General features: G+C 67.9%; 71 protein-coding genes, 1 other RNA gene and 2 pseudogenes (1 of these 74 only partly in view). 40 read left to right on the forward strand and 34 right to left on the reverse strand.

Annotation, left to right across the window (positions count from 1 at the left end; genetic code table 11):
* The 9 genes from G1H11_RS14870 to G1H11_RS14910 all read left to right on the forward strand — a co-directional run.
* On the forward strand, positions 1-1,014 hold the 3' portion of the coding sequence (locus G1H11_RS14870; RefSeq protein ID WP_163819367.1) for a cation diffusion facilitator family transporter. It extends 159 nt beyond the left edge of the window; only the last 1,014 of its 1,173 coding nucleotides appear in the window; the start codon falls outside the window, past its left edge; the stop codon is at positions 1,012-1,014.
* A gap of 106 nt (positions 1,015-1,120) precedes the next feature.
* Positions 1,121-2,146 carry a type IV toxin-antitoxin system AbiEi family antitoxin domain-containing protein gene (locus G1H11_RS14875; RefSeq protein WP_163819368.1) on the forward strand — a complete coding sequence of 342 codons (1,026 nt, stop codon included), beginning with the start codon at positions 1,121-1,123 and terminating at the stop codon, positions 2,144-2,146.
* 144 nt (positions 2,147-2,290) lie between these two features.
* Complete coding sequence (locus tag G1H11_RS14880; RefSeq protein WP_163819369.1) at positions 2,291-3,598, forward strand: ROK family protein; 1,308 nt, start codon at positions 2,291-2,293, stop codon at positions 3,596-3,598.
* Positions 3,595-4,857, forward strand: coding sequence for an ABC transporter substrate-binding protein (locus G1H11_RS14885; RefSeq protein ID WP_163819370.1), 1,263 nt, complete (start codon positions 3,595-3,597; stop codon positions 4,855-4,857). The genes G1H11_RS14880 and G1H11_RS14885 overlap by 4 nt, the downstream gene beginning before the upstream one ends.
* A gap of 2 nt (positions 4,858-4,859) precedes the next feature.
* The gene (locus G1H11_RS14890) at positions 4,860-5,810 is read left to right on the forward strand and encodes a carbohydrate ABC transporter permease (protein ID WP_163819371.1); all 951 of its coding nucleotides are present in this window, start codon (positions 4,860-4,862) and stop codon (positions 5,808-5,810) included.
* Positions 5,803-6,690, forward strand: a complete 888-nt coding sequence (locus G1H11_RS14895) for a carbohydrate ABC transporter permease (RefSeq protein WP_163819372.1) — start codon at positions 5,803-5,805, stop codon at positions 6,688-6,690. The genes G1H11_RS14890 and G1H11_RS14895 overlap by 8 nt, the downstream gene beginning before the upstream one ends.
* Positions 6,687-7,880 carry a Gfo/Idh/MocA family protein gene (locus G1H11_RS14900; protein ID WP_163819373.1) on the forward strand — a complete coding sequence of 398 codons (1,194 nt, stop codon included), beginning with the start codon at positions 6,687-6,689 and terminating at the stop codon, positions 7,878-7,880. The genes G1H11_RS14895 and G1H11_RS14900 overlap by 4 nt, the downstream gene beginning before the upstream one ends.
* Positions 7,877-8,893, forward strand: a complete 1,017-nt coding sequence (locus G1H11_RS14905) for a Gfo/Idh/MocA family protein (RefSeq protein ID WP_163819374.1) — start codon at positions 7,877-7,879, stop codon at positions 8,891-8,893. Before G1H11_RS14900 ends, G1H11_RS14905 begins: the two co-directional genes overlap by 4 nt.
* Complete coding sequence (locus tag G1H11_RS14910; protein ID WP_163819375.1) at positions 8,890-9,894, forward strand: Gfo/Idh/MocA family protein; 1,005 nt, start codon at positions 8,890-8,892, stop codon at positions 9,892-9,894. The genes G1H11_RS14905 and G1H11_RS14910 overlap by 4 nt, the downstream gene beginning before the upstream one ends.
* A gap of 94 nt (positions 9,895-9,988) precedes the next feature.
* Here the strand turns inward: G1H11_RS14910 and G1H11_RS14915 are convergent, their stop codons facing one another.
* Both G1H11_RS14915 and G1H11_RS14920 read right to left on the reverse strand, forming a co-directional pair.
* Entirely contained in the window at positions 9,989-11,476 is a 1,488-nt protein-coding gene (locus G1H11_RS14915) for an aromatic amino acid ammonia-lyase (protein WP_163819376.1), read from the reverse strand.
* 122 nt (positions 11,477-11,598) lie between these two features.
* The gene (locus tag G1H11_RS14920) at positions 11,599-12,663 is read right to left on the reverse strand and encodes a DUF4037 domain-containing protein (protein WP_163819377.1); all 1,065 of its coding nucleotides are present in this window, start codon (positions 12,661-12,663) and stop codon (positions 11,599-11,601) included.
* 225 nt (positions 12,664-12,888) lie between these two features.
* Here G1H11_RS14920 and G1H11_RS14925 point away from each other — a divergent pair, with 225 nt between their 5' ends.
* Positions 12,889-13,266, forward strand: coding sequence for a hypothetical protein (locus tag G1H11_RS14925; protein ID WP_163819378.1), 378 nt, complete (start codon positions 12,889-12,891; stop codon positions 13,264-13,266).
* 74 nt (positions 13,267-13,340) lie between these two features.
* On the opposite strand, the gene G1H11_RS14930 is transcribed toward G1H11_RS14925, so the two are convergent.
* Positions 13,341-14,297 carry a TIGR03621 family F420-dependent LLM class oxidoreductase gene (locus G1H11_RS14930; RefSeq protein WP_163819379.1) on the reverse strand — a complete coding sequence of 319 codons (957 nt, stop codon included), beginning with the start codon at positions 14,295-14,297 and terminating at the stop codon, positions 13,341-13,343.
* A gap of 148 nt (positions 14,298-14,445) precedes the next feature.
* Between G1H11_RS14930 and G1H11_RS25270 the strand changes: the two genes are divergently transcribed.
* Complete coding sequence (locus G1H11_RS25270) at positions 14,446-14,643, forward strand: hypothetical protein (protein ID WP_216843769.1); 198 nt, start codon at positions 14,446-14,448, stop codon at positions 14,641-14,643.
* 32 nt (positions 14,644-14,675) lie between these two features.
* Here the strand turns inward: G1H11_RS25270 and G1H11_RS14940 are convergent, their stop codons facing one another.
* The gene (locus G1H11_RS14940; protein WP_163819380.1) at positions 14,676-15,257 is read right to left on the reverse strand and encodes a dihydrofolate reductase family protein; all 582 of its coding nucleotides are present in this window, start codon (positions 15,255-15,257) and stop codon (positions 14,676-14,678) included.
* Positions 15,258-15,373: 116 nt separating this feature from the next.
* Between G1H11_RS14940 and G1H11_RS14945 the strand changes: the two genes are divergently transcribed.
* On the forward strand, positions 15,374-18,139 hold the full coding sequence (locus G1H11_RS14945; protein WP_163819381.1) for a BTAD domain-containing putative transcriptional regulator: 2,766 nt from the start codon (positions 15,374-15,376) through the stop codon (positions 18,137-18,139).
* A 77-nt stretch (positions 18,140-18,216) separates the two neighbouring features.
* Here the strand turns inward: G1H11_RS14945 and G1H11_RS14950 are convergent, their stop codons facing one another.
* From G1H11_RS14950 to ngcE, 6 genes are all read right to left on the reverse strand, one after another.
* Entirely contained in the window at positions 18,217-21,102 is a 2,886-nt protein-coding gene (locus G1H11_RS14950) for a DUF4838 domain-containing protein (protein ID WP_163819382.1), read from the reverse strand.
* Positions 21,103-21,140: 38 nt separating this feature from the next.
* Positions 21,141-23,114 (reverse strand): serine aminopeptidase domain-containing protein, encoded by a 1,974-nt coding sequence (locus G1H11_RS14955; RefSeq protein WP_163819383.1) that lies wholly within the window; start codon positions 23,112-23,114, stop codon positions 21,141-21,143.
* A 40-nt stretch (positions 23,115-23,154) separates the two neighbouring features.
* Positions 23,155-24,744, reverse strand: a complete 1,590-nt coding sequence (locus G1H11_RS14960; protein WP_163819384.1) for a right-handed parallel beta-helix repeat-containing protein — start codon at positions 24,742-24,744, stop codon at positions 23,155-23,157.
* A gap of 79 nt (positions 24,745-24,823) precedes the next feature.
* Positions 24,824-25,741 carry a carbohydrate ABC transporter permease gene (locus G1H11_RS14965; protein ID WP_163819385.1) on the reverse strand — a complete coding sequence of 306 codons (918 nt, stop codon included), beginning with the start codon at positions 25,739-25,741 and terminating at the stop codon, positions 24,824-24,826.
* 9 nt (positions 25,742-25,750) lie between these two features.
* On the reverse strand, positions 25,751-26,668 hold the full coding sequence (locus tag G1H11_RS14970) for a carbohydrate ABC transporter permease (RefSeq protein WP_163819386.1): 918 nt from the start codon (positions 26,666-26,668) through the stop codon (positions 25,751-25,753).
* Between the two features lie 7 nt (positions 26,669-26,675).
* Positions 26,676-28,112, reverse strand: coding sequence for an N-acetylglucosamine/diacetylchitobiose ABC transporter substrate-binding protein (ngcE, locus tag G1H11_RS14975; RefSeq protein WP_163819387.1), 1,437 nt, complete (start codon positions 28,110-28,112; stop codon positions 26,676-26,678).
* Between the two features lie 258 nt (positions 28,113-28,370).
* Between ngcE and G1H11_RS14980 the strand changes: the two genes are divergently transcribed.
* Positions 28,371-29,423 (forward strand): substrate-binding domain-containing protein, encoded by a 1,053-nt coding sequence (locus G1H11_RS14980; RefSeq protein WP_163819388.1) that lies wholly within the window; start codon positions 28,371-28,373, stop codon positions 29,421-29,423.
* Positions 29,424-29,448: 25 nt separating this feature from the next.
* Positions 29,449-29,874: an alternative ribosome rescue aminoacyl-tRNA hydrolase ArfB gene (arfB, locus tag G1H11_RS14985; protein ID WP_163819389.1), complete on the forward strand. Its 426-nt coding sequence runs from the start codon at positions 29,449-29,451 to the stop codon at positions 29,872-29,874.
* Between the two features lie 108 nt (positions 29,875-29,982).
* Here arfB and G1H11_RS14990 read toward each other — a convergent pair whose 3' ends face one another.
* Positions 29,983-32,106 (reverse strand): SNF2-related protein, encoded by a 2,124-nt coding sequence (locus G1H11_RS14990; protein ID WP_163819390.1) that lies wholly within the window; start codon positions 32,104-32,106, stop codon positions 29,983-29,985.
* 300 nt (positions 32,107-32,406) lie between these two features.
* Between G1H11_RS14990 and G1H11_RS14995 the strand changes: the two genes are divergently transcribed.
* From G1H11_RS14995 to G1H11_RS15005, 3 genes are all read left to right on the forward strand, one after another.
* A complete protein-coding gene (locus G1H11_RS14995) occupies positions 32,407-32,661 on the forward strand; it encodes a hypothetical protein (protein WP_163819391.1) in 255 nt (84 codons plus the stop codon).
* Positions 32,662-32,760: 99 nt separating this feature from the next.
* Positions 32,761-33,402 (forward strand): alpha/beta fold hydrolase, encoded by a 642-nt coding sequence (locus G1H11_RS15000; protein ID WP_163819392.1) that lies wholly within the window; start codon positions 32,761-32,763, stop codon positions 33,400-33,402.
* Positions 33,403-33,635: 233 nt separating this feature from the next.
* Entirely contained in the window at positions 33,636-34,076 is a 441-nt protein-coding gene (locus G1H11_RS15005) for a VOC family protein (RefSeq protein ID WP_163819393.1), read from the forward strand.
* A gap of 353 nt (positions 34,077-34,429) precedes the next feature.
* Here G1H11_RS15005 and rnpB read toward each other — a convergent pair.
* From rnpB to G1H11_RS15025, 4 genes are all read right to left on the reverse strand, one after another.
* Positions 34,430-34,805, reverse strand: an RNA gene (gene rnpB, locus G1H11_RS15010) — RNase P RNA component class A.
* 42 nt (positions 34,806-34,847) lie between these two features.
* Positions 34,848-35,597 carry a polyphosphate--glucose phosphotransferase gene (gene ppgK, locus G1H11_RS15015; protein ID WP_163819394.1) on the reverse strand — a complete coding sequence of 250 codons (750 nt, stop codon included), beginning with the start codon at positions 35,595-35,597 and terminating at the stop codon, positions 34,848-34,850.
* 114 nt (positions 35,598-35,711) lie between these two features.
* Positions 35,712-36,737, reverse strand: coding sequence for an NADP-dependent oxidoreductase (locus G1H11_RS15020; RefSeq protein ID WP_163819395.1), 1,026 nt, complete (start codon positions 36,735-36,737; stop codon positions 35,712-35,714).
* Positions 36,738-36,787: 50 nt separating this feature from the next.
* Positions 36,788-37,621, reverse strand: coding sequence for an NmrA family NAD(P)-binding protein (locus G1H11_RS15025; protein ID WP_163819396.1), 834 nt, complete (start codon positions 37,619-37,621; stop codon positions 36,788-36,790).
* A 94-nt stretch (positions 37,622-37,715) separates the two neighbouring features.
* Here G1H11_RS15025 and G1H11_RS15030 point away from each other — a divergent pair, with 94 nt between their 5' ends.
* Positions 37,716-38,663 carry a cupin domain-containing protein gene (locus G1H11_RS15030; RefSeq protein ID WP_163819397.1) on the forward strand — a complete coding sequence of 316 codons (948 nt, stop codon included), beginning with the start codon at positions 37,716-37,718 and terminating at the stop codon, positions 38,661-38,663.
* Here the strand turns inward: G1H11_RS15030 and G1H11_RS15035 are convergent.
* A complete protein-coding gene (locus G1H11_RS15035; protein ID WP_163819398.1) occupies positions 38,650-40,269 on the reverse strand; it encodes an MFS transporter in 1,620 nt (539 codons plus the stop codon). The genes G1H11_RS15030 and G1H11_RS15035 overlap by 14 nt on opposite strands.
* Positions 40,270-40,399: 130 nt before the next feature.
* Here G1H11_RS15035 and G1H11_RS15040 point away from each other — a divergent pair, with 130 nt between their 5' ends.
* Positions 40,400-41,050, forward strand: a complete 651-nt coding sequence (locus G1H11_RS15040; RefSeq protein ID WP_216843771.1) for a TetR/AcrR family transcriptional regulator — start codon at positions 40,400-40,402, stop codon at positions 41,048-41,050.
* Positions 41,051-41,084: 34 nt separating this feature from the next.
* On the opposite strand, the gene map is transcribed toward G1H11_RS15040, so the two are convergent.
* The gene (gene map / locus G1H11_RS15045) at positions 41,085-41,933 is read right to left on the reverse strand and encodes a type I methionyl aminopeptidase (RefSeq protein WP_343074865.1); all 849 of its coding nucleotides are present in this window, start codon (positions 41,931-41,933) and stop codon (positions 41,085-41,087) included.
* A gap of 85 nt (positions 41,934-42,018) precedes the next feature.
* On the opposite strand from map, the gene G1H11_RS15050 reads away from it, so the two are divergent.
* Positions 42,019-42,225 carry a hypothetical protein gene (locus G1H11_RS15050; protein WP_163819400.1) on the forward strand — a complete coding sequence of 69 codons (207 nt, stop codon included), beginning with the start codon at positions 42,019-42,021 and terminating at the stop codon, positions 42,223-42,225.
* A 169-nt stretch (positions 42,226-42,394) separates the two neighbouring features.
* Here G1H11_RS15050 and panB read toward each other — a convergent pair whose 3' ends face one another.
* The gene (panB, locus tag G1H11_RS15055; RefSeq protein WP_163819401.1) at positions 42,395-43,231 is read right to left on the reverse strand and encodes a 3-methyl-2-oxobutanoate hydroxymethyltransferase; all 837 of its coding nucleotides are present in this window, start codon (positions 43,229-43,231) and stop codon (positions 42,395-42,397) included.
* A 250-nt stretch (positions 43,232-43,481) separates the two neighbouring features.
* Here panB and G1H11_RS15060 point away from each other — a divergent pair, with 250 nt between their 5' ends.
* Positions 43,482-44,735, forward strand: coding sequence for an aquaporin (locus G1H11_RS15060; RefSeq protein ID WP_163819402.1), 1,254 nt, complete (start codon positions 43,482-43,484; stop codon positions 44,733-44,735).
* Between the two features lie 345 nt (positions 44,736-45,080).
* On the opposite strand, the gene G1H11_RS15065 is transcribed toward G1H11_RS15060, so the two are convergent.
* Entirely contained in the window at positions 45,081-47,117 is a 2,037-nt protein-coding gene (locus G1H11_RS15065; RefSeq protein WP_163819403.1) for an NAD+ synthase, read from the reverse strand.
* Positions 47,118-47,371: 254 nt separating this feature from the next.
* Here G1H11_RS15065 and G1H11_RS15070 point away from each other — a divergent pair, with 254 nt between their 5' ends.
* From G1H11_RS15070 to crcB, 7 genes are all read left to right on the forward strand, one after another.
* Positions 47,372-48,700: a glutamine synthetase beta-grasp domain-containing protein gene (locus G1H11_RS15070; protein WP_163819404.1), complete on the forward strand. Its 1,329-nt coding sequence runs from the start codon at positions 47,372-47,374 to the stop codon at positions 48,698-48,700.
* Between the two features lie 389 nt (positions 48,701-49,089).
* Positions 49,090-50,085 (forward strand): carbohydrate ABC transporter permease, encoded by a 996-nt coding sequence (locus G1H11_RS15075; RefSeq protein ID WP_216843772.1) that lies wholly within the window; start codon positions 49,090-49,092, stop codon positions 50,083-50,085.
* 92 nt (positions 50,086-50,177) lie between these two features.
* Complete coding sequence (locus tag G1H11_RS15080; RefSeq protein WP_216843773.1) at positions 50,178-51,041, forward strand: carbohydrate ABC transporter permease; 864 nt, start codon at positions 50,178-50,180, stop codon at positions 51,039-51,041.
* Between the two features lie 77 nt (positions 51,042-51,118).
* The gene (locus tag G1H11_RS15085; RefSeq protein ID WP_163819405.1) at positions 51,119-52,510 is read left to right on the forward strand and encodes an ABC transporter substrate-binding protein; all 1,392 of its coding nucleotides are present in this window, start codon (positions 51,119-51,121) and stop codon (positions 52,508-52,510) included.
* Between the two features lie 73 nt (positions 52,511-52,583).
* Positions 52,584-53,018, forward strand: a complete 435-nt coding sequence (locus tag G1H11_RS15090; protein ID WP_216843774.1) for a fluoride efflux transporter FluC — start codon at positions 52,584-52,586, stop codon at positions 53,016-53,018.
* A complete protein-coding gene (locus G1H11_RS15095; protein ID WP_163819406.1) occupies positions 53,015-53,254 on the forward strand; it encodes a DUF190 domain-containing protein in 240 nt (79 codons plus the stop codon). Before G1H11_RS15090 ends, G1H11_RS15095 begins: the two co-directional genes overlap by 4 nt.
* Positions 53,251-53,613, forward strand: a complete 363-nt coding sequence (crcB, locus tag G1H11_RS15100) for a fluoride efflux transporter CrcB (RefSeq protein WP_163819407.1) — start codon at positions 53,251-53,253, stop codon at positions 53,611-53,613. The genes G1H11_RS15095 and crcB overlap by 4 nt, the downstream gene beginning before the upstream one ends.
* Positions 53,614-53,737: 124 nt before the next feature.
* On the opposite strand, the gene G1H11_RS15105 is transcribed toward crcB, so the two are convergent.
* Positions 53,738-55,366: an aldehyde dehydrogenase (NADP(+)) gene (locus G1H11_RS15105; RefSeq protein WP_216843775.1), complete on the reverse strand. Its 1,629-nt coding sequence runs from the start codon at positions 55,364-55,366 to the stop codon at positions 53,738-53,740.
* Between the two features lie 115 nt (positions 55,367-55,481).
* Here G1H11_RS15105 and G1H11_RS15110 point away from each other — a divergent pair, with 115 nt between their 5' ends.
* The gene (locus G1H11_RS15110) at positions 55,482-58,541 is read left to right on the forward strand and encodes a bifunctional [glutamine synthetase] adenylyltransferase/[glutamine synthetase]-adenylyl-L-tyrosine phosphorylase (protein ID WP_163819408.1); all 3,060 of its coding nucleotides are present in this window, start codon (positions 55,482-55,484) and stop codon (positions 58,539-58,541) included.
* A 168-nt stretch (positions 58,542-58,709) separates the two neighbouring features.
* On the opposite strand, the gene G1H11_RS15115 is transcribed toward G1H11_RS15110, so the two are convergent.
* From G1H11_RS15115 to G1H11_RS15135, 5 genes are read right to left on the reverse strand one after another with little or no spacing between them, the layout of a single operon-like run.
* On the reverse strand, positions 58,710-59,666 hold the full coding sequence (locus G1H11_RS15115) for a LamG-like jellyroll fold domain-containing protein (RefSeq protein ID WP_163819409.1): 957 nt from the start codon (positions 59,664-59,666) through the stop codon (positions 58,710-58,712).
* Between the two features lie 12 nt (positions 59,667-59,678).
* Positions 59,679-60,695, reverse strand: a complete 1,017-nt coding sequence (locus G1H11_RS15120; RefSeq protein ID WP_163819410.1) for a LacI family DNA-binding transcriptional regulator — start codon at positions 60,693-60,695, stop codon at positions 59,679-59,681.
* Positions 60,696-60,741: 46 nt separating this feature from the next.
* Positions 60,742-61,638 carry a carbohydrate ABC transporter permease gene (locus tag G1H11_RS15125; protein WP_163819411.1) on the reverse strand — a complete coding sequence of 299 codons (897 nt, stop codon included), beginning with the start codon at positions 61,636-61,638 and terminating at the stop codon, positions 60,742-60,744.
* The gene (locus G1H11_RS15130) at positions 61,635-62,570 is read right to left on the reverse strand and encodes a carbohydrate ABC transporter permease (RefSeq protein ID WP_163819412.1); all 936 of its coding nucleotides are present in this window, start codon (positions 62,568-62,570) and stop codon (positions 61,635-61,637) included. The genes G1H11_RS15125 and G1H11_RS15130 overlap by 4 nt, the downstream gene beginning before the upstream one ends.
* Complete coding sequence (locus G1H11_RS15135) at positions 62,567-63,883, reverse strand: ABC transporter substrate-binding protein (RefSeq protein WP_163819413.1); 1,317 nt, start codon at positions 63,881-63,883, stop codon at positions 62,567-62,569. Before G1H11_RS15135 ends, G1H11_RS15130 begins: the two co-directional genes overlap by 4 nt.
* A 121-nt stretch (positions 63,884-64,004) precedes the next feature.
* Between G1H11_RS15135 and G1H11_RS15140 the strand changes: the two genes are divergently transcribed.
* The 4 genes from G1H11_RS15140 to betC all read left to right on the forward strand — a co-directional run bounded on the left by G1H11_RS15140 (position 64,005) and on the right by betC (position 68,322).
* The gene (locus G1H11_RS15140) at positions 64,005-65,588 is read left to right on the forward strand and encodes a glycoside hydrolase family 3 N-terminal domain-containing protein (protein WP_163819414.1); all 1,584 of its coding nucleotides are present in this window, start codon (positions 64,005-64,007) and stop codon (positions 65,586-65,588) included.
* A gap of 157 nt (positions 65,589-65,745) precedes the next feature.
* Positions 65,746-66,498 (forward strand): 6-phosphogluconolactonase, encoded by a 753-nt coding sequence (locus G1H11_RS15145; protein ID WP_163819415.1) that lies wholly within the window; start codon positions 65,746-65,748, stop codon positions 66,496-66,498.
* Between the two features lie 97 nt (positions 66,499-66,595).
* Positions 66,596-66,772: a hypothetical protein gene (locus G1H11_RS25015; protein ID WP_174257664.1), complete on the forward strand. Its 177-nt coding sequence runs from the start codon at positions 66,596-66,598 to the stop codon at positions 66,770-66,772.
* An 80-nt stretch (positions 66,773-66,852) separates the two neighbouring features.
* Positions 66,853-68,322: a choline-sulfatase gene (betC, locus tag G1H11_RS15150; RefSeq protein WP_163819416.1), complete on the forward strand. Its 1,470-nt coding sequence runs from the start codon at positions 66,853-66,855 to the stop codon at positions 68,320-68,322.
* Positions 68,323-68,417: 95 nt separating this feature from the next.
* On the opposite strand, the gene glnA is transcribed toward betC, so the two are convergent.
* Positions 68,418-69,842 (reverse strand): type I glutamate--ammonia ligase, encoded by a 1,425-nt coding sequence (gene glnA / locus G1H11_RS15155; RefSeq protein ID WP_163819417.1) that lies wholly within the window; start codon positions 69,840-69,842, stop codon positions 68,418-68,420.
* Between the two features lie 308 nt (positions 69,843-70,150).
* Between glnA and G1H11_RS15160 the strand changes: the two genes are divergently transcribed.
* Complete coding sequence (locus tag G1H11_RS15160) at positions 70,151-70,582, forward strand: RDD family protein (RefSeq protein ID WP_163819418.1); 432 nt, start codon at positions 70,151-70,153, stop codon at positions 70,580-70,582.
* 637 nt (positions 70,583-71,219) lie between these two features.
* Here G1H11_RS15160 and G1H11_RS15165 read toward each other — a convergent pair.
* From G1H11_RS15165 to lipB, 3 genes are all read right to left on the reverse strand, one after another.
* Positions 71,220-71,930, reverse strand: coding sequence for a DUF4191 domain-containing protein (locus G1H11_RS15165; RefSeq protein WP_163819419.1), 711 nt, complete (start codon positions 71,928-71,930; stop codon positions 71,220-71,222).
* Between the two features lie 107 nt (positions 71,931-72,037).
* Positions 72,038-72,973 (reverse strand): lipoyl synthase, encoded by a 936-nt coding sequence (gene lipA / locus G1H11_RS15170; RefSeq protein ID WP_163819420.1) that lies wholly within the window; start codon positions 72,971-72,973, stop codon positions 72,038-72,040.
* Positions 72,974-72,983: 10 nt separating this feature from the next.
* A complete protein-coding gene (lipB, locus tag G1H11_RS15175) occupies positions 72,984-73,637 on the reverse strand; it encodes a lipoyl(octanoyl) transferase LipB (RefSeq protein ID WP_163819421.1) in 654 nt (217 codons plus the stop codon).
* Between the two features lie 361 nt (positions 73,638-73,998).
* Here lipB and G1H11_RS15180 point away from each other — a divergent pair, with 361 nt between their 5' ends.
* A complete protein-coding gene (locus G1H11_RS15180) occupies positions 73,999-75,783 on the forward strand; it encodes a protein kinase domain-containing protein (RefSeq protein WP_246211452.1) in 1,785 nt (594 codons plus the stop codon).
* A 79-nt stretch (positions 75,784-75,862) separates the two neighbouring features.
* Here G1H11_RS15180 and G1H11_RS15185 read toward each other — a convergent pair whose 3' ends face one another.
* The 3 genes from G1H11_RS15185 to lpdA form a co-directional block, all read right to left on the reverse strand.
* Positions 75,863-76,759: a TIGR01777 family oxidoreductase gene (locus G1H11_RS15185; RefSeq protein WP_163819423.1), complete on the reverse strand. Its 897-nt coding sequence runs from the start codon at positions 76,757-76,759 to the stop codon at positions 75,863-75,865.
* 17 nt (positions 76,760-76,776) lie between these two features.
* Entirely contained in the window at positions 76,777-78,675 is a 1,899-nt protein-coding gene (sucB, locus tag G1H11_RS15190) for a 2-oxoglutarate dehydrogenase, E2 component, dihydrolipoamide succinyltransferase (RefSeq protein WP_163819424.1), read from the reverse strand.
* 170 nt (positions 78,676-78,845) lie between these two features.
* Positions 78,846-80,228 (reverse strand): dihydrolipoyl dehydrogenase, encoded by a 1,383-nt coding sequence (gene lpdA / locus G1H11_RS15195; protein ID WP_163819425.1) that lies wholly within the window; start codon positions 80,226-80,228, stop codon positions 78,846-78,848.
* A gap of 180 nt (positions 80,229-80,408) precedes the next feature.
* Here lpdA and G1H11_RS15200 point away from each other — a divergent pair, with 180 nt between their 5' ends.
* Positions 80,409-80,732, forward strand: a complete 324-nt coding sequence (locus G1H11_RS15200) for a hypothetical protein (protein ID WP_163819426.1) — start codon at positions 80,409-80,411, stop codon at positions 80,730-80,732.
* Between the two features lie 41 nt (positions 80,733-80,773).
* Here G1H11_RS15200 and G1H11_RS15205 read toward each other — a convergent pair whose 3' ends face one another.
* Entirely contained in the window at positions 80,774-82,276 is a 1,503-nt protein-coding gene (locus tag G1H11_RS15205) for a leucyl aminopeptidase (RefSeq protein WP_163819427.1), read from the reverse strand.
* 197 nt (positions 82,277-82,473) lie between these two features.
* Here G1H11_RS15205 and G1H11_RS27095 point away from each other — a divergent pair.
* The 4 genes and pseudogenes from G1H11_RS27095 to gcvT form a co-directional block, all read left to right on the forward strand.
* Positions 82,474-82,680: pseudogene (locus G1H11_RS27095) on the forward strand (fumarylacetoacetate hydrolase family protein); the annotation flags it as partial.
* Positions 82,681-82,792: 112 nt separating this feature from the next.
* Complete coding sequence (locus tag G1H11_RS15210; protein ID WP_163819428.1) at positions 82,793-83,263, forward strand: VOC family protein; 471 nt, start codon at positions 82,793-82,795, stop codon at positions 83,261-83,263.
* 85 nt (positions 83,264-83,348) lie between these two features.
* Complete coding sequence (locus G1H11_RS15215; RefSeq protein ID WP_163819429.1) at positions 83,349-84,992, forward strand: S41 family peptidase; 1,644 nt, start codon at positions 83,349-83,351, stop codon at positions 84,990-84,992.
* Between the two features lie 103 nt (positions 84,993-85,095).
* The gene (gene gcvT / locus G1H11_RS15220) at positions 85,096-86,187 is read left to right on the forward strand and encodes a glycine cleavage system aminomethyltransferase GcvT (protein WP_216843777.1); all 1,092 of its coding nucleotides are present in this window, start codon (positions 85,096-85,098) and stop codon (positions 86,185-86,187) included.
* 68 nt (positions 86,188-86,255) lie between these two features.
* Here gcvT and G1H11_RS15225 read toward each other — a convergent pair.
* A pseudogene (locus tag G1H11_RS15225) lies at positions 86,256-86,378 on the reverse strand (IS30 family transposase); the annotation flags it as partial.

The following is an 86,378-nucleotide window of genomic DNA, read 5'->3' on the forward strand; positions in this document are numbered from 1 at the left end:
CACGGAGGCGGGCACGGAGGCGGGCACGGAGGTGGGTCGTCATGGTGGAGGCGGCTCGCCCACGCGATACAGCCGCACTCGCACGACGCGAACGCGGCGATCCAGACCGCTGAGGAAGCCAGCGCGGCCGGCATCCGCGCGGCATGGGTCGGTCTCGCCGGGATGATGGCGACGGCCGGGCTGCAGCTCGTGATCGTCGCGGTCAGCGGTTCCATCAGTCTTCTTGCCGATACGGTGCACAATCTGGGGCACGCCGTGACCACGATCCCCCTGCTGATCGCTTTCCGGCTGGGCCGGCGGCCGCCCACGTCGCGGTACCCGTACGGCTTCCGGCGGGCAGAGGACCTCTCCGGCGTGCTGATCGCGCTGGTCATCGCAGCTTCAGCGGTCCTGATCATCGTCGAGTCAATCGATGCGCTGATCAGTCCGCGGGAACTCGCCAATCTGGGCTGGGTGCTGGCGGCCGGGCTGGTAGGCGCCGCGGGCAACGAGATCGTTGCCGTGTACCGGATCCGTGTCGGTCGGCGCATCGGCTCCGCCGCGCTGATCGCCGAGGGCAATCACGCGCGGGCGGACGGCCTGACGTCGCTGGTCGTGGTGGCCGCCGTCGCGGGGGTGTGGCTGGGCTACCCGCAGGCGGATGCGGTGGCAGGGTTGCTGGTGGCCGGCGCGATCGTGTGGATCCTGGTGAGCTCCAGCAGATCGGTCTTCCGGCGGTTGATGGACGGGGTCGACGACGGGACGCTGCGGCGCATCGCGTCGGTGGCGGCCGGGGTGGAGGGGGTGCGCGGAGTGGGCCGGGTTCGTGCCCGCTGGACAGGGCACCGGCTCGAGGCCGACCTCGACGTCGTCGTCGACGGCACGGTCAGCATGGCCGAGGCCGACGCTGTCGCGGCTGAGATTCACGATGCCCTGCGCCACGGTGTACGCCACCTGGAACACGCCGTCATCTGCCTCCGCCCGCCCATGATCATTGACGATGGCCTACCGGATCGTGTGCACGATCGCCAATGATCATGGGGAAGGGGGCGTGTCCACAAGGTGACCTTCATCGGTCCAGTCATCCACAGATCGCGGATGACCCGTGGGTTTGCGGTGCGGTCCCCGTCAGCATCTGGGCATGGACACGAGTTTCGACCTGCGCGGCGTCACGCCCTCCGGCCTTGCCGCGAGCGGCCTGTACCTACCGCCGTCCGTGCCGTTCCGTGCCAAGCTCGAGGAGCTCGTGCAAGCGCAGCACGGCACGGTCAGCCGTCGCCAGCTCGCCGACTGCGGTGTTACCGATCGGCAGATCTTCCGCTGTCTCCGATCGGGCCGCTGGCGCCGAGTGCACGTCGGCGTCTACGCGACGTTCACTGGGCCGCTGACGTTCAGCGCGCGCGTGTGGGCGGCATTGCTGCGGGCCGGCCGGGGTGCGGTGGCGAGTCATCAGACCGCCGCCTATCTCGACGGCGTGTGCGACGAGCCGGGGACGATCATCCACGTCACCGTGCCCGCAGGACGGCACGTCCGGGGGCGGATCGAGGACGTCCGGGTCCACTACGCCCACCGGCTGGGCCGGACGCGTCATCCGGCGAGAAGCCCACCTCGCACCAGGGTGGAGGAGACCGTACTGGACCTGGTAGACGTCGCGGCGCGGCCTCGCGACGTCGAGTCGTGGGTGACGCGTGCCTGCCAACGACGCCTGTCCAATCCCGAGCGGCTGGCCGAGGCGCTCGGGCTGCGCAAGAAGATCCGCTGGCGGCCGCTCCTCGAGAGCATGCTGTCTGACGTTGCCGAAGGTGCTGAATCGCCCCTTGAGCTGCGCCATCTCCGGCACGTCGAACGAGCGCACGGTCTGCCCAGAGGTCACCGCCAGCGACGCGTCGCCGGCAATCGAGTCATCTGGATCGACGTCGACTACGACGAGTACGCGCTCCGGGTGGAGCTCGACGGGCGGGTCGGCCACGTCGAGGAGGGCCGGTTCCGTGACCGGCGGCGCGACAACGCCGCCACCGTCGGTGGCCATGCCACCTTGCGCTATGGACACGCCGAGCTGTTCGCCGATCCCTGCGGGGTCGCGGCCGAGCAGGCACGCGTGCTCGCTGCGCGCGGATGGGCCGGGACCCTTGGCCGATGCGGACCTGACTGCGCCGCCTTCCCATGATCATTGGCTTTCCCTGACCCCGTCGGGTGCAGAAAGGCCAATGATCATGGGAAGGGTCGCGATGGGTCTGGACCGTCGGCGCGGCGTGGCCTATGCTCTTCGATTAAGCCAATGCCCTTTACCTAATGAGGGCAGAGGAAGGCGGTGAAGAAGAGCGTGGAGCTGACAGGTCCGTCCGCGGAGCGGCTCGCCAACACTCAGCGGGTCATCGCCGCGCTAGGCCCGCACGGCCGGCTGACCTTGGCTGACCTGCGTTCTGCCACGGGATTGTCGCGGCCGACCCTCAGTGCCATCCTCAGCGAGCTCATCGACGACGGCTGGATCGTCCAGGGGGACGCACGTAGCGGCATGGGCGCCGCGCCTGGCCGTCCGGCCCGTCCCTATTCAGTCAACCCGGATGCCGGATTTGTCGCGGGCGTAGACATCGGCCTCCATAAGGTGCTGGTCGTCATCGCAGACTGGACGGGCGCCGTCCGGCATCAGCTCCGGCATGATCTCGACCCGGGGGCTCCCGGCGACGAGCGGGTGGTCAAGGTGCAAGCGGCCGTCAGCCAGGCCACCGCTGCGCTGAGCCTGCGCGTGGACCAGCTCATCGGCCTCTGCCTGGGCGTGCCGGGCATCGTCGACGAGTCGGGCCGGATCACCCGTTCCTCGGTAATCCCCGACTGGACCGGCTTCCACGTGGGCCGGTCCTTCTCCCACTGGTCCGGTTGCGCCGTCGACGTGGTGAACGACGCCAATCTCGCCGCGGCCGGGGAGCGCTGGGCCGGCGCTGCCAGGCTGCGCGACGACGTGATCTACGTCCTGGCCGGGCGCCGGGTCAGTGCCGGACTGATCCTGGGCGGCCAGGTGCACCGGGGTCGCAACGGAGCCAGCGGCGAGATCGGATCGGCGCCGGCCCTGTTCGTCGACCCGCCGGCGATACTCCTCGGTGAGGCGGCCGGGCAGGAGGATCCGCGTATTCCGGAGGTCTTCAGGCAGGCCGGCGCAGGTGACCGCGAGGCGAGGCGGCGGATCGCCGAGCTCTGCGACCGGCTCGGATTCGTCGTGGAGATGCTGGCCAAGACCCTCGATCCGGACATCGTCGTTCTCGGTGGCGGACTGAGCCTGGCGGGAGCGCCGCTGCTCGATGGAGTGCGGTCCGCGGTCACGCTCAATGCTGACGTCTCCCCGCCGATCGTCCTCGGTGAGCTGGCCGAGACGGCGGTCGCTCTGGGAGGAGTCCACGTGGCCATCGTCTCGGCCGCCCGGGCCGACGCGCGGCTCCAACCGCTGGTCAGTGCCCGCGCCACGTGGCCCGATTCACCGGCGGGTTTCCACCCCGCGGGCGCTGACCTGGGCAGAACCGGCTCGGCCGCCGCGGCAAGCGAGCTACCACCCGGAGAGACGGTGCCTATCGCGGATTCAGCGGCCGACCCAGCCCCACGATCCGACGAAGGGAGAACGGGATGAGACGCCGAGCTTTCCTGCGCGCCGCCGCGGCCGCGCCTGCCGCCGCCGTGCTCGGGTGCTCGTCGTCCAGCGACGACGACCGCCAGCACGGGCATGCGTCGATCTCCTACGGCATGTGGGACCAGCTCCAGGTTCCGGCGATGCACGAGGTGATCGCGGCCTTTCGGAAAGAGCATCCGGACATCGACGTCACCATCCAGCTGACACCGTTCAGCACGTACTGGACGCGGCTGCAGACCTCGATCACCGGAGGCGGCGCCGCGGATGTGTTCTGGATGAACGGCCCGAACATCCGCCGCTTCTCGCACTACGGCACGCTCCTGCCGATCTCGGACCGGCTGGCGGCGGACGGCGTCGATCTCGCCGACCACCCAGACAATCTCGTCGACCTTTACGCCTACCAAGGCGAGCAGTTCGGCATCCCGAAGGACTACGACTGCATCTCCCTGTACTACAACACCGAGCTGTTCGACGAGGCCGGCGTGCCGTATCCGGACGACACCTGGACCTGGGAGACGGTGCGCGAGGCGTGCCGGGAGTTCCGCGTGCCTAGCCGGGGGCAGTTCGGCATCAGCTCGGCGCTGGACCGGCAGCGCAACCTCTATCCGGCGATCTTCCAGAACGACGGCTGGGTGGTGGATGGGCGCGAGTCCGGATTCGCGGACGAGCGCACTATCGGCGGCCTGGAGTTCTGGACCGATCTGATCAACGCGGACCTGGCGCCCAACGCGATGGCCACCGCGGACACCACCGGACGTTCTCTTTTCCTCGGCGGGAAGCTGGCGATGTACTACGGACTGCCGAACGACGCCGTGGAGGCGTACGACGACGAGGCGGTCCGGGAGAGAACGGACATCGCGGTGCTCCCGCAGGGGAGCAGCCGGGGCAACGTCATCCACGGCCTGGCCAACGTGATCAATGCGCGTACTCCGTTTCCAGATGCCGCCTACGAGTTCGTGAAGTTCATGGCCACCCGTGAGGTGGGCGAGATCCAGGGCGCCAGCGGCACCATCCTGCCGAGCTTCGCGGGAACCGAGTCCGGCTATGTCGACTCCAAACCCGAGTTCAACCTGCGGGCGTTCATCGACCAGATCCCGGACTGCATCGCGTATCCGATCTCCATGGACACCAACACGTGGGAGAACCAGCAGTACACCCTTCTCGGCGACGCCTGGATCGGCGATCCGGGCCGCTCGGTGGCTGACGCCTCCCATGCCCTGGCCTCGGCGATGAACCTCGTCCTCGAACAGGAGCCGTGAGCATGGCAGTACCAACCACCGCGTCCACCCCGGCCACACCCGCGCCCGCCCGCCGCCGTCGCTCCATCCGCTCGGGCGGGCGGGCAGGACTGATCGGCTACCTGTTCATCGCTCCGGTCGGCATCGGACTGCTGGTGCTGTACATCTATCCGGCGGTGGCGACCTTCGCGCTCAGCTTCACCGACTGGGGTCCGTTCGGCGGCAACACGTTCAACGGGTTCGCCAACTATGTGGCCGTGTTCCGCAACGACCTCTTCTGGCGCTCGCTCGGCAACACGCTGCTCTACATGTCGATCGGGCTGTTCGTGATCCCCATCGCCATCGTCATCGCCACGCTGCTGAACAAGCCGGGATTGCGCGGAGTGGGTGTTTACCGGACGCTGTACTTCATCCCGTTCGTCACCCTTCCGGTGGCCAGCGGCATGGTGTGGAAATGGCTGTACAACGGCGACTACGGGCTGATCAACGCATTCCTTGGCAATTTCGGCATCTCGGGCACCTACTGGGTGGCCAACCCGGCCACCGCGTTGATGGCGATCGGCATCGTGCAGGTCTGGTCCCAGATCGGGTACTACCTGGTGATCTTCATCGCCGGAATCAAGGCGATCCCGCAGACGTACCTTGAGGCGGCCGAGCTCGACGGCGCCGGGCCGTTGCGCCGCTTCTTCACCGTGGTGCTGCCGCTGCTCAGCCCAAGCATCTTCTTCTGCTCGGTGATCAACGTGATCGCCACGTTGCAGATCTTCGACCTGATCTACGTCATGTCGCAAAGCTCCAGCGCCAATCCGGCGTTCAACTCGGCTCAGTCGATCGTGACGCTCTTCTACCAAATGGCGTTCGTGGAGAACAACAAGGGCAACGCCACCGCGCTCGCGTTCTTGCTCATGCTGCTGATCGCGGCTTTGACCGCTGTGCAGTTCCGGCTGCAGAAGAAGTGGGTGTTCTATGACTAGCACGACGACGCCGGCCTCCACCGCAGCCGCGCACCCGGCCCGGTGGCGCGGATCGGCACGCGGCACCTGGGCCGGCAGCGTGATCACGCACGCCGTGCTGATCGCCGGCGCCGTGGTCATGGTGTTCCCGTTCGTCTGGCAAGTGCTCACCGCGTTCAAGACGCAGGCGGAGGCGGTGGCGGTACCCGTGCAGGTCTTCCCATCCCGGTGGGAGTGGGCGGTCTTCACCGAGATTTTCGACGTGCTGCCTTTCGCCGAGCAGCTGCGCACGTCGGCAATCGTGGCGCTGGTGCGCACCGTCGGACAGGTACTGCTCTGCTCCCTTGCGGCGTACGCTTTCGCCCGGCTGCACTTTCGAGGCCGGGAGCTGCTGTTCGCGCTGTTCCTGTCCGTGCTGATGGTCCCCGGCCAGTTGCTGATCCTGCCCCAGTACGAGCTGATGGTCAGCTTCGGCCTGCTCAACACGATCCCGGCGTTGATCCTTCCCGGCCTGTTCTCCGCGTTCGGGACGTTTCTGCTCCGGCAGTTCTTCCTGACCATCCCGGCCGAACTGGAGGAGGCGGCACTGATCGACGGGGCGAGCCGGTTGCGGATCTACTGGAGTGTCATGCTGCCATTGGTGCGCCCGGCCTTGGCGGCTCTCGCGGTCATCACCATGATGAACTCGTGGAACGACCTCCTCTGGCCCCTGGTGGTGAACACCGATCCGAACGTGATGCCCATCAGCGCCGGGCTGACCACGTTGCAGGGCCAGTTCCAGACCAACTATCCGGCGCTGATGGCCGGCGCGCTGCTGGCGAGCCTGCCGATGCTGCTGGTCTTCCTGGTGTTGCAGCGCCAGTTCGTCCAGGGCATAGCGCTCACCGGGAGCAAGGGATGAATGAGAGACGGCAATTGAGACTCGGCGTGGTCGGCGTCGGCGTGCGCGCGGAGCTGGCGAGGCACGCCGGCCAGGCAGGTGGCCGCGTCGTCGCCTGTGCCGACCCGGCTGCCCGGGCCCGGGATACGGCGCGGGAACTGTTCGGCCCGGAGACACGTGTCGTCGCCGACCACCGCGACCTCGTGGGTCACGGGCTGGACGGGGTGTTCGTCACAAGCCCGGACCACACGCACGCGCGGGTGGCCATCGACTTCCTGCGCGCCGGTGTCGCCGTCTACCTGGAGAAGCCGATGGCGACCACGGTGGAGGACTGCGACGCCATCCTGCGGGCCGCCCAGGCCTCTGGCACGCTGCTCTTCTGCGGGCACAACATGCGCTACATGCCGGTCATCGAGACGATGAAGTCCCTGCTGGACGCCGGGGAAATCGGTGAGGTGAAGACCGTGTGGTGCCGGCATTTCGTCGGCCACGGCGGCGACTTCTACTTCAAGGACTGGCACGCGGAGGCGGCGAAGTCGACCGGGCTGTTGCTGCAGAAGGGTGCGCACGACATCGACGTGATCCACTGGCTCGCGGGGGCGCACTCGGACCTGGTGACCGGCATGGGCGCGCTCCAGGTCTACGGGGACGTGACCGACCGCAGGGACAATTCCGGCCGCCGGATGCGAGAGTGGTTCGACGTGGGAAACTGGCCGCCGGCCGACGCCCGCGAGCTCAACCCGGTGATTGACGTGGAGGACACCTCGATGATCCACATGCGGCTGGCCAACGGGGTACTGGCCAGCTACCAGCAGTGCCACTTCACGCCGGACTACTGGCGGAACTACACGATCATCGGTACCCGAGGCCGGATGGAGAACTTCGGTGACACCGTGGACGCGGAGATCCGTCTCTACCAGCGGCGCTCGGACTACGACCCGGTCGGCACCCGGGTCGTCCCCGTGCCGCGTGGCAGCGGCGGGCACGGCGGCGCCGACGCGGCCGCCGTCGCCGAGTTCCTGGCCGCGATCACGGGCGAGGCGGTACCGCGCACGCATCCGCTCGACGCACGTGCCGCCGTCGCGACGGGCGTCGCGGGCACCGCGTCGATCCGGACCGGTTCGGTGCCGATCCGCATCGATCCGCCAAACCTGACCCACGAGGCCGAAGTCCCGGCAGCACGAACCCACAACAGCGAGGAGCACACGTGAGAAACACCGACGGTCCGGTCGACGTCGCACTGATCGGGGCGGGAGGCATCGCCGGCGTTCATCTGGCCGGATGGCTGGCCCTGGGCGCCCGCGTCCGGGTCTACTCGACGGCCGACGCGGAGCGACTGGTGGCCGGGCACCATCTCGCCGAGGTGGCGCCGAGCCTGCAACACGCGCTCGACGGTGCTGACGTCGTGGATGTCTGCACGCCGACTTTCGCCCACCCGGACGTCGTACTCGCCGCCGCGGCGGCCGGCTGCGACGTGGTCTGCGAGAAGCCACTCGCCTCCACCAGCGCCGTCGCGGCGGAGATGGTCGACGCCTGTGAGCGTGCCGGCGTGCGGATTTTTCCGGCGCACGTGGTGCGGTTCTTCCCCGAGTACACCGCCATGCAGCGGCACGTGGCCGCAGGCGGCGTCGGCGATATCGCCGTTCAGCGCTTCACCCGGTCCGGCTCCCGGCCGGTGCGGGACTGGTTCGCCGACGACGACCTCAGCGGCGGCATCGTCATGGACCAGATGATCCACGATCTCGACTTCGCCCGGTGGACCGCCGGCGAGGTGGAGCGCGTCTTCGCCCGCCGGGCCGTCGGCCCCGACGAGGGCGGTGTCCGCGGCGTGGTGTCCGCGCAGGCGATCCTGACTCACGCCAGCGGCGCCGTCAGCTACGTGACCGGCACCTGGGCGGCGCCGGGATCCACGTTCCGCACGACGTTCGAGGTAGCCGGCACGGGCGGCATCGTTCACCACGATTCCGTGGCCCGGGCGCCGCTGGCGATCGACGGTGGAGCCGCGGGGGAGTCCCGGGGCCTGTTGCCGGGCACGGCGTTCACCGAGAGCCCGTTCCTCACGGAGCTGCGGGCATTCCTCACGGCGTTCCGCGGGGGACCACCGCCGCCGGTGAGCGCACACGACGGCGTGCAGGCGGTACGGCTCGCCGAGGCGGCCAACGCCTCGATCGCGAGCGGCCAGGCAGTTGAGCTGAGCAACGACGACGTGGAGGTTCTCGCATGAAGATCGGTGTGTTGTCCTTCGCCCACCTGCACGCGGCGTCGTACGTGCAGAATCTGCTCGCCATGCCGGACGTCGACGTGCTGGCGACCGACCCCGGGCATGCCGAGCGTCCCGGTGAGAGCGGCGGTCCCGAACTGGCGGCCGAGTTCGGCGTCGACTACGTCGACAGCATCGACGGGTTGCTGGCCTGGCGTCCCGATGGCGTCGTCGTCTGCTCGGAGAACGCCCACCACCGAGCACACGTCGAGCGCGCCGCCGCCGCGGGAGCGCACGTGCTCTGCGAGAAGCCGCTGGCCACGTCGGTGGCCGACGCGGAGGCGATGGTGCGTGCGTGTGCCGAGGCCGGAGTCCACCTGATGGTGGCGTACCCAGTGCGGTTCTCTCCGGCGTTCACGGCGTTGCGTGAGGCGGTGGAGAAGGGTGCGGTGGGCGCGGTACGGGCGATTACCGGGACCAACAACGGCCGGCTGCCTGCCGGGCGGGCGTGGTTCACCGATCCGGCGCTTGCCGGAGGCGGAGCCATGACCGATCACACTGTGCATGTCGCTGACCTCGTCGACTCGCTGCTGTCCGGAACTCCGGCGGTCAGCGTCTACGCCCAGAGCAACCGGGTGCTGCATCACGACGACGTCTCGGTGGAGACGGCGGGCCTGGTCTCGGTCGAATATGAGAACGGCGTGGTGATGACCGTCGACTGCAGCTGGTCCAAGCCGGATACCTACCCGACGTGGGGCGGGCTGACCCTGCAGGTGGTCGGCTCGGCCGGCGTGGCGGACATGGACGCGTTCGGGCAGCGTGTGGACGGGTTCGCTGCCGAGCAGGGGACCCAGGTCTGGCTGCCGTACGGCGCCGGCGCCGACGACGCGCTGCTGGACGCGTTCCTCGAAGGCATCCGCACGGGCGTACCGCCACAGCCTGACGGCATGGTGGGTGTGCGCACCGCACAGATCGTGGAGGCGGGTTACGCCTCTGCCGCATCGGGCCAGCCTGTCCGCCTCTGACCGCCGTCGGGAAATCGGTCGTTGTGTCCTGCAGGCCGTGGCCCCCACGCCACGGTGTGCAGGACGCTGCGCCGCGACCGGCGGGCAGAGTTCGTCACGACGAGCCCGCGAACCGCTTCCGCAGGAGTTCGGTGACGCGGCGGTGAACGTCACCCGGCAGCGTGCCTGTGGGTATTCGGCCGAGTTCCTCATGCAAGGCGGCGACGAGCTGCCGGGTACCCGTACCCAGCCGATCGGGGACCACCGGGCCCAGGAGGGTGACCGCGATCAGCAACTCGACGACGAGTAGATCCTCGACGATGCCGGCTGCCTGCTCCGTCATCGTGAGTGCTTCGGCTGCGTTGGATGCGTGGTCCTCGATGGCGAGATCGAGCGGGGGGACGTCGAGCGTCACCGGCTGGGCAAGGTGACGCAGCCGGGTGTAGCGCGCCGCGGCCGGGTAGCGCAGCCCGAGGCCGGCGAACGCCGGGGGCGCGCCGTCGGCCAGTGGGGGACCAGTGGCGTCCGCGCCGGGCGTCCCGAGCGACGTGACCGCGGTGTCCCACAGGTGACCCATCCGCCGCTCGGAGAGCAAACCGACGTGGCCCAGGGCGACACGCAATGACTCCGCTGCCAGCGCGACGTTCATTGGGTGGAAGTTGCCGTTCGAGAGAACTCGCCTCGATGCGACGTCGACGAGCGGATTGTCGGAGGCAGCGTTCAACTCGGCCACCACCGCGTCGGCGGCGGCCATCAGAACGTCCCTGCATGCCCCGTGGACCTGCGGAACCACGCGGAAGCTGAGTGGGTCCTGGACCGACAGGCCGGTGGCGGCGTCTGCCTGAGAGCCGCCCGACAGCGCACGCCGAATCCGCTCCGAGGTGATCTCCTGCCCCTTGCTCCCGCGCGCCGATGCGACCGCGGACTCGACGACGGAAGGGTTGGCATGCACGGCCTGCATCGAGGTGGCGACGATGAGGTCTGCCAGTGTCAGCAACCGATCCAAACGGCGGACGAGCAGCGCCCCGTACCCAACCGACAGCGCATTCGATGACATGAGCGCCAGAGCGTCCTTGGGCTCCAGCGTCACGGGCGCGAGATCTGCCGCCTGAAGGGCCTCAGCGGCACTCAACTGGCGCCCGTCCATCTCCACGTCGCCTCGTCCCAGCAGGACCCGTGCGACCAACGCGAGTTGCCCGAGATCACCCGCGCCCACCGAGCCGTCGCGGGGGATCAGCGGGTGGATCCGATGGTTGAGCAGGGCGGCAAGGCTCTCGGCCACCGCGACGGAGACACCCGCACCACCTCGTGCGAAGCCATTCAGGCGTGCCGCCATGCCAGCCCGGATCCGTTGCGCCGGTAACGGAGGACCCATCGCTCCGACGTGCATTTCGACGAGCACCGGCTGCCACGCGCGGAGGTCGGCCAGCGGCAGTCGTTCGTCCCGTGCATGACCGACACTCGTCGTCACCCCATAGATCGCCTCGCCACGGGCGATCGCCTCATCGAGCACACGGCGGCTTTCGGCGATGCGTTCAATCGCATCAACTGTCAACTCGACCGACGCGCCGTCGGCGACAGAAATGAGCTCGTCAAGTGTCATTGGATCGGCTGAGATCCGGACGGAGCCTGCTGAGACCATCGGCCCTCCACCGCACGTGGTGCGACAACCAGCTACGCCTTGACTTCTACCACGACGTGGGCCCTCGTTGTCAGCTAACGGCACTAGTTCTCAGGGCGCTCGCGGCTGGGGCCCGTGGACCGCTCGTCGGCATAGAGCGCTACGAGCCGCCGTGCGCGCCCTTGTGCGAGAACGTCGGTGGCATCCACGAACTGGTCCACCGACCCCACGAGCGGCAACTGCCGGAGGAAGCCGTCGGCTATTCCGGCCCGACAGGCGTGCGCGAACCGTTCGCTGGCCAGAACCCGGAACGGCCGGTTGTGAAACGGGCGCACGCGGGCGTCGAGGGGCTCGTGCAGACCGAGCTCGTTGTGCCGGCGCGCAAGCAGCTCGAAGGCTTCCACAAGTGCCTCCTGGCGTACCGGGAAGCCGGTCGCGGCGATCGCGGCTTCGAGCGGAGCATGAAGATCGGCCGCTACCGGCAGCGCCGCGAAGGCGGTACCGAACCACTTGGAGTACGGCCAGTAGGTCCGCTCGATCAGGAACGCGAGGCGCATCAGCTCGCGAACCAGGCGGCCGGCGACGAGCTGGGACCCGAGCTGGTCACCGACCTCCGCCGTGCGCCCGACGAAGTGCTCCTCCTGGCTGAGCCGCTGCCACTGGCAGGCGAGAATCCACCGCCATACATGATCCGGGTAGTAGGCGAGCGCTTCGCGCACAGACCCGAGCTCGCCGTCCGGGTCCGCGTACACGGCGCCGCGCACCACGCCGAGCAGCTGCTGCTGAGGAACGACGAGCCAGTCGACGACGCGCATGACCGGCCGCGGATCCAGCCCGAGCTGGCCGGCGAGCCACGAGCCGATGTCGACGACCTCGACGTGGTGCTGGACCCGCTCGTCGTCCCACCCGTAGGCGACGTCCCAGCCGCGGAAGGTCGCCGGGAGCCCGTCGTCGAGCACCTGGGTGACGGCGCTGACGTCGTGGTTGTCCACGAAGATCTGCAGCCGCGGGCCCCAGCCATGATCCGTGGACCGAGAGGTGTCGTAGCCCAGGACGTCTGAGCCCCAGCCCAGCAAGGCGGCGCTGTGCCGGAATGGCCGGATCAGAGGTTCGACGACATCCGCATAGAAGGCGGCGTTGAGTTCGAGTCCGGGCGTGAAGTCGGCCATGCGGTCACGCGCCGTGACAGGCCGTGGTGAGTTGCGGATCGGTGCGATCGGACTGGCACATGTGCATACGCCGGACCGTAGCGAGGCGCCGCGGCAGCCTCAACAAGTTTTCCGCACGTTGTGGTCATGCTGGCTCGCGTGGTAGCTGCGCTGACCTACTACGACGTCGCGTAGTATCGATGGGGAATTCCATCATGACGGCCAACGGAGAGGACGCGAGGAACGATGACGGCAGTGACGCTCGTAGTTGGAGGTCTGCTGACGCTGGCGGGGATCATCGCGTATGTCGCGACCGATGCGGCGAGCATGACGGCGTTGATCCCCAGCGCGGTGGGCATCCTGATCGCGATCTGTGGGTTTCTCGCGCTCAAAGAGCCACTGCGCAAGCACGCGCTGCATGCGGCCATGGTGGTCGCATTGCTGGGCGCGCTCGGCTCATTGATGAACGTCGCCAAGATCGGTGACCTGATCGACGGCACCGCGGAACGACCCGGAGCGATCATCGTCAGCATCATCATGCTCGTGGTGCTCGTCGGATACCTTGTGCTCGGGATGCGGTCCTTCCGCAACGCGCGCCGGCAACGGGTGGGGGAGAGCAGCTAGCCGACCGCATGGTCGCGCCGCGTGTCGGCCGTGGATGTCGGCCCCCAGGAGATTCCTGGCGCGGATGCGCCGCGCTACGTCCCGGCGAGCCGTTCCACCACCGGCGCCAGCGGATCGATCTCGCCCACCATGATGGAGCTGATGCCGAACCGCTCGCGCATTTCGATGAACTTCTGCGTCAGGCCGTCGATAGAGCCGATGAACGCGTGTGGTGACTCCAGCACGTCGTCGGCGGTGACTTCCACACCCGTCCGCTTGGACAGCTGCTCGGCGCGTTCCTTGGCGGCTGGCCGGGCCTGGTTGGTGACGATCACTGGACCGGCGGTGGGGTAGGCGTTCAGTTCGATCTGATCGAAGCGGTCACCGGCGGCTGCTTTGATCCATGCGATCTTCTCCTCGGTGCCCGCCGCGGTGATGCTGTGCGGATCCGGCACGGTGCCGTCCTTCGCGGTACGCATGAGTCGTGGGGCCAGGCCGATGATGTCAGCCTGCTGCCCCGCCATGGTGAGGATCTTGCGGCCGCCTCCTCCCACGAAGATGGGCGGGTGCGGCCGCTGCGTGGGCTTGGGGAAGCCGTCGTGTCCGGCGATCGTGTAATGCGTGCCGTCGAACGAGAACGGGCCCTCGCCGAAGCATCCCTTCAGCACGGCTATGGCCTCGCCGAGTCGTTCGACCCTGGTGCCCGCGGGATCGAAGCGGACCCCGACGGCGTCGTACTCGGCGCGGTTCCAGCCGGCGCCGATCCCGATCTCCAGGCGCCCGCCGGACAAGACGTCAAGACTGGCGAGGTCCTGGGCGAGGACCGCCGGATGGCGAAGATCCACATTGAACACGAAGGTGCCGACTCGCACTCTCTCGGTGACGGCCGCCACCATGGTGAGCAGTGGAATCGGAGCGTGCTGCTCGATGAGGTGGTCCGGCAGGACGAGGACGTCGTAACCGATGGCCTCCGCGCGGCGAGAGGTCTCGGTGAGCTCACGAGTACCGGCCACGCCGGGAGCGACGTGACCGAGGAAACGGAAGGGGCGCATACGAGACACGATCTCATCCGTCCGGCAGGCCGGGACCGGCGCCAGCGGAACGGCGACCTGCTCGGCGCCTTGGTAGTCTCGGGTCGCCCGTGTGAGTGGACGGTACGTGGGTTCCACGGTGAGCGGACGTCCGGGGAGGCATGGCGACGTGGCGGAGAGCACTGTTGTGCTCGGCTTCCCCTTTCGAGGGCGCTGGCTGGCGCGCAACAGCCCGGCTCGCCGGGTACCCAGCCACGGCACGCATGCGTTCGGCGTGACATATGCCATCGACTTCATCGCCGTCGACGATCGCGGGCAACCACGTGGTCATCGCGCTCGGTGGCGGTGGGCCATCGTGGACGCCTAGGTCGCGGGGTCGGAACGGTCAGCGACGACGACTCACTTCACTATGCGGTACCTAAGATGGGTCGCCGACGGGGTGCTGACCACGTTCGCCACCTCGAGCTGAATGTGGCCATCACCCATGTGATCAAGAAGCCGGAGGCCTTCTCCGAAGACCACTGGCACCAGATGGATGCCGATCTCATCGACCAGTCCGGCCGAAACGAACTGACCCCCGATGTCCGGGCCACCCATCACGTAGATGTCCTTGTCGCCGGCGGCCTCGCGTGCCTGCCGTAGGGCGCTTTCGATCCCGTCGGTCACGAAGGTGTAGACGCCACCTTCGGGGACGTCGTCGGGCGGCTGATGTGTCACGACGAACAACGGCACCCGGGCGGCACCGGTCGGTCCGTTCGGCCCCCACCAGGAGATCGAGTCGTCGTAGGTCCGCCGCCCGCCGATGAAAGCGCCGCCTTCCGCCGCGGCGGCGGTCAGAAGTTCGCTGCTGGCCGGGTCGCTGCCCATCGCCCACTCGTGCAGGCGCTCACCGCCCTTGCCGAGCGGCTCCTCCGGCGTGCTGTCCGTCGCCTTGACGAACCCGTCGACTGACATGCTCATGTCAAAGATCACCTTGCCCATGGGACTCCTCTCGTGAACCGCTTGTGCGGTATGAACGCCAGAGTGGCAAACCTCGAGTGGCAAAGTTGTGTCAGAAGAGTGAAACTCGCTGCGCTCACGGAAGGGATACTGTCCGCGTGCTGACCGTCGCGTTGCTGGGGCCACTGCAGGTGTCGCAGGCAGGGGAGCCCGTCGAGTTGCCGGCCGGGCGGCTGCGCGCGCTGCTGGCCGCGCTGGCGATGTCGGCCGGCAGCACCGTACCGACGAGCACGCTGGTAACCGCGGTCTGGGGCAGCGATCCGCGCGGCGACCCACACGCCAATGTCCGCACGAACATCAAGCGGCTGCGCCGTGTCCTAGGGCAGGCCGAGGGCCAGGTGATCGAGGCACGGCCGGGCGGCTATGCGCTGTTAGCCGATCCGCACGACGTGGACGCGCTGTGCTTCACGCACCTTCTCGATGAGGCCCGGATGGCGCCGGAACCAGAGGCCGAACGGACGCGGCTGGCGGCCGCGCTCGCTCTGTGGCGGGGCATTCCGTTCGACGGCATCCGATCGGACTGGCTGGAACAGTCGGTGGCCCCGGCCCTGCAGGAGCGCTACCTGGCCGCGCTCGAACGGCGAGTCGACCTGGACCTCGCGGGAGGGTCGCGTCCCGACCCTGCCGAGCTCGCCGAACTTGCTGAACGGCATCCACTGCGGGAATCGCTCTGGGTGCGGCTACTCCGGGTCCTGGCTTCGGCCGGCCGTCCCGCCGAGGCGCTGGAGCGATACGAGACGGTTCGTCGGCGGCTCGCCGACGAGCTCGGCACCGATCCCAGCCCTGAACTCCGCGGAGTCCACGCCGACCTCCTCGTAGGCGACGCTCCTCCAAGCGGACGCGTCGTGCCCCGGCAGCTGCCGGCGGCCGTGGACGGATTCTCCGGGCGGGAATCCGCGCTGACCGCGTTGGACTGCCTGCTCGGTCCCTCGGACGAGCCCGGGTCCCTCCCGCCATCGGTCGCGGTGATCACCGGCACCGCGGGCGTGGGGAAGACTACGCTTGCCGTGCATTGGGCGCACCGAGTCGCCGAGCACTTCCCGGATGGTCAGCTCTACGCTGATCTGCGCGGATACGATCCGTCGGCCGAGCCCGCGCAACCGGCGACGGTTATCCGCGAGTTCCTCGACGCGCTGCAGGTGGCGTCGCAACGAATCCCGGACGGGGCGGTCGCGCAGGCCGGGCTCTTCCGTAGTCAGATGGCCGGGCGGCGGATGCTCGTGCTGCTGGACAACGCCCGCGACGCCGACCAGGTCGTTCCGCTCCTGCCGGGGGCCCCTGGTTGCTTGGTGCTGGTCACCAGCCGGGATCACCTTGCCGGCCTGACCGTCACGTATGGTGCGCGTCCTGTTGCCCTGGACCTGCTGCAGCCGGACGAGGTGCGGCGGCTGCTGGCTCGCCGCCTGGGTCACGACCGGGTCGCCGCCGAGCCCGCCGCCGTCGAAGAGATCACGCGCCGGTGCGCCGGCCTGCCGCTCGCCCTCGCGATCGTCGCCGCCCGCGCGCGTATGCACCCTGGCCATTCACTCGCTGCCCTCGCCGGAGAACTCCGGGACGTTCTCGGTGCGCTGGGCCACACTGCCGATGTCAGGGCGGTCTTCTCGTGGTCGTACGGGGCGCTCGGCGAGCTGGAGGCGCGGGTGTTCCGGCTGGCCGGAGGGTTGCATCCCGGTCCCGGTTGCACGATCGACGCCGCTTCCAGCCTGGCGGGCATCCCGGTCTCGCGGGCCCGAGCGGCACTGGCTGTCCTGACCCGTGTCAGCCTCCTCACTGAGGACATTCCGGGCCGTTTCTCCTGCCACGACTTGCTGCGCGCATACGCTACCGAACTCTGCGCGACTCACGACGCTGATCGTGACCTGGCGCGGCGGCGCATGGTCGACCATTACGTTCATTCGGCGTACGGAGCCGCACGCCAGCTTCATGGGCAGCTCGGGGGCATCGCCCCCGGCGAGGCCGGGCCGGGAGTCTCGGTCAGCGGCTTTGCCGGAGCCGACGCGGCGATGTCCTGGTTCACGGCCGAGCGTTCCGCCCTTCTGGCCGTGCTCGACCTCGCCGGCCGGCTCGGCCTCGACGAGCACGTCTGCCGGTTGGCGCAGACGATGTTCTTCGCTCTTCACCGTCAGGGCCGCTGGCACGACCGGGCCGAGACTCAGAGGACGGCCGTGGCAGCCGCCCAGCGGCTGGGCGATCCGGTGGAAGAAGTCCGTGCGCACCGCGATCTCGCCTGGGCACTCGCCGACCTGGGCCGCTTCGACGATGCCCACGGCAGCCTCGACACCGCTTTGGAACGTGGACACGATGATCGCGGCGGTGAGGCGTGGACGCACCACTACCGCGACCTCGTGTACACCATCCAGGGCCGGGACGCCGACGCGCTGGTCGCCGCGCGCCGCGCCTACGACATGTTCGATCAGCTCGGGGACGAGTCCGGGCAGGCCCTCGCGCTGACCAGCATCGGCTGGCACCATGGCCGCCTGGGGAACTACGGGCAGGCACGCGAACTGTGCGAGCATGCGGTGGTCCTGCACGAGAAGCTCGGCAACATTGCGTTCGAAGCCCACACGTGGTCCTGCCTCGCCGACACCCATCTGCGGCAGGGCGACGACACCGCGGCCGCCACGTGCTACCGCCGGGCACTCGAGCTGTTCCGGCGGACGGGTGACCTGTACGCGGAGGCCAGCATCCTCGCGCACGTCGGTGCTTGTCACCACCGCGCCGGGGATCACACGGCGGCCGACGAGCAATGGCGCCGCGCTCACGCCCTCCTCTCCGAGCGCGACCCGTCCACCACCGACCAGATCCACCGCCAGCTGGAAAGCATCGACAGGGCCGCAGCCAATGCTTTCCAGCTGTGTCGCTGACTCGGCAAGCGGGGTGTTTGCCCGGTGTCGGCGCCGGGGGACGGTGCGCGACCGGATCGACGCCGGCATCGCCGGATTCAGCGGCGAAGGAGGTACGACGGGCCGGCGATCCCGCCAGGTCGGTCAGCGGAGGGCTGCGGATCTGCGACGGAGATGACAATCGAGTTGGTGCCGGCCTTGAGGAACGGGCCTGCATGGAACTCCCAGACACTCGTGGTTGTGCCGTCCGCCGCTACCTGAAGCTCGTGATCGTTGACCCACGCGCGTGCCGTACCGTTCAGCCGGGTGAACAGCAGCCGTGAACCTCGGCTGATCTGGCTGCCATTGAGCCTGATGTCCGCTCGATAGGCCAAGCCACCCTGGTAGTAGCCGAGGCCTTGTTGCGGCCAGGTGCGGCTGCGGGTCTGCACCGTCATCCACAAGCTCTCGGTGGGAATCACGCTCTCCCACAGGCCGACGTTCGCGCAGTCTCCTCTCGGGTCCACCATGGCGAACCAGGTGTCCGGCAGTTCGGTCTCGACGTGTCGGCCCGCGAGATCCACCGCGACGGGGGGAATCGGGACATCCAGCTGGCGGTAACCGTCGCCCCGCCGGTACGGAGCGGGCGCCGTGGCCGGCTCGACGACGTCCGGACTCGCCCAGATGAAGGCAGGGCCGGTCAGCCCGCCTGTACCCAGCTCTTGCAGCCTGACGTTAGTGATCTTGAGCGTGATCTCATCATGACCGTCGAAGTGGAGGAAGCCGGTGACGTCGAACTCCCACGGCTGGAAGACCCTGCTTCCGGCCACCAGCGGCACCTCGTGCCCGTTGACCCACACCCGCGCTGATTCATCCAGCGAACCGAGCCAGAGCGTGAGCTTCCGGCTGGACCAGGTCGGATCGACGGTGACCGTTGTCCGGTACCACATCACGCCTCGGTAGTAGCGAAGCCCTTGGGCGGACCACGACCCGCCTCGCGTACGCAGCTCACGCCAGGTGTCCGTCGGCACGTCGACGGCGTAGACCTGATCGGCCTCGGCGTCGTCGTTCTGATCGAGCAGAGCCGACCAGGTGTCCGGCAGCATCGCGGCGATCTGATTCGCGCCGGAGGACCTGTCCGCGGCTTGGCTGACCGGATCGCTGAACAGGTTCAGGAAGTTTCTCCGCAGCGGATACAGGGCCACCGGCTTGTGGCTCACAGCTTCGGTGAAGGCGTCAGCAGCGTTCTCATGCTCGGCCTTCGCCTCCGCGAACTCCAGGTCGCGCCAGTGCCGCAGGGACTTCAGGAAGGCATCACCGACATCAAAAGCGAGGCGGGCGACGTGCACCCGGTCGACGATGCCGTCGTCGCCGGTGCGTGCGGCCATCGACTCAGCCGCGGACAGCTCGTCGTCGAGCGAGGTCATCAGCTGTGCCGGGAAGATCTCGGTGTGATCGAACCAGCGCCCCGCCGAGTACGGAGCCTCGGCCATGGCATCACTGATCGCCGCGTAGTACCGCGCCATCGGTGCGGCCGCCGGACCATACGCCGCCGTCATGAACTCCCGCAGAATCGGCACCGGGTTGGCGTCGGTCTGCCACATGAGTTTGGTGGCGAGGTAGAAGGCTGGAGCGTCGTACCCCCAGCTGGCCGAGACCTCCACCCGCAGCCCTTCTGACGAGCCGTGCTCCACCATCAAGGGGAACTCGTCCCGGGCGGGACCGATGCCGCTGAACGGCAACCCTGGATCGGCCAGGTTGAATAGGTATCCGCGGTAGCTCCACGCGTCCACCAGCTCGCTCCAGCGGTCCGCCAACCGGAGGAAGTACCGCCGTTCCCACCCTGCGGGGTCTGCCGCCGAGTGCATCCGGTCGACGTTGATCGGAGCCAGCGCCGGGACGATCTTGCGATTCGGAATCTCCCGGACGGGCGGCAGCATGTACGTGTCGTAGCAGAAGAAGGCCAGTCCGACGTCCGGGTAGTCCTGCTGCACGTCGTCGAGCACCAGATTGAAGAACTTGATGTACCGGTCCGTCACGCTCGGCAGTCCGGCCAGCGTGTCGTAGTCGCCGGCGTCCCAGTCGCTGGTGCCGAAGCCGTGGCCGTCGGCCGGGCCCATCCGCAGGAACCGCAGGTCCGGATTGTCGGCGAGGAGCGCCCTGGCGGCCGCGATGGCACGGCGGAGAACCTCTGGATGGCTCACGTCCAGCTGAGCCGTCGGCTGGCCGTTCTCAGTCATGAACAGTTCGGGCTCGGTTGTCCTGTTCGCGGGGGGCAGCAGCGGAATGCCGTGCGCGTTCCACGACGTGCCACGCAGCCGGTGACGGCGTGCCCATTCGACGCCCTCATAACGGTCGACGCCAGGAGGTAGGGTGCTCAGATAGTTGTCGACGAAGTGCATCTGGCGGCTGGCGAATGTCGGAATCTGCACCGTGTCCTGAATCGTCGCCTTGAGCGTGGTGGACTCCGGCGCTACCGTCCCGTGCGGGCCGGGCATCAGCCAACGGATTCCCAACTGCTCCAGGAGCTCGTAGGCAGCGAACAGTGTCCCGTCGTCGTCCACGCCGGCCATCTGAATGGCCGACCGCCCGACGATCAACCGGAACGAGTCGCCGCTGTCCTCGACCGGCTCGAGGTCATCGGCGATCGGATCCGGACATGCCCGCCCGATGAATATCGGGACGCCGGAGACGCCGGAGACGCCGGAGACGCCGGAGACGCCGGCGTCGTCGTTGGCGACGGGCAAGGTGGCGCCGGTGATCAGTTCGATATGTGCTTGCAGCTCGTCGGCGGCCAGCAGCTCCTTCTCGGTGGCATCCGCGGCGACGACGATGACCGATCGCGGTCTGCCCTTGTCCACCAGGGCCGGCCCCGATGGCCGGTCAGCCGGACGCAGTGCGGAGGCTGCGGCCGGCGCCGAGAGGCTCGCGGCCACGGCGGCGAAGGCCGTCGCCACGCTACCCCGAAGGACGGTTCTCCGGTCGATGGTCGGTTTCTCGTTCATCTCAACTCCTTGTGGAGGGCTGCGATCGGAAACGGTGACTACGTGTCAGGTGTGGCGATGTGCAGGTCACGCCCGCTGAACTCGGGCACGAGGTCGTCCAGCGGGCAATGCACGGCCATGCCCGGGATGACGTGTTGCCACATGCTCTGCGGGCCGTGCAGGCGGTTCTGGACGACGGATTCGGGGTCCAGAGGCGGCGTCTCGAGCTCTATCCGACGTATCCGCGGTTCGATCGCGGCGGCCAGGTAGCCGAAGAAGGCGCCCGCGCCCGTACCGAAGAAATGAATCGGGGGAGTGCCGAGAACGGTGAGCTGTTCCTGCCCGAGGAACTCGACGGCCCGCAAGACGTCGAACACGCGCGCGGCGGCAAGGCTGTCGCCCAGCCAGATGAGGTCGGTCATCAGCTTGTAGACCGTGCCGTAGTTCTCCTCGAGCGGAAAGGGGTTGATCGGATGCGGTGCCAGCGCGCCGACGCCACGCACGTCGAGGGCGAGTACGCCGATCCCGCGCCCCGCCCGCTCGGCCAGCCAGGTGGTCCGGTCCGCAAGCTCCTCCGTTCCACCGTCGAAGCAGGCGATCTCCACCGCCGTCGTCGGCTCCTGAGCGGGCCGGACAAGAACACCGGCGCTCAGCACGTCGACCTCTGACCACCACACCGCTTTCCGGCTCACCAGCTCGACGGCGCCGACACGATGGCGTTGCGACGGCTGCCATCGGGCGAAGAACTCCGCAGGGGTACGCCGTTGCTCGCTCACCCGGTCGGTCAGCCATTGTGTGGGGGACGACGAGCGGGTTGACCGGAGCAGATCGAAGCGGCCCCGGTTGAGTTCGAAGACCTGGTTCACGTCCGGATGATCGAGCCGAATCTGCCCCGAGGCAGTGCATTGAAGCTCTGCTTCGGGGATGGGCTCGGGCGCGGCATGATCGACCGGAGCCGCCGCATCGTCACCCACGTGCCGGACGAAGAACTCCGTCGCTGCCCGGCCTAGCTCGGCACGTAAACCGTGTGGATGATCAACGCGAACATGACCGAGCCCGTCCGGGTTGCCGAGGATCCGGTACACCCGGCCGGCCCGTTCAACCGTGTCGACCGCACCTTCCACCGGGAAGAAGTCGTAGTTCGCGGACATCACCAGGACCGGGCGTGGTGCCATGGCGATCAGGAAGTCCTCGTGGTCGATGCCGATGTGGGCGCCGCCTGGAAGGATCTGTTCGGCGTCCTGGGCACCGCCCGACCACTGGTACGAGCTTCTGGACATGATGAAGCAGCCCAGGGCGGCGGCGGTGATGCGCGGCTCGGCGAGCATCAGCCAGGTCGCCTGAGTGGCGCCCCCACTGTTCCCGGCCACGCCGATGCGCGCCGGGTCCACCTCCGGCCGCGCGCACAGATAGTCGATCGACCGGCGAGCGTCGTCGACGAAGTACCTGGCGATGGTGTCGCCGATCCACCAGCACTGCACGCCCGCGTGGTTGTGTTCCACCACGTTGGGACGGACCTCTTCGCGGCCGGCAGAGTCCAGGTAGCTCTGACGCTCGCCGTGGCCGATCGAATCGATCGCCAGAACCACCAGCCCGTTGCGAGCCAGCCGAGCGCAGAACGATTGGTACCGCCGTGCCGCCTTGCCCGCTTCGGAGTGCCCGGACAGGAAAAGGACCGCGCCGGTGGGTTCACCGGTGTTCCGCGGCAGATAGAGGTTGGCCGTGACGAGTCGCCCGGAACCCATCTCCAGCACGAGCTTCTCGATCAGGAAGGAAGGTCGTGTCACGGTGCCGGTCAGTCGGGCAACCGGCACCGGACGGTCGGTGGGAAGGCCGCCGAGGGCTGAGTCGGCATACTCGCGAAGGATCTTCTGCCGGGCACGGACGTCCTCGGCTGTGCGCAGCGAATCGTTCGCCGCCCGCCCGGCGTCGATCTGTTCCGCCGTGCGCGCGTAGACATTCATCTGCACCTGCAGCGACGGGTCATAGAAGCCGTCGAGGCACGGGCCGAAGCCACCGATCCGAACACCCACTACGCTGTCCTTTCTGCGATTCGCTCGTTCGATGTTCAGGTCAGGTGTTCGGAATGTCGCCGACGGGTCCGGTGACCGATCCCCAGCGCACCGTGGGACCTGTCACATGCGTCCGACGCCCGTCGGACCCGTTGGTCACGGTCACTCCGGAGGTGAGGATGGACCAGCGGGTCGTCGTTCCAGCCGGCATGTCTTCGGTGAACCGGCAGCCGGCGACCACCGCGCCGTAGATCCGGGATTGGTACGAATCCGCGGTGACCCCGGCGTGACCGTGCAAGAAATCGCAATCCGTGAGTCTCTTGATCGCCGAGTTCGAGGTGAAGTAGATGCCCCGGCCACCGCGAGCGATGAACGTGCAGGCGGTGTAGGCGACATTCTGTCCGGTATTCCCGGAATCGGACAGAATGACTCCGGCCGCCCCTTCGCGATACACCTGGCCATTGGTCCATGCCCGGTCTTCGAACAGACATTCCGTATAGCGCGCCGCGAGGCTGAGATCGCTTGAGCCGTAACCGACATTCGCCGCGCCGTAGAACCGGCACCCCCCGAACTTCATCCCGGGGTAATTCGTGTAACAGCTGTATGTGGTGGTTCCCCAGAACGTGCAGTCTTCAAAGCTTGAGTGGCCGGCCTCGCCATATTGGTCATTGGCGGCGTTGAGGCCCCACCCGGCATTGTCGATGAACTCGCATCCGATGAAGAGCCCGTCGAACGTGACACTGCTCTCCGGCTCGATGTCTACGCCGGCGGCGGGTGCAGACCGGATGGCTCCGCGTCCGGTGTGATTGAACGAGCAGTTCACACAGGTCAGGCCTCGTCCACCGGTCCAGGACAGTCCCTGCCGGCCGTTGTACTCGGACACCACGTTGGTGAGCGTGTGCGGCGTAGCCGGGCTGGCACTGGTCAGGCCGCCATAACCGATGGTGACACCGTCCAGTGCGTGATGATGTGAGTACACATTGGTGATGGCCACGTCACTGCACCTGAGGATGCGGATGCCGGTGCCCTTCATCTGCCGCCCGGTGTCGCCCCACCGGCCGCCGAGCACGAGGTTCGCGCTGTTGCCGTCAAGCTCCAAGCCGTCGATGGCGACGTTGGTGCTGCCTTCGACGCCGATCATCCAGCGCACCTCGGCCGCGTAGGCCTCGTCCCAGAAGGAGCCTGAGCCCGGCGGGTTGAACACGGCGCCGGTTTCGGGATGGAACGAGCCGTAACGCAAACCAGAGGCCAGCCGCATGGTGGCGCCGGCACCTTCGATCCGCAGGTACTGCACGGGCGTGGTCCGTGGAATGAAGAAGATGTCCTGCATCGGGTAGTACGGGGTGCCGGGGCTGCTGTCCACACCCTGGATGCCCACGATGTAGGTGGCGGGCGGGATGATCAGCGTCCCGCCACCGGCCGCGATGATCGCTGCTGCCGCGGCCTGGAACGCGGCCGTGTCGTTGGTCTGACCGTTACCCACGGCGCCGAAGTCGGCGCGGAGATCGAACGTGGGGTACTGGGCGGCCAGGTCCGACGCCGGAGACGACGCGCCGGCCGTTGCGAGCGACGCCGTCGCCAGCCCCGCGACGGGAGCCAGCGCCGCCGCTCCGAGGAAGGATCTGCGGCTCAAGCCAGAAGAAGTGCTCATGGTGCGTCCTCTCTCCGGGCGCATGGCACGCCCTGTCTGTCAGTACGGACTTCTGCTCGTTGGGTCGCTGGGCGCCAGGTCACTTGACGGCGCCGGCCACCATGCCGGACTCGATTTGCCGCTGGAAGACGATGTAGACCACGAGGACGGGGATCATGGACAACGTCAGGCCGGCGAACAGGCCGCTCCAGTCGCTCGCGTATTCCTGGCTCACGGCGAGCGACGCCAATCCCTGCGCTATCACGTATTTGTCTGGGTCCGTCTGAAGCACCAGAGGTAACAGAAACTGATTCCACTGGCCGATGGTGACGAATATGCCGACACTGATCATTCCTGGCCGGGCCATCGGCAGCATCACCCAGAAGAATGCCCGCCAGTGGCCGCAGCCGTCGATGAAGGCGGCGTCGGCTATGGAATCCGGGAGGGTGCGGAAGTAGGCGGTGAGAAAGAACACCGCGAATGGCAAGTAGTAGGCGGTATAGATCAAGGCCAGGCCGGGGAGCGAGTTCGCCAGTTGCAATGATCGCGCCACGAAGAACAGCGGAACGATGGCCAGGAATACCGGAAACGTCAGGCCCGCGACGAACAGGAAATAGATCACTCGGTTGCCCGGGAACGGATACCTGGCGATGACGTAGGCCACCAGAGACCCCAGCCCCAGAGTGAGGATCACCCCCAGGGAGACGACGACCGCCGTATTGAGGAAGTACTGCCCGATGTTCGCCGTGGTCCAAGCCCGAACGAAGCTGTCCAGGCTGAACGATCCGGGTAAGGACCATGCGCTGGTCAGGATCTCGTCGTCGGACTTGAAGGAGTTCAGCACCGTCCAGAGCAACGGCAGGATGACGAGGACGGCCCAGGTCAGCAGGAAGGCGTGGGAGAAGACGTTGAGGGTACGCCCTCCAATGTCCGCCTGGTCCCGCCCGCTGCGTCTGGGCGGTTCGGTGCGCGCGGGAGGCTTCGGGTCGAGTGCTCGAGGCTGGCTGTGGACGCTCATCGACGGCTCCTAATACACCACGCGGTCACGCCGCATGAATCGCAACGTGATCACCGCCAGGACGATGGTCACGACGAACAGGGCGACTCCCAGGGCGGTGGCATATCCGAACCTGCCGTGCTCGAAAGCCGTCAGATAGATGTAGTTGCCCAGCACCTGGGTGGAGTTGTTGGGACCACCCGACCCACCGGCCGCCGACATGACGTTGACGATGGCGAACATGTCCAGCGCGTTGATGCCGGCATAGACGAGCGCGACCTGAACGGTGTCCCAGATCAAAGGCACCGTGATCCGCCAGAAGATGCGCCAGCGGCTCGCGCCGTCCAGCATCGCAGCCTCATACATGTCAGGCGGAATCGATCCGATCGCGGCGGTGAACACCAGCACGTAGAACCCGACCGAAACCCAGACAATCACGGCCAGGATCGCCCAGTACGCCGTCCTGGTGCTCCCCAGCCAGTTCACCGGATCGATACCGATAAGCCCGAGGAAGCCATTGAGCAGCCCGTTGCCGGTGGGATCGTAGACGAACGACCAGAGGACACCGATCACGGCAATGGACAGCAGATGCGGAAAGAAGTAGACGATGCGATAGAAGGACGCGCCGCGCACACCTTGTACCGCGGCCTTCTTCGCCCGGCCGGCCACGTTCAGCATCGTGGCGAAGAACAGGCCGAGCCCGATCGAGAACACCGGCAGCACCACTGCGGCGAGAAGGTTGTGCCTCAGCGAGATCCAGAAGACCGGGTCCTTCAGGAGCCGCTCGTAGTTGGCCAGCCCGATGAGCCGTCGTTCCGATGTGTAGCCGCTCCAGTCGGTCAACGAGACATAGAACGACTGCAGATACGGCCAGAGAACAAGCACGGCGTAGAGCACGATCGGGCCAGCCAGCGCACCGACGATGAAACGGTATCTTCCCTGCCGCATGGATGCGTCAGTCTCGCTGGAACTTGGTGACGGAGTCGTCGTCCTTGACGGCGTCGGCTGCGCTCTGGCATTGCTGTGCCCACTCGTCGGGGTTGATCTCACCGGTCATCAGCAGGCTGGTGGTCTCGTTCACGCTCGCCGAAAGCTCGCTGTACCACTGGTGGTAGAGCCAGAAGAAGGTGTCGTCGCCGGATGCCGCGAGCGCCTCGCGGACGGAGGTGAGGCCGGATCCGACGTTGGTGGGCTCGTAGTCGGCCAGTGATGTCAGCGTCTGCGTCTGATCGGTAAAATTCGTCGCCGATTCCGGCGACAGCATGATCCGCAGCAGCTCCATGCCGCCCATGGGATTCTTGGCCTGAGACGGGACGATGTACGGCTCGGAACCCATGCCGCGGATCGCCGTGCCGGGCAGTGCGTCGGATGCCGTCACGGCCGGCGTCGTGGTGACCACCATGTCGAATCCCTCTGGTGTGACGTCGCCGAGCTCGCTTTCCAGCCAGGAGCCACACGGGATAAAGGCGGCCTCGCCCGTCGCCCAGTACGTCTGGGCCTGGGTGTGCGTCATGCCCGACGTCCCAGGAAGGATGTAATCCCGCTCGACGAGCTGGTAGAAGGCCTCCGCTGCCGCCATCATCGGCGGTGCCGTCCATGCCCCGGCCTCGAGGTTGTCGATGTTCTTGAGCACGTCCAGGCCGCCGGCTTTGGCCGCCGCCATGAGAATCGGCGTGAGGATGTAGCCGGGGTTCTTACCCTGATACGTCCACGGCGACATGCCGGTGGACTTGATCTCCGCGCAGAGATCCAGCATGTCGTCCCAGGTTTCGGGTTCCGGCCAGCCGTTTTCCTCGAACAGGGACCTGCTGTGCCAGATGCCGTGCACGACGAACGCATAGTACAGCGCATGCGGTGTCCCTCCGAAAGAGCCGAGGTCCACCACACCGGGGATCAAAGTCTCGCGCACTGTCTTGCCGCCGGCGCCGATCGCCGGCGCGTCCAGCAGCGGGGTCAGGTCCATCAATTGACCGTCAGCGACCAACGCCGCCATGGGCAGGTTGCCCGCCCCGGAGTTGTCGATCAGGTCGGGGACGTCCCCGGAGATGAAGCGTGGCTGCAGTTGCTTGCCGAGTTCCTGGCCGCCCTGATGCTTGATCTCCGCGTCTGGGAACCTTTCGGCGTAGAGCGCCTGCGCGTCGATGACGTACTGATCGCCATAACCGCCCTTGAAGATCACCGTCTCCAGCGGTTCGTCAGGCGGAACGTTCAACGGGTTATCGGCATCGGGCTCGGTATTCGGGGGGCCCGACTGGCCGGCGTCCGACGGCGTGTCGGCCTCGGTGCCCTGCCCGCAACTCACGAGTGAGCCGGCCGTGAACGCCGCTGCGGCGGTCCCACTGAGCCGGAGGAAAGCGCGACGGTCAAGTCCGCGCGAATGCCGGATGGTCATCGGTGTTCCTTTCTGTGGGTCGTGGAACGTGGACTTCGCTGGTGCCTTGAGCGTGTCGTCGAACTACGGCGGGCGGTTGTGGGCTGGCCGGCGGTTGAAGACGCATCGCGGCTCCTCACAGGATGATTAAGCGCTATGATTAAGCGCATTAGCAGATGCTAGGCTCACCATGTTGTGGTCGTCAATAGTTCGGCCGCATCTTTCTTTCGATGTGTGGAGGTACTCGTGGCTGAACGCTCGCGGGTGGGTGGACGGCGCGTGACTCAGAGTGATGTCGCGCGAGCTGCCAACGTGTCCACGGCCATTGTGTCGACGGTCGTCAACAACAAGGCAGCGTCGATCCGGGTCAGCGAGCAGACGCGCGCCCGGGTCTGGCAGGCCATCCGTGAGCTCAATTACGTCCCGAACGTCGCCGCGCAGAGCCTGGCCGGCGGGCGGAACCGGATCATCGGCGCATTCACCTACCACCGGCTCTTCCCGCGAGAGACCCGCGACTTCTACTACGAGTTCCTCCTGGGTATCGAAGAAGAAGCCGAAGCCGTGGGACACAACCTCCTGCTGTTCACCGGAGCCCGCAACGAAGCGGGCGAACGCTCGATATTCGGCAGGGACACGAACATGCTCAGGCTCGCCGACGGAGCGATCCTCGTCGGCGGAAAGATCGACGGCGACGAGATCCGCCGCCTCGTCGAGGATGATTATCCGTTCGTGGTGATCGGCCGTCATGAGGTGGCTGGCCCGGATATCTCGTGGGTCGCAGCAGACTACGAGTCCGGCACGGAGGCGGTGGTCGACCGCCTGTACGCCCTCGGGCACCGGCGGATCCTGATGGTGGTGGGTCGCCGGACCCACGAGACGCTGGTGGAACGCCGGCTCGGGTTCACGACCGCCTGCGCACGTCACCGAATGGGCCGCCGGCGCGCGCACATGGTCGCCTTCGGCGCCCCGAATCCGGATCTACCGCAGGTTCGCCATGTCGCCGACGAGCGCGGGGTGCTTGACTTCGCGCACAAGGCGGAATGCACGGCCGTGGTCGCGGAGTCGTCGTACGTCGCACATCGCATCTACCACGCCGCGTTGGCCCACAATCTCAGCGTTCCGCAGGACTTGAGCATCGCCGGTCTCGGCGACCACGGCGATCGGGAGAACGTGCTTTCGCCGGATCCCGCGCTCACCCAGCTGAGAACCCCCAGCCGCGAGATCGGGGCCGCGGCCGTTCGCATGCTGCTACGCCGCCTCGACGTGTCCGGCGAAGCCGCCGAGCAGGAGCGGATTGCGTGCGAGCTGTCCGAGGGAACCACCACGGCCTGAACACGCCTCTGGCACACTGGGGGTTATGCCTGGTCCGGTGCGTGTTCGCGGATCGGTGGTGATCCCGGAGGCCGAGTTGCACTGGCGCTTCTTCCGCTCGTCGGGACCGGGCGGTCAGTCGGTGAATACCACGGACAGCAGGGTCGAGCTCAGCTATGACGTCGCCGCGTCCGCGGCGCTGAGCCCGACCCTGAAGGCTCGTGCGCTGCAACGGCTGGCCGGCAGACTGACGGATGGGGTGCTCACCGTCAGCGCCTCCGAACACCGTTCCCAGCTACGCAACAGGGAAGCAGCTGAAGCGCGCCTGGCACAGATCCTGGCCGAGGCCTTAGCACCGCCTGCGCGGGCCCGCCGCCCGACCAAGCCCAGCCGGGGCTCGGTCGAACGACGGCTGACGAGCAAACGAAAGCGCAGCGAAACGAAGCGCAGACGTAGGTCGACCGAGGACTAGCGTCCTATCGGGACGTGGTGCCGATACTTCTGAGGCGAGTTTGCCGACATTCCAGCCTCCCGGGGAACGGAATCGAGCCTGAGTCACGCAGGAGTCGGCAGCACGAACTCATGTCTGCCGGTCGGTCAGCGCCTCGGTCAGCATTCCCACCAGTGCCTCGAGCTGGACGTCGGCCGAGGATGCGATCTCCTCGTCAGAGGAGTCGAGCGCGCGCGCCGCGAGACCCGCCTTGGCGTCGATGAGCTCGGCGATCTTGGCGTCGATCGTCTGGGCGGCGATTATCCGCCAGGCCGTGACGGGTTCGGTCTGCCCGATCCGGTGGACTCGGTCGATCGCCTGGGTCTGCTCGGCGTTGGTCCATGAGAGCTCGGCGAGGACGACGTTGCTTGCGACCTGGAGGTTGAGCCCAACGCCGGCAGCGGTGAGAGAGCAGACCACGATCGTCACATTCGGGTCGTTGACGAACGCGTCGATGTTGCGCTGGCGTACGCCGGGAGTCTGATCGCCTCGGACCGCGGCGTAGCCGATGCCCCGCGACTCCAACAGCTCCGAGGCAGCGTCCATCACGTCGATGTGCTTGGCGAAGAACACCACCTTGCCCGCGTTGCGAGCCAGCTGGGCGGCGTAGTCGGCCGCCAGGTCGGCCTTGGCTCGGCCGATCCGGCGTACCAAGGCGAACACGTTCTCGCCCGACGACGACCGGTCCGCGTCCTTGAGCTCCCCACGTGCCACCCGCCGTACAAGCTCGTGGTCGATGCCTTCGACGATCGTGTCCGACCGTTCCGCGCGCGCGGCGACCGCGGCGTCGTACCGCTGGACCAGGCGCAGCGTAAGCTCACGCTCTGCGGTGCGGATGGAGCGGGTGGTGGCGAGGTCGAGCTCAACGGGTAGATCAGCGATCCGCCGGGCCGGAATGTCGCTGGCGACGTCGACCTTGCGCCGACGGACGATGCCGAGATCGATGACGGCTTGGCGTGCCGCGGCCTGGAAGCCACGATCGACAGGAGTCTGGCCGGTCTCCTCCAGCGCCGTCATGAGTTGCGGACCGGGCTTCTTGTCCTCGATCCAGCCGAGGAACTGCCAGATGGCGCGGAAGTCGTCGATGTCGTTGATCAGTGGGGTTCCAGTGAGCGCCATCATCAGCGGGCGCGGGACCCGCTGCCGGATCCGATCGGCGATCTCGAGGACGTGCTGAGACCGCTGAGACTTCTTGTTCTTGATGAAGTGTGCCTCGTCGACGACCATGCCGCGGAAGCCGTGGGAGGCGATCCAGCCGACGTGGCGGTCCAGCACCTCGTAGTTCACGACAACGATGTCCGCGAACCCATCGATCGTCTCGCCGCTGCCGTGAATCACCGTCACGCTGCGCGAGGGAGTCCAGAGGGCGACCTCACGGGCCCAGTTCGTCTTGACCACGCTGGGCACCACACACAGCAGCGGGTAGGCATTCGCGGCTTGCGCGGCCAGCAGCGCCTGGGCGGTCTTGCCCAGTCCTGGCTCGTCAGCCAGCAGGTACGTCCGGTGACCGTGAGCCGCGGCGGTGACCACCCGGGCTTGGTGCGGCATCAGCTCGAGCCCGGAAGGCAGCCGCGACGGCGTCGGTTCGGGCAGATGCATGCACGACCGCGCGCCGGGTACGGCATTCTCGAACGAACTCAGCAGCGGCGTGATCAGCTCCCAGCCGGCCAGGCGTCGCTCCACGGGGCGGCGCTGCGTGGCGTCGCCGAAGTCCGGCGCGAGGAACGGGTTGGCCAGCTGCGCGGCGGCCACCGACTGTGGCACCACCTGCCGCTCGCTGCGTACTTCGGTCGGGGGTGTCCGCGGACGCTCAGGCTCCGGATCTGGTGCCAAGCCACCGGCTACCTGCATCTCACGCTTCAGCTTCAACGCCGAGTCGCTGGCCTCGACGTCCTCGTCGAGGAGGGAGAACAGCGAGGGCTCGCGGGCCGCGGTCTGCGCGAGGATTGTCGCGATTCCGTCCAGCCGTCTCAGCTCGGTGTCCCGCTGTGCGTCGGTCACGGACGTGTCGGCCTTGACACGCGTACGCTCCTCACGCACCAGCAACGCGACGGCCTGGAACTTCGCCGCGTCGATCCGCCCGCGTTGGGCGTGGGTCTCGACATCGCGGACCGCTTTGGCGAGGACGGGCAGGATCCCGTCGTTGTCACGCGGACGACGCTTGCCGCGCTGGGCTGTCCCGGACCCTCCGGAACGACGCGCACGTTGTGCCACCAAGCCTCCTGCTGAGTACGTACCTGGACCGGGATCGAGATCCCGGCCGGCTGAGCCCGCGACGCCCCGTCCCCGCCGCCGAACGGGTACGGCAAGCGCGCCCCTGACAAGCGCACGCTCACACACGAAACCATCACGCGTATCTCAGCGCCGACGCACCGACGTCAAACAGCGATCTCACAAGAAGCGGACGCCGCTGGAACGAAATCCTCCGCAGAGGACACCCGACGAGCCGGTGCTGTCTCCTATGTTACCCGGAATATGAGGGCATCGCCGCCTCGAGAGCGCATACTGGTATCAATGACGAAACGAATGCCGGCCAAGCGGCGACATCTTGCGAGTAGTCCTTTCCGACCTCAGTCCGAGCCAGTCATCGAGCAGTTCGTCCTCGGCGACCGGGTCTCACACGACACGTACGGCGTTGGTCGCGTCATGGGTCAGGAGACCGAGGCCGTGACCGTCGACTTCGGAACCCAGACGGTCCGCATCGCCAGCCCCTTCCGCAAGATGGCGCGACTGGAGCTGGCTAAAGAGGTCGCTGCCCAAGCTGAGTGACCGGCGCAGCAAAGTCCGGTCGGACACTGCTGCGCGACCTGGTCGCGTTACCGGGGACCGTCGCTGTCGCGACGGATGACGGTCCCGTACGGTTGGCCGGTGACAACGTACGCTTTTGTCCACGGCGGTGGCGGCAGCGCCTGGGACTGGCACTTGGTGGTGGCCGAACTCCGCAGGCGAGGACATGACGCGGTCGCTGTCGACCTGCCGTGCGAAGACGAGACGGCGGGCTGGCAGGAGTACGCGGACGTCGTCGTCGGCGCGATCGGGAACCGCAGCGACGTCGTGGTCGTCGGGCACTCGCTGGGCGGGTTCACCGCGCCACTGGTGTGTGCGCGGGTGCCGGCCGACCTGCTCGTCCTGGTCGCGGCGATGGTTCCGTCGCCAGGTGAGCTCTTCGCTGACTGGTGGGACAACGCCGGCTACGAGGAGACCGGGTACGACGACGCCTTCTACCACGATGTCCCGCCTGCGCTCGCGGCCGAAGCGAAACGGCGAGGACGCGGTGAGGACTCCCTGGCGATCCAGCAGCCGTGGCCGCTGGATGCATGGCCGGACACGCCGACGAGGTATCTGCTGTGCCGCGACGACCGCATGTTCACCGCGGCATGGGCGCGCCGGCACGCCCGGGAACGCCTCGGCGTCGAGGCGGACGAGATCGACGGCGGTCATTACGTATCCCTGAGCCAACCGCTCGCGGTGGCGGATCGGCTGATCGCGTACGCCGCCGAGGCTCGGTAACGCAGAAAGGGCTGCCGTCGACGGCCAACGGCCGCCATGCTTCCCGAGGCGCCCTGCGCGGACGCCCAGGGTCCTTCGAGATGCGTCTTACCGCCGTGAGAGCAACATGCCTGTCGGAGGCGACTTCTCATGATGGGGATGACGACAAGTCTCCGGCGAGAACTTGTCGAGATTCTGGCTCTGGCTTCGTCCCAGTATCGAAGCGACCAGATCACTGTCGGAGGATGGCTCACATGGCACACGTACAACGTTTCGACCACATCGGCATCACCGTCGCGGATTTGGAGTCGGTGACGGCGTTCTTCGTCGGGCTGGGTCTGGAGGTCGAGGGCACCGGATCCGTGCAGGGCGAGTTCGTGGAGACTGTTTGCGGCATCCCGGGCGCACACTGTGAGATTGCGATGCTGAAGTCGCCCGGTGGCGGAACTCGGCTGGAGCTCGCGAGCTTCGTCACGCCCGACCACGTGCCTGGGTCGCCCGCGGCGATGGCCAACGAGCTGGGCCTGCGCAACGTGTCCTTCGAGGTCGGCGACCTCCAGGCGGCCATCGACACTGTGGCTGCCCACGGGTACGGGCTCGTCGGTGGGGTCGGTGAGTACGAGGGCAGTGTGCGTATGGCCTACGTCCGCGGGCCCGAGGGGATCGTCGTGTCCCTGTTCGAGCACATCGGCTGACACGCGTCATTCCGCATTCCGCTATTGACGTCCAATGAACACTCACCCACCGACGCCACCCTCAGACGCCAGTCTCCGGCCTCCGCGCGCGCGTCCAGGGCGCTCACAAGCTCGCGTCACGACGTGATCGGCTCCGCCGATCCTTGTCCCGCTCCACTCCGACCTACGAACGGGCAGCTATGAGGACGATGTCTCAGAATGGGCGGGCAGGCTGGCCGATTCGTCTCGGTGAGACTCACCGAACGAGGGCACAGTGAGGACACATCAGAACGCGAAATGCCGGCAAGTGGTGATAGGCGTTGGAAGATACAGCTGCTGGCCAGGCGGAGGGTCGGTGAAACGGAGCACGTGAGAGGACGAGCTGGCCTGTAAGCCGGATTCTGTGCGCCCCGGCGGACCGGGACACGGCGACCATCCATCTGGGACCGTCGTCGCCGACGGCCTCGTGCGGTCTACCCGGAAGCTCGGGCGGGCCGCCCTCGAACGCTTCCTGTCTGACCTTGCTCCGGGTGGGGTTTACCTAGCCGCCCTGGTCACCCAGGACGCTGGTGGTCTCTTACACCACCGTTTCACCCTTACCGGCACGCCGAAGCGCGCCGGCGGTCTGTTTTCTGTGGCACTGTCCCGCGGGTCACCCCGGGTGGGCGTTACCCACCACCCTGCCCTGTGGAGTCCGGACTTTCCTCGACGACGCCATGACGGCGACGCCGCGGCCGCCCGGCCAGCTCGCCCTTCTCAGCCTCGAGGATACCCCGTCGCCGAGCTTGCTGATCACCCGGCGGCCAGCAGGGCGGCGCCGATGATGCCTCCGTCGTTGCGCAGGCCAGCGGGCACGATCGGCGTGTTCAGCTCGAGCAGGGGCAGGTAGTTGTCCGCCTTCTTGCTCACCCCGCCGCCGACGACGAACAGGTCGGGGGAGAAGATGAACTCCAGGTGCGCGTAGTACTCCTGCAGCCGCTCCGCCCAGGTCTCCCAGGAGAGCTCCTTCTCCTCCCGCACCGAGGCGGCCGCCCACTTCTCGGCCTCTTTGCCATTGGGCAGGACCAGGTGACCGAACTCCGTGTTGGGGAGAAGAGCACCGTCGTGGATGACGGCGCTGCCGATCCCGGTTCCCAGCGTGGTGACGATGACCACGCCGTCCGTGCCGGCCGCGGCGCCGAACCGGCTCTCAGCCAGTCCGGCCGCGTCGGCGTCGTTGACGATAGCCACCTGGTGACCGGTGCGTTCGGTGAGGACGCTTGCGAGATCGACGCCGATCCACGCGTCGTCGACGTTGGCGGCCGAGCCGATGACACCGCGGCGCACGATGCCGGGGAACGTGCACCCGAACGGCCCGCGCCACTCGAACGCGTCGAGCACCTGTTGCACGATTTCGATCACGTTGTCCGGGGTCGAGGCCTCCGGCGTCGAGAATCGCACCCGCTCGTCTGCGAACTGTCCCTTATCCAGGTCGACGGGTGCACCCTTGATGCCGCTGCCGCCGATGTCGATGCCGAAACCGAGAGTCGTCGTCGCCGTCACCCCGCCTAGCTTGGTCTATGTCCGCAGGCCGGGCCAACCCGGGGGAGCGGCGACGACCCGCGGCGCGTCATCCGACGGGCGAGCCGACACCAGGCCAGTGGGCGCTACGCCGGTTCAGAGCCGGACCAGCATCTTGCCGGTGTTGGCGCCGTTCAGTACCCCGAGCAGCGCCGCCGGCGCTTGGTCCAAGCCTTCCATCACTGTCTCCGACGTGCGCAGACTGCCGTCGGCCAGCCACCCAGCGGCCTTGGCGACGTACTCCGGAAACAGGTGGAAATAGTCGCTGACGAGCATGCCGCGAATGGTCAGTCGTTTTCCGTACACCTGGAAGAGGTTCTTCGGCGCGGGTACCGGCGTCGTGGCGTTGTAGCCGCTGATCATGCCGATCCCAGCAATCCTGCCACCCACTCGAAGCGCACCGATGGCCGCCTCCAGGTGATCTCCGCCGACGTTGTCGACATACAGGTCGATGCCGCCGGGTGCGGCATCCGCGAGCTGGGCGGCTACAGAACTCGCCTGGTAGTCGATCGCCACGTCGAAGCCGAAATCCTTGACCAGCCGTTCAGCCTTCTCCGCTCCGCCAGCGGATCCGATCACCGTCGACGCGCCGAACTGGCGGGCCAGCTGGCCGGCGACACTCCCGACGGCCCCCGCTGCGGCGGACACGAACACCACGTCACCGTCCCGGACCGGGGTGACGTCGGTCAGCGCGGCGTACGCGGTCAGGCCGGTGGTCCCGAGTGCGCCGAGATAGTCCTGCGGGCGGGCGACGGCGGTATCGACGACGACGACCGTCGCGGCGTCGACAACCGCATGCGAGCGCCAGCCGGCGAAGTGCGTCACGGTACTGCCCACCGGCACGTCGGGGGAGCGCGACGCGACCACCTCGCCGACGGCGCTGCCTTCCAGCGGCGAGCCGATCTCGAACGGTGGGATGTAGGACTCGCCGGGGTTCATCCGCCCACGCATGTACGGGTCGACGGACATCCAGGTGTTGCGGACCAGGACCTGACCGTCACCTGGCGAAGGGACAGCCGACTTGGCCAGTTCGAAATTCTCCAGGCTCGGCTCACCCGCCGGCCGGGAGGCGAGCCGAATCTCGTAGCTGATCGAGTCGGAGGGTGTGTTCGTGGCGGACATGAGACTCCTGTGCTGGGGGGTCGAGAGGTGAGAAGGGATGTGGACTCGCGTCAGGCGTGCCAGCCGCCGGCCTCGGCGGTGGTCTTGACATACTCGGTGAAGTCCCGAGGCTCGCGGCCCAGTGCGCGGCGCACACCGTCGGACAGGCGGGCGTCGTCGCCGCGCCGGATGAACTCGGCCAGTGCGGCCACGCCCGAGGCGACCTCGCGCGGATAGAGGCCACGGCGTACGAGGTGATCCGCGTACTGCTCACTTGAGACGCGCACATGGCGGATGGGGCGGTCCGCGGCAGCGGCGATCTCCTCGACGGCTTCACCGACGGTGATGGCGCGTGGACCCGAGAGCTCGTAGATCTGACCCGCATGCCCTTTCTCGGTCAGGGCCGCGACCGCCACGGCGGCGATGTCCTCGGCGTCGACGAAAGGGTGCCGCCCGTCGTCCGTGGGGAGGGTGACCTCGCCGGCGGCCACGTCGACGCTCAGGAACGGCTCCTCGCTGAAGTTCTGCGCGAACCAGACGGGGCGCAGGATGGTCCACTCCAGTCCGGATTCCTGGACGATGCGCTCACGAGCCATGGCGGCCTCTTCGTTCATGTCCGCCCACTCGCGTGCTGAGAGCAGCACCACTCGCTGAACACCGGTGGTGACGGCGAGCTCGACGAATCCATGGAGCAGGGACCCGTCGTCGGCATCGTCCTGCATGATGTAGACGCCGTGGGCACCGTCGAGCACCGGCTTCCACGTGCTCTGATCGGCCCAGTCGAAGCGGTGGCGGCTGCGGCGCGAGGCCGCCCGGATCTGGTGGCCTTGGTGAGCGAGTTGCGCGGCGACCCTCCGGCCGGTTTTGCCGGTGCCGCCGAGAACAAGGATCGGTTTCTGTGTCATGCCCTCCAGTCAAGCGTGATCGGATGGACGACGGAATGCTCCCGAGCCTCGTCTGGATATTCCAGCGTCTCATTTTCACGCTAGGATCGACGCTGTGGACATCCTGGCCAACCTGATGAACGAGGTCCGCTCCAGCGGCGCGCTGTTCGGCCGCACCCTGATGGAGACGCCATGGGCGGTGCGCTTCGCCGACGGTGCGCCACTCACCCTGGTCACCATGCTCCGCGGCGGCGGGTGGATCGTTCCCGACGGCGCCGCCCCGGTGCGGCTGGCAGCCCGGGACATGGCCCTCGTCGTCGGCGGCGGGCATTTCTCCATGACCGACGACATCTCGGTGAACACGCCGCCGTACTACGTCATGCACGGCCCGGACCACTGCACCACCGCCGATGGCCAAGTGATGGGCGCGGAGGTGATGCTGGGCACACGGACCTGCGGCGAGAGCCGGGACAGCCCCAACGTGCTGCTCACCGCCACGTATCAGGTCAAGGGCCGCATCTCGGAGCGGCTGCTGAACGGTCTGCCCCCGGTGGTGGTGGTTCCGTGCGACGACGAGCCCTGCGCTCTGCTGGACGTAACCACCGCCGAGATCGAGCGGGACGACCCTGGCCAGCAGGCGGTGCTGGACCGGTTGCTCGACCTCCTGCTGCTGAGCACGCTGCGCGAATGGTTCGCTCGCCCCGAGGCGAGCGCGCCGCCGTGGTACCGGGCCTGGGGTGATCCCGTGGTGGGCATGGCCCTGCGAGCTATCCACGAGGAGCCGGCAAAGCCGTGGACCGTGGCGTCGCTGGCCGCCGAGGCCGGCGTCTCCCGGGCAACGTTCGCGCGTCGCTTCGCCGACCTGCTGGGGGAGCCGCCCATGGCATACCTCACCAACTGGCGTCTGAGCGTCGCAGCCGACCTGCTGCAACACACCGACGCGACGATCGAGTCGATCGCGCGGCAGGTCGGCTACTCCAGCGCCTACGCCCTGAGCGGTGCGTTCAAGCGGTACCTCGGAACCCGTCCGAGCGAGCACCGGGCGCTGGCTACCGCGGCGTGAGCGTTTCCTCACCGGTGGCGGTCGTCCCGGTCGACGGCTCACCGGGCGAGGCCTCTGTGCGCATGACGCCGACGTCGCTCATGTCGTCGTCGGTCCCGGGCCGACGACGCAGGAGGACGAACACGAGCGCGGACGCCCCCGCGACGATCGCCGCGTTGGCGACGCTGGCCGCCTGGAGGCCGTCCGTGAACGCCGCACGCGTCACGTCCAGCAGTTCGTCGCCGACCTCGCCGGGCACCTGTGCGGCGACGTCCACCGCGCCACCGAGAGTGTCCCGGGCGGTCTCCGCGGCCTGCGGTGACAGGCTGGGGGGCAGGTTGTCACTCGTCAGGGATCCGCGGTAGACAGCGGTGGCGATGCTCCCGCCGACGGCCACGCCGAGTGCCAGCCCCAGCTCGGAGGCCGTCTCCGCCATGCCGGATGCGGTGCCGGCGCGCTCAGGCGGTGCACTGCCGATCACGAGATCGTAGGTGAGGGCGACCGCCGGGTTGGCGGCGATGCTGAGGACGCTGAAGCCCACCACGACCGCGGCCAGGCCCGACTCGGGGGTGGCCTGGGTGATGACGAGCAGCCCGGCTGCCGCCAGGATCAGCGCTGCGCTGATCGCCCGGGCATGGCCGACCCGCCGCGCCAGCGCGGGGGCCAGAAGCGACGTCACCACGGAGAGGAGCATGGCCGGCACGATGAGTGCTCCCGCGCGCAGAGCGGAGATGCCGAGGACCGACTGCATGTACTGCAGGATCAGGAACTGCGTGCCAGCAATGACCAGCAGGCTCACCAGCTGGGCGGCCAGCGCGGTGCTGAAGGACCGGCGGGTGAGCAGGCTGACGTCCATGACCGGGTCGTCGAGGTGCCGCTGCCGCCGCACGAAGACTGTCCCAACGGCGAGGCCGGTGGCGATGGTCAGTACCGTCACCCCGAGTGAACCGCCCTTGGCCAGCTCTTTGATGCCGTAGATGACCGCCAGGATCGCGACGAGAGACAGGCCTACGCTGGCGAAATCGAGACGGCCCGCGTTCGGGTTGCGGTACTCGGGCAGCAGGACACGAGCGAGAACGATCAGCAGGGCCATCACCGGCACGCCGATGAGGAAGACCGAGCCCCACCAGAACTCTTCCAGCAACGCGCCGCCCACCAACGGCCCAATGGCGCCGCCGAGCATGAAGTTGATCATCCATGCGGCGATGGCGAACGCTCGCTGCTGGGGATCCTTGAACATGTTGCTGATCAGGGACAACGTGGACGGCATCAGAGTAGCGCCGGTGACACCCAGCAGCGCGCGGGTGGCGATGAGCATCTCGGCACTGGTGGAGTAGGCCGCGAGCAGCGAGGCGAGCCCGAACGCGGCAGCGCCGATCATCAGCAGCCGCCGGCGCCCGATCCGGTCACCGAGCGTTCCCATGGTGATCAGCAAGCCGGCGATCATGAAGCCGTAGATGTCGGTGATCCACAGAAGCTGCGAGCTGCTCGGCTGCAGATCAGCGCTGATGTTGGGAACAGCGAGATGCAGCACTGTCAGATCGAGGCCGATGACCATCGTAGGCAGAGCGAGCAGGGCGAGTCCGAGCCATTCGCGGCGCCCAGCCCGGGAAGCGGCGTCAGTCATGCGGGTGTCCTTCGGTGGAATCGGTCAATGTCACTCTGCATTACGTTCCGATGCGTATTTAAATTCCTCTCTAGTCGGCCGGAAGCGATGTGACCTACGGCACGTTGCCGCGCCGCGTAACCTGGCGGGTATGGCGCCCCAGGAGATGACACGGCATGTCGGCAGGCCGCGTGATCCGGCCATCGACAGGTCGGTGCTCGAGGCGACACTGGCGGTGCTGCGCGAGTACGGCTACGCGGGATTCAGCTTGGAGGGGGTCGCTGCCAGGGCCGGAACCACCAAGCCGTCCATCGCGAGACGCTGGCGACGCCGTCAGGAGCTGATCATCGCCGCGCTTACCACGGTGTTGGTGCGGCCGCCGGTGCCTGACACCGGGTGCACCCGATGCGACCTTATCGACGGGGTGGAACTGCTCGTCGACGCCGTCATCCGCCGTATGCCGCCCGGTGTGCTCGCGCCCCTGATCGCCGAGTGTGCGCCCGACCCGGAGCTCAACCAGAAGCTGACCGACGCCCTCGTCCGCCCGCCGCGGGAGGCACTCATGCAGACCGTACGGCGGGCGATCGACCGGGGGCATCTGCGTCCGGACACGGATGCCGAGCTCGTGGTCGACCTGCTCGCCTCACTCGTCTTTCAGGGCAGCCTCCTGGCCGATGCGCCGTTCTGCAGTGAGCGCGCGGCCGACGCCGTGGATCTCGTCCTGCGCGGGGTCGCCGTCGACTTCCGTGCCCTGGTGGAGATCAGTCATCGGCACGGCGGGACGCACCGGCACGCCACCTGACCGGCGAAGCGTGCCACGCGGGCCGGCCGTCTCGTCACGGGAGGGTGAGGATCTCCGCGCCGGAGTCGGTGACGAGGATGGTGTGCTCGAACTGGGCCGAGCGGCGCAGATCCTTGGTGACCACCGTCCAGCCGTCGTTCCACATGGTCCACTCGTGCGTGCCGAGATTGAGCATCGGCTCGATGGTGAACACCATGCCGGCTTCGATCAGCGTGGTGGAGCCGGGGTCGTCGTAGTGGGGGATGACCAGGCCGGAATGGAACGACTCTCCGACGCCGTGCCCGGTGAACTCGCGGACCACGCCGTAGCCGAACCGCTTCGCGTAGGACTCGATCACCCGGCCGATGACGTTGACGGCGCGCCCGGGGCGCACCGCCTTGATGCCCCGCATGAGCGCCTCGTGGGTGCGTTCCACCAGGAGGCGGCTTTCTTCGTCGACGTCGCCCGCGAGGAACGTCGCGTTGTTGTCGCCGTGCACGTCGCCGATGTAGGCGGTGATGTCGATGTTGACGATGTCGCCGTCAGCGACGACGGTGGAGTCGGGGATGCCGTGGCAAATCACCTCGTTCACGCTGGCACACAGTGACTTCGGGAAGCCGCGGTAGCCGAGCGTGGAGGGGTAGGCGCCGTGATCGCAGAGGAACTCGTGACCGATCCGGTCCAGCTCGTCGGTCGTGACGCCCGGCTCGATGTGCTTGCCGACCACCTGCAGGGCCTGCGCCGCCAGCTGGGCCGCGGTGCGGATCCGCTCGATCGTCTCGGCGTCCTTCACCTCCGAACCGGTGAACCGGGCAGGTGCGGGACGCCCGACGTACTCGGGCCGGGGGATGGACGACGGCACGGTGCGTTGCGGCGAGACGGTACCGGGTACGAGAGGGCTCACGAGAGGCCAGTCTAGGTGCGGATCACCCAGCCCGACGAGCCGGTCGCGGCTAGGGTGATCGTGGCGGAGATGGAAGGAGCCGGGCATGAACGGACCGTGGTATTGGTGCTTGATTCACTCCGAGGTCGAGCCGGAGGCGGGGTGTCCCAATGATCGGCGGCTCGGCCCCTACGACACCGCGGAGGAGGCCGCCGAAGCGCCGGCCCGTGCGCGGGCGCGCACGGAACAAATGGAGCGGGAAGACCAGCGCGAGCGTGAGTGGGGCAAGGGCTGGGACAACGGGGACCGCTGACTCACATCGCGTCGATCATGGGCGAACGCCGCCTCTGGTGCGGCCACGGGGCACATTCGCCCATGATCAACGCGTTCCGGGGCCGTTGGCTGCCGCCTGCGGCCCGTCCCGGCATCAGGTAGGCGGCATGCGGTGAGCGTGCGCCTGTGCTGGAGCTACGACCCGCCTGTCAGCGGTAGGTGTGCTCCTCCCCGGGGAACTGCCCGGTGGTGACGTCCTCGGCGAACGCCTTCGCGGCGGAGGTCAGGCCGGCGCGCAGATCACCGTAGGCCTTGACGAACCGGGGCATCGCGCCGGAGCGCATCCCTGCCATGTCCTGCCAGACCAGCACCTGCGCGTCGCAGTCCGGACCTGCACCGATGCCGATCACCGGGATGGACAGCCGCTTGGTGATCTCCGCGGCGACGTCCGCGGCGACCATTTCCAGCACGATCGAGAACGCCCCGGCCTTTTCCAGTGCCAGCGCCGCGGTGAGGAGGTCTTCACCCTGGGCGCCTCTGCCCTGCACCCGGTAGCCGCCGATCGCGTTGACACTCTGCGGGGTGAATCCGACGTGGGCCATGACCGGGATGCCCGCTTCGACGATCCGGTGCACCGAGTCCACAGCCGGCAGACCGCCCTCGAGTTTGACCGCCTGGACGCCAGTCTCTTTCATGACCTGGATAGATGTCGCCAGAGCCTGCTCGGAGCCGATCTGGTACGAGCCGAACGGCAGGTCGCACACGACCAAGGCGCGCTTCGCGGACCGGACCACGGCCCTGGCCAGCGGCATCATCTCTTCGATGGTGACCGGGATGGTGTCCGTGTGGGCGTACACGTTGTTTCCCGCCGAATCTCCCACCAGCAAGACCGGTATGCCGGCCTGGTCGAAGATCTCCGCCGTGTACATGTCGTAGGCGGTGAGCATGGGCCAGCGTTCACCGCGCTCCTTCGCAGTGCGCAGATCCCGGATCGTGATGCGCCGATTGGCCTCGCCGCCGTACAGCGGCGATTTCTCAACGGTCATGACAAGACTCCTTCACATCGTCTCGAGGCCCGCGGATCGGGTCCCCTGACACCACGGATTCTCCCACTTTCCGGCGAGCCGTGTCCGGCTCCAGCGCCCTCGCCCTCCAGCCGAGCCGCGCTTGTCGGTGTCGATGGCCGGGCGTGGGGGTACCGGTTCGCATAGCCTTGCCATAGGCGGGCCGGTCCGCGGATGCGGTCGGAATCGTCACGAAACGTGGCAAAACGTACAAGCGGGAGTGGATTGACACATGCCTCAGATGTGGGTGCGTAACGCGGTCGCGGAGGGCATCGGCGCGTTCGCGCTGACGTTCGTCGCGATCTTGACCATCGCCACGGGAGGTCTGACATCGTATGCGCTAGCGCAGGGTTTGATCGTGCTCGCCCTGGTGGCGGCCCTCGGGCACGTATCCGGTGGTCATTTCAATCCCGCGGTGACGCTCGGGCTGCTTCTTGGCCGGCGGATCGACATCGTCGGCGCTGTCATGTACTGGGCGGCGCAGCTGATCGGAGGGATCGTCGCCGCCGTGGTTGTCCTGCTCGTGATGAGCCGCGACGTCGTCTCGGCGGCCGCTCCGGACCCCGTGAGTGTGGCCGGGCTGAACATCATCGGTGCTATGGCGCTTGAGGCGATCGCGGTCTTCGTCGTCGTCCTGGTCGTGTTCGGCACGATCGTCGACCAGCGGGCGCCGCTCTCGGCGTATCCGTTCGCCATCGGCCTCGCCTACGTGGGAGGCATCTTCGCCATCGCTGAGCTCACCGGTGGAGCACTGAACCCGGCTCGCGGTTTCGGCCCCGCCGTGGTCGGCGGTGAATGGGGCGGGATTCTCTCGTGGCTGGTAGGGCCCCTCCTCGGCGCGGTGCTCGCCTGGGCGGTTTTCGAGTTCGTCATCGGCGCGCCTCCTGAGGTCACCGACGACGCCGTCCTCGACGCTCCTACCGGCGACGAGGCTCATGCCCGGGACAATGCTCCTCGCCGGGACGAGCGAGGCGTCACTGCCAGGGATGGTTCGCAGGAGCCGGCCCCGGTCTTGGAGGCGGCCCGGCCATCCCAGTCCTCGCTCAAAGTCGGTGACTCACCGACGGCGCGCTTCAAGCGGCCCCGCTCCGCGTCGGTGTCCACTGAGTCGCGGCGAGGGCAGGAACCTGTACCGGGACATTCGCCGGACCCGAAGCCGACGCCGAAGTCCGAACGGGATACGGATCGAGAGCGGCAGCCGGAACCGCTGTCCAAGCCCGAGCCCGAGCCCAAGCCCGAGCCGAGGCCCGAACCTCGCCCGGAGCCCAAGCCGGTAACGCCCGAGCCCGAGCCAGTAACGCCTGAGCCTGAGCCGGCGACGCCTGAGCCTGAGCCGGAGCCGAGGCCCGAACCCCTCCCGGAGCCCGAGCCGGTAACACCCGAGCCGGAACCCGGTGAACCACGTAAGCCCGACACCCCGCCTCCCCCTCCGCCCCCGGTCGCCCGGGAGTTGCCGCCCGAGCACAAGGGCCTGCTCGACGACTAGCGCATGATGCGCGTCCGGGGCCGGTCAGAATCAGCACAGCGATCTTCACCACACCTGTGTGACCTGTCGTGCTAGTCCTGACCGTCTGGCCTGCCGTTCTTGCACACGGCACGCGACACGGCCTCCTGGCAATAGCCTTCAGCGGACGGCACTCACACAGCCGTCACCACGGGCACCATGAGCTTCCACGTGGCACCGCGGGGCTGGTCACAAGCTTCCCATGGGGCGCTTTGGGCGACCGTGAGCTTCCACGTCGCGCTGCGGGGTTGGTTGCAAGCTTCCATGGGGCGCTTTGGGCGACCATGAGCTTCCACGTGGCGCCCGAGGTCTGTCACGGCGCCGTGCTCAGCTAGCTGGAGGCGGTGGGGGTGTGCCCTTGTCGCGATCATCCGCCGCCGTCGGCCCGTCCGGGCCCTCCTCGGCCTGGCGCTCTGGAGGGTTCGGTGGGCTGTCGGCGTTCGCCGGGTCGCGACGCACCTGATCGTCACTCATGGGATGGCCACCCGGCGGTTGCTTAACCACGGGATTGCCACCCACGGGATTGCCGCCCGCCGGGTCGTCGCCCACGGGGTCCTCGCGCACCGGATTGTCGCGCGCAGGGTCTTCACGCACCGGATGCTCCCGCCACCTGCTCGTGATCGGCAGCCGGCGATCCCGGCCGAAGTTGCGGCGGCTGATCTTCGGGCCTGGCGGGTACTGGCGGCGCTTGTACTCGGCGGCGTCCACCATGCGCAGTACCTTGGTGACGAGCTCAGGATCGAAGCCGGCCTTCACCAGCTCGTCGCTCCCGCGATCCTGTTCGACGTAGTTATCGAGTAGCTCGTCGAGCAGGGAGTAATCGGGGAGGGAATCGGTGTCGACCTGCCCGGGCCTCAGCTCGGCGCTGGGCGGCTTCTCGATCGAGCCCTCCGGGATGGGCGGCTGCTCACCGCGCTCGACGGCGACCGCGTTGCGCCAGCGGGCCAGGTCCCACACCAGCGTCTTGGGGACGTCTTTGATGGGCGCGTAGCCGCCGACGGCGTCGCCGTAGATGGTGGAGTAGCCGACCGCCAGTTCGCTCTTGTTGCCTGGTGCCAGCACCAGGTGGCCTTCCTGGTTGGACAGCGCCATCAACGTAATGCCACGGACCCTCGCCTGGAGGTTTTCCTCGGCCAAACCGGTAAGCGACAGGTTGTCGAGGTAGCACTGCACCATCGGCGCGATGGGGACGACACGGAACCGCAAGCCTGTGCGCTCGGCGAGATCCCGGGCGTCGGACTTGGAGTGGTCGGACGAGTAGACACTGGGCATGGAGATGCCGTGAACGTTCTGCGCGCCCAGCGCGTCAACGGCGACGGCAGCGGTGAGCGCTGAGTCGATGCCGCCGGAGAGGCCCAGCACCACCGAAGTGAAGCCGTTCTTCTGCACGTAGTCGCGCAGTCCGGTCACCACGGCCGCGTACACCTCGGCATGGTCGGTGAGTGTGGGAGCTATGGCGCCGGGATCCGGCTGGTACTCCGGAAGAGCCGCGGTGGACAGCGTGGTGCGGCGTACCCGGAAGCCCGCGATGTGTTCGTCGGCGACTCCCCAGACGTCCGGTGCCGGCGCCGACGCGGCGGGCAGGTCGAGGTCGACGACCAGACAGCCTTCCTCGAACTGTGGCGCACGAGCCAGCAGGTCGCCGTCGGCGTTGACCACCAGCGAGTCGCCGTCGAAGACCAGCTCGTCCTGACCGCCGATCATGTTGACGTAGGCGAGTGCAGCCTGCGAGTCCAGTGCACGGCGGCGGGCGAGGTCCAGGCGGGTGTCGTCCTTGTGCCGTTCGTAGGGCGAGCCGTTGATCACCAGGAGAAGGCCGGCGTCGGCCTCCCGGGCCACTGCGACCGGGCCGCCGTCCTGCCACAGGTCCTCGCAGATGGCCAGGGCGATGTCGACACCGTGCAGACGGACAACACCGAGGTGGTCGCCGGGCACGAAGTAGCGGAACTCGTCGAAGACGCCGTAGTTGGGCAGGTGGTGCTTGGCCTGCCGGGCGACGACGCGGCCCCCGTAGAGAACCGCGACCGCGTTTTGCGGCGAGCCCTTGGGGCGTCCGAGCTGGACGACGTCGGCCGTGGCGTCGTCGCGACCCAGATACCCGACGACGACGGCGATGGAGCCCAGCCCCTCCGAATCCAGCCGGGTGGCCAATTTCTCCAAGGTTGCTCTGGATTCGTCGATGAAGGACCGGCGTAGGGCAAGGTCCTCAATCGGGTATCCGGTCAGCATCATCTCCGGGAACGCCACGAGATGGGCGTGCTGGGAGGCGGCATGCGCGGTCATTCGTACGACCGTGTCGGCGTTCGCGTCGAGCGCTCCGACCGTAGGGTTCACCTGGGCGAGAGCGAGTCTGATCTGCGGCACGGTGACGAGCCTAACGATGTTGACGCGTCGTCGTCGCGCCGACTCGTCGAGGACGGCCGGAGGGAGCCGGCATCTCGGTGGTCCGGGCGAGGCAAAGATCGGCTCCTTTTCCGGCGAGTGCGACGATCCCTTTCCAGTGGGTACGGCGATTCTGTCCCGGTCGGCACCACAAACCCTCCGGTCGGTACGACGATTCCCGGCGTGTTGACCGAGGGGGTTTCCCCATGGACGCGCGCGTGAGGCACACTGAGCGCGTGGAGAAGCAGCAGGAATTCGTCCTCCGGACGCTGGAAGAACGAGACATCCGGTTCGTGCGGCTCTGGTTCACCGACGTCCTTGGGTATCTGAAGTCCGTCGCGGTGGCGCCGGCCGAGCTGGAGAACGCCTTCGAAGAGGGCATTGGTTTCGACGGGTCGGCGATCGAGGGCTTCGCGCGCGTCTATGAAGCCGACATGCTGGCCAAACCCGATCCGTCCACGTTCCAGGTGCTGCCGTGGCGGGCCGGGACCGCCCGGATGTTCTGCGACATCCTCATGCCGGACGGGTCGCCCTCCTACGCCGATCCGCGCTATGTGCTGAAGCGGGCGCTGAGCCGGGCGGCGGACCGTGGCCTGACCTTCTACACCCACCCTGAGGTGGAGTTCTTCGTCTTCAAGGACCGCCCCGGAACCGGCGAGGTGCCAGTGCCGGTGGATGCCAGCGGGTTCTTCGACCACACGTCGCACGGCGTGGCCCAGGATTTCCGGCGCGACGCCATCACGATGCTCGAGGACATGAGCATCTCGGTCGAGTTCAGCCACCACGAGATCGCACCCGGGCAGCAGGAGATCGACCTGCGCTACGCCGACGCCCTGGCCACGTCGGACAATTTGATGACCTTCCGCGCCGTGGTCAAGGAAGTCGCGTTGTCGCAAGGCCTCTACGCGTCGTTCATGCCCAAGCCGTTCACCGACCACCCGGGCTCGGGTATGCACACTCACGTCTCCCTGTTCGAGGGTGATCGCAACGTGTTCTTCGAGGCGGGAAGCGAGTATCAGCTCTCGAAGACCGCCCGCTCGTTCATCGCCGGGCTGCTGTACCACGCGCCGGAAATCACGGCCGTGACCAATCAGTGGGTGAACTCCTACAAGCGCCTGCAGGGCGGGGGAGAGGCACCGGCCTACGTGTGCTGGGGTCACAACAACCGCTCGGCTCTGGTCCGGGTGCCGATGTACAAGCCAGGCAAGGGCCAGTCCGTTCGGGTCGAGTTCCGTTCCATGGACTCAGCGTGCAACCCCTACCTTGCTTACGCGGTGCTGCTCGGTGCCGGCCTGAAGGGCATCGAGGAGGGTTACGAGCTTCCCCCGGAGGCGGAGGACGACGTCTGGGCGCTGACCGATCGGGAGCGTCACGCCTTGGGAATCGACCCGCTGCCGACGTCGTTGGACGAGGCCATTCGGGCCATGGAGAATTCCGAACTGGTGGCCGAAACTCTCGGCGAGCACGTCTTCGAGTTCTTCCTGCGGAACAAGCGCCAGGAGTGGGACATCTACCGTCGCCAGGTCACGCAGTTCGAGCGCGACACCATGCTGCCCGTCATGTAACTGCTCACTCCCCGCGGTGATCGTCGCCGCGCTGTGCACGCGAGCACGGGTGCTTCTTGCGGTGCCGATCACCCGCGCGCAGAACTTTCGCGCCGTCGATCATCGCAAAAAGTGCGCGTCCGGTAACGTCCGGCCGACATGTGCATGACGTGCCGGCGACCCGAGGTGACAGGCCGGCGAAGCGCGAGCGAAGTCTTCATTCAACCCCTTTGAGTCCGTATTTGGGGCCTCTAACGTGTGACGCGGCGGCCAGTCCGGCCGTACCGACTACCTCGTGGACGTGCCCATGCAGCTCGGCCAGCTCAGCAACGGCGGTGCCTTGACGGCGCTTCTCCGTCCCTGGCAGGGCGGCGCTCGATCGGCAACGGATCGATCCGTGAGATGGGGTCATGGCGCTCCCTGAGACCGAATCGCCGGTGTCGCCGCGGACTGACCCGCCGGTGGACGACCCGATGGCCCACTCGTCGTCGCAGGATCACAGACGTGGCCGGATGCCGCTATCCCGGCGCAGGTCACGTCGCCGCGAGGCGTTGATCTTCCTCGCGTTCACCATTCCCAACCTCACGCTGATCGCGCTTTTCACTTACCGGCCGCTGCTGAGCAACGTCTACTACTCGACACTGCAATGGAACATGGGCTCGCCGACCGCGCGGTTCGTGGGTTTCGGCAACTACGTCCGCTGGTTCAGCGACCCGCACAGTTGGAACTACCTCCGCATCACGGCGATCTTCACCATCGCGACCGTGGGTGGCACCATCCTCATCGGCCTGCTGATCGCGACGGTGCTCAACCAGAAGCTGCGCGGGCGCAACGTGGCTCGGGCAGTGGTGTTCGCGCCGTACGTGCTCTCCGGTGTGGCGATCGGCCTGGTCTGGATGTTCATGTTCGACCCGCAGTTCGGTGTGATCGCGCCGGTGATCCGGGCGTTCGGCATGACGCCACCGAACTGGTACAACAGTCCCGGCTGGGCACTGGTGATGGTGATCATCGTCTACATCTGGAAACACCTCGGCTACGCGGCGGTCGTCTACCTGGCGGGTCTGCAGATCGTGCCGCGCGACCTGCTCGAGGCGGCCGCCCTCGACGGCGCTGGGAAGTGGCGGACCTTCCGGTCGATCACCCTGCCACTGCTCTCGCCGATGACGTTCTTCCTGCTGGTCACCGTGACCCTGAGCTCGATGCAGTCCTTCGACATGATCCACGCCATGACCAGGGGTGGCCCGGTGGACGGCACTACCACACTGATGTACCAGATCTACCGCGAAGGCTTCGTCACCGGCCGGGCCGGCTACTCCGCGACCGTCGCCACCATCCTGTTCCTGCTCCTGCTCGGCTTCACGCTCCTGCAGATGCGCTTCCTCGAAAGGAAGGTGCATTACTCGTGAACCCCCGAGCTGACGTTGATCATGGCCAAACTGGCCCTGAGCCGGCTGTGAACGGGGAACTCGCCCGTGGTGGGCGCGGACAGGTGACTCTAGTGCGGCGATCCGCGGAATCGTCTGCGTCCAATCCGGCGGGCGAGCAGGTGAAGCGGCTGCTGACCGGGTACCTGCCCCTCGTCCTGGCTGTCGTCGTCATGATCGCGCCGCTGCTGTGGATGCTGATCTCCTCGGTGAAGACCCGTCCGGAGATCTTCACTGTGCCGCTGCAGTGGCTGCCCGAGCGCCCGTACGGCGGCAACTACGCCGAGGTCGTCGACCGATATCCGTTCGGCCGGTTCTTCCTCAACAGCGTCGTCGTCACCGCGGTGGGCGCCGGCATCAAGGTGCTGCTGGCCATGTTCACCGCGTACGCCTTGGTGTTCATCCGGTTCCCGGCAAAGAAGCTGGTGTTCATCGTCATCATCGTGGCACTGATGGTGCCGCCGCAGGTCGTCGTCGTTCCCAACTACACGCTCATCGCGGACCTCGGCTGGCAGAACACCTACCTTGGGATCATCGTTCCCGGCCTCGGAACCGCTTTCGGCACGTTCCTGCTGCGCCAGCAGTTCCTGACGCTGCCACACGCGATCATCGACGCCGCGACGCTTGACGGCGCTGGGCACTGGCGCAGACTGTGGCGCGTCATCGCACCGATATCGGCGCCGACGATCGCCACCGTGGCGCTGGTGACCATCGTGTCGGAATGGAACGAGTACCTCTGGCCACTGATCATCGTAGACCGGCCGGAGATGATGACGCTCCCGGTGGCGCTCACCCTGATGCAGAACGCCGACGGCACCAACAACTGGGGCGTGCTCATGGCCGGCACCGCCATGGTGGTGCTGCCGGTTCTGATCATCTTCACCTTGCTGCAGCGCCATATCGTCGCCGGCCTCACTCAGGGGGCCACGACCGGGTGAACCCGCGGCCTGCCTCCTTGCATCTGAACCAGCTCATTGACCAACCCGCCGCCTTGGCATCTCCGGAAGGAACCACCATGTCTGATCGCTTGCTTCTCCCGAGCCGGACTGGGCTCGCCGTGCCGTCGTCGCTCAACCGGCGCCGTTTCCTGGGGCTCGGCGCCGCCGGTGCCGCGGCTGTCGCCCTCAGCGCCTGCAGCGGTCCGTCGACCAGTAGCGACGACGCGGGCACGACCGACGAGACATCCGCCGACGACTTCGCCGGCGTCTCACCCGCCAGCGAGATCACGTTCTGGAGTGTGCACCCTGGGAACTCGCGCGAGGCCGACGAGGAGCTGATCCGCCGCTTCGAGGAGGCCAACCCGGACATCTCAGTGACTCTGGTCACCGCCGGCGCGAATTATGAAGAGGTCGCCCAGCGTTTCCAGACCGCGCTGCAGGGCGACGAGCGCCCGGACGTCCTGATGCTGTCGGACGTGTGGTGGTTCAAGTACTTCCTGAACGGCACCATCACACCGCTCGACGCCCTCCTCGAGGCCGAAGGCGTGGAGCTCGAGGATTACCACGACACGCTGATCGGCGACTACACCTACGACGGCCGTCAGTGGGGCATGCCCTACGCCCGCTCGACACCGCTGTTCTACTACAACAAGGAGCACTGGGCCGCCGCCGGGCTCCCGGACCGCGGGCCGGAGACGTGGGACGAGTTCGACGAGTGGGCGCCCGCGCTACAGGCCAACCTGGACAGCGGCCAAAGCGTCTTTCACCACGTGAAGGGCGCGTCGTATGTCGCTTGGATCTTCCAGTCGATCATCTGGGCACACGGCGGCCGGTACAGTGACGACGAGTTCAACATCACGCTCGACTCCGCCGAGGCGATCGGCGCCGGCGACTACGTCCGCGCGCAGGTGCACGACCTCGGCTATGCGGGCGTCACACCGGACGACAACATCATCGACCTGTCCTCCGGCGGTATCTCCGCGACCATCGGGTCCACGGGAAGCCTGTCCGGCCTTCTGGAGAGCGCGTCGTTCGAGGTGGGCGCGTCGTTCCTGCCGGCGAAAGACGAGTTCGGCTGCCCGACCGGGGGCGCGGGCCTGTCCATCCCCTCCGGGATCACGCCGGAACGCCAGCTGGCCGCGATGCGGTTCATCAAGTTCGTGACGGAGCCGGAGAACACCGCCTACTACTCGCAGAGCGTCGGGTACATGCCGGTGCGCAAGTCGGCGGTGAGCCTGATGGAAGAGGCTTACAATCGCGAGCCGCAACGGCGAGTGGCGCTGGAGCAGCTGGAGCTCACGTCGCCGCAGGACGCCGCGCGGGTGTACATCCCGGACGGCGACCAGATCCTCGGCCGGGGCCTGGAGCGGATCATGCTGCAGAACGAAGCCGCCGCCGACGTGTGGCCGGTGGTCGCCGACGAGCTCGCCACGTCCTACGAGGAGAACGTCGAACCGGTCATCGGCTAGGGCGTGGGACGTGGATCTCGTCGAACCGTCGCGGGATCCACGGCACCCGGTCCGGGAGCTTTAGAGTGGGGATGTGCGGCGAGCGGCGTGGAAACGGCAGGCGCCGGTGCTCGGCGCTATCGCCGCGGGTGGCGCGTTGGGCGCCGAGGTGCGGTACCTCGTCTCGCTGGCCAACGCGGATCGGCCGGCGTTTCCCTGGACCACGGCGGTAGAGAACGTGTCCGGGTGCCTGCTCATCGGCGTTTTGATGGCGGTTCTGCTGGAGCTCACGTCGCCGCATCGGCTTCTGCGACCGTTCCTGGGGGTGGGCGTCCTGGGCGGGTACACGACTTTCTCGGCCTACGCCGTGGACGTGCGAGTGCTGCTCGCGGACGAGCGCGCCCTGGCCGCGCTGACCTACCTGGTGGCCACGCCGCTGCTGGCGCTGGTGGCGGTCATCGTCGCGATGCGGTTCACCCGGTCGGTTCTGACATGCAGGCGCTGGCGAACTGGAGGTGCGAGACGATGACTCTACGAGGTCCTGCGCGCAGCGGGTCCAGCCACATCCACAGCACCCGGATCTTCAACCTGTCCGAGGATCTTCCGTTGGCCACGGTGATTGCCGGGCTGCCCGAGAAGATAGACGAACTCGTCGCCGGGGTGGAGTCGCCGGTGGAGGAGGGTCTCAGCACCGGAGACGACGTCGAGGTGGTGCGGTGTATCGGTCGCGGGACCGGTGGAGGCCCTACGGCGGATAACCGGTGACCATACTGCTCGTCGCTCTGGGGGCTGCCGTCGGTGCCCCATTGCGGTACCTGACCGACCGGTTCTTCCAATCTCGCGTCGACACTGTCTTCCCGTGGGGGACGCTGCTGGTGAACGTGATCGGCTCGTTTCTGCTGGGTCTGCTCGTGGCGATGGCCGCCGACGGGCGGATCGACGACGACGTGGTGGCACTCGCTGGTGTCGGCTTCTGCGGGGCGTTGACCACCTACAGCACCTTCAGCTATGAAACGTTGCGACTCTTCGAGGACAGCGCTCGGTGGTACGCGGCGGCGAATGTGGTGGTCAGCGTCGTGGCAGCGGTCGCTGCGGCGGCAGCCGGCTGGGCCCTCGCGAGTTGACCCGAGCCCGCTCGTCGTTCCCGAATGATCATGTAAACCATGTTTGTCCGTGCGATACCAGGCCTGCAGACATGGTGAAGCACGAGAAAGCATGGTTTACATGATCATTTGGGGCAGGGGGCGGTCAGCGGCGGAGCGCGCCGTCCACCCGCCGCGGTATCCCGAGCGGGTTGCCGTCCTGGAGCGCGGGCGGCAGCAGGTCGTGCGGGAAGGACTGGTAGGTGACCGGCCGCATCCAGCGGCGGACCGCGGTGGCGCCGACGGAGGTGTGCAACGCGTTGGTGCTAGAGGGCCACGGCCCGCCGTGCTGCATCGCCCAGGCGACGGCCACGCCGGTGGGCCAGCCGTTCCAGATCAGCCGGCCGGCCCGCGGCCGCAGCACATCCAGGACGGGTGCAAGCGAGGAGATGTCCGACTGCTCGCCGTGGATGGTGGCGGTGAGGCTGCCTTCCACGGACTGCAAGGCATTGATGAGCTCGTGCTTGCTGGCATACTCGACGATCAGCGAACTCGGGCCAAAACACTCGGCTCCCAGCGTGTCGGCGGCCTCGGTGAACTGCTCGGCGGAGGTGACGAACAGGCACGGTACGCCCCAGGCCCCCGGCTCGGTGTGCAGGCGAGGCGTCACCATGCTGCGGATCGACGGGTGCGCGGACAGTTCGGCGCTGATCTTGGCGTAACTTTCGGCGATCCGGTTGTTCAGCATCGGCGTGGCGGAAACAGCGCTTACCGCCTCGGACAGCTCCGCCTCCAGCTTGTGGCCGATCGGCAAGAACAGCAGTCCCGGCTTGGTGCAGAACTGGCCGGTCCCGAGGGTGAACGAGTTGACGAAGCCGGAGGCGATCTCCGAACCGCGGCTGCGGACCGCTGCCTTGGTGACCACCGTCGGGTTGATGCTGCCGAGCTCCCCGTAGAACGGGATGGGGTCGACCCGGCCCGACGCGAGGTCGAACAGCGCGCGGCCGCCCGTAGTGGAGCCGGTGAAGCCGGCGGCCTTGATCCGCTGGTCGACGAGCGCGTCCCGGCCGGCCTGCTGGCCGAAGATCACGGTGAAGACGCCGGCAGGCAGGTTCCGGTCTGCGACGACGGAGCTCAGGATCTCCCCGGTTCGCCGTGACAGCTCGGGGTGACCTTCGTGCGCCTTGACGACGACGGGGCAGCCGGCGGCGAGGGCGGAGGCGGTGTCACCGCCGGCGATGCTGAACGCGAACGGAAAGTTGCTGGCCGCGAAGACCAGCACGGGGCCTAGCGCCTCGAGCTGGCGGCGCAGGTCGGGACGGGGAACCGGGGTGGCGTCGGGCGCCGGGGTGTCGAGCGTGGCCTCCAGGAAGGAGCCTTCCTCAATTACTTGGGCGAACAGGCGCAACTGGAACGTGGTGCGGGCGAGCTCGGTGGTGAGGCGAGGCTTGCCGAGCCCTGTCTCGGCTTCGGCCAGCGGAATCAGCTCGTCGGCGCGGTCGTCGAGCTTGTCGGCCATGGCCCGGAGCAACAGCGCCCGCTCGGCGAGCGATTCGGAAGCGTATCTGCGGGCGGCGGACTTCGCGAGCGACAGAGCCGACGTCAGTTCTCCACTCGGTGTCTCCGACACGCCGGTACCCGCGGGTTCGCCTGTGCGAGGGTTCATGCTTTCAATGAGCTTCATCGAGTACTCCCCGTACCATGTCGGCGTCAGCCGTCGGCCAGCCTCGAGCGGACGGCCCGCAAGGGCGGGCTCGTCGTTCGCGGCGTTGACTATTGACATCTTGTCAGTCATGCGGCAACTGATCATAATCGGTACGCCTCGCGCCGCCTATGGTGCGTTCGGCTGAGTATCGGCGGTATTGCCATTATGTCGTGACCCGTGGGGGTATACCCGAGTCCGGAGAGGGATGCGGCAGCGGCGCGTTTCGAGTCGTCGCGGTAGGTTCGTAGCTGTGTATGCGCGACCCCCACGTCGTTCTCAGAGCCGAGTCGCTGAGCTGGCGCGCTCTGGGTTCATCGACACGGAGGCCGCCATGCGCGAACTCGACGATCCTCGCTTGGATGTGCTCGGCGACCAGGAAGAGCTGATCGCGGCGCTGGCCCAGGTGGCCGATCCCGACCTCGCGCTGCGTGGTCTCGGGCGACTGCTCGACGCCATGGGGCCTGGATCGGACCGGGACGAGCTGTTGCGCGCGCTGAAGGGCGGTACTGCGCAGGCCAGCCGCACGTTGAGCGTTCTCGGCTTCAGCTCCACGCTCGCCGATCACCTGATCCGTTTTCCGGAGCAGCTGCGGGACCTGGGCGACGCGGACCCGCAGGAACGCCCGGATGCGGCGGCGCTGAGAGAGCGGATGCTGAGAGCTGTCGGAGCGGATCCGGTGCACGAGGCGCCCGTGGCCATTGGCGAGCACCGGGACCTGCTCAACGCCTTGCGGATCGCGTATCGCCGCCAGCTGATGAGTCTGGCCGCGGTCGACCTCGCGGACGGCATCGAGATGCCGGCAGTGGGCGCGGAGCTGGCGCATCTCGCGGGGGCCACTCTCGAATCGGCACTGGCGATCTCCCGGGCGCAGCTTCCGGACAGTGCGGTTCCGTGCCGGCTCGCCGTGATCGGCATGGGCAAGTGCGGTGGACGCGAACTCAACTATGTGTCCGATGTGGATGTCCTGTTCGTCGCGGAAAGCTTCGACGGGGCCGACGACGACGCCGCCCTGCGTACGGCGAGTCTCCTGGCCACAGGTGCGATGCGGGCATGCTCCGAGCACACCGCTGAGGGCGCCATCTGGCCGGTGGACGCGGCGCTTCGCCCGGAGGGCAAGGCCGGGCCTCTGGCCAGGACCCTCGCCAGCTATGTCCGGTACTACCAGGACTGGGCCAAGACGTGGGAGTTCCAGGCGCTGCTCAAGGCCCGGCCGGTGGCGGGGGACAGGGAGCTGGGGGCCGCGTTCGTCGAGCAGGTCGGGCCGATGGTCTGGAACGCCTCGACCCGCGACAACTTCGTGAGTGACGTACAGGGCATGCGGCGGCGCGTAGTGAGTCACATCCGCCCGGAAGAGGCTGAGCGCGAGCTCAAGCTGGGCCCCGGCGGCCTGCGCGACATCGAGTTCGCCGTGCAGCTCCTTCAGCTCGTACACGGGAGAGCCGACGACGCGCTGCATTCGGGTTCGACGCTGGAGGCGCTGGCGGCGCTGACCGCCGGTGGATACGTCGGCCGCGACGACGGAGCGGTGCTGGACCGTGCGTACTGCTTCCTGCGCACCCTGGAACACCGCATCCAGCTGCGCCGCCTGCGCCGTACGCACGTCGTGCCGCAGGAGGAGGCAGACCTGCGTGTGCTCGGCCGCTCGCTGGGGCTGCGTGACGCCCAGGACCTGACCCAGCGCTGGAGGCAAGAGGCGAGAGAGGTCCGGCGCCTGCACGAGAAGCTCTTCTACCGGCCGTTGCTGTCGGCGGTCGCGGGTCTGCCGGGCGACGGCGTGCGGCTCAGCCCGGAGGCTGCGCTGGCTCGCCTGCAGGCACTCGGGTACACGGATCCACGCGGCGCGCTCCGCCACATCGAAGCGCTCACGAAGGGTGTGTCTCGCCGGGCCGCTATCCAGCGGACACTGCTGCCGGTGCTGCTGGAATGGTTCGCCGACGGCCCGCAACCCGACACCGGCCTGTCCGGCTTCCGTCACATCAGCGACGCCCTTGGCGAGAGCCCGTGGTACCTGCGACTCCTGCGCGACGACGGAGCGGCCGCCGAACGGATGGCCCGGGTGCTCGCCTCCGGCCGCTATGCGACCGAGCTGATGAAGCGGGCACCGGAAGCGGTGTCGATGCTCAGCGGTGACGCGGAGCTCGTCCCGCGCGCCCGGGAGCAGCTCGAGGCCGAGGTCCTGACCGGGATGCGCCGTCACGACGACCCGGTCGAGGCGATCGGCGTGGTACGGGCGATGCGCAGGCGAGAGCTCTTCCGCACCGCGGTGGCTGACCTGGTGGACCAGCTGCCGGTGCGGGAGGTGGGGTCGGCTCTGACCGGCATCGCAGAGGCTACACTCGCGGGCGCCCTGGCTGCGGCGGTGAAGGCTGTCGAGACCGAGCGGCGCCGCCCGGTGCCGACGCGGATGGCCATCATCTCCATGGGGCGGCTCGGTGGGCGGGAGATGGGCTACGCCTCGGACGCCGACGTCCTGTTCGTGCATATGCCGTTGCCGGGTGCCTCCGACGAGGACGCGACTTCCGCGGCGACGGCCGTGGCCAACGAGATGCGCCGGTTGCTGGCCATTCCGTCACCGGAACCGGCGTTCACCGTGGACGCCGCGCTGCGGCCGGAGGGCAAGGCCGGGCCCCTGGTGCGTACCCTCGCGTCCTACGCTGCGTACTACGACCGCTGGGGTGAGGTGTGGGAGCGCCAGGCCCTGCTCCGGGCCGCCGGATGCTGTGGCGACACCGAGCTCATCCGCAGGTTCGAGGCGCTCATCGACCCGTTGCGCTGGCCGTCGGAGGGCTTGTCCGATGCGCAGGTGCGCGCGGTCCGGAGAATGAAGGCCAGGGTGGAGGCGGAGCGCCTGCCGCGTGGCGCCGACCGTTCGACGCACCTCAAACTCGGCCCCGGCGGTCTCTCGGACGTGGAGTGGTGCGCGCAGCTACTCCAACTCCGCCACGCCGGCCGGATCGAGCGGTTGCGCACCACATCCACCCTGGATGTTTTCGATATCGCGGTAGAGACGGGTTTGCTGGACGACGACGACCGCCAGGTCCTGCGCGAGGCATGGTGCGTGGCGTCGTCGATCCGGAATGCGACGGTACTGGTCACGGGCCGGGCTTCGGACTCGATACCCGGCGATCCGGAGGTGCTGTCCGCTGTGTCGCACGTGGTCGGTTACGGCCCCGGTGAGAGCACGACCTTCCTCGACGACTACCGGCGTTCGGCACGGCACGCCCGCGGCGTGGTGGAGCGCGTCTTCTACGACGACCCCCGCTAGTCTCCCCGGCGAACCGGGGGAATAGCTGGTGCGGCGCAGCCGGGGCCCATCTGAGCGCCATGTGGAAGCTCGTGGTGGTGGCTGTTGCGCCGTGGGGAAGCTCGTGGCCGGCCCACGTGTGGACATGAGCCGGCCCCTGCACCCGCGTACCCGGGCGGTCCGGGATCCCTACGAGGTCATCGCTTCGTGGTGCGCGGCGATCCGCTCGGCCGGCAGTTCGGTGTCGTAGACGGCCACCTTGCCCACCGCACCCTGGAAGAACGAACCGAAGTCGCGGGTTCCCACGCGGAACGGGGCGTCGCCGCGCTCCGGAACGATCACGGTTCCCCGAATGCTGAGGTCGTCCTGATCCCGCAGCACCCCGTCGCGGTAGACCTTCGTGTAGCCGTTGGGGTAGTCCTCGCTGCTAGCCGTGGCGTTGATCACCAGCACGTAGTGAATCCAGTCGCCGGCCTTCACCGGGTCCTGGAAGTACGAGCCCGCGCCGAGTCCGCCCACGGCGTTGAAGAGGTATCCGGAGATGCGGTTGGGCCGGTTCTCGGTGTTGTCGAACGAGTACATGCGCGCCACGTACTCGTGGTCACCTGGCTCACCCTTGCCCATCCAGTGCACGTATCCGCTGCTCTGCTGGTTGAGGAACTGCAGCGTGTCCGGCCGCATCCACGCTTCGAGCGTGAACTCGCCCGTGGTCGCCGGGCTGAGCTCCGGCGCGTCGGCCACCTCGAAGTACTGTGTGGCGCCGTCGAAGACAGCGGCGGCTTCGCCGTTCGGCAGCGTCGTGGTGCCCGGTGAAGCGGTGTAGTCGCCTTGTAGGCCCGAGCCGGACAGATCGGGCTCGGTGCCGCCGGCGGCGTTCGCCATCGCCCAGTACGCGGTCGGCGCGTCGGCGAGGACCGCCGCGTCGTAGTGGGAGTCCGTGTGGCACTTGAACGCCGGAGGCGTGGCCCGGGACTCGGAGTGCGGCGGCGTGACGTGGCAGCGCTCTCCGGGCGGGCCGGCGGCCGGTGCCGTGGCGTGCGGGAGGGCGTTCGACGCCGCCGGAGCGGCCGTCAGCAGGCCCGCGCCGAGACTGGAGCAGAGCAGAACGGCGACGGCGACGGAACGCCGCAGGGAGCTACGGATCATGTCAATCCCTCTCTATGGTGGTGACGATACTGGTGACGGCGGCGCGGCGACCGAGCCGCGACGGATGACGCGACCCTCCACCACGCGCGTGAGCGCTGACTCGCTGTCGTCGCCGATAGGATCCTCCAGCAGCCAGTCCACGGCGAGTCGTCCGATCCGGACGCTCTGGCCGGTGACGGTGGTGATGCCCGGGTATACGAGTTCGGCCAGGACGTCGTCGTGACCGGTGACGCTGATGTCGCGTGGCACCGAGCAGTCCAGGCGGCGCAGCCCTTCCACGAGACCGGACGCGAGCACGTCGTCGAATGCCATCACGGCTGTCGCGCCGGATTCGAGAACCTGCGGCGCGGCCGCACGGCCCCCGGCGTAGCTCGGTGACGTGGACGCCAGCGTGACCAGCTCGGCGCCTCGCGCTGCGACGCGCTTGGAGATGGCTCTCGAGCGCTGTTTGTTCGTCCACGACTGCACCGGTCCCGGCATGTACGCGAGGTGCCGGTGGCCGAGATCCACCAGCTCGTCGACCAGCTCGTACAAGGCGGCGGTGGAGTCGGAGTAGAGCGAAGGCACACCCTTGACCACCCGGTTGACCAGTACGAGGGGAATGAGCTCGGCCAGTTCGCGGATGTGCGTGACACTCATCCGCGAGCTGCAGAGAACCAGGCCGCGTGTCTGCTTGGCGAGCTGGTCGCAGACTTCCCGCTCGGTGCTGGCGTTCTCGTCGGTGTCGGCGGCGAACACGCCGATGCCGCGGCCGCGTGAGTGTGCCTGCGCGGCCTTGAGCAGTGTGGACATGTACGGGTTGCTGATGTCCGGAACCACCAGGCCGATGTTCGACGACGTCCCGGTGATCAAGGCCTTGGCCACCGGGTTCACCGAGAAGCGCAGCCGGGCGGCCACCTCCTTGACGTGCTGGACGGTGGCTGGCGAGAGCCGCTCGGGGTTGGAGAACGCCCGCGAGACCGTGGAGATGGACACCCCCGCGGCCTCGGCCACGTCCTTCAATGTGGTGTGCCCGGCGTGTTTCCTCATGTTTCGACCACCTCAGTTCTCGTCGGGTGGTCATCGTAAGGCGTGATCATCCCTTCAGTGCGCCTTCGGCGAGGCCCTTGAATATCTGCTTCTGCATGAAGAAGTAGACGAGCAGTGGGGGCACCATCACGACCAGAGCGGCGGCGGAGATCACCCGCTGATCGGCCGAGAATGTTCCCGACAAGAACTGAACGCCCACGTTCACCGGATACTTGTCGGGATCACTGAGTATCACCAGCGGCCAGATGAAGTGGTCCCACGAGTCCAGGAAGCCGAGCACGGCGATCACTGCGAGGGATCCACGCACGGAGGGCAGCATAATGCTGGAGAAGAGCCGGAACGGGCCGGCGCCGTCGACGGTGGCGGCCTCCTCGAGCTCATGAGGGACATTCCGGAACGCCTGGCGCATGACGAAGATCGACACGATCGACACGGCTTGGGGTAGGACGACCCCCACCAGCGTGTTCTGGAGCCCGATGCCGCGCGTGACCAGCAGCGTCGAGACGAGGATCACCTCGAACGGAAGGACAGCTGTGGCGAGGAGCACCGCGATGTAGATGCCTCGGCCGCGGAACCGGATGCGGGCAAGGGCGTACCCGGTCAGCGTCGCGAGCACGACGTTGGCGGTGACGCCCATCACCGCGATCAAGGCTGAGTTGAGGAGATAGGTCGGCAGCGGGATGGCGGTGAAGGCCGTGACGAAGTTGTCCAGCGTCGGGTTGCGCGGGATGAGCGTGCTGGGAAAGCCGACGGTGGTTTCCCCCGCGCCCTTGAGCGCGTTGCTGAGCTGCCAGAGCAGGGGACCGAGGACGATCATCACAGCGACGAGCATCAGTGCCCAGCGGATGAGCTTCTCCTTGGTGGAGATCCGCTCGCGCTGTTTCAGACCTCGCAGGGGGACGGTGCCGGACGGAGCCGGGCGCTGGGCCGTCGGGGCGCTCATGCGCGATCCCTCCTCGAGACGAGCCAGGAGACGGCCGCGACGGCCAGGACGAAGACGAACAGCACCAGGCTGACCGCCGAGGCGTACCCGGCGTCCGTGCCGGGATTGATGCCGCGCTGGAAGAGGTAGAGCACGATGGTCTCCGTCGACGATCCGGGTCCGCCGCCGGTCATGACGAACGGTTCGGTGAACACCCGCAGAGTGGCGATCGCGGCGAGGATGGCGACGAGCGTCGTCGTTCCCTGTACTTGCGGCAGCGTCACGCGCAGTGTCCGCTTCCACCACGACGCACCGTCCAGCTGCGCCGCCTCGTCGAGGTCTCGGGACACATTCTGCAGCGCCGCCAGCAAGATCAGCGTGTAGAGCGCGCAACCCTTCCAGACGGTCACCGACATCAGACTGAACAAGGCCAGGTCCGAGTCGTTGAGGAACGGCACCGGCGCCGTCGTGATCCGTAAGCCTTGCAACAGCTGGTTGGCCAGGCCGTCCGAGCTCAGGACGTACTGGAACACGACGGCCACCACCGCCATCGGCATCACCAGCGGCGAGAAGAGGATCGGGCGGACGATGCTCGCCCCGCGCACCGAGGTGTTCACCAGCACGGCGACCGAGAGGGAGATCACGGTGATCGCGGGTACCGCGACAGCCATGTAGAGAAAGGTCCGGCCGACGGCGGCCCAGAAGGCACCATCGGAGGCGAGGGTGGTGAAGTTGCTCAATCCGACAAACGTGCCGCCACCGATCGTGCTCGCGTTGGTGAACGCGAGCACGAAGGTGTTGATCAGCGGCAGGAACAGGAACGTGGCCTGGATGGCGAGCGTGGGCGCGATGAACGCGAGGGGCACGAACCAGCGGTGCCGGCGGATCCTCGGACGCCGCGTGGGCGGCGGTCCGTCTGTCGCCACTGTGGCAGCGGGTGCGGCCAGGGTCATGCGGACCGCTTCTCGAGGATGGCCGTCAGCGCGGTCTCGGCCTCGGCCAGCGCGTCCTCCGGGGTGCGTTCACCGAGGATCGCCAGCTGCACGTGCGACCACAGCTCCGTGGCGTATTCGGAGTCGACGGCGGCGGGCTTGGCCAGCGTCTTGTCCTCCAGCAGACTGGCTCCCGCGACGGCGCGGGCCTCGGTGGTCAGGTCGGTGGGCTCGGCGGTGAACAAGGGATCCACGAGCGACTCCGAGGTGCTCGGGAAGATGCTGGACTGCTTGGCGAAGTCCAGCTGGCTTTCGGGGGACGTGAGGTACTCGGCGAAGGCCATCGCCGTCGCCCGGTTCTCCGTCGTGGTGGGCACAGCGATCCCGTGCGCCACGATCCACGTGGTCGAGGAACCGTCACCCAGTGGCTTCTCGATGGACACCGATGGGATCAGGTCCGGCGCGTTCTCTTCGATGATCCGCACTCGTGACGGACCGGACTCCAGGTAGGCGATGCTGCCCTCCTGGAAGGTCTCGATCTCGCTGCGTTGCTTGGCCGTCACGCTGTCGGCCGGGATGCCACCGATTTCGTACAGGTCGGCGAGGCGCTGGACGAACGCGACCGCTTCCGGGGTGTTGACCACCGCGGCCGTGGCGTCGTCGTTCACCAGCGGCACACCCTCGGTGAGGAGGGCGTGCGGCAGGCCGATGGCGGTCGGCTGGAAGCCGGCCTTTCCGGTCTCCTCGGCGATCACCTCGGCGTGCCGGAACAGATCCTCGTAGCCTGCCGGGGCCCGCTCGCCGGCCAGACCGGCCTCGTCCAGGAGCGACGTGTTGGCGTAGAGAACGGGCGTGTTGAGGTACCACGGCAGGGCGGCGACCGTCGTCGCTCCGAAGTCGAACGACGCCCAGGCCGACGCCACGAACTGGCCCTCGAGCTCCGGCGCGGCTTCGGCCATGTCGAGCACCCGGCCGTCCCGGCCGAGCGGCGCCAGCGTCGCGGTGTCGAGGTCCATGACGTCGGGCAGCGTGCCCGCTACCGCGTCGGCGCTGACCTTGCGCGACGCAGCCTCACTCGGGATGTCGACCCACTCGACGGTGGTCCCGGGGTTCGCCTCCTCGAAGTCGGCGATGACGCCGTTGATGTAGTCGTCGAACGTCGGGGAGAGCTGCATGGTCTGGAAGGTGATGGTTCCTTCGATCGCTGCGCCCGTCTCGGGTTCGGCGGCGCCGGGCTCGTCGTCCTCGGGAGAGCTGAGTCCGCACCCGGCGAGCATGGCGGCACCGGTCAGGAGGAGAGCGGTTCGAACGGTTCGGTGATTGTGCACAGTCATGGCTCCATCCGTGGCGAGGGCTCGCCGGCTGCGGCGAGGTGGGCGGTGCGGATCGTGCATCGGTGTCGTGTTCAGGTGGTGGATGGGAATGTAGTGCAAACGTTTGATACTGTCCAGGGCCATGGTCCAGAGATCGAGTCGATTGCACCCATCCGCACCCCTGACACCCGACGGCCACGCGTGGGTCGACGGCTGGCTCGACCGCCTGACACCGGTGCAGAAGGCGGCACAGTGCCTGGTGGTTCTCCCTGGCGCGACCACGGACGGCATGCCGGACGAGGCGACGATCGCCGCACTGCGCGGTGGTCTCGGAACGCTGCACAGCATCACTGACCTGCGGGCGTCGCAGGCGGCGCGTTATCACGCCGTGGTAGGCGAGGTCAGTTCCGACGCCGGGTTCCCGCCCGTGTTCGTCACCGGCAATCTCGAGGCCGGCGTCGGCTACTCACTCGGGGCCACCGGGACCGATTTCCCATACCCCCGGGGCATCGGCATGGCCGGCAGCGCGGCGCTGGCCTACCGGGCGGCCAGGCAGGCCGCCGAGGAGGCGTATGCGCTGGGCTACCGGTGGACACTGAGTCCCTGCATCGACGTTGTGACCACGCCTGACGACCCGATTCTCGGGGTGCGTGCCTACGGTGTCGACGCCTCCGGTACCAGTGCTCTCGGCACCGCGCAGATCCGTGGATACCAGGACGCCGGGGTACTGGCCACGGCCAAGCACTACCCAGGGCACGGTGACAGCGCGGTGGACAGCCACCTCGATCTGCCCCGGATCGACCGCTCCGCGCACGACCACGAGTCCGTGCACCTGGCGCCCTTCCGCGCGGCGGCCGAAGCGGGCGTCGCATCGATCATGGTCGCGCACGTCGTGTTGCCCGGCCTGGGGATCGACGTCCCGGCGAGCCTGTCGCCCGAGGTGAACCGCGGCTGGCTGCGCGACGAGCTCGGCTATACCGGGGTGATCATCACCGACTCCCTGCGGATGAGGGCGGTCGCGGCACGTTACGACGCTGGCGCGGCCGCGCTTCTCGCGCTGCATGCCGGCGCTGACGTCGCCAATGTGAAATGCCCGGCGGAGGACTTTCCGGCCGTGCTCACGCGTCTCTCCGACGCGATCGACTCCGGCGAGCTCGACGAGGCGACCCTCGACGCCGCATTCCGGCGGCTGCTGGAGGCCCGGTGGCGGTGCGGCGCTCACGAGCCGGCGTCGTTCGACGCCTCCGAGGCTAGACGCTATGACCCTCCGCTCGAATGGGACGACGAGCTGCGCGGCGCGACGGTGAGCGTCCGCGGTGACGGCGATGGGCTGCGGCGCGACGGCACCAACGTGGTGATGGGGGACACCGCTCTGGCGTCGCGGACGACAGAGCTGATCCGGGAGCGCGGGTTCCCCGTGACCCTTGTCGCGAGCAGGCCCACGGCGTCGAGCCTTGCCGCGGTGGCGACGGACGCCTCGATCGACACTGTCGTCCCGGTGTTCAGCCCGTCGCTGCCGATCACCGCGCAGGAGCGCCAGGAGATCTCGACGGCTACAACGTCGGAAGAGGTCAGGGCCAAGATCGCGGCAGTCCTGGTGAACTCCGCACTGGATGCCGCCGACCTCCCGGATACGGGAACCGCGCTGGTCTCCCTCCCGGCTGTCGACCCGTTCGAGATGGTGACGGACGCGGCGGTCCGGGCGGCGATCGACGTGCTCACGTGAAGCCGCGGGGCACGCGGTGGTGTGCGGAGCTCGTGATGCCGCCAGCGGCCGCGACAAACGGTTGCACAAGAACTGCTGGAATACCGGGACGTCATGGTCCGGCAGCGCGGCTGCCGGTGCCTTCGTTCGACGCCTCGCCTGACGCTGAAGGAACGCCATGAACACCACCCTCGACATCCTGCCGACGCTGTTCACACTCCCGACCAGACGTGAACTAGGGGACAAGGCGGGATCCCTCGCCGCTGCCGTCGTGCGCAGCGCCATCGCCCGGAAGGGCACAGCCACGGTCATGCTGGCCGCTGCCCCCAGCCAGGCCGAGACCCTCCGTGCGTTCGTCTCCGCGCCCAGCATCGACTGGTCGGCCGTCGAGTTCTTTCATATGGACGACTACGTCGGTCTCCCGTCCGATGCACCGCAGGGTTTCGGGAACTGGCTGCAGGCCGCCGCCGTCGACCACCTTCCCGGCGCGGCCGCGTTCCATCGGATCGACACGTCGGCCGACCCGGAAGAGGCTGCCCGGCACTACGAGGCCGCCATGGGCGACACGCCGTTCGACCTCGTCTTCGTGGGACTGGGCGTCAACGGGCACCTGGCGTTCAACGACCCGCCCGCCGATCTTGCCGACCCTCGGGGCGCCAAGGTCGTAGCGCTGGACCAGGTGTGCCGGCAGCAGCAGGTCGACGAGGGGCACTTCCCCACCTTCGATGATGTGCCGGGCACAGCGATCACGGTGACGATCCCGAGACTCCTCAACGCGGTGGAGATCGTGGCATCCGTGCCCGGGGTGGCGAAGCGCAAAGCCGTCGCCGACAGTCTCAGCCAGCCGATCAGCGGCGACCATCCAGGCACGGCACTGCGCACACATCCGCGGGTGACCATGTTCCTCGATGCCGAGTCCGACCCGCGGTGACGCCTCACCCGGCACCAGACCCCGGGAGGCGCCAGGCAGCCGGCGAGGATGATCAGCATGTGGCATGACCTCGGGGAGGGTGGGTACCCGATACGCCATGTTGGGATTTATTTTGCTCTTGCTGGCCATCTGGCTCGTGCTCTCGATCCTGGGCCTGGTGATCGAAGGCCTGTTCTGGCTGTTCGTCATCGGCGCGGTGCTCTTCCTGGCGACCGCGGCATGGGGCTGGGTCAAGCGCAATACGGGCGCCGGGACGAACCCTGGTCCACACTGACTCAGCTGGTTTGACGCGGCGATCCGAGATTGCCATGATGTCCGGTCTGGGATCGATCCCAGACCGGAGGTCACGTGTCTATGTCTCAGCCAGCCCGCCCGAACGTCGTGCTGATCATGGCCGACCAGTTGGTGCCGTTTCTCACCGGCGCCTATGAGCACTCGGTGGTCAAGACACCGAACCTGGACCGGCTGGCGGCACGAGGCGTGCGCTTCGACGCGGCATACACGCCGTATCCGCTGTGCGCGCCGGCCAGGGTCTCGCTGATGACGGGCAAGGACGCGTCGTCGATCGGCTGCTATGACAATGCGGCGGTGTTCCCTGCTGACCAGCCGACCATCGCCCATTACCTCACCAACGCCGGATACGAGACGGCGCTGACCGGGAAGATGCACTTTGTCGGGCCGGATCAGCTGCACGGCTTCCGGCACCGGCTCACTACCGACATTTTCCCGGCCGGTGTGGACTGGGTGCCCACCGTCGACGAGAACGGGCAGTTCCCGCGCGGTGGACACGCCCACGAGTACGTGCTGCCGGACGTCGGCGTGCGGCCGTGGACGAAGTTCCTCACCTACGACGAAGAGACGACGTACCGGGCCACCGAGTTCATCCGGGAGCGGGCACGGGGGCCGATGGCGGAGCCGTTCTTCCTTCTCGCGTCCCTGCACCACCCGCACGACCCGTTCCACGTCACACAGGAGCTGTGGGACCTCTACGACGACGAGCCGATCGACCTTGCGCGTGTGCCCGCCGACATCGACCGCTCCGCGATGGACGAGTGGGTGAACGAGGCGCACGACACAGCGGGGGTCGACCTGCAGGACCCGGACAACCTGTACGCGCTCCGGCGCGCCTACTACGGCCTTGTCACCTACGTGGACCGCAAAGTGGGTGAGATCCTCGCCGCCCTGGACGAGACCGGGCAGCTGGACAGCACCGTCATCATGTTCACCAGCGACCACGGCGACATGCTGGGTGAGCGCGGCATGGTGCAGAAGCGGTGCTTCTACGAGTGGTCAGCACGGGTCCCGCTCCTCCTGACCTTTCCGGACGATCGCTTCGCGGGCAGACGCGTCGCCGAGCCGGTCTCGATGATGGACCTGGCCCCCACGGTGCTGGACATCGCCGGCATCCCGGAGGAGGACCGCCTGCCTATGCAGGCGGCCAGCCTGCTGCCTCTGCTCGAAGGTGACCCGCCGGGGGAGCGCGCCGTGTTCTCCGAGTATCACGTGGAGAAGGTCCGGGCCGCGTGCTTCATGGTGCGTGCCGGTGATCACAAGTACATCTACATCGACGGCCACGGCACCCAGCTGTTCGACCTTGCGAACGACCCGGACGAACGGCACGACCTGTCCGGTCACCCGGAGGCGGCCGCGGTGGAGACGCGGCTGCACTCCTTGCTCACGGGCCGGTTCGACATCGACGGCATCAACGCCGGTGCCGCCGAGAGCGTCCGCCGCCGGACGCTGATCCGCGACGCCATGCAGCGCAACGGCACCAGGTGGGACTTCGTTCCGACGTTCGGCCAGGAAGGCCGCTACGTACGCTGAGGCCGGACGCAATCTGTGCAAGTGGAGGGCTGAACGAAGACGGCCCCAGATCCTGCGTTTCCACAGGCCCGGGGCCGTTTCATGACTGCGGCGGCTTAGAGGTCGTAGTACAGCTCGAACTCGTGCGGGTGCGGACGCAGCCGGATCGGGTCGACCTCGTTGGTGCGCTTCCAGTCCACCCAGGTCTCGATCAGGTCCGGGGTGAAGACGTCGCCCTCGGTGAGGTAGTCGTGGTCGGCCTCGAGCGCGTTCAATGCGTCGGGAAGGGACGCCGGCACCGTGCTGATGTCACCGAACTCCTCCGGCGGAAGCTCGTAGAGGTCCTTGTCCACCGGCTCCGGCGGTTCGATCTTGTTGCGGATTCCGTCGACGCCGGCCATGAGCATGGCCGAGAACGCCAGGTAGGGGTTGCTGGACGGGTCAGGTACCCGGAACTCGATCCGCTTGGCCTTGGGGGAGGTCCCGGTGATCGGGATCCGGACCGCGGCCGAGCGGTTACGCTGCGAGTACACCAGGTTGACCGGCGCCTCGAAGCCCGGCACCAGGCGGTGGTACGAGTTCACCGTCGGGTTCGTGAAGGCCAGCAGCGACGACGCGTGCTTCAGCAGACCACCGATGTACCAGCGGGCCATGTCAGACAGCCCGGCGTAGCCCAGCTCGTCGTAGAACAGCGGCGAGCCGTCCTTCCAAAGCGACTGGTGGCAGTGCATGCCAGAGCCGTTGTCGTTGAAGACCGGCTTCGGCATGAACGTGGCCGTCTTGCCGGCCGCCCAGGCGACGTTCTTGATGATGTACTTGTACAGCATCAGCTGGTCGCCGGCGTGCAGCAGGCTGTCGAACTTGTAGTTGATCTCGGCCTGGCCGGCAGCACCGACCTCGTGGTGCGAGCGCTCGACCGGGATGTTGGCCGCGATCAGCGTCTTGACCATGTCGTCGCGCAGGTCCGCGTAGTGGTCGGTGGGGGGCACGGGGAAGTACCCGCCCTTGTAACGCGTCTTGTAGCCGCGGTTGCCGCCCTCTTCGTGGCGGCCGGTGTTCCAGGCGGCCTCGATCGAGTCGATGTAGTAGTAGCCGGCCTTCTCGCTGGTCTCGAAGCGGACGTCGTCGAAGACGTAGAACTCGGCTTCCGGACCGAAGTACACCGTGTCGGCGATGCCGGTGCTGGAGAGGTACGCCTCGGCCTTGGCGGCGATGTTGCGCGGGTCGCGGCTGTACGGCTCGTCGGTGAAGGGGTCGACGATGGAGAAGTTCAAAGCCAGCGTCTTGGCCTTGCGGAACGGGTCGACGAAAGCGGTGGTGGGGTCCGGAATGAGCTTCATGTCGGACTCGTGAATCGCCTGGAAGCCGCGGATCGAGGAGCCGTCGAACATCATCCCGTCGGCGATGGTGTCCGCGTTGAAGGTCGATGCCGGTACATTGAGGTGCTGCATGACCCCAGGGAGGTCACAGAAGCGGACGTCGACGAATTCGACGCCCTCATCCTTGACGAACTTCAGGAGCTCGTCGGCGTTGGTGAACATGGTGTGAATCTCCTTCGCACCTGGCGGTCGTGGCCGTGGGTGTGTCGACGGTCAGCTCTGACCGACTAGCTCTCGATAGCCTGGGACGGTAGGAGGGTGGGATTTCTGGTTGGTGTCCCATATGTTTCCCCCGTGTTACACGCCCGTGCACCGCGCTGATACGCACCGGCTACGGCCACCGATGCGTTCATTATCACCCTGTCACGTTTCGAGCGGAATACGAGTGCGAACCGGTTGTGAATGGAAGACCGGCCGCCAGAGCCAACCAGGCCGACGACGCGCCCGGCGGGCCGGATAGGGTCGCGAGGGTGAGCACCGATGAACCCTCTGTCTCCCGCTCCGGGCTGCCGGCCAGCGGTCCGGGATCGCCGGCGAGTTGGAGCCGGCGCTTCGTAGCGCTCGTGGTGGATTGGGCCCTCGCCAACGCGGCGGCCTTCGTTCTCGCGGGTGGTCAGGTGTGGGAGGTGCAGGGCGGGATGGCGTGGCTGCCGCTGGCCTGCTGGTTCGGGCTCGTGTGGCTCTCCACAGTGTTCGCCGGCGCGAGCTTCGGGCAGTGGCTGCTGCGGGTCCGGATCCTGTCGTTGCGCGGCGGCCGCGTAGGCGTGGTCCAGGGCGCCGTGCGTACGGCGCTGATCCTGCTGATACTGCCACCGCTGATCTTCGACCGCGAGGGCCGCGGCCTGCACGACCTCGCCACCAACACCGCCGCTGTCAAGGGACCGAGCACCCCATCCGCCTGAGCTCCCCGCGGCTGTTCCTCACACGATGATCTTCACGGCTGCGGGCGTGCGGCTGTTTCTCACACGACGATCTTCACGGTAAACCCGACCTGCAGGTTTGTAGCCACATTTTGACCACGACTATCTTCACGCGAGGCGTGGACTGAGCCGTGCATGTTTCGACCGGTCCAGACCGCGTTTCCTCACACGACTGTTCGCACGGATGCGACGGTTCCGGCGTCCTCGGCGTTTTGGCACACGGCGATTTTCACGGCACCGCAACGGCTCTCGAACTCATGCGGGCGGGCAGGCGACCAGGTCCGGAAGGACGTCGTCGCGCAGATTCGCGATCAGGTTGCTGCTGGCCTTCGTCCTGCGGCGCCGTCCTCTTGGCAGTGTCTTGCCGGAGTCAAGCGAGAATGGAAATGCCCGGCACCAGTGACGCCGCCGGTGCACCAATGACGGTTGCGCACTGGTGTGGCTGCCGGTGCCAGTGACGCGGTGCGGTGCACCAGTGACGCGGTCGGTGGCCAGGTGTGGCTAGTGGTGCACACGTGAGGCTCGCGGTATACCGTCGTGGCTGTTGACGTCGGCGCCAGTGTCGTTGTGCCCTGGCACACAACCGTCAATCGCCGAGCACGAAAACTTCCGCTGTTGCTCAGCGGCGGCCGGTGGACGGGGGAGGTCCACCCGTGGGCAGCTTGACGCCCTTCGGCAGCGGCCCCTTCGGCAGGCCGACCGGCTGGGTGCCCAGTGCCCGCAGGCGGTGACGCAGCTCGGTGACCTCGCCGGGCCGGAGATTCTTCGGCAGCTTCTGCAGGTGCTTGGCGAGCTTGGGAAGGGGGACCTGACCCTCGCCGCGGCCGACGATGATGTCGTACACGGGCGTTTCGGGCGCGACGCGCGCGTGCCGCTTCTTCTCCTGCGCGAGGAGATTGGCTACCCGTCCGTGCACTTCACCTTCCCCGATCAGCACGATTCCGGGACGGCCGACAGCACGGTGCACGACGTCCTGGTGGCGGTTGGCACCGATGCCCGGGGTGCTGTCCCAGCCTCGGCGCAGCGTCCCGATGGCTGCGGCCGCTGCGCCCGGCGAGCCCTCGATCTGCCCGTAGGCGGCTCGCTCGGCTCGCTTTCCGAAGACGATGGCACCGGCGAGCAGCGCGGAGGGCAGACCCATGATCAGCCACATCCACCACGGCCCCAGCAGGAAGCCGAGCAGAACGGCGACGCCCAGCGCGCCGAGCATGTAGGCGAGCGTGATCCAGCCGACCCACCGATCCGTGCGTCGCGCCATCCGGTACGTCTGCTTGATTTGAGCGATCCTGCCCTTTTTCTCGGCAGGCGCTTCCTCGTCCTTCCTCGCCATAGCGGGCAGTCTACTCGGACACGCGAGGCTCGATCGAACCCGGCCGGACGCCGTCGATCGAAATCCGCGGGCCGCCGCTGGACCCAGAGTCCAGGGCCTGGCAGCAACTACCTCGCGTGTGCCTCGCGGGCGGCGAGGGCCTGACGGTACAGCCGCCCAGCGCGGTACGACGAGCGGACCAGCGGACCGGACATGACGCCGGCGAAGCCGATCTGCTCAGCCTCGGTGCCCAGCTCGTCGAACTCCTCCGGCGTGACCCACCGGTCGATCGGATGGTGACGCGGCGAAGGCCGCAGGTACTGGGTGATGGTGATCAGGTCGCAGCCGGCGTCGTGCAGATCCACCAACGCCTGCGAGATCTCCTCGCGGGTCTCACCCATCCCGAGGATCAGGTTGGACTTGGTCACCATGCCGGCCGCGCGCGAGATCGACAGGACCTCCAGGGACCGCTCATAGCTGAACGCCGGCCTGATCCGCTTGAAGATGCGGGGCACGGTCTCGACGTTGTGGGCGAACACCTGTGGCTCGGCGTCGAACACCTGCTGGAGCAGATCAGCCCGTCCAGAGAAGTCCGGGGTCAGGATCTCCACGCCCGTGTTCGGATTGAGCTGATGGATCTGGCGGATCGTCTCCGCGTACAGCCAGGCGCCCTCGTCGTCGAGATCATCGCGGGTGACGCCGGTGACCGTCGCATAGCGAAGCCCCATCGCCTGCACCGACTCGGCGACCCGGCGCGGCTCGTCGCGATCGAGCTCCTCCGGCTTTCCGGTGTCGATCAGGCAGAAGTCACAGCGACGGGTGCAGTGGTCACCGCCGATGAGGAACGTCGCCTCCCGGTCTTCCCAGCATTCGAAGATGTTGGGACAGCCAGCCTCTTGGCAGACCGTGTGCAGGCCCTCGCGTTTCACCAGCGATTGGAGCTCCCGGTACTCGGGACCCATCGAGGCCTTGGTCTTGATCCAGGACGGCTTCTTCTCGATCGGCGTCTCGCTGTTGCGGACTTCGAGGCGCAGCAGCCGACGTCCTTCAGGTACGACACTCACACTTGCCACCCTACGCGTTGACAGTATTCGGAACCCGGAGCGCCTCCAGGTGGCCGCGGACGACGGGAAGGACCTCTGCCACGCCGACCGTGCGCCCCACCTCGCGGGATATGGTCGTCACCTCCGCGTCGGAGATGCCGCACGGCACGATCCGGTCGTACCAGGTGAGATCGCAGTCACAGTTCAGGGCAAAGCCGTGCATCGACACGCCCTGCGCCACCCGGAGTCCCACGGCGCCCACCTTGCGGGTCCCGCCTCGCTCGTCAGCGGGCACCCAGACGCCGCTGCGGCCCTTGACCCGCTCCGTGGCGACCCCGAACTCGGCGCACACGTCGATCATCAACTGCTCGACTCGCCGCACGTACGCCACCACGTCGAGCCGGCCGGGCAGGGCGACGATGGGGTAGCCGACGATCTGGCCGGGACCGTGCCAGGTGATCTTGCCGCCGCGGTCGACGTCGATCACGGGCGCGCCGGCGTCGATGAGGGGGCGCTCATGCGGCTTGGTGAGCTTGCCGGCGGTGTAGACGGGCTGATGCTCGAGCAGTACCACGGTGTCGGAGATGTCCCCGGCGACCCGGGCGGCGTGCAGTGCGCGTTGCTCGTCCCATGCCTGCTCGTAGGGCACCTGAGAATCGTGCTGGATCACCCGCAGATCGCTCATAACAGGTGAGCTTATGCCCCACTGCGCCCACTTCCGCTATGGCCTACGTCACCGGCGCACGCTGTGGTCGAGGGGCCTGAACGTGTCACGCCTCGATTCGTGCTGAGGAACTCTTGCCGTCGGCATCTCGTTGGACATATTTGGCCAAAGCGGGCAAGTGGAGTCACAGTTGAGCGCTGGGTGCTTGGATGGAGAGGTGACCCGGGATCGCCGGCGGTTCACCACGATGGAACGATGACGGGCGAAAAGTCGATCTCGGGCAGCGGCGAACGCCAAGGTTTGGAAGCATAGAGCTATGGAGGGGTCGTTGCAGGTACCCGGTTACACCGCCGTCAGGCGGTTGGGATCGGCCGATTCGCCGATGTGGCTAGGTACTGACAACGCCACCGGACAGCCGGTCACGCTCAGGCTCGTGCGCGGTGACGTCCAGGCCGTGCGTGACGGCCTGAGTTCGGCCACGCTGGTGATGCGGGCCTTGAACCATCCTCATGTGGTGCCGTTCCTGGATGTGGTCGAGAGCCCGCAGGGCCCGGTGCTCATTCTCGGCGCGGCCGAAGGAGGCAGTCTGGCCGACGTCCTGGCCGCGCGGCGCACGCTGACCCCGGGGGAGATGGTCACCGCATGTGCGCCGATCGCGGAGGGCTTGGCCGAGATCCATCAGCACGGCATCGTGCACGGCGCCATCACCCCCGATGAGATCCTCTTCGCCCGGGACGGCCGGCCCATGCTGGCCGGAGTTGGTCTCGCCAGCATCGGCGCGAGGTCGTACCTGCACGGTCCCACCGTCGCACCCGAGGTGGCCTCCGGGGGCAGCCTCGGCGCTCCCGCGGACGTCTACAGCATCGCCGCGATGGGGATCGTCGCCCTGACAGGTCCGGTCTCCGCGGACCAGTTGTTCGCCGCGTCCGCCGAGCGGCTGCTCGCCACTGGCATGGCACCAGCCGCACAGGCGGTGATCACCCGCGCCATCGGGCGCAACGCCGGCCGCCGGCCCGACGCCGCGACGCTCGTCAACGCGCTGTACGCCATCGCGGATCCGGAGCCGGTCGAACTTGTCGTACCGGACGAGGCTCCCACCACGCCGCCGCCGCTGACTTTCGTCGACCCTGCTCCACGGCCGGACCCTGGCCCGTACACCGGGCCTATGCCAGTCGCGAACCAGCCGCCGGAGCCGGAGAACCCGTTCGGCGAGGAGAACCAGCCTGCCGACGAGCTCGACGACGTGACCGCCTACATGCGGCAAGTGCAAGCGCCCGCTTCCGGCCGCCGGGCACGGCGCAAGGCGTCCGTTCCGGCCGAGACCGGGGAGACCGCCACGGCGTCGTCGTCCCCGGCACAGCAGCGCCCTGCGGAAGAGCCGTCGGCGGCTGAGACCACCGGGGGTGGTGGGCGTCGTGCCCGCGATCGCAGAGAGCGGCGGTCCGATCCCGGCGACGACGCCCCCCGCAGCCGTGGCCGCGCGGCGCCAGAAGGTGGTGCGGCGGCCGCGACAGCTCGCACGGACCGGCCGGCGAAGAAGCCGGGCCAGGAGAAGGAACCGGCGCGTTCTCGCGGGCGGCGGCCCAGCCGCGGTGACCTGACCAAGGTGGCCAGTGTCCTCGTGGTTCTGCTACTCGCGGCGGGCGCGGTGATCATCTTTATGCAGCTCTCCGGGAATGACGACGAGCTGCCGGAGGCCGGGCTCGGCACACCGGACTCGGTCGACCAGGCTGACGCGGACCTGTGCGGTGGTCCGCGGCCGGCGCCCGAGGAAGAGCCGCCGGAGGTCAGCGACTGGACTCAGGAGGTGCAGCGTCTCTACACGCTGCGCGCCCAGGCGTTCGAGGAGGTCGACGCCGAGCTTCTGTGCCAGGTCTACGCGCCCACCAGTGAGGGGCTGGCCCGCGACGTCGAGCTCCTCCAGCAGTACGCCGACGCCAGGGTACGGACGCAGAACCTGTCCTTCGAGGTGATCGACGCCGAGCTGCTCGAGCAGAACGGTGGCACGGTGGTCCTGGAGATCTCCGACCGGCTGCCCCCCTATCAACTGATCGACGAGGGAGGCGACGTCGTTCGGGAAGTGGAAGGCACCGAGCAGACCTGGGCAGCTGAGCTGGTGCCGGTCGCCGACGTGGGCTCGCAGGCACCCACCTGGCGATTCAGCTGACGGTTCCTACCGCTCGCCCATTCGCAGATCTGGAAACCGCGGCACCGGCAGGCGGGGCTCACCGCGCGGGGTGTGACCTTCAGGCTTCGAGTGCGGCGGCGATAGCCGAGCGGGCCGTGGGGTGCCGGAATTCGAAACCGGCGGCGACAAGCCGGGTGGGCACCATCCGCAGGCTGCCGGCGATGGTGGCGGCGATTTCACCCAGCGCGACCCGCAGCGCGACCGTGGGTACGGGCAGGATGGCCGGTCGTCGAAGCTGATGGGCCAGGACACGGGTGAACTCCCCGTTGGTCACCGGCTCTGGGCTGGTGAGGTTGTAGATGCCTACCGAGCCCGGCTGCTCGATGAGGAACCGTAAGGCCGCGACGACATCGGGCATGGAGATGAAGCTCCAATACTGGTGCCCACCGGCGAGCGGACCACCCAGGCCCGCTCGGAACACCGGCAGCATCTGGCCCAGGGAGCCGCCCCGGCGGTCCAGCGCGAGCCCGAACCTTGTGTGGCAGACGGCGATGCCGGCCGCCTTGGCGGTGTCCGTCGCCGCTTCCCAGTCCTGGCACAGTTGTGGGAGGAAGCCCTGACCAGGTTCGGAATCCTCGGTGAGGACCTCCGCGCCGCGATCCATGCCGTAGTAGTTGACGCCGGACGCCGATAGGAACACTCGCGGCGGATCGTCCAGGCGTGCCAGCGCGTTGGCCAGAATGGCCGTGGTGCGGATCCGGCTGTTGCGGAGGGTCTCCTTGTAAGCCTTGGTCCACCGGTGATCGCCGATGCCGGCCCCGGAGAGGTTCACCACGGCGTCGAGACCTTCGAGCAACGCGGGGTCGACGTCGCCCACGCTCGGGTTCCACGGGATCTCACCCGCGCCCGCCGTGGGACGGCGTACCAGCCGAAGCACCTCGTGACCGTCGGCCTCCAGGGACTCACTCAGCGCCGTGCCGATGAGCCCGCTGGAGCCGCTGATCGCTACTCGCACGCGGTGACCCGGTCTTATCAGAGCCCCAGGTCCGCCTCGAACTGTCCGGCATCGAGCCGCTGTTTCACCGCGGTGAGGTAACGGGCGGCGTCGGCCCCGTCGACGATCCGGTGATCGTAGGTGAGAGCCAGGTAGGCCATCGAGCGGATCGCGATGGTGTCCGCGCCGAGGTCATCTGTCACCACGACGGGCCGTTTGACGACGGCGCCGGTAGCGAGCATGCCGACCTGTGGCTGGTTGAGGATCGGCGTGTCGAACAACGCGCCACGGCTACCGGTGTTGGTGATGGTGAACGTGCCGCCGGCGATGTCGTCGGGCTTGAGGTTGCCGGAGCGGGTGCGTTCGGCCAGGTCGGCGATCTGACGCGCGAGACCCCCGATGTTGAGGTCACCTGCGTTCTTGATCACCGGAACCATGAGACCGCGTTCGGTGTCCACCGCGATGCCGAGATTCTCCGCGCCGTGGTAGACGATCTCCTCGCCTTCCACACTGGCGTTGAGGATCGGGTAGATCTTGAGGACCTCGACCGCGGCCTTGGCGAAGAATGGCAGGAAGGAGAGCTTGACGCCCTCACGCTCCTGGAACTGCGCCTTGGCCCGGGCGCGCAGGTGCGCGATGCGAGTCACGTCCACTTCAACGACCGACGTGAGCTGTGCCGACGTGGCCAGCGAGTCGATCATGTGCCTGGCCGTGGCCTTGCGGATGCGCGACATCTTCTGGCGGGTGCCTCGCAGGGGCGACGGCGCGGCCGGCGCGGCCTGGGGGGCGGCCTGCTGGGCGCCGGCCGCTGGTGCGGCTTCCGGCTCGGGCGCGGCCTTGGCCGCCTCGGCGGCGGAGAGGACATCCTGCTTGCGGATCCGCCCGCCGACGCCGCTACCTTCGATGGCCGACAAGTCAACGCTGTGTTCGGCGGCGAGCTTGCGCACCAATGGTGTGACGTATGGCGCACCATCGCCGGAGGTCGTGGACGGCGCGGCGTGCTTCGGTGCCTGGCCGGCGCGCGGCTGCGAGGCCTGAGCGGCTTCCTGCGCTGGCGCCTCCTGCCGGGGCTCCTGCTCGGATACTGCCTGCTCCGCCTGGGGCTCCTCGGCCTGCGACGCCTGCTCGGCGGGCGCCTCGCCCTTGTCCTCGCCCTGGTCGGCCTGCTGGTCTGCCTCACCGTCGCCGGACCCGGCGGCCTCGCCGTCCTCTCCGATGATGGCGAGTTCGGCGCCGACCTCGACGGTCTCGTCTTCGGCGACCTTGATCTCCTGCAGGACACCCGCGACGGGGGAGGGGATCTCGGTGTCGACCTTGTCGGTGGAGATCTCCAGCAGTGGCTCGTCGACGGCCACCTGGTCGCCGGGCTGTTTGAGCCAGCGGGTCACTGTGCCCTCGGTAACGCTCTCACCGAGTGCGGGCAGCGTGACCGGGGTTCCACCGCTGGAACCCGTCGGCGCAGGCTGCTGCTCCCGCTGCTGCTCGGTCTCGGACTCCTGCTCGGGCTCGGGGGCGGCTTCCTGCTGCTCAGGCTGGGTCTGCTCAGCCTCGGCCTGCTCAGCCTCGCCCTGGTCGGCCTGCTGGTCGGCCTCGCCCTGGTCGGCCTGCTGGTCGGCCTCGCCCTGGTCGGCCTGCTGGTCGGCCTCGCCCTGGTCGGCCTGCTGGTCGGCCTCACCGTCGCCGGACCCGGCGGCCTCGCCGTCCTCTCCGATGATGGCGAGTTCGGCGCCGACCTCGACGGTCTCGTCTTCGGCGACCTTGATCTCCTGCAGGACACCCGCGACGGGGGAGGGGATCTCGGTGTCGACCTTGTCGGTGGAGATCTCCAGCAGTGGCTCGTCGACGGCCACCTGGTCGCCGGGCTGTTTGAGCCAGCGGGTCACTGTGCCCTCGGTAACGCTCTCACCGAGTGCGGGCAGGGTGACAGAGGTTGCCATCTTCAGTCCTCTCGAAAGTCTCCTACGGCCTTGAGCCTATGCGACCGTACCAGCCAACATGAGGGTATCTCGCAGCACCATGCCTGTGGACATGGCCCCTCGGGGCGCTGGCAGCCCGTGCGCGAGATCACGTGGGATCCGCCCGGCCAGGCGTGCACGTGCCTGGTCGGCTACGCGTGCACGTGCAGGGGCTTGCCCGCGAGGGCGAGATGCGCCTCACCGAGGGCCTCGCTCTGCGTGGGATGCGGATGGACGAGCTGTGCCACCTCGGAGGGCAGCGCTTCCCAGTTGCAGATCAGCTGCGCCTCGCTCACCAGCTCTCCCACGCGCGCGCCGACCATGTGCACGCCCAGTACGGGGCCGTCCTTCTCGCGTACCAGTTTGACGAAGCCCTGGGTGCCGAGGATCTGGCTCTTGCCGTTGCCGGCGAGGTTGTAGTCGAACGTCTCGACCCGGTCCGCGCCGAGGCGCTCGGCCGCCTGGGACTCGGTCAGCCCGACGGACGCGATCTCCGGGTCGCTGTAGGTGACCCGTGGAATGCCCGTATCCTCGACCGCTGCGGGGTTGAGGCCGGCGATCTCCTCGGCGACGAAGATGCCGTGGGCGAAGCCGCGGTGGGCCAGCTGCAGCCCCGGCACCAGGTCACCGACCGCATAGACCCCGGGCACACTGGTGCGCAGCCGCTCGTCGGTGGTGACGAAACCGCGGTCCATGCTCACCCCCGACTCCTCGAACCCCAGGCCGTCGGAGGCCGGGCCGCGGCCCACCGCGACGAGCAGCACCTCGGCCTCGATCGTCTGACCGCCCTCGATCGAGACAGTGACGCCGGCGTCGGTGCGCTCTACTCCAGCGAAGCCGGCGCCCGTCTTGATGGTCATGCCGCGCCTGCGGAAGGCACGCTCGACGGCCTTGGAACAGGCCTCATCCTCGCCCGGAACAAGCCGCGGCAACATCTCCACGATGGTCACCTCGGCGCCGAACGAGCGCCAGACGCTCGCGAACTCCACACCGATGACGCCGCCACCGAGCACGACGGCCGAGGCGGGGACGCGATCGAGGGTGAGCGCCTCGTAGCTGGTGATGACCTTGTCCCCGTCCACCTCGAGCCCCGGCAGGCTGCGAGCATGGGAGCCAGTCGCGAGAACGACGCTTCGGCCCGTGTAGCGGGTGCCACTGACGTCGACCGACGTGGGGCCGGCCAGCCGGCCCTCGCCTTCGACGAGCGTCACCTTGTTGGCCGTGACCAGACCCTGCAGGCCTTTGTAGAGACGGGAGACGACGCCGTCCTTGTACGCGTTGACGCCCGCCATGTCCACACCGGCGAAGGTGCTCTGCACGCCGTACTTAGCTCCGTCACGCGCCGTGTCGGCGACCTCGGCAGCGTGCAGCAGTGCTTTGGTGGGGATGCAGCCGTAGTGCAGGCAGGTGCCGCCGACCTTGTCCTTCTCAATCAGTGCCACGCTCAGCCCGAGCTCGGCGGCGCGGAACGCGGCAGCATAACCTCCGCTCCCACCCCCTAGCACGACCAGATCGAAGTCGTTCGCCTCAGCCACCACGTCCTCCTTCACATCACGACTGCCTTTCCCGTGATCACCGACCCTTGGCCGTGTCATAGCGTGGCTGAACGTTGATGATCGTGGGACACTCCCTGGTGCCGATCCTGCCATGTGCGTATCGGTTGCGAGGAAGGCGATACTGTCCGGTGGGCAGGTTCCGACAATGGAGGTCTTGACATGCGGTGGTTCGGTCGGCGACGCAAGAGCGCCGAGGGCAGCCTTGATCGGGCCGCCGACGACGCCGACTCCAAGCACCTGAAGGAGTTCGCCAACTCCCGGCGCGGCGTCGAGGCGTTCGTCGAGCCCCCCACGACGATGACGGCCACCACCGTGGTCATGGTGGCCCACGACGGCGAGTGGACCCGGCGTCGGGTCCGGGACGCCGCCGCGGCCCACGATCTGGCCCGCAAGCTCGGCATCCCCGCCTACGATGCGCAGGTGGTGGGATACCCGCAGCGCATGCGCGAGTGGAACCGCAAGTCGGGCGGCCGCGGAGTCTAGCGCTCCGTACCAGCCTCCTGCGGCTCGCACTGACAGGCGGGTCAGAGCGTGTCGGCGGCGACCTCGTCGACGAGCCGGATGAGCGTGCGAACCGCGGCGCCCGTGCCGCCCTTCGGCGTGTAGCCGAACGGCTCCGATTCGTTGAACGCCGGGCCGGCGATGTCGAGGTGAGCCCAGGCCAAGCCGTCCGGAACGAACTCCTTGAGGAACAGCCCGGCCTGCAGTGCACCTCCGTTGCGGTCGCCGATGTTCGCAAGATCGGCGATGGGTGAGTCCAGCTTCTCCCGCAGCTCGGCGGGCAACGGCAGCGGCCACATCTGCTCGCCGGCGTCTTCTGCCAGGTCACGCATCTTGAGCGGGAGCTCGTCGTCGTTGGACATCACGCCGGACACCCTGGTACCGAGTGCGACGACGGCCGCGCCGGTGAGAGTGGCGACGTCGACCATCAGGTCGGGCTCATCCTCGCCGGCGCGCACCATGGCGTCGGCCAGGACGAGGCGGCCCTCGGCGTCGGTGTTGAGCACCTCGACGGTCTTGCCGCCGTAGATGGTGATGACGTCGGACGGCCGCTGCGCCTCACCAGAAGGCATGTTCTCGGCCATCGCCGCGTATGCGGTGACGGCGACCTTCGGCGCGAGCTCGGCGACGGCGAGCACGGCGGCGACGACGGCAGCGGCGCCGCCCATGTCGCACTTCATCGTGACCATGCCGTCGGACGGCTTGAGCGACAGCCCGCCCGAGTCGAAGGTGATGCCCTTGCCGATGAGCGCGACGTGCTTCCTGGCTCGCGACGGTCGGTAGGACAGGCGGACCAGCCGCGGCGGGTTGGCCGAGCCCTGCCCCACGCCGATCAGGCCTCCGTAGCCGCCCTTGGCGAGGGCTTTCTCGTCCAGGACCTCGACTTCCAGTTTGGCGCCCTTGCCGAGCCTGGTGGCGAGCTCGGCGAACGCCTTGGGAAACAGGTCGCGTGGGGGAGTGTTCACCCAGTCACGGGCCCGGTTCACCGCCGTGGCGACGACCTCGGCGCGGGCGACGGCGTCCTTGACCGCCTTGGCCTTGACTCCGGGTCCGACGAGCGTCACCGCTGCAAGCGGCGCCGGCGCGTCGCCGGTCTTGTAGTCGGTGAAAGCGTAGGCGCCGAGCAGGATGCCTTCGGCGACCGCCGCGGCCTCGGCCGCGTTCTCAGCCGGCAACGCGAACGCGGCACTGCCTACTCCGCTCAGGGAACGCGCCGCCGTGCCCGCGGCGCGGCGCAACGCCTCGCGATACTGCGGCGAGCCGGGTTCTCCGGGCGTACCAGTTCCCACCGCTACGACGACAGGCGCCTTGGCGCGGCCATATGTCGCCAGCTTCGTCAGCTCGTCGGCCTTGCCGCTGGCGCCGAGATGGCTCAGCGTCTCGATCAGGGCACCCTTGAGCGCCTTGTCCACCGCCTGCCCGCCCGGCAGCAGCGTGATGCCGTCGTCGCCGGCAGCGACGCCGATGACGACGGCATCGACCTTGAGTCCAGTCGGGTTGGCAGAAGACAAGGTAATGGTGCTCACGGCTCTCCCAGACGTCGTGCGAGTTGAGTGTCCGATGCTACTCGGCCGAGGAGCGGCCCGGAGCGGGCACCAGTGTCCGCAGTGCACCAGTGTCCAGCGTGGCCTATCTGGACGAAGCGGCGGGATCAAGGCCACCGGATCCGCGCCGAGCGCCTGGGGAGAACTCATATGACCCCGACTGGCCGAGTTGATGCACGCCCGTCCACACGTCTGTGGGCTACGGCTCCAGGATCGCCGTCCCGGAGTTCTCCTCGTGGAACAACCCCGAACCGGAACTGGTGCTGATCATCGACTCCGCCGGCCGAATCCGGGGTGGCACGCTGGGCAAAGACGTGAGTTTGCGCGACGTCGAGGGCCGCAGCGCACTCCTGCTCGGCATGGCGAAGGACAACAACGCCTCGAGTACGTGCTACGCCACGCGCGTTAGACGACCGGGCGGATCGAAGCGGCCCGCGTCGCGGAGCGCATGTCGGATTTCTACAAGACCTAGCTCAGCCCGCAGGCGAAGCTCGAGCCATGACACACACGGTCAATCCCATTCCCGACGGCTACCACAGCCTGACCCCGTTCATCGTCTGCACCGATGCCTCGGCGGCGATCGACTTCTATCAGCGGGTGTTCGACGCCGAGGTGATCAGTCGCAACGACGGTCCCGACGGTTCGGTCATGCACGCCGAACTGCGCATCGGCGACTCGATGCTGCAGCTGAGCGACCCCAACCCCGAGCTCGGCCTGGTACCACCGGACGGTCACGCGGTCTCGGCGTCGCTAGTGCTCTATTGCGACGACGTCGACGCGATCTTCGCGCGGGCGGTGGACGCGGGCGCCACCGTGCGCGAGGAGGTGCAGGACTTCGTGACGGGTGACCGCTTCGCGAGCGTCGTCGACCCGTTCGGCCGCCGCTGGAGCGTCCTGACCAGGGTCGAGGATGTGTCCCGGGAGGAAGCAGAGCGCCGGGTCAACGAATGGCTGGCGTCGTCGTCCTGACGAGTGGAAGGAGAGCCCGGCCTCGCCTTGGTGATCGCCGGGGTGACGTCGGCTTCCTTCTGGTTGGACGGTATCGTCGGCGCTGATGGTCGCTGACTCCCTGTCCCGGCGTGACCTGCGGCCGTTCGCCGGTGTGTGGCGCGTGCAAGTGGTGTTGCCTGCCGGCGACGACGACAGCCTACGCGGGCTGCGTGACCTGGTGATACGAGAACGGGTCGAGCTCGAGGTGGAACTCGGCGCACCGGTCGGCTTCAGCCTTTCCGGCTCGTCGGCCAACGCTTCGGGCCCTCCCACCCGCGAGCAGCCGGACTCGGACACGCCGGTCGTCCTGATCGGGCCGGCGTCGCACAACGAGGAGCTTCGGGCCTGGATCCGGCGCCGTGCCCGCCCGGCCGCCCGGCGGCCGTATGTGGAGCTGGACGGCCCGCTCCTCGTGATCGACGCCGCCGGCGCGTCCGAGGTGACCTCGGCTCTGAGTCTTCTGCGCACCGCCGTCCGGTCGCGACCCGCCGTCGGTTCCGACGGTGGCGCGCCGGCGGGCGCTGGTGAGCCGATCCGGCTGGAGCAAACGACGGCGTCCGGGCCGCCCGAGGTGGTGCGTCGGGTGGCCGACGAGATCGGGTGGACGTACCCGGCATTCGGCCTGCGTGGCATCGATGGGGTCGCGCTGGAGCGCCGGTGGCGTCCGGTGGCGGAACGCAGCGGCGCGGATATCCGGGTCCTGCAGCGCTGGGTCGCCGGCCTGCGAGATGCTCACACGGCGGTCCGGCCCACCGATGCCCGGGGCTTTCTGCCGTACAGCGCGTTCGTCGCCTCCGACGATGTCGACCGTGAGGGCGACGCCGTTCGCGCCTCGGCTCGCGGTTCGGCGATCCGGCTTGGTCACGTGCCGAGGTGGAGTGCCGGTTGGGCCGCCGGTGCCCGCAGCGGCGACGTCGTCCTGGCCGTCGACGGCCCGGTCGATCCGGACGAGCTGCTGGCGACCACTGGTGCCGAGCGCCGCACCGTGGGCTGGTTCGCCGGGCGGCGGGCCATGACGGTCCTCCCGCCCGGCGAGGTGACGGTCGCGGTGCGCAACCGAGCCGGGCATGTGTTCACATGGACCGAGACGGCCACCGGGACCCCGTACCCGGAACCGATCTCCTGGCGCAGGCTGAACTCGGGCACCGGCTACGTCCGCGTCCGCGGGTGGCTGCCGGGAAACGCCTGGTCCGACGCGCTTGACGCCGCGTTCAGTGAGCTCGCGGCGGCCGAGCGCCTCATCGTCGACGTGCGGGGCAACGTAGGCGGCAATCTCGTGGCCGCGCTGGGATTCCGGGACAGGTTCCTCAGCCGGCCCACCACAATGGGGATGATCAGATTTAGCGTCGGTGACGGAACCCTGGCGCCACCGGCTCCGATCGAGGCCGTGCCCGCGTCCGGCCGGCGGTGGATCCGCCCCGTGCGGTTCCTGCTCGACCGGCTCTCCTACTCCGCGACCGAGGACGCGCTGCTCGGCCTCCGCGATCTGGACCACGTCGAGTTCTTCGGCGAACCGAGCGGAGGAGGCAGCGGCCGTCCGCGCACGGTGCCGCTGCAGGACGGAGTGGTGCTGAACGTCAGCACCGCGTTAACCTTCGAGAATTCCGGTCGTTGTGTCGAGGGCCGAGGTCTCGCCGTCGACGTGGCGGTGCCACCGGCCACACTGGGCTCCGGCCACGCAGTCGCGGTGGCCGACACCTTTTGGTGATCGCGCAGACGAGCGGGTCGTTACGCCTGGGGTGCACGCCGGCGGTGACGTGCCGGTTATGGTGGGCACGCGTGACCGGAGATTCGAAAATGAGGAGTCCAGCGTGACCGCGAAACCCGCCCGACCAGCCCTGTACAGCCGGCATCTCGAGCTGAACGCGAAGTTCGCCGAGTTCGGTGGATGGGAGATGCCGCTGCAGTACTCGGGGGTGGTCAACGAGCACGCGGCCGTGCGAGAACGAGTCGGCCTGTTCGACGTCAGCCACCTCGGCAAACTGCGGATCACGGGCCCGGGGGCGCGCGAGTTCATCGACTCTTGCTTGACCAACGATCTCGGCAAGATCGAACCCGGGCAGGCTCAGTACACGCTGTGCTGTGACGAGTCAGGAGGCGTCGTCGACGATCTGATCGCCTATCTGCGTTCCGACGAGGAACTCCTGCTCATTCCCAACGCGGCGAACAGTTCGGAGGTGGGCAGGCGGCTGACCGAGGCCGCGCCGGCCGAGGTCAAGGTGGTCGACGAGCACCGCCGCCACGCGGTGCTCGCGGTACAGGGGCCGAACGCCGACGCCGTCTTGTCGGCGCTCTGGATCCCGGTCGGGCACGATTACATGTCGTTCGTCGACGCGGACTTCAACGATGTCCCGATCACCGTGTGCCGCACCGGCTACACCGGCGAGCGCGGCTATGAGCTGCTCGTTCCGTGGGACGACGCCCCCGTCGTGTGGGACGCGCTCCTCGCGTCGGGCGAGCCGAAGGGCATCCTCCCGTGTGGCCTCGGAGCCCGGGACACCCTGCGAACCGAGATGGGGTATCCGCTACACGGTCAGGACCTGTCGATGGAGATCAGCCCGCTCCAGGGCCGCGCGGGCTGGGCGGTGAGCAAGACCAAGCCGGCGTTCTGGGGCAGAGACGCGATCGTGGCCGAGCGCGAAGCCGGCCCGGAACGCCGGCTCCGGGGCATCCGCGCCACCGGCCGGGCCATTCCGCGTCCGGGGATGGCCGTGACCCTGGACGGCGCCAACGTGGGCGTCGTGACCTCCGGGACATTCTCGCCGACGCTGCGGATCGGTATCGGCCTCGCCCTCCTGCGTGCGGACGTCGCCGAAGGCGCCGAGGTGGGCGTCGACATCCGCGGCCGTTCCGAACCGTTCGACGTCGTGCGCCCTCCATTCGTCAAGTCCACCCCCTCCTAACCCACCTACCTCCTGCCCCCTAAATGATCATGTAAACCATGTTTTCTCGTGCTTCACCATGGGTGGATTCAAGTGGTGAGTGCAACACCGGGTGGATTGAATGGTTCTGAGAGTAGCTTGTTGAGTGCTTCGGCTGGGGTTTTCCAGCTCAGGGTTTTGCGGGGTCGGTTGTTCAGTTCGGTGGCGACGAA

Origin of the sequence: Phytoactinopolyspora alkaliphila (assembly GCF_010550695.1) — a bacterium.
Taxonomy (GTDB): Bacteria; Actinomycetota; Actinomycetes; order Jiangellales; family Jiangellaceae; genus Phytoactinopolyspora; species Phytoactinopolyspora alkaliphila.

What these genes read in the sequence shown, in the direction of transcription:
- G1H11_RS14925 (WP_163819378.1), top strand. Translation starts at nt 12,889, where the DNA reads ATGACGGCAGTGACGCTCGTAGTTGGAGGTCTGCTGACGCTGGCGGGG.
- G1H11_RS14930 (WP_163819379.1), bottom strand. Translation starts at nt 14,297, where the DNA reads ATGCGCCCCTTCCGTTTCCTCGGTCACGTCGCTCCCGGCGTGGCCGGT.
- G1H11_RS14910 (WP_163819375.1), top strand. Translation starts at nt 8,890, where the DNA reads ATGAAGATCGGTGTGTTGTCCTTCGCCCACCTGCACGCGGCGTCGTAC.
- G1H11_RS14920 (WP_163819377.1), bottom strand. Translation starts at nt 12,663, where the DNA reads ATGGCCGACTTCACGCCCGGACTCGAACTCAACGCCGCCTTCTATGCG.
- G1H11_RS15020 (WP_163819395.1), bottom strand. Translation starts at nt 36,737, where the DNA reads ATGTCCGCCACGAACACACCCTCCGACTCGATCAGCTACGAGATTCGG.
- G1H11_RS14970 (WP_163819386.1), bottom strand. Translation starts at nt 26,668, where the DNA reads ATGCGGCAGGGAAGATACCGTTTCATCGTCGGTGCGCTGGCTGGCCCG.
- G1H11_RS15140 (WP_163819414.1), top strand. Translation starts at nt 64,005, where the DNA reads ATGGTCCAGAGATCGAGTCGATTGCACCCATCCGCACCCCTGACACCC.
- G1H11_RS14875 (WP_163819368.1), top strand. Translation starts at nt 1,121, where the DNA reads ATGGACACGAGTTTCGACCTGCGCGGCGTCACGCCCTCCGGCCTTGCC.
- G1H11_RS15025 (WP_163819396.1), bottom strand. Translation starts at nt 37,621, where the DNA reads ATGACACAGAAACCGATCCTTGTTCTCGGCGGCACCGGCAAAACCGGC.
- G1H11_RS14885 (WP_163819370.1), top strand. Translation starts at nt 3,595, where the DNA reads ATGAGACGCCGAGCTTTCCTGCGCGCCGCCGCGGCCGCGCCTGCCGCC.
- G1H11_RS14890 (WP_163819371.1), top strand. Translation starts at nt 4,860, where the DNA reads ATGGCAGTACCAACCACCGCGTCCACCCCGGCCACACCCGCGCCCGCC.
- G1H11_RS15075 (WP_216843772.1), top strand. Translation starts at nt 49,090, where the DNA reads ATGGCGCTCCCTGAGACCGAATCGCCGGTGTCGCCGCGGACTGACCCG.
- sucB (WP_163819424.1), bottom strand. Translation starts at nt 78,675, where the DNA reads ATGGCAACCTCTGTCACCCTGCCCGCACTCGGTGAGAGCGTTACCGAG.
- G1H11_RS15085 (WP_163819405.1), top strand. Translation starts at nt 51,119, where the DNA reads ATGTCTGATCGCTTGCTTCTCCCGAGCCGGACTGGGCTCGCCGTGCCG.
- G1H11_RS14950 (WP_163819382.1), bottom strand. Translation starts at nt 21,102, where the DNA reads ATGAACGAGAAACCGACCATCGACCGGAGAACCGTCCTTCGGGGTAGC.
- G1H11_RS15050 (WP_163819400.1), top strand. Translation starts at nt 42,019, where the DNA reads ATGAACGGACCGTGGTATTGGTGCTTGATTCACTCCGAGGTCGAGCCG.
- G1H11_RS15180 (WP_246211452.1), top strand. Translation starts at nt 73,999, where the DNA reads ATGTGGCTAGGTACTGACAACGCCACCGGACAGCCGGTCACGCTCAGG.
- G1H11_RS15215 (WP_163819429.1), top strand. Translation starts at nt 83,349, where the DNA reads ATGGTCGCTGACTCCCTGTCCCGGCGTGACCTGCGGCCGTTCGCCGGT.
- G1H11_RS14895 (WP_163819372.1), top strand. Translation starts at nt 5,803, where the DNA reads ATGACTAGCACGACGACGCCGGCCTCCACCGCAGCCGCGCACCCGGCC.
- ngcE (WP_163819387.1), bottom strand. Translation starts at nt 28,112, where the DNA reads ATGACCATCCGGCATTCGCGCGGACTTGACCGTCGCGCTTTCCTCCGG.
- G1H11_RS15035 (WP_163819398.1), bottom strand. Translation starts at nt 40,269, where the DNA reads ATGACTGACGCCGCTTCCCGGGCTGGGCGCCGCGAATGGCTCGGACTC.
- G1H11_RS15005 (WP_163819393.1), top strand. Translation starts at nt 33,636, where the DNA reads ATGGCACACGTACAACGTTTCGACCACATCGGCATCACCGTCGCGGAT.
- G1H11_RS15165 (WP_163819419.1), bottom strand. Translation starts at nt 71,930, where the DNA reads ATGGCGAGGAAGGACGAGGAAGCGCCTGCCGAGAAAAAGGGCAGGATC.
- G1H11_RS15125 (WP_163819411.1), bottom strand. Translation starts at nt 61,638, where the DNA reads ATGAGCGCCCCGACGGCCCAGCGCCCGGCTCCGTCCGGCACCGTCCCC.
- G1H11_RS15110 (WP_163819408.1), top strand. Translation starts at nt 55,482, where the DNA reads ATGCGGCAGCGGCGCGTTTCGAGTCGTCGCGGTAGGTTCGTAGCTGTG.
- G1H11_RS14965 (WP_163819385.1), bottom strand. Translation starts at nt 25,741, where the DNA reads ATGAGCGTCCACAGCCAGCCTCGAGCACTCGACCCGAAGCCTCCCGCG.
- G1H11_RS25015 (WP_174257664.1), top strand. Translation starts at nt 66,596, where the DNA reads ATGTTGGGATTTATTTTGCTCTTGCTGGCCATCTGGCTCGTGCTCTCG.
- G1H11_RS14900 (WP_163819373.1), top strand. Translation starts at nt 6,687, where the DNA reads ATGAATGAGAGACGGCAATTGAGACTCGGCGTGGTCGGCGTCGGCGTG.
- betC (WP_163819416.1), top strand. Translation starts at nt 66,853, where the DNA reads ATGTCTCAGCCAGCCCGCCCGAACGTCGTGCTGATCATGGCCGACCAG.
- G1H11_RS14960 (WP_163819384.1), bottom strand. Translation starts at nt 24,744, where the DNA reads ATGAGCACTTCTTCTGGCTTGAGCCGCAGATCCTTCCTCGGAGCGGCG.
- lipB (WP_163819421.1), bottom strand. Translation starts at nt 73,637, where the DNA reads ATGAGCGATCTGCGGGTGATCCAGCACGATTCTCAGGTGCCCTACGAG.
- G1H11_RS15120 (WP_163819410.1), bottom strand. Translation starts at nt 60,695, where the DNA reads ATGAGGAAACACGCCGGGCACACCACATTGAAGGACGTGGCCGAGGCC.
- G1H11_RS15145 (WP_163819415.1), top strand. Translation starts at nt 65,746, where the DNA reads ATGAACACCACCCTCGACATCCTGCCGACGCTGTTCACACTCCCGACC.
- G1H11_RS15200 (WP_163819426.1), top strand. Translation starts at nt 80,409, where the DNA reads ATGCGGTGGTTCGGTCGGCGACGCAAGAGCGCCGAGGGCAGCCTTGAT.
- G1H11_RS15095 (WP_163819406.1), top strand. Translation starts at nt 53,015, where the DNA reads ATGACTCTACGAGGTCCTGCGCGCAGCGGGTCCAGCCACATCCACAGC.
- G1H11_RS14915 (WP_163819376.1), bottom strand. Translation starts at nt 11,476, where the DNA reads ATGACACTTGACGAGCTCATTTCTGTCGCCGACGGCGCGTCGGTCGAG.
- G1H11_RS15135 (WP_163819413.1), bottom strand. Translation starts at nt 63,883, where the DNA reads ATGACTGTGCACAATCACCGAACCGTTCGAACCGCTCTCCTCCTGACC.
- G1H11_RS14995 (WP_163819391.1), top strand. Translation starts at nt 32,407, where the DNA reads ATGACGAAACGAATGCCGGCCAAGCGGCGACATCTTGCGAGTAGTCCT.
- G1H11_RS15060 (WP_163819402.1), top strand. Translation starts at nt 43,482, where the DNA reads ATGCCTCAGATGTGGGTGCGTAACGCGGTCGCGGAGGGCATCGGCGCG.
- G1H11_RS15105 (WP_216843775.1), bottom strand. Translation starts at nt 55,366, where the DNA reads ATGACTGACAAGATGTCAATAGTCAACGCCGCGAACGACGAGCCCGCC.
- G1H11_RS15040 (WP_216843771.1), top strand. Translation starts at nt 40,400, where the DNA reads ATGGCGCCCCAGGAGATGACACGGCATGTCGGCAGGCCGCGTGATCCG.
- panB (WP_163819401.1), bottom strand. Translation starts at nt 43,231, where the DNA reads ATGACCGTTGAGAAATCGCCGCTGTACGGCGGCGAGGCCAATCGGCGC.
- G1H11_RS14940 (WP_163819380.1), bottom strand. Translation starts at nt 15,257, where the DNA reads ATGGGCAAGGTGATCTTTGACATGAGCATGTCAGTCGACGGGTTCGTC.
- G1H11_RS15210 (WP_163819428.1), top strand. Translation starts at nt 82,793, where the DNA reads ATGACACACACGGTCAATCCCATTCCCGACGGCTACCACAGCCTGACC.
- arfB (WP_163819389.1), top strand. Translation starts at nt 29,449, where the DNA reads ATGCCTGGTCCGGTGCGTGTTCGCGGATCGGTGGTGATCCCGGAGGCC.
- G1H11_RS15115 (WP_163819409.1), bottom strand. Translation starts at nt 59,666, where the DNA reads ATGATCCGTAGCTCCCTGCGGCGTTCCGTCGCCGTCGCCGTTCTGCTC.
- G1H11_RS15130 (WP_163819412.1), bottom strand. Translation starts at nt 62,570, where the DNA reads ATGACCCTGGCCGCACCCGCTGCCACAGTGGCGACAGACGGACCGCCG.
- glnA (WP_163819417.1), bottom strand. Translation starts at nt 69,842, where the DNA reads ATGTTCACCAACGCCGACGAGCTCCTGAAGTTCGTCAAGGATGAGGGC.